The organism is Chryseobacterium sp. II3a, from assembly GCF_057815135.1.
Genome location: NZ_JBYPZJ010000003.1, coordinates 173,015 through 288,357, shown reverse-complemented (window position 1 = coordinate 288,357; position 115,343 = coordinate 173,015). Strand labels below are relative to the sequence as shown.

Below are 115,343 nucleotides of genomic sequence, written 5' to 3'. Positions count from 1 at the left end.
ACAGCTCCAATTTGAGTAGAAACAGCCGTTGATAAACCTCCTCCGGCACTATCTCCTATAATTCCTATTTGATCCGGATCAATTCCTAATAACTCTGCATTTTCTCTGATCCACTGTACAGCATCCAGGCAATCATTCAATCCTGCTGGGAAAGGATGTTCCGGAGCAAGACGATAATCTACAAAAATAACGACAGCCTCTGTTCTATTGGCAATCTTACGAACTACTGCATCATGAGTTTCATAACCACCGGCAATAAACCATCCACCATGAATATAAATAATAGCTGGAGATTTTTGAACTGTTTTCCCTTTAGGACGATAGACTCTAACCGGAATCTGATGAATAGCCCCCGGAATGTTCAGCTCTTCAATCATAGCTACAGTTTCTTTTCTGCCACTGAGCTGAAGAGACATTGTTTCAAGATATTTTCGGGTATCTTCTAATGGATTTTGAGGATTAAAGGAATGTATTTTTTCTAAATGGTTTAAAATCTGATTGATTTTTGGTGTCAACTGCATTTTGTTTTAATTTTAGGTTAATATTGTTTTGCAGTGAACAGTAGCGCTATTGTTTTTTGTCTGCTTTTATGAGGCAAATTTAGATTTCATACCTTACATTTGCACTATACGGATATCATTGTATGGTACTAACAAATTTGTAAGTAATGGGAAGTATAAAAGAAAGTTCAACGAATAATATCAACAAACAATATATTCAGGAGTGTGATCTGAGTTATGCTGTCTGCAAGATTGGCGGAAGATGGAAACTATTTATCCTAAGCAAATTAAAGGATGAAAAACTACGTTTCAGTGAACTTAAAAGATCCATTTCAGGAATTACGGAAAGAATGCTTACGCTCCAATTGAGAGAGCTTGAAAAGGAAGGGCTGGTAAAAAGGACTGTGTATGCAGAAGTTCCTCCAAGGGTAGATTATGAACTTACAGCAATTGCCAGAGAACTGATTCCTATTTGGGATGCTTTAAATGAATGGGGCGGAAAACACAGGAAGGTTATTGAAGAGCAAGACTGTAAAGAATAATCGATGTAAACATGGTTAATAAAACCAATAAACTTGAAAATATTTATTGCCACGAATGCACGATCAATTTTAATTACATTTATTATCTATGTGCCTATATGGTTGAAAAAAATATAACCACATACGCACATAGATGATAAAAATATTAGCGCATTCATGGCGATTATAAATCAATTTTCTTGCGCCTTAAAGCAGTATGTTATTTTAAATTCATAGCGTTTTCCAACCGATAATGATTATGATTTATTGACTTTATTACAAAACAGGACATGAGCGATCAAAGCTAACACTCCAAAAGCAGTTCCTACCGCACAAACACCTGTCCATTGGGCTTTCTGCCACGCAACGGAAGCCAGCCATGTTCCCAGTGATCCCCCGATAAAATAAGAAACCATATAGACTGTATTCAGTCTGTTTACCGCATTGGATTTAATCATGAAGTAGTTCGTCTGATTCATAATATGGCTGGATTGTACTCCAAGATCTACAAGAATTACCCCTACAATAAGCCCCCAATAGGTTTCTCCTGCAAAATAAGTGAACCCCCAGCTTCCTATCAGAATCAGTAATGAATAAAGTATAATACGGTTGATATCTAAATATTTCTGAAGCTTTCCTACTTTAGCAGCGGCCAAAGCACCTACTGCTCCTGCCAATCCAAAACTTCCAACAACGGATGAACCTGCATTAAAAGGAGGTTTCTCCATATGAAACACCAAAGTTGTAAATAAAGCACACATAGATCCAAAAGCCATGGCTCCACGGAAAGATGCCAATTGAAGAATCGGCTGTGTTTTAGCAAGATGAGCCACAGAGCGCATCAACTCTTTGTAGGTTCCTTTGAAATTAGGGTGTAGCTCAGGGAGCATTTTGTAAACAGCCAGCCAGACTAAAATCATTAATCCCGCAGCAATTCCGAACATCGCTCTCCAACCCCATATTTCACCTACGATTCCACCAATAAAACGGGAAAGAAGGATTCCCAATAAAAGTCCGGACATTACCAGCCCGATATTAGCAGACTTCTCTTTATCTGAGGAAAGTTCTGCTGCAATAGGGACAAATAGCTGAGGAATCACAGAGGTAGCTCCAATCAATAAACTCGCGGCATACAGCATCCACAATTCATTGGCAAAGGTCATCCAAAGCAGGGAACCAAAGACAAGAAACAAATCGATAAGAATTAGCTTTTTACGGAAAAACTTATCTCCAAGCGGTACTATCAGTAATAATCCCAAAGCATAGCCAATCTGAGTAAGTACTGAAATTTTACTCGCTGCGGCTTCTGAAACATTTAGATCTTCTGAGATCAATGCGAGTAAAGGTTGATTATAATAATTGTTGGCAACAACAAGTCCTGAAATAATAGCCATTAACCAGACCACTGTTCTGGAAATACCGTTGGTAGAGTTCTCCTGCATCTTGAAATTTTTATTGAAATGTAATATATCCTGATCATTGTCTATTAGGATATATTTTTATCGGCTTCAAAGGTAGCGATTTTCATAAAAAAGACAGACGATTATCATTGATTTCACCTGTAGGTGTTATAGATTTTATCCTTTCATACTGCATCAGCAAAGAGTTTTTTTTAAGCATTATCCGATTTTATCTTTACATTTGTAATCACACATTTTATTTTTATGGATTATATGGATTCCAGGGAACAGATTTTACAGAAATCTGCCGAAGCAAAAGAACTTTTTCTTCCTCATATTTCAGTAGACCCGGTTGTTTTTGGTTTTGACCAGAATGAACTTAAGGTATTGCTGGTAAGAATGAAATACAGAAAACAATGGCTGCTCCCGGGCGGCTATGTGAGAAGAGATGAAGATCTGGATGAAGCGGTAGTAAGAGTACTGGAAGACAGAGCTGGAGTTACTGATGTATTCCTGCAGGAGTTTGGCGTTTTTGGAAGAAAGAACAGAAGCCAGCTTTATTTTGAAGAATTTGACGAAACCCTTTTCCAAAAGCAGCGGTTTATTTCTGTAGGATATTATGCACTTTATAACTCTTCTGAAATTAATCCTGTTGCTGATGATGTAAGTGAGGCATGTGAATGGGTTTATTTACGCCAGTTACCTGAAATTGATTTTGCAATGGACCACCGTGAAATCATTGAAAAAGCTTTGCTTACCCTACGGGAAAAAATATCATCCAAACCCATCGGTTATAATCTGATGCCTGAAAAATTCACACTTCCGGAACTGCAAAAACTATATGAAGCCATATTAGGGAAACCCCTTAATCGTGGGAATTTCTACAGAAAAATTAAAAATCTGAATGTTTTAAAAAAGCTTGATGAGCAGAGATATGTGGGCGCTCACAGATCTCCCGATCTTTATTCCTTTGATCTAGAAAATTATGAAAAGGCGTTGGAAAACGGTCTGAACAGCTGGTAACAGTTTTCTATTGTTTTTACCGATGATGTATATTGATGAAAAACCTTTTGAATATTGGAAATATTCAGGAAATTTGCATCATGAAAATCATTCCGCTCAAAGAAGGCAATTTCTCAGCCAGCAAAACCAAAGATTTTACCCTTTTAACAGAAGACAATTTTGATAAAGTTAGTGGTATTAAAATGTCCGTACAGCCTTTTCTTATTATTACCGAAAATGATCATATCCTTTTAGATGCCGGGATTGGCTGGAAAAGTGAAACAGGGAGAACGGTGATTTCAGAAATTCTTGAAAGGGAAAATGTACGTCCTGAGCAGATTACCAAACTCCTTCTCTCCCATCTTCATAAAGACCATATTGAAGGTACTGTAAAACATACCGATCATGGCTATGAAGCGGCTTTTCCTAATGCACAAATTTATATCCAGAAACGTGAACTGGCTTTTGCCATGGAAAATAAAGGGAATCCTTCTTTTGATTTTGATATTCTGGATCAGTTGATACAATTGCCCAATATTACCTGGATGAATGAAGACAAAGGACAGATTACCCATGAAATATCTTATGAAGTAGTAGGTGGGCACACTCCATTTATGCAGGTGTTTTGGATCAGGGAAAATGAAGAAACGGCTTTTTATGGAGCAGATGATCTTCCACAAGCCTCCTATTTAAAATACCATCTGGCCTATAAAAGTGATTTTAACGGAAGAAAAGCAATGGAATTAAGGCTGTTATGGGAAAAAGAAGCCAAAGAGAATGATTGGCAGATACTTCTTTATCACGATCTGGATAAAGCGGTTATTAAAGCTTAAAAAAATGGTTTAAATTTCATTAAACCATTTGTAGATATCAAACTCAGAGGGAATATTCAGTTTCTTTCTGATCCGGTTTTTCCGATTTTGTATAGCTTTGGGGGTAACAAAGATACAGGTGGCTATTTCCTTTGTTGTCATATTCAGCTTAAGGTAAATACAAAAGATCAGTTCGGAATTTTTAAGACCGGGCTGTATAGCAGATAACTTTTCGAAAAAATCAGGATAGACCAGTCTGAATTTGTTCAGCAGACGGGGAGAATTTGCTTTGGCTAAAGCCACAATTTCATCTTGTACAAGAATCTTTTGATTCAAATCCTCTAAGTTCGGTTCAGTTTTTTTGTTTTTCATAATACTTTCTCATCTCTACTCGTTGCTGATATGCATCCTTTGCATACCAGTACACAATCTTGTTTCTTTTTATCAATCAATGGGGTGATAATTGGCTACAGGGAAATAAAATAATTTTTATACATTCAAAATTCCTTTGTTTTTTTTAAATAATACTTAACAATTTTTACGCTATATCTTGTATTTAATAAATCATTAGGTTAAAAAATTCATACATCTGAATTTTCATTCGTTTTTGTATAGAGCAAAGAAATAAAAAATGATTAAAATTCTGTTAAAATAGAGTACCACATACATACCACGTTATATTTTTCAATACAATATCTTAACACCTTTTATCAGACCGTTTGTCATTTTTTTATCGTGTATAAATTTAAGAGGTTAACCTGTTCACTTTTTATGATTCTAATCAATAATTTTCCTCTTTCTTCTTACAAAAGATATACTTTGTGGTATCTGAATGGTACCTTATTTCATGGCCAATAATTAAAATAAGTGTTTCTTTATTCTTTGAAAATTTTTGAACTGAATATAGTATTTGAATAATGAAAAATGTGTTTTTATCAAAGTTTCTAAAAAATTCAGCTAGAAATACATCACAGCTATGATCATTGAAAATTTATTAATTTCATTTGGGGCAGAAATAAAAAATTATAAAGCGGGAGAGATTATTTTCCGTGAAGAAGATCTGCCTACGCATTATTATCAGATAGAAAAAGGGAATATCAAACTTAATAACTATACTGAGGATGGAAAAGAATTTATTCAGAATATATTCTCAGATGGCCACAGTTTTGGCGAGTCTCTTTTGTTTATAGAACGCCCATATCCTATGAATGCAATAGCTATAGAAGATTCTACAATCTTCAGAATGCCTAAATCAAGCTTTTTAAATCTGGTACAAAAAAATCCGGAAATCTCATTGAATATATATCAATGTCTGGCAGAAAGAATGTATTACAAATACATTATGTTCTACAATCTATCTTTTCAGAATCCGGTAGCTAAACTAAAGTTATTGCTGGATTATCTTAAAAGCTATCATGATGACAAAGCGCTCTACTCTTTCCAGATTCCGCTTACCAGGCAGCAATTGGCTTCACTGGTCGGGCTTCGTGTAGAAACGGTCATCCGGACCATCAAGCAAATGGAAAAAGATAAGATTGTAAAGCTCGAAAAAAGGAAGATTTACTATTAAAAATTGATAGGAACTGTCTTAAAAGTTATATAATTTAGATTTTGCTATTCTGCCGAAGGAGGAATCTTATCACAAATCAATGGCTTAAGATTATTACATTTCATTCAGAGTGGAACTTTTAAGACAGTCTCTATTTAATTGTATAGGGGCGGCTGATTTTCTATAAATCTCAGATTTTCGAGATAGCTATAACATTCTTCAAAATCAAAATATTTTTCTTTTAACAATGCTGTCTGATAGTGAATGGGTAAATATTTTCCCCATTTTGAAAAATCAATGATTCCCGGCATATTTTCCAATAATTCAATTAACATCCGATCGATATTCTGCTGCTCTTTGTCAATATTTTTTAAGCTTGTTATCAGCTCACTTCCACTATGATCTGCTATTTCAAAAAGACTTTCCTTATCGTGAAGAATAGTATCAATTTTCAACATATCCAGCATAAATCGTAAAGTTCTGTTGATCCTTGAGCTGGTAAAAGAATAGAATTTTAGATTGTTATTACTGGTCAGTAAAGGTCTTTCAGTTTTAGCATCATTGATCATAAATACAGAGAACTCTTTTCTTAATTCATCGATTACCTCACTGCCTGTCTCATCCAAAAATTCATACTTTTCTTTTGTAATAAGTATTTCCAGCATTTTTTCCCTGATGCGGTAAGCTGTATCAGCAGCTTCTCCAGAGAAAGTCGGTCTTTTTCCATCTTTGGCAGGCACTACTTCTATTTTTTTTGTTTTAAAATCAACATCAATGATGCTCCATATTTTTGCAGACAAATAAATATTTTCATTTACTCTTATTTGAGGAGACAGTGGCAGCTCCCCAATTTTAATACCATTACTGGAAACTTTGAAGAAAACCGGAGTTTCAAAAAGGCTGTAAAATTCTCTGCTGTTCACCATCTCCTCTCCTTCTATTCCAATAATCAGCTCCCTTCCCAGCTTTTCTAGAAATTCAATGCTAACAAGATGATTGACGATTTCTTCTATCTCTTCTGTTTTAATAGCTGAGAATGTAGAATTAGTAGTCATTTCCTCCATCAGTTTAGATAAGGAAATTCCCGACGAACCTTTTACAATGGATAAGATCTGATGTACCAAGACATCATAAGGTTTTTCACTTACAGCAATAGGTTCTATATACTGTTCCTGATAAAGCAGCCAGCAGGCCAGAGATTGTAATAAACTCCAGGGATCTGTGGCATATAAAAACAGATTACTTGCTCTGCCTTCCCGTCTTCCGCTTCTTCCAACTCTTTGGATAAGAGAGGCAATACTGTGAGTAGCATCAATCTGTACTACTTCATCTACATGACCAATATCAATTCCCAATTCCAGGGTTGAAGTACAAGAGATACAAAAGTTCTGAAGAGTGGAATTTTTAGCAAAAAACTCTACATATTCGCGGACTTCTTTATCCACAGAAGAATGATGCGAAAAATAGTTTTTATGGCCGCCTACCCTTTCTGAGATTTGCTTAAGCTTTACAGCAACTTCTTCTACTCTGCCTCTTGCATTGGGGAATATAAGTACCTTACTTTCCCTTGTTCTTACATAGATATCCTTCAACAAGGATAATGGTAATTCTTCTACAGACGCAGCGAAGTAGCGGAAAACCGTATTTATGGGCTTAGGAGTTGTATCTCTAATGATCTTTGTATGATCTGTATCTCCAAGAAAATTCTTAAGCTCAATGTATTGGTTAGCATCACTTACTGTAGCAGAAAGTCCTACGATACTGAATTTTTTAATATTGATTTTTTGAAGCCTATTCAATAAAGACTGCAAATGAGTTCCCCGATCTGATCCCAGGAATGAATGAATTTCATCAATAACAATATAATCCAGGGTTGAAAACAAGTGTTTTACGTTGTAAGGTTTATTCACCAACATGGCTTCCAGAGATTCAGGAGTAATGAGAACAATACCCTCCGGATTTTTTAATAATCTGTCTTTAGCACCTTTTGCCGCTTCTCCATGCCATTTTGTTACCGGTACATCCAGATACTCACAAAGACCTTCCACCCGGACAAACTGGTCATTGATCAGTGCAATTAATGGAGAAATATAAAGAACTTTTACTCCCGGTTCCTTAAAGTTTACTTTTGACAAAATAGGAAGGAAAGCAGCCTCAGTTTTCCCTGAAGCAGTTCTGGATATTAAAACATAATTGTGATCCGTGGTCATAATTCTTTGAATGGCAGCTTCCTGAATATTTCTCAGGCTTTCCCATTTCTTATCACGGATGTATTTTCTGATAGGCTCAGAAAGCAGGTTGAATGCTGTCATAGTTCCTCAATACTACCTAAAAGAACAAGATCATTCGGTCTTTCGTCTGAGATTTCAATGTCTCCGAAAAGTTTTCCTTTATCTGCCTCAGGGTTTTGTCTGATGATATTGAGAATGTTCAGAAAATCTCTGATCACTTCTCTTGGAGTAAGAAATTCTGCAGCTCCCGGTTTATTGAACATTTCTTCCATAAAAGCAGAAATTTCCTCATCCGTAATATTCAGTTCTGTTTTATAATTAAAGTCAAAGATCAGCTTTAGCTTTTTAAGCAGTACAAAGATCTCATTATGATTCAAAGGTATAAGTTTGATCACTGGCTGGGCAAAATCGCGGAACTCAGAGGTTTCAAATTTATTAGCTTCCAGTCTTGATTTTAAAGCCTGATAACTGAAAAGTCCGCGCCTTTCGTTTTCGAGAAATTCTTTTGTCCCTGCAAAATTGATGAAGAGATTAGAAACTTTTCCCTGAAAACAGTCATTATAAATCGATAAAATCTTCTCATAATTCTTCTCCCGGGATGCAGAAACCGATATTTTGTAGAGGTTAATCGCTTCATCAAAATTGATCATAAAACCACTATATCCCATGCTTACAAACAGCTTGCAGAAGTTTTTCAGCATGTCATAATAATTGGAATCATTGATAATTTCTCTTATTCCAAGGTCCTGTCTGGCTTCTGTTTTGGTAGTATATTCTCCTTTTAGCCATTTCAGGGCATTTCGGCGCAGCAATTCATCTCCTTTGATATACCCTTCGTAATATTTTACAATAGCAGAGCCAAAATCAAACCCGCCTACTTCAGTAATTTCATTGACCGTTTTCATAATAGAATTCTGAATAAGTCCTAAATACTGATCATTTCTGATTTCCAATAAAGAAATTTGATTTTCTTCTGCCGTTTTCGAAATCACCTGCTCAATCCATTTTTCTAATAATGTCTGTAAAGCTCCACCTTCAGGTTTAGTCTGGATGGCAATATTATCCATAATGGCAGAATATAGAATAACGCTTTTTCCATCATTGGCATAAAGCCTGTTGTCCGGAGTAAAATCGGCATTCGCTACTACAAACTTCTGCTTTAATGCCACTGTATTTAAAAGATGAAGCATGAAAGATTTTCCGCTTCCAAAATCTCCGATCCAGAATTTCACAAGACTCAATCCGTTTTTAACATCTTCCAGGGAACTGATAAAGGCATTCACTTCTTCTGATCTGCCTACAGTAATATGCTGTACACCAATTTTAGGAACTACACCGCTCACCAGAGAGTTGATAATGGAAGTTGCTTCTTTGGGTTTAATATTGTCAATCATTGTTTAAAAGTTTTTTATAGTAATTGGTGTTAATAATAAAATATTCATCTTCTTCTTCAATCAGAATATCATCTAAGGTTTCATAACAGCTTTCATTAATAGAATCTATAGTAGATCCCATAAACAGGCCTTTGGTTTTGATAAAATCTTCAACATCAGTTTGGAGGATGTTCAAGCTTTGTTTTTCAAAAAAGTCAAGAATTTCCTTTTGAATAGCTGACAAATTCAGTTCATTCAGGTATTTGTTGGCTTGAGCTTCCGGAATTTGTGGGATGATGATGGTAATTTCCTGCTCAGTGAAAGTTTCTTCTGATTTTGCAGCATCTTCTTCCTCTTCATTGAGAATTTGTCCTAAAATTCCAGCTGTTTCAGAATCCAGAGCCTGAATATTTTTAATCGCCTCAGGATCAATCGTAATTCTTTTTCTTTTAGGAGTATATAGCAAATTAGCCTTTTCAATAGCCCTTTCCAGATTTCTGTCAGCAATAAACTCACTTAGAATTTTTTCAAAATCAGAAAGCTGTTCTTTCGTAGAGAATAAATTTTTTTGAACATTTTTATTCAGCTGTCTCTGATCAAACTTTGGGGAATTCAGATCTTTATCCAAATAATGAATATAAAGCCTTAATGCACATGTTTTATCATATTCAGCAACAAATTTTGAAGCTTCAAAAAATAAGGCATCCACAGACGGATTTTTAATATTCACCTCACCAAGCCTGAAAATTTCCCTTTCAAAAGCCAATGGATTGGAGTAATCTTCTTTCACCTGATCAAATTTTGTTTTCCAACGGTTCGTATTATTCTCATTAAGGATAATATTGGTCTTATAATCAGCATCCAGAATCTGATGCTGATTTTCAATCAGGAAAGCATCCAGTTTTGAAACAATCTTCCTATTGTACTGATGAAGAATATCCGGATGATTATAACTGAAATCAGTATTGATCTTTCTTTTGATTCCATATACATCGCGGACATTATTTTCACATAATTTCAGAATATGATTGAATATCTCAGTCTGTACAGATTCATAAGTATAGTTATAATTAAGACTTTCTTTTCTATAATTGTAACGGAGGCATACGATGATTTCTGAAAGCTCATCAATCACTGTTGCATAGGATTTGTTGACAGGAATACAATGCTGATAAAGGTATTCAACAGCTCTTAGAAACTGTTTCAATATCTGAATTTTACAATATTCTATATCATTAAAAACATTACCGGAAAAAGCCATTTTATCCAGCATTGAGATTTGATTCTCATTCAGTGAAAGTTTACGGACATATTTTTTTCCGATCTTTCCTGAGTCAGGATCATAAATAGTAGACTGAGAATCTGGAGCAAAGGAAGTATTTCCAAAATCAATCGGAGTTTCCTGGTGTCCGGAAACATCTATAATGGAATCATCAATAGTATTATCATTCAGCATGATGGCATCTTAGTAAAATTGAGTTATGGATTAATTAGTTTTCTTGATTATCAAACCAATTCTCTAATATAGCAATATATTGTCTCAAATTTACCCAAATCCGAAAAATATCCTTTACGGTTTTCCGTAATGCAAACTTTTTTATCCGGTACTATTTCTATAAGTCAAGCTGTCTCTGAAACTCTTCCAGATATTTCGCGATGTGAATTCCATCTGCCAGCCCGTGGTGGGCTTCAATAGAAACCGGCATGTACTTTCTGCCATCACGGATATTGAATTTACCGAAAGATATTTTGGGAACAGATTCTCCATTGTTAAAATCTGTAGGATGAAGAATCGCACTGAAAGAATTCCAGGGAATCGTTGTATGTCTGATATGATCTTTCCCCAATCTCTCATTGCTTAATCTAAGACCTGAAGAATTGTGAACTCCTTTTATTTCTTTTTGCAGCTCAACATTAAACGTTTCAAAATCTTCTGAAAAAGGGGTAAATGAAAATCCAAAAGTTCCATCAGGTCTGGCAATGGTACTTCCCGCGTGGACAATATCAAACTGAATAACCTGGCCATCAATGATTCTCAATTTCAATTCATCAACGGTATTAATGGCAACCATAGACTTGTGGTAATAATAGGCAAAGAAAGAATATCCGTTTTCTTTAGCTTTTTCGTAAGCATTTGTACAATCTACTTCGGTAGTAAAGCCAAAATACGGACTCGCCATTTTAGAGAAAAATTCAAAATGTTCCTTTCTGTTCCATTGCTCCAGGTCTACGATCTTCATTGATTTTAATTTGCTGCAAATTTCTGTATTTTTCCTGATCTGAACTAGTAAACTGAATTAATTTTTCTCTTAAGAGCATGATTATTGCATTCTGTTTTTGCAGCCGGGAAATGTAATGATACAGAAATTTGATTCTAATCTTTATGTCATTAATTTTCCTACACATGAATCATCAATTTATCAATTACCTTTATTATGGAAATAGAAAACTTCAAAGGAAACCGATGGTCAGCAAGGAAAGTTGATCAAATTTATATAGTAAGCATTCAAAATAATTCCAATATCATAGAGACTTTGACGGATTTTGTTCAAGATCAGCATATTCAGGCAGGAGAAGTTACAGGCATTGGTGCTGTAAGTGAGGCAACCCTTAGGTTCTTTAATTTTGAAACCAAAAAATATGTAGACAAAACGTTTAAAGAACAAATGGAGGCTTCCAACATCTCAGGAAATGTTTCTATTATAGAAGAAAAACCTGTACTCCATCTTCATATTACCTTAGGAAGAGAGAATTATACAGCTTTGGCAGGACACCTTTTAGAAGCTACCATTCATGGAGCCGGTGAATTTATTTTTTATCCTTTAGATACCAGAGTGATAAAAATCAAGGATCAGGAAACAGGAATCAACCTCTATGATTTTGAAAAATAAGCCCTCGAATACTATTGAAATATGCATTATACTTCTGTGCTAGTAACTCCAAATTTCTGTTTGAATGAAGAATAGAAATGAGACAGATTTTCAAATCCCAGATCCAGATAAATTTCCGAAGGACGTTTATCTTTATTTTTAATTAAATAATAGGCTTCTTTTAACCTCCTTTCTTTCAGCCATAGCTTTGGACTCATCTTAAAGATCTTATTAAAATCCCGCTTAAAACCGGAAAGACTGCGTCCTGTAAGTCTTGCAAAAGATTCTATGGATACATTAAACATAAAGTTCCTATTCATAAACTCTTTCAGATCAATCTTATGAGGTCCTGAAAAGTCGAATAACAGATTTTTCAGATCAGGATGACTTTGAAGCAGCAACTCTATAGCTTCTTTCACTTTTAAAGCAGCCAATCTTGGCGAAATATCTTTTGTTTTGTAAATGTAAGGAATAAGTGATGTAAAATAAGTCTTAAAAAAGTCATCCGGCTCAAAAAACAGTTTTTGATGATCAGGAAATGGCTGATCTGCTTCCACTCTATTTTCTGCTGAATAGTGTCTTAGCGTTTCATCATCTAAGGTAATGGAAAGAAACTGGTACTTCTCATTCTTTGATGGATATTTCATAGTTCTGATCAACTGGTTTTTCCTAACCAGAACAACTGTATTTTCTTTAATAATTGTTGTGCCCTGTTCATGAAAAGCATGTGTTTCTCCGGACAGCTGAAACCCTAAAAAATGATCAGGAATAAACTCTTCATGCCCTTTATAAGTTTCAAAAGCACATGAATATACCAATTTATCAAATATGATTTCAGAAGTCTTTTCCATTACACAAATATCTGAAATTTAAAGTAATAACAGATGCTTCTGCCTTTGTAATTTTTTATTCTTTACAGGAATGTGGCAGTTTATAGAGTACAAACAAGTTTAATTATTTTTCCTAAAAATCAATATTTTTAAATTATTTTTTTAATAAACCCTTTTTAAGTTTATATCCTATTTTTAATATACAAATACTATTATTAATTTAGCAACTTTAAAATTTGGTTATAATAATTAAGGATATGAAAAAATTAATCTTATTAGGAGCTGTTTCAGCGTTTTTAATCAATTGTAATAAAAAAACTGAAGCTCCCGCTCCTAAAACTGATACTGATACCATTGCAGTAGAAGAACCTGTAGTAGATACTTTAGGACCAAAATCATTCTGTTATGTAGGAGTAGTCGGGAAAGACAGTGTATTTGCTAGTATTGATGATAACCTGGGAACTATTACGGGAAAATTATCTTATAAAAACAGTGAAAAAGACAGTTCAAAAGGAGATGTAACAGGTTTCAAATCAGGAGATACCTTAAAGCTTACTTACGAATTCACCTCTGAAGGGCAAAAAAGCAAAAGAGATATTTATTTCCTACAGAAAGACAATACTTTAACGGAAGGTATTGGAGATCATAAAGAAGAAGGTGGCCAGTCAAAATATGCCAGCGAAAATAAGATCAGCTACAAAGATGGTCCAAAACTAACTGCAGCAGACTGTAAAGTGGTTAATAAAGCTGTAAAATAATAAATTCTATTGAAATCAAATAAAAATGCTGTTCCCAACATCTGAGAACAGCATTTTTTATTGCAGCTGTTGTTTCTTATAGAAAATAATTAATTTTTTAATAGTCCCCTATAGATCCACAAATAAAATCAATGTGTTTATAAATTTTAAAACAAAAATTTACAGCTTTTCATTAATGATGTCAATGAATCTGTTTACAGCATCATCACTCGTACTCCAGGAAGTAATCACACGAATCGCAGAAAACTCATCATCCACTTTTTTCCATACAAAGAAATCAAAGCTTTCTGATAATGTTTGAATAAGATTATTGCTTAGAATCGGGAAAATCTGATTGGTACAGGTATCAGAAAGAAATTTTATCTCTTTTTCTTGTAATGCATATTTTATTTTCATAGCCTGCTGATTGGCATGTTTAGCGAGATCAAAATAAAGATCATTCTTCATAAGCTCCATAAATTGAATCCCTAACAACCTGCCTTTAGCCAATAATGCTCCTTTTTGCTTAATGTTAAATGAAAAATCCTCCTGAAGAGATTGATTATTAATAACAATAGCCTCTCCTATCAAAGCTCCGTTTTTCGTTCCTCCCAGATAGAAAATATCTGTCAATTCTGCCACTTTTTCCAGAGTAAGATCACTGATTTCAGCAGTTAACCCATGCCCCAGTCTTGCTCCATCCATAAACAGATACAATTTGTTTTGTTTACAGAATTGGGAAAGTTCTTCAAGTTCTTGGGCCAGATAAATCGTTCCCAGCTCTGTAGAATTGGATATATAAACCATTTTCGGCATCACCTGATGTGGAGCATTTCTATGGCTTTCCAACACCGGAACAATATCTGATGGTCTTAGCTTCCCATCTTCTGTTTCAATACTTAAAACTTTATGGCCAGTGGCTTCAATGGCACCGGTTTCATTATTCAAAATATGACCGGTAGAGGCTGAAATAGCACATTGATAAGGTTTTAAAACAGAAGAAATTACAATTAAGTTCGCCTGTGTTCCTCCGGAAACAAAGTAAATTTCAGAATCAGTCTTATTAATTTTTGTTTTAATTAATTCTTTGGCCTGCAAAGAATATTCATCTTCTCCATACCCTGCCTGCTGGTTGAGATTATATTGTAAAAGTGCTTGTAAAATATTCGGGTGGCATCCCTCGGAATAATCGTTTTTAAATGAAAATTTCATAGGGTAAAATTAAAAAAAGTTAAAGGAACAAGAGTGATCTTTCCATATTATTTTGTTAGATTTGTAATGAAAATCATCTAACATTTTGAAAACAACCCTAACAGAAGAAAATTACCTGAAAGCTTTGTTTCATTTAGTTGACAATGAAGGAAAGGTGACTATTAACGAACTCAGTAAATTTTTAAATGTAAAAATGCCGAGCGTTAACAATATGATGAAGAAATTTGCAGAAAAAAAATGGGTCATTTACGAGACTTATAAACCATTGATTGTTACTGCAAGCGGAAAACGTGAAGCAGCCCTGGTAGTCCGCAAACATCGGCTTACCGAAATGTTTCTGGTTAAAAAAATGAATTTCGGATGGGAAAACGTTCATGAAATTGCAGAACAGCTGGAACACGTGCATTCTCAAATCTTCTTTGATAAAATGGATGAAATTCTGGATTATCCTAAATTTGATCCGCATGGAGAACCAATCCCTGATAAAGATGGAAATATTATTGCCCAGGATCTTCAGAAATTAAGCAGCTGTGCAGAAGGTGAAACCGTTGTATTTGCTTCTGTTACTCTCTCGGATGATGCCTTTCTAACCTATTTGAATGATCGAAAGCTCCTTCTTAATACTAAAGTGAAAATTATTAAAATTGAAAGCTTTGATAAATCGATGACACTTGAGATCGAGGGGAATAAAGAAATTCTCAGTAAAAAAGCTACTGAAAAAATATTAGTAAAGAAATAATTACGATATATAAACTGTTTCAAAAATGAAGCAGTTTTTTTATGCCATAAATCCCCGAATAAAATTATTGAACGTAGAGATAAAATCTTTGTAGTTTATAAAAGCTATGTTTGATAAAAATTGCATCCCTTACACTCTTCAACAATAAACCTAGAGAGACTAGCTTTATAATTCTCCTCAATCATAACTGTTAAAAAACGGTTAAACTTCTTCCCCTAAAAAACTTCAAAGATAAATTTCACTAGGTTTGCAAAATATTCCATTGAGATCTATCTTTCTCATAAATACCAAAATTTTAACTATTACCTTTAAAAATTATGAAAAAAAGCATTCAGTTTTTTATTGTTTCAATGTTGTTGAGCCCTTTTGCAAATGCACAGGTAAAAGATTTTGTAATCGAACCACCGATCAAAAATAATTTACATATTTATAAAACATTTGGAGTATTCGGAGGGAGAGAATATTCTGCAAATTCAGTATATCTGGTTACTAAAAAAGGTGTTGTCCTATTTGATGTTCCATGGGAAAAAGTACAATACCAAAGCCTGATGGACACTATTAAAAAACGTCACAACTTACCTGTTATTGCTGTATTTGCTACACATTCTCATGATGACCGTGCCGGAGATCTTAGCTTTTTTAATAATAAAGGAATTAAAACTTATGCTACCTCTAAGACAAATGAGTTTTTAAAAAAAGATGGAAAAGCAACCTCTTCTGAAATCATTAAAACCGGAAAACCTTACCGTATTGGTGGCGAAGAGTTTATAGTGGATTTCCTTGGCGAAGGACATACTGCTGATAATGTTGTGGTATGGTTCCCAAAATACAATGTTCTGGATGGTGGCTGCCTCGTAAAAAGTAATTCAGCTACTGATTTAGGATATACTAAAGAAGCCAACCTAGAAGAATGGCCAAAGACAATGAATAAACTGAAAGCAAAATATTCAAAAGCAACATTGATTCTTCCCGGACATGATGAATGGAAAGGAGGTGGACATGTAGAACACACATTAGAACTTTTAAATAAAAAATAAAAACGATCTGAATAAAAAATACCTGGCAGGAGCCAGGTATTTTTTTATAGTATTATTTTGTTGAAAGATATTTAACAGCTTCATCCATTGCCCTGTCTACAAATGTTTTAGGACTGCTTGTCATTTGTGCAACTTCAGTATCCGAAGGAGGGGTTACATAAATATCAGGCTTCACACCAACCCCTTCAATGACTTCATTATTGAGGTTTTTAGTCGCCATCAATGGCATATAAAACTCTAAAATCCCACCAGCGATAGCATCCCGGGTACCCCCGTTAAAATCATCTGATCCTCCCAAGCCTGCAGTAGCTCCCGCACTGTAATCTCCTATTGAGATAACATGCGATCCCTGGCTTTTGAGCATCAAGGTAGACATTTCCGACATGCTCGCGCTCCCTTTATCCGTTAAAACAACAACCGGAATATTCCCGGGAATTCCAAACATATGAGACTGTGCCTGTACCGGAACCCATGGAGTATAATTAAATTGTCCGTTTCCTTCTTTTGTTCTCTGATAGAATGCAACAGTATTTTTAGTAATAAACCGATCTGTGAAAAAACGAGCATCAACAATGGCACCTCCACCGTTGCCTCTTAAATCAATAATCACTTTTTTAATATCTCCTTTGTGCAAAGGATTCAGGAAGTTTTTGTAAAAAGGAGCATTTATCAGTATTTTATTTGCAGCATTCTGAAACTGGCTCAAGTTATATCCATATTTTACATGATTATCCATCTGCTGGATAAACCACTGGATATACGGAAGCGTTTCACTGCTTAACACTGATGTATAGGTAGCTGAACTACTATATTTTACGAGATTATTAGATTTAGTAAGTAATTGCTGGGTTAAATCTAAAAATGAATCTGATAAGCCTTCTGTACTTTTAAACGCTCCAATCTGGCTGTTGAAAGATTTCATTTCAGTTGAATTCGGGAATGAATTCCATTGGTTTAATATATTTATAGTGAAATTTTTAACTTCATTTCTCTTGTTAACATCACTAATTGCATTGAGCTGCGTGCTGCTTTCAATAGCAGCAGGTGTAAGAACAAGTGAATTTCCAGGATCCGGACTTAAATATTTATCGAGAAGTGTAATTTTAAAATTTGCAGATAAAGAGAAACTTTTGAAGCTGAAATAGTAAATTCCCGGATTAGACTTTAGATTCCCCGCTAATAAAAAATTATTACTCAATACAGCTCCATCCTGAAGTCTGTCTTTCATATATCCATATTTTGCATCAAACGGATAAATATTGGCTCTTGCTTCGTTCATTCCTCCGTAAAATGTATACGTATTGGTAATACCGGAATTTGAATAGGGTACTTTTACTTTAACGTAAAAATGTCTATCAATAATTGGATTTATAATTTCTGTAAAATATATTCTTGCTTTTTCAGCATCCGCCTGCAATTCTGCATCGCTTACCCCCATTCCATTATAGGATTTTAAAGCGGCAAATTTCGGATAATATTCTTTGTAGATAGCATTCCAATCCATCCCGTCTTTTCCTTTCTGTTCATAAAAATAATTATACCGCTGATCCATTACCGTCCAGAATACTTTAAAAAGATCAGCATAGGATTTTATGTCATTGCTTGTATATCTTGTTGGCTCTGTAATAGAAGAATCATTATCCTGCATACAGGAATTGAATGTCATAGATGCTGAAAGCAGTGCTAACCCTAAATAGATGATATTTTTTTTCATTTTATATATTTTAATTGATAGGAAAACTTTTTATTTAAACTTATAGGAAACGCCTAAAGAAATCATATAGGATCGGATCGTTGATTTACGATCTTTATCATCATTTGCCATATTGATGTCCGAAAGCCCATACTGGTAATTATAGGATGCATATACATCAAACTTCTTTAAAGAATACCCTAACTGGGCTTGACCTACCAACCCATATCCCCATCGGTTAAGCTGGTTTTCATTCTTTTTGAAATCATATGTATCTGATACTTCTGTATAATTAAAAGTTCCGTTTTCCTGCAATTCATTAAATACCGGATAGCGTCCCTTTCTTCCCATACGAAGCCAGTAATCGGTATACATCCCTCCTGCAACTTTGATCCACACGCCGGTAGTTTCATGTGGATTATTCAAGATATAACCTCCAACCATTAAAGGAAGAGTTAAAAAATTGTTATTATAGTCTGTATACCATCCCTCTCGATTTCCTGTTCTCTCAAACTTATAATTCTTTTGCTGGAAGGAAACTCCTGTAGAAACAAAAAGTGATTTCCAAATCATATATTCTCCGGACAGGTTGACCCCGAAACCATACCGCCCCGTGTACCTTGAATCAACAAGATTTGAAAGATCTGAATTTAAAGTACCATAGGTGTATCCCGCATCCAGGCTTACCTTGATTTTATTCTGCCCCATCACTACTGTTCCGGCAGAAAAAAGACAAAGACAAAAGATTTTAGACAATTTTCTTTTCATAGATATTTTTTTGAGTTATTTCATTATTATCAACATTACTACATCAATTATTAATGATTTGATAAACAAACTTTGTAATAAGTAATATATTTCCACAAAACTAGAGTATAAATAAAAAATATTGTTAAAAACAACCTACTACACATATACTTAACTAAAACAAACTATTAATTATCAACCAATTACAGACTGCTCTTATCGGGTAAGCTTCTTGGGTATGACATTCGAAAAAACCTGATGTAGGATATATGATGTAGGGAAAGCAATATAATGTACAGAAGCCCGGAAACTTATTTAGAATGGAGATACTAAAATTTCTAGGTAGTTGTATTCTGATAAAGGGCCAATAAAAAATCCCGAATGAACAATCATTCGGGATTTGTATTTTATAAGGATCTGAATTAGTCCAATACGCTCCAACCTCTCTTCGGATTGGTATTCGTAGTAACTTCCTGTTCATTAACAATGATATTTTCTTTTCTTTGACCGATGTAATCCAGTTCGCTCAGTTTAGAGAAAATAGTTTCCAAACTTCTTAGCATCTGCTGAATGTACAATAATGGCTCACCGCAATTATGATGATCGTAATTTGTTTCAGCTACGATAGACAATTGATTCAATAAAGTATGGGGAGCAATTTCACTCCACTCTAAGCTATAGTTCAGCATTTCTTCCAATTCTGCAGGAACCAGAAGTTGTGTTGAATTGTATAAATGAAGGGCTAATCTTGCAAAAGACTCAATCAAAAATACTGGAGGTTGGTAAGGGGTAACATTTCTGAACTGGAAATACATATCTCCAAAAGTAGTTACCATTGTATTACAAACAAACTTAACGTTCTGTGCTAAGGCTGTGTTCTGATTCTTGTGGGATGCTTTCTGAATGATTTTAAAAGCATATTGTTGAAGATTCCCAATTGATTTTGCAAAACTACTGTAATACTCTACCAAAGCCGGATGGCTCTGAACAGAGGTACAAGGTGGAATAAAATTAGAATCTACCTGAGCAATGTTAGCTTTCAAATCTACTTTCCCGATAATCAGATAATTTCCTCCAGAGTAGCTGCTGTTTAAAGAAGTTACAGGAAGTAATTCAATGTGGTGATTGGGCTGTGCATTCGGGTGGCGTGGCGGAATTTCTTCCGGATCAATATCTCCAAAAGGAACTTTATCAAATGGATTTACAGAAATCAAAATATAATATTCACCATCAGCCTGCTCCTCGTTCATTGACTTTGCTAATGATTTCACACTGATTCTTCTATCATTTAATTCGATACGGTATCCCGCCAAAGTAACAGCGCTGCATCTTTTGATCACCAACTGTACATCATTTGTTGCTGTATTGTGAACATCAAAAATAGTACGGTCTGTATACTCAGTAGAAATAGGCAAAAGCCCGTAGTTATATGGAGTAATCCCAAGTGAATTGGAATCTCTGATGGTATCAATTAAGAAATTATCCTGATCATTAAGGTGTCTCTGGGAAACTTTCATCCCATCCACCCAATTGATTGCAAAATGTTTAATAGGCTGTATCATGTTTACTACTTTTAATTTTTTGTGTTATGATTTTCTTGCGACTCCCTCCTCTTCATGCTGAATGACTCTCTTACAAATAACCACTTCATTTTCAGAAATGCTATTGGTAGTGATGTCCTGGTCGAAATCTATATATTTTCTAAAGCTGAAAAACGATTTTTTAGTATAAAAGATCCAGTAATAAGGTTCTCTTACTTCATCTGAAAGGTGAATGATGGACCCTGGATTTTTGTGGTTGTAATCATCTACCACTCTGTAAAACCAATCTCCAAAAGTAATTCCTGTAGGAAGGGTTTTTGCCTTAATTCTGAATCGGTTGGAGTCTTCAAGGTTTTTGCTTAATTCAACATTTAAAACCATCAAACGGTCAAAATCTGCTCCTTCAAAATCAGGAAGCTTTTGCTCCGGAGAATACCTCCATGTTTTATAAATATCAAAAGGAATGCTGATAAACTGAATATAGCAATAGTAAAATACCATAGGAACGACAAAGATCAACATACTTGTAGCCGCCATCACTGCATATCCTGTCCCTTTACTCATCCAGTTGAATAACAGGGTAAACAAATACCCTCCTAATACAATACACGTCAATGAAAGGATAGATTCAAACAAAATACTCATTGCTAGAGAATCAATATGCTTTTTGAAATATTTGTGTAATAAGTTGACATGAATAATCCCAAAAATAAGGTAAACAACCTGTGCAATGAGATACCAGTATGGGTTAAAAAGATTTCCGGCAAATCCAAAAAAGCCTGGAAGAGCCAGACATAAACTGCACAGAAGAACGTATACAATAATTACCTTAATTTTGATCGCAGGCTTATTTCTCCTGATAATACCCAGGATAAACATCATGATTATTGCAATTAAAGGCATTAAAATATACCTTAAAAAAATACCTTTTACTGAAGAGATTTCCATTTGTTTCTTTTCGAATTTATACTTTGTTGGTAGTTGTAAATATATATAAAATAATTTAGAGGAATGTAGAGTATCCAAGGCGGCTGGCATTTCTTTCATCATCCTCAAGACTGAACGAGTATTCCAGTTTTTCTGTAACAAAATTCTCCTCTATGTCTACTGTAACAGGAAGAAAATAATCATAAAGTGTCTGAAGTACTTTTCTGAACGGACTTCCCGGAATGTATTTTTTCATTTCTTCATAAGGAATTGGGCCTATATTCACCACCCAGTTACGCTGTCCGTCCATATGTCTCCCACTCGGAATATAGGTTACCCCCAATCTGGAGTTCCCCAATAGCATTGAATCATCATTTTTTTCAATTTCATCAATAACATTAGGAGAAAAGCTTACCTTAACCGGAACCTTAAGAAAAGCGGTCATACATCTTTCAAACCATCTTTTATCTCCACGGATCTGGTGGAAAAATGGCAGAATATGCATAAATATATAAGCACTCTGCTTATCCAGCATATCGATTAACGGCCAAAGCTCACTTACTGTATCCAGCAATGCATCTGTATTGCTTGTAATATCAAATTCAGACTCTTTCAGAAGAGCACTGATCTCTGTGAAAAAGATCTCCAATTCAAAAGGACGGAAAAATTTTCGTGCATCATCCTCTACTCTTTTCTGTTTTCTGATCTCTCTTACAACAGTATCTACATTTTTTCTGGAAGCTCCGAGAGAAGGCGGGTGAAACAACCCTTCCGGAAGGTAATCGTAAATACCTTCTCTATAACTTTCTATCGTAAAAACTTCTTCATCAAAACCTAGATAACTGCTCGAAATACCTTTAATATCCTTCAGATAGGCACGGTCATTCACTCCGACTCTTTCAATAAATATATTGCTTACTGTCCGGTGATATTTTAAAAGATTAACAGCTACAGCTTCTGCCTTAAAGTCGGTCTGCAGCTTATTATAGTTCATTTCTACAATATTGTTCTCATGCATAGTGTTTCCTGTGATTATGACTTGTAAAGATAATATATCTCATAAGTTTGAAAAAATATTTTGCCAATAATTTTATTCTAAAAATACTAATTTATTGACATTAAAAGGAATAATTTTCAGTAAATTCCGTAAAAATACGGTGGTAAGCAGATGTATTCAGGGTTTAAAATTTAAATTTACCAACTCATTATCAATAGTTTATGGTTTTAAGTTTAAAATTCAAAGTTTAAAATTTTTAGCCTCACATTCAAATCCAATTCTCTTTTTAAAGCAAATAAACTTTGTCTTAAGTTCAGGGATTTTATTTCTATCCTTATATATATTGCTTTAACATCTGTATCTCATCCGCAAAACATCGTCCTTCAAACCTAGCACAATTCCCTATTTTATTTAGATTAAATTTTATTAACATCATCCTTATGGAATAAATTCATGAGAATGTATGCTGATTCGGAAAGGGAGCGTATCTTTGCAGATTGAAAATTGTTATTTAAAATGAAAAGTATTTATTCTAAAATTCTGATTTTAGCATTCATTTCCTCTTCACTTTATTCTTATGCGTGGGGATTGACGGGGCACAGAGTAATTGCAGATATTGCAGAAAATCACCTTTCCAGAAAGGCAAGAAGAGAGATCAAGAAAATAATGGGCAAAGAACGTCTTGCATACTGGGCTAACTGGCCGGATTTCATCAAATCTGATACTACCGGGGTTTGGAAGCAGGCTTCATCATGGCATTATGTAAACATTGATCCTCAAACTGACCTGAAAGCTTTTGATCAAAACTTAAAAATGCAGGCAGGGCCAAGTCTTTATACTCAGGTGAATACCCTATCCAGTCAGATCAAAGATGAAAAAACATCAGCAAAAGACAGAAAAATTGCTTTGATTTTTCTTATTCATATCATGGGAGACCTTGCTCAGCCATTACACGTAGGAAGAGCTGATGATTTAGGAGGCAACAAAATCAATGTTACCTATTTTGGAGATAAAACTAATTTACACTCTGTTTGGGATGGAAAATTAGTAGATTCTCAAAAATACAGCTACACAGAATATTCTAAACTTCTGGATATTAAATCTAAAGAAGAAGTTGCACAGATTCAATCCGGGACTTTGGAAGACTGGTTATATGATTCTCACAAAATTGCCAACAAGATCTATGCACAGACTCCTGATGGTTCAAAATTATCTTATGACTATCAATATAAATTCAATGATACTCTTGAAAGACAATTGTTATACGGAGGATTGAGATTGGCGAAAGTATTGAACGAGCTATTTTAATTTAAAGTAAAATTCTTATAAAGATAAAAACGGGACTTTGGTTCCGTTTTTTTTTGTTTAAATATATATAATTATAATGTAGAGCACCAACCCGTCAAAAATTCAAAGAATTTTCGACACCCTTCCAAAGGAGGGGAATGATGGAGGTCATTCTATAGAGAATTGTATTAAGGTATTATTTTTCTTTCTTTTAGACTCAATCATATTATTTTCTTATTATTTTTCAACTAATGAATCGTTGTTCTGGCTTCACCTACCCTCGTTCAAATAAAATATTTAATAAAAAAGTAAAACTTGTGTAACCTTTTTGTATTTTCATACGTATATTATATAGTAACTCTTTTTTGAGGAAAAAATAAATGAGACAATTAAAAATCACTAAGCAGGTTACCAACAGGGAAACTGCTTCATTAGACAAGTATTTGCAGGAAATTGGTAAAGTGGAACTGATTACTGCGGACGAGGAAGTAGAATTGGCACAAAGAATACGTGCTGGCGACAGAGCCGCATTGGAGAAATTAATTAAAGCCAACCTTCGTTTCGTAGTTTCTGTATCTAAGCAATACCAAAACCAAGGTCTTTCCTTACCCGATTTAATTAACGAGGGTAACTTAGGATTAATGAAGGCGGCAAAAAGGTACGATGAAACTAGAGGTTTCAAATTTATCTCTTATGCAGTATGGTGGATCCGTCAATCAATTTTACAGGCGCTGGCTGAGCAATCAAGAATTGTAAGACTTCCGTTGAACAAAATTGGTTCCATCAATAAAATTAATAAAGCATATGCTCACCTTGAGCAGGAAAATGAAAGACCACCTTCTCCAGAAGAATTGGCTGAAGTTCTTGACATGAGTGAGGAAGATATCAAAGAATCTATGAAAAACTCCGGTAGACACCTGTCTATGGATGCACCTTTAGTAGAAGGTGAAGATTCTAATCTTTATGATGTATTACGTTCAGGAGAGTCTCCAAGTCCTGATAAAGATTTGATGCTTGAATCTCTTCAGATTGAAATTGAAAGAGCATTAAACACTTTAACTCCAAGGGAGGCTGATTTGGTAAGATTATACTTCGGACTGAATGGAAAACACCCAATGACTTTAGAAGAAATTGGTGAGACTTTCGATCTTACAAGAGAGAGAGTTCGTCAGATCAAAGAAAAAGCAATTAAGAGACTAAAACACAATACCAGAAGTAAGATCCTTAAATCTTATTTAGGTAAATAATTTTAGCACAAACAATTTTATAGGCGGAGTCTGTTTTCAGGCTCCGTTTTTTTATTTTTGTATTTATGGATCAGGATTTTTCTTCTCTTTTTGCCGGAACGGTTTTACTTTTCATTCTCATCAGTATCGGGACTGCTTTGTATTTTAAGCAAAAGAGAAATCTTTTTTTCAGTTATATGAGAAGAAGAAAGCATCAACTGGTAAAAAATATTGAGATCAGCTTTGTAAATACGACCGTTATTGATCCTACTCTTACCTATAAAACTGCTGACATTATTTTTTTAGAAAATGAAATTTTTATCCTTCCCTTCAACAGATCTATTCTCCATTTAAATAATAATCCGGAAATTATACTGCCAGGAACTCAAAAACTTAAGATTCTTTCTCAATCCATATCCGGCCATCTTCTTGAAATAAAAGTAAATGATGCTGCAGGAAGCATGACAGTAATCTTAAACCTAAAGAATAAAAATGTTGATTTAGATTCTATTAATAAGCATTTGTAACAATTTCTAAAATGCAATCAACTAATATCACAAACAAAAACTCACACAAAATATAATAATAAAACACCATCACCATGAAAAAAATACTTTTTGCAGCAACACTGGCTCTATCTGTACTTTCCTGTAGAGAGAATAAATCTCAAAACCAGCCAACTATAGAAAATACAGTTGATAATGCAGAGTCTTCCATTTCATCCATTGCCAAGAGTGGTTATTCCCGCGGTGGAAATTTGGTTGAAAGCATCTATGGTGAACTTTTAAAAAATGATAAAGCATTACAGAGTCTTGATAAAAGAATAGCAGACATCAACAGTGAAACCAGTATTATTATTGGTGAGTACACCAATATTATTAGTAAATCAGAAAATTATTATCATGATGCTAAAAATCTTACCGGTTCAATTACTGATTCTATCGCAAAAAAAGAAATCGAAAAAGAAATTCAAAACAATGAAGATCAATATAATGTAAAGAATAAGACTATCAGAGATCTTATCAAAAAGGCTAAAGCAAACCAAAGTACGATCTATGAACAATATATTATATTCAAAATCAGAAAAACACTTCCTGAAATTGAAAAGTACCAGAAAGCACACCCTTTAAAAACAGATAGCCTGGATCAGTTTATCAGTAAACAGAATCAATTACTGGAAGAGTTAAAAAAATTAAAATAGAAATATCTCATGAACTATACTACACAATGGCTTACAGATAAAACGCGAATCAAAGAGTTAGTAGACTTTTTTATCACCCATAAAACGGATTCCTACATTTCCCATGGCGAAATGATGTCCGGCAGAGCGATAGATTCTCATCATTGGAATCCTGATCTTGATGTTATTTTAACGGAACAGCTCCTTACCGATTTCAATTCTGATGGGAGTTCTAAGCTGAATATTTTAATTGCAGAAAATGAAAACGAAGAAATTGTAGGGATGATGGTTTTCAATGTTATTAACAGTCCTTTTAAAAAGTATGCGATTCTGGAAGATATGCTTTTGGATCAGTCAGTAAGAGGACAGTCTCTTGGAAGTAAACTGCTGGAAAAAGCCATTCAGGAGTCTAAAAACTGGAATATCAGTTTCATTCTGCTGGAAAGCGGTGTGAATAATCATGGAGCTCATCAGTTTTTTAACAGATATGGTTTTAAAAAAGTGTCTGAAAGCTATATTTTAACAATATAATTCCTGTAATGTTCTATTCATATTTTCAGAAAATCAAATGAAAAAAAGTAGATTACATTATCAATACCAACCGTACCATCGGAAAAATTTCTCAATGGGAACACGGGAATTCTCTGCGCAATTTCATGATGAGTCTCACTCCGGAAAACACTAATAAAAAGATAGCAAAAAAATATTTGAATTGAAATACAAAACATAACCTGCACATTTTCAACCAGACAGAAATACAATTATCATTTATCTATAAAAATAAATGACTAAATTAACCTTATCAAAAATCAAAAAAATATGAAAAAAATCTTTTATGTACTGCTCCTGATGATAGGCTTTCAAAGCCTTCGGGCACAGGAAGCTCAATTACTGGATAGAAAATTGTTTTTTGGAAACCCCGAAATTACTGGCGGCCAGCTAAGTCCGGATGGAAAATGGATCTCCTTTCTGAAAGAATATGGCGGAATTATGAATATCTGGGTAAAAAAATTCGATGAACCCTTTGAAAAAGCCCATCCATTAACCGATAGTAAACGACCGTTAAATGGCTATTTCTGGTCAGAAGATGGAAAATATATTCTGTATGTAAAGGATAAAAACGGGGATGAGAATATTAATATTTTCGCTGTAGATCCCATGGCTAAAGCAACGAATGGTGTTCCTGAATCCCGAAATTTGACACCCCTTAACGAAGTGGCCGCTCAGATTTATATGGTCAGCAGAAAAAATCCTGATTTGTTAATGATTGGATTGAATAACCGCGATAAAGCATGGCATGATCTATACTCATTAAAGATCTCTACCGGTGAACTGAAAAAGGAATTCGAAAATAAAGACCGTATTACAGGATATGATTTCGACTGGGATGAAAAGCTCAGAATTTTAAACAGAACAGATGATAAAGGAATGACTCAATTTCTCTATAAAGATGGAGAAAAGCTGGTTCCAATCTATGAAACATTAGTCACCGAGGAAGCTTATATTCCGAACTGGAACGAAGATAATTCAAAATTTTATCTGGTAACCAATAAAGGTGATCTGGATAAATCTGCATTATTCCTGATGGACCCAAAAACTAAGCAAACTACTAAAATAGAAAACGACCCTAAAGGAAAAGTAGATTTTGGAGGCTTATCAGCAGACAGGAATACCAGAAAAATTATTTTCACCTCTTACACCGGTGATAAAACTGAATATTACTGGAAAGATAAAGCGTGGGAAGCTAATTATAAATTCCTACAAAGTAAATTTCCGGGTAAGCAAGTTAATTTTTCAAGCTCTACAAAAGATTATTCTAAATTTTTAATCTCGGTTTGGGGCGACAACTCTGTTTCTGAGTCTTATTTTTTTGATACTAAAACAAAAGAATTAATTTTCCAGTATACTCCAAGACCTGAACTGAAAAAAGTTGAAAATAACCTTGCCTCTATGACCCCAATCAGCTACAAAAGTAGTGACGGGCTTGAAATTCCGGCTTATCTTACTTTACCTGTAGGATCTTCAGGTAAGAATTCACCTTTAGTAGTGCTGGTTCATGGAGGGCCAAAAGGACCGAGAGATTACTGGGGTTATAATTCAATTGTTCAGTTTCTGGCCAACAGAGGTTATGCTGTACTTCAACCTAACTTCAGAGCTAGTGGCGGATATGGTAAAAAATTTCAGAATGCAGGTGATCTGCAATGGGGAAAACTCATGCAGGATGATATTACCTGGGGCGTAAAATACCTGATTGATAAAGGTATCGCTGATAAAAATAAAGTGGTGATTATGGGAGGAAGCTATGGTGGATATGCTACTCTTGCCGGATTAGCATTCACTCCTGATGTATATGCTGCAGGGGTGGATATTGTAGGACCCAGCAATCTTTTCACCCTATTAGATTCTGTTCCAGCTTATTGGGAATCTGCACGTGCCTCTCTTTATGGTATGGTAGGTGATCCAAAAACTGAAGAAGGTAAAAAATTAATGCGTGAGGCAAGCCCTTTATTCAGTGTCAATAAAATCAATAAACCTTTACTTATTATTCAGGGAGCTAATGACCCTCGAGTAAAACAGGCCGAAGCAGATCAGATTGTGATTGCCCTTCGTGATAAAGGCAAAAAAGTAAATTATATTTTAGCTGATGATGAAGGACACGGATTCAGAAAACCTGTCAACAGCATGGCTATGTATGCCGAAACCGAGAAGTTCCTTTCCGAAGTTATCGGGGGAAGATTCCAGAAAGATATGCCTGAAGATGTGGCAAAACGCTTGAAAGAAATGACAGTTGATATAACAAAAGTTACTTATACTCCAGCAGAAAAAGCCCAGGAAGCTAAACCTAAAAAATAAACAATACAAAACTCAATACAAAAACCATCTCATTCCTGAGATGGTTTTTAGTTTTTATCCACAAATTTTCTGTCTTTATTCTTCTATTTATCCTCTTTATCAATTGATTCTATCCAATCAACAACTTCTCTAATTTTTTCATTAGACAGTTTTGCATCATGATGAAGATAGAGGTAGGAAGAAAGTGGCATTTTTCCTTGCCTTATCTGGTTTTCAACAGCTTCTAGTTTATTAAATTGTTTCCTTTGGCTGTAAAGCCCCCATTCGCTAAAGTTCAGCTCCTTTTTCCCTTCTTTAATATGATTTTCAATAAAATAGCTGAATGGCTGAATGTATGCATAAGCAGGATAGTTCGTTCCATTACTATGGCAATCGTAGCATGAAGCTCTCAAAATAGATTGTACTTTCTTAGGGACCTGATACACTTTTGAAATGTCAGATGAAGAAACCTGCCCATAATCAATATTACGAACAGGCTGAATCATCTGAATGATTAAAAAACTAAGGATAGTCCCCCAAAATATTCTTTTAATGAAGAGACTCATCTGTTTATAAAACCTTTTTTACAGATCCACAGTTGAGCATTTTTGTTCCTTCATAAGGATTGACAATTTCTTTTGTCTCACTGATCCAGGTTCCTCCTTTTCCATTATTGTACATAGGGCAGAAATCCTGGTATAATTTTAAACCACCAGTTCCTACTTCCTCAACCAAATCTGCCATATCATTACTCAGAGAGAGCAAATGTTCTCTTTGATGTCCAATATCATCAGAGTTCTCCCCAATATGTTCTGCATTTTCTGAAGCACTTTCCAGAATATCGCGCAATTCCGAGTTATTTTTTACATTGATCTTACTGATATCTATTTTCTTTAGTATAGAAAACAGGTTTTTAGCAGCATCAGATGCTTTTTGAGAATCATCCTGAGTTAGAGCATTTTTTAAAGGCAGATATCCTTTAATCACCTGCTGTATAGGAAAAGCTGAAAGTTCAACGGTTTCTTTTTTATTTTCTGTAGGACTTTCTTTTACTTCCTGGTTTTGATGTAAAGCTACGACCGAATCCATTTTATCTGCACTTTTAATTTCCGGCTCTGCTGCTTTATTTTCAGATCCTTTATTTTCGGGTTTAGTACATGAATATAGTGAAGCACCTACTAACAATACGGTTATTATATTTTTCATTGTTTCTTACTAATTTTATTAAATGTGATTAACAATTAATAGGTTAAGGTAACACCGGCCCCCCAGCCCATTTCATTATCATAATTTCCGGAAATAGATAAATATTTCTGAACGATATATCTTATTCCTGTTGAAAATTCCCCATCGGAATTGACACTGAAGTTTCCTCTTAATCTTCTGGAAAGTGGAATATCTTCTCTGCTCAGTTCCAGTAATATTTTACCGTTCTGATCTACGCTGGCATCAGCTGTAATCAACATGGGTAATACATACTGCATCCCGACTATGAAAGAATATTTGTTTTTTGAAGCTTTCTGCTGCCCAAACCATGTTTTCTTCCCATGAAAATCCATTCCCATATCTTCTGCCATCTGGCGTTCCATAATTTCATGATTTTTCTGTACTCTAAATCCTGCATAAGGCAATGCCCATTGGAATTTCCCTAAGAATCTTCCCACTTTTGCACTTCCTTCAAAGTGATCGAAATTCCAATTGGTATGAAATTCATTCAGGTTCGCCCATCTTGGTCCGAACATCGTCATGGTTTCTGCATGAATTTTATTGCTTGCCACATCCAGCATGGCCATAGAACTCACCATTTTATTATCCTTCAAGAAGTTTTTCCACGCCAGCTTTCTGTTAGGGAGCTGTGGATTCGGTTTTGAATTTTCATAACTGAAGATTCTTCCCATTCCGGCCATCATATGGTATAAAATATGACAGTGGAAAAACCAGTCTCCATCCTGATTGGCTGCAAATTCAATAGTAACAGTCTCCATTGGCATAATGTCTACCACGTTTTTCAATGGTGAATACTCTCCTTTTGAGTTGATCAATCTGAAGTCATGCCCGTGAAGGTGCATTGGGTGGCGCATCATGGAGTTGTTATACAGTTTGATTCTTAATATTTCTCCTTTTTTAATAAGGATTTTATCTGTTTCAGTAACTGTTTTGTTATCCAGTGTCCACAGATAATGATTCATATTTCCTTCCAGCGTAAATTTCATATTACGGACACTATCTGTTGGAAGAATTGTTTTTTCAGGAGACTTTAAAATATTATAGGATAACCTTTTAATTGTTTTTTCCTCCTTCATATCCATTCCTTCATGTTGAGAATGATCTTCGCTCTTCTTATCTTCCTTTGTTTTCACACCCATCATTTCATTGATATGCTTTGCTGTTGTTTTTCTCTGGCTTTCTGGAATTTCCGGGTACATCACTTCATTCATATCCATCATCTGATTTCCCATCGTCATGGTCATCGGCTTCATATTTCCGCTCATTTCCATCATTCCATTCATCATTTTCATACCTTCAAAAAGCATCAGTCTTGGTAAATTGGGGGCTTCAACTTTCTCACCGGATCCCAGCCAAAGCGAAGCATGTCCAATTCTGTCTTCTGAAGTAGCTCTAAACTCAAAGCTCTTATTCTCCGGAATGGTCACTTCTATATCATAGGTTTCAGAAACTCCGACAATCAATCGGTCTACTTCTACAGGAACTACATCATTTCCATCATTTCCTACGACTTTTATTTTTCCGCCGCCATAATTCAGCCAGAAATAAGTGGATGAACCGCCGTTGGCTACTCTTAGTCTTACCTTATCCCCCGGTTTCAGATTAGAATAATTGGAACTTGGAACACCATTGATTAAAAACTTATCATAATAGACATCACTTACATCCATGGCTTCCATCCTTTTCCATTCATTCAAGGCTTTAGTCCGGAAATTTCCGGACTTAATGGCTTCCCAATAACTCTGCACTGCATTTTTCTTTACAGCATACCAATCTGTATTGGCCATATGAAGTCTGCGGGCGATCTGCATAGGATCATCATCACTCCAATCCCCTAATAACACAGGGATTTCAGCATTATATTCTGTTTTGGGCTCGCCTTCTCTCTTTTTAAAAACCAAAATCCCGTTCATTCCTATCTGTTCCTGTAATGCTTCATGGGAATGATACCAATAGGTTCCGTTTTGAGAGATTTTAAACTTATATAAATGAGTCTCGCCAGGTTTTACAGGTTTTGTCGTAAGGTATGGAACTCCATCATGCTCATTGGGCAAAATAACTCCGTGCCAGTGAAGTCCTGTATTCTCCTTCAACATATTGTGCAGATAAATTTCTGCGGTATCCCCTTCTGTAAAATATAGGGTTGGAGCCTGAAGTTTACCATTGATGGCAAGAGCTCTTCTGTTTTTTCCGGTAAAATTGACAATGGTATCTTTTACATACAGATCATAGCGAACTGTTTTCCCTCCAAAAGTAATCTTTCCATTCTCCGAATTTCTTTTTAAAACAGACTTTTCTTCCTTTGGTTCTTCAACTGCAGCATGTTGATGGTCTTCTTTCTCTACCAGCTCCATTCCGCATTTAGGGCACTTCCCCGGCTTACCTGAAATCACTTCAGGATGCATAGGACAAGTATAGGTGCTTTGAGATTGAGATTGAGACTTTGGTTTATTAACTTTTACTTCTGCTGGTTTTGTTTTTGTTTCTGCTTTAGGTACAGATTGTACTGCTGGTTTTACTACAACCGTTTTCTTTACCAATGTCATTTTACATTTCGGGCAGTCTCCAGGTTTTGAAGAGACTACTTCAGAATGCATAGGACAGGTATAATATGTTTTTGTTGTTTGTGCGAAGGTAAAAACAGAGAACAAAAGTACCAGAAACATTATTAGCTTTTTCATAATATTCCGAACTTTTAAGAAGTTGCAGGACTTAAAGTTTACAATAACTAAACCCTACAACTCATTATTTTAAAGATAAATACAATACTTATTTAATTTCTGACTTTACACTTCCGCATGAAAGCATAGATTTTCCGTAGTATGGATTCATGATCTGTTTTTCATCACTTAACCAACTCCCGTCAGCCATTGGGCAATATTGTACATACACTGGTTTTTCAGAAAGTTTGAATTCCTTTGTCAGAGCAATCATATTGTCTGATAAATTAAGAAATGTCTCTCTCTGAGCATCCATAGTTCTTGCTTCTGAAATGGCAGAAGCATCTTTTCTAAGAATATTAAGGTTTCCTTCTGAAACTAATTTATAGTCGATGGTAGAAGCCGTTTTAATGAATTCTGTAGCCGCTTTTGAAGTTTTGTCTGTATCATCTGAAGCTAAAGCAGATTTGATTGCAATATAGTTCTGATACAATTTTGAAACCTGAGCATCTTTTTTAGACTGCGCTGAAATTGAAATAATGGAAAATAAAGATAGGGCTGCTGTAATGATATACTTTTTCATTGTTTTAAATTTTAGAATTAATTTTTTAAATAAAGAATTAAAGGTGACGCACAGGAAATGCGTCAGGACATGTCGTCTGTAACGATGTTATGATAACAACGAAAACGACGGACGGATTCTAAATTCTAAAATTACAATGATTGATATAAATAGGAACCAGTTGGTATTCCGGTGGTGCATTGATCTGAATCTGGGTAAACTTAGTGGCAGAAAAGGATCTGTCTACAAAGACAAAATCATGGGTTACGGGAATTTCTGTAACCTGCCCTAAAAAATCAACGTTCAGCAGATCAGACTTCTGAGAATAATCAACTTTTACAACTTTGATTTCTGTTTTGCAGCATCCTTTTTTATCTTTGACTCCGCATTTACCACAAATATCATCAACTTTCTGGCTTACAGAAACAAATTCCTGCATACAATAATGAACGCTAAAAGCTGCTCCGGATGAGAATCCGAAGTAGAAAATAGAGAATAGTATGGCAAGAATCTTTTTCATTGTTGAGACAAAGTTAAAAATATTCAGTAAACCGTTGTTATAAAATTTTGTAATCTTGTTATAAAATTCAGGTAAATAAAAATCCTCTGAAAAATAATTCAGAGGATTTATTGTTTTATATTCTCTCGCAGGTCATGCAGATTGAACAGATTTTTATAGTTTGAATTCTAACTTTACATTGAAAAAACGGCCTGTAAGACGTACCGGAACGGGATACATATAATTCGTATTGTAATCCGTAATCCATTGGTTAGCCACCGTATTATTGATATTAAATGCGTTGAAAACCTGTACTCCTAGAGATAGTTCCTGGAAATTGCCCCAGAAACCGGATTTTTTATTTTTATCCTTTGGATCAATAAATACTTTTGTCAATCCAATATCTACTCTCTTATATGCCGGTAATGTTTTCTGATAGCTGTATGCTGAATTGAAATCCGGCTGCCCGTTATCATTAAACATAACAGGAGATCCTGTTGGTAATCCCATCGCATACACCAAAGTAAGGTTTACCCTCATAGAAGGGAACTGTGGCATATAATCCTGATAGAACATTGCGACTCTAAATCTTTGATCTGTAGGTCTTGGAATATCTCCTCTTCCATCGATATTTTCATACACCCTAGCATAACTTGCAGATAACCAAGAATCTACCCCAGGAACAAACTCTCCGAATAATCTGGTATCAATTCCATAGGCATACCCTTTTGCATTATTTTGTCCTGAGTAACGGATTCTCACATTATCCATATAATACGGAATCAGGTTATCCATTTTCTTGTAATAAAGCTCCGTTGTTAATTTGAACGGTCTGTCATACATATAGAATTCGTAGTCATTGGAAAGAATTGCCTGAATAGATCTTTGTGACTTGATATTCGAGTTGAAGTTTCCGTCAAGATCTTTAATCTCTTTATAAAATGGAGATTGATAATAAATTCCTCCGGAAAGTTTAAATAACATATCAGTATCCCAATCCGGTTTTATCGCAAACTGAACTCTTGGTGAAAATATTGTTTCTTTATTGAAGCTCCAGTTGGAAACTCTTACTCCAGCATTCAAAAATACTTTGCTTGCTCCCCAGTAAAATTTCTGGGAATATTGAGCATATGCAGATAATCTTGTAGGTTCAATATTATTTTTCCCAGCAATATAATAGAACATTCTCAAATCTCCTGTTGTAGTTCCTGCTCTTGGATCAATAACTTCCGGTCTTGGTAAGCTGTATCCTGCAGAATCTACCAACTTCCATTCATTGGTAAGATCTTTAAGGTTTTCTTTTTCGTATTTGAATCCAACCTCAATGTCTGTATTTACATTGGGAGAAAACTTGGCTCTGAACTGTGTTCCGTAAGTTCTTACAAATAAATCATTTCTGGCATGCTCAGTCTGGCCTCCCACATCATAACTGGAAACAGGTTCCTTGGTGATCGGGTCAAAAGTCTGCAGATCATATTCTGAGCGGATGGTGTAATACTCTCTTTCTCTGTTCTGATAAGCAAAGGCATCCAAAGTAAGTTTCCACTTGTCAGCCGGCTTATAGTTCATGGAAAATGTACCCATCATATTTTTGTATTGGTCATTTTCTTTACCAGCATAGCCAATATTTACAGTAATAGGCTGCTGAAGACTTCCGAAAGTAACACTTTTCCCTTTAGGAATCATTTCATAATCATTCTTGGAATAATACCCGATGAATGACATAGAGAGTTTATCATTAACATGATAATTCAGATAAGACTGGAAATCCCAATATGTAGGATTAAAATCTGTATCTTCTTTTAAGGTATTAAGAACAAGATTTGTATTTCTATATCTTCCTGAGAATAATGCTGTAAATTTTTTATTCTTAGAAGCCAAACCTGTTGTTAATCTCCCTCCTATTAAACTTGCCTCACCGGAAAGTTCAAATTTTTCAGGTTCACGATAATAAATATTTAAAGCAGAAGACATTTTATCACCATATTTAGCTTCAAACCCTCCTGCTGAGAAGTTCACTGCGGAAACCATATCCGGATTGATGATGCTCATCCCTTCCTGCTGAGAGTTTCTGATCAGGAAAGGTCTGTAAATCTCAATATCATTGATGTAGATAAGGTTTTCGTCATAGTTTCCACCACGTACCATATATTGGGAAGACAACTCAGTATTGGAATTTACGGAAGGCAGGGTTTTAATCAGTCCTTCAATTCCTCCACTGATGGAAGCTACTGCTTTCGCTTCTTTTGCAGAAATTCTTACATTGGTAAGGTCATTGGTTTTTCCTGTTGTTTTTTTCTGGAACACAACTTCCTCTATATCGGTCACTCTAGTGGTCGCCGTATCTTTTTTTCTTTGTTGGGAGAAAATCAGAATAGGGACCATAAGGCTTAGCGGTAAAACTAGTTTTTTCAAAAGAAATATTTTAGAATTTCTAAAATTAATGTTTTTTTAACAATTACAAAATCGATTCTCTAATTCTTGTTAATTTTTGTAATAAATCTTCTAATAAATCTAGTCTTAGCATGTTGGCTCCATCAGATAATGCTGTTTCAGGAGTTGGATGAGTTTCAATGAAAATTCCGTCTGCTCCTACTGCAATTCCTGCTTTAGCAATCGTTTCAATAAGGTCCGGTCTTCCTCCTGTTACTCCAGAGCTTTGGTTAGGCTGCTGCAATGAATGCGTAACATCCAGAATTACAGGTGCATATTCTCTCATGGTAGGAATTCCTCTGTAATCCACGATCAGATCTGTATATCCGAAAGAATTTCCTCTTTCAATAATAGCTACTTTCGGGTTATTGGAATCTGTCACTTTTTGTACAGCAAATTTCATTGCTTCAGGTGAAAGAAACTGCCCTTTCTTCAAAGACACACACTTCCCTGTCTTAGCCGCAGCGATCAATAAATCTGTCTGACGTACAAGGAATGCCGGAATCTGAAGAACATCCACATATTGTGCAGCTAATGCAGCATGTTCATTCTCGTGGATATCTGTAGTTGTAGGAATATTGAAAGTTTCCCCTACTTTTTTAAGGATTTCAAGAGATTTCTCCTCTCCAATGGTTGTAAAAGAATCTACACGGCTTCTGTTTGCCTTTTTGAAACTCCCTTTGAAAATATAAGGAATATTATACTTGTCTGTAATATTGATTACTTTTTCAGCAATTCTCAATGCCATATCTTCTCCTTCAATAATACAAGGTCCTGCAATAAGGAAAAAGTTCTTTGAATCTTTGTGCTGAATATTATCTAAATACTGAATCATTTTGTTGTAATTAAAAAGTTCAGTAAAAATACTGAGAAAGTTTCAGACTTGGAAATTATTTGAGGAGAGAGTGAGGTTTTAGAGTTTTAGAGAAGATAATTGTTATATTGTGATGAGGCTGCAAGATTTTTATTTTCCCGCTGATTTCACAGATTTACGCAGATGCTTGTGAATAGCTGTATAAATATTAGTGTTTTAAAGTAAAAACAGCTGAGCGGGTTTGTGATTACTAACATATAATAAAAACTGCTCCCCTTTGCTCACATTGACAAAGGCCACAGATATTTTAGGTTTTGGCTAAAGCTAATGGAATTTTGATACTTATAAAAAGAAGAGGCTGTCTCAAAAGTACCCCTCTCTTGGACTCCTGTCTGACAACTTTTGTCATTTAGAAAATTCTCAGAGCATTAGTTTACCTTTTGAGACAGCCTCTTCCTATTGAGTTTTTGTATTGTATTGTATTGTATTGTATTGTATTGTATTGTATTGTAGGTCAAACCTACTCCATCTTCTTCAGAATCTTCTCAAACGTATTGATATTCCTACTGGTCATCTGATCTTTAAGGCTCTTCTTTCCTAAAACTTTTCCGAAAGTAGAATCTAATGTATTCCCTTTAGGAACCTGCCAGTAAAATATATTATTAACAATTTCCGCTTTTTCATTCTCCGATTGAACAGCTTTTTCAAACTCTTCCATCAAAATATTTTCAACACCCGGAGTTCCTACAAACCCATAAATATGTAGGTTCTCATTTTTTTCAAATGGAATACTGTTCCAGAACAGCTCTGTTTCTTCATGAGATTTTATAAACAGAAAAGCGTCATAAGAAAAATGAACAGACATTGCTTTTTCCAAGATTACTTTTAATTCATTAGCATTTTTATCTGAGGAAAATACAATATTTCCCGAAGCCAATATAGACGTCACATCCTTCATTCCGGCCTCTTTAAAGACCTGACAGACATCTGCCATTTTCATGTTCGTCCCTTTAACGTTAACCCCGCGGAGAAAAGCACAATATTTCATTTTTCAGGTTTTAGAGTTTTAGAGTTTTAGAGTTTTAGAGAAAAGTATTTATTTCTTATTACTACTTCCCTGTTTTTCAAATTCAAAATTTTTTAATCAACTCTAATGTACAAATTATAGTCTGTTCCGGAAGGTTTCAGGTTGTAGATCTTTTCCAGGATCTTATTGTCACTTTTGAGGTGATCTTTTACTCTGAATTCTTTCAAAAGCTTGTAATGGCTTTGATAATAATCTGCATTTTTTCCTTCGTATAAATTCTGATATGAAAGCAGATATTTCGGTTTTCTGTTTTTTACCGTATTGATCCAATAATTCGTTTTATCTTTTTTAATCTCTTCCTGAATCTGTTTGTCTACCAACCCTACTTCATCGATGGTTTTTAATCCTGAAAAATAAGGAACATAGCCTGCAGGCTCCAGTAAGATCCATTGATTTTTATCTTTTTCATATTGGTTAAGAAACGTACCAATGGTTCTTCTGTAGTTCCATTCCCCGTTTCCAGTTGCAATGGCATGGATGGTCTGGAAAGCCAGCATCGGAACAATATAAAACACGACAAGCAAAGACAGCCATAAGTTTCGTCTCTCTTTCTGCTCCAATACAAAAATAAGAACCGGAACAAAAAGCAAAAGCTGCGGAACCCAATAATACCAATCGAATAGGCTTTTCTGAGAGATAAAAATAACCTGTTTCACCCATCCGAATATAAAGATCATCCATAAGAAATAATTTCTTTTTTCTCTTTGTCTTATCAGGTAAATAAAGCAAAGCAATTCAAAAACAAGAACAATCACAGTAATTGGATTAAAGGCCCCAGGAACCTTTAGCATTCCCCAGAAATTTCCAAAACTTACCAGAAAGTAGTCAAGATGTTCTCCGAAAGTAAACTGCTGTCCGTAAAGTAATTTCTTTGCTGTAATTGTATTATTGACCACTTCTCCAAAGTAGAACCAGTTAAAAGCCATTGTTGATACTACACCCAGAACTCCGCCAAAAATATAATTCCATCTGATTTTTCTATTCCAAATCGTATCAACAAGAAATGCAATCCCAAGAAATATAACCGTATCAATTCTTGTAAACATAATCAGGATTGGAAGAAGCGTAAGTACCCATTTTTTTCCTTTGTTGAAACCATAATACAACAGAGACATTTCCAGAAAAAACAGGATTCCGTATTCCATTCCAAGAATTGAAATCTTAATGGCGGGAGGCAGGATTCCAATTAAAAAGATGAAAATAGCCTTATGCCAGGGATTTTTAAGAACCAGATGAGATAAGAGTAATGTTCCTATTGTAAATAGTAAGGAATTAAAAATTAAAAGAGGTTCAATAAAATATTCCTTCCCAAAAATAAGATTGAAAATATATGACACAAAAACGTACAAATGCGTTGTAGAAGCAGAGATTTTAGTATCGCCATTGAAACCGATTACCCCATAGTCCAGTAGATTCTGAGCTACTCTCCAGGTGATGAAAGCATCTTCCTGAATGTAATGAGTCAATAAAAAAAGAAGTTTAAAAACAACCGTAACGATTACGGCGTACATCGGGAATCTGCTTTTTTGTGTTTCGGACATTCTGCATTTTTAATTTCACAAATATAATCTTAAAATTCAGGATTGCCAATAACAAAAAAACGGAACCGAAGTTCCGTTTTTAAAAGTGTTTTATTGTGTTGCTTTAATAATCGCTGAAGTGATCTGATTTTCTTTCTCTTTAGAGTAAGTTGAATCAAAAGGTTCCATTACATCAAATAAATATTGGTAGAATGGAGTGATCTTTTGAACATCTTCAGATTCTTTCATTGCTTTTTCTTTGCCCATCTGCTGAAGTTCTTTTACAAAAGCATTGAATTTTTTATCAATCGGTTCTATAGATTTTACCAGATAAGCATACGCTTTTTCTTTTTGTCCGATCTTAGTATAAGCATCTGTAACCGCGGCTACCACAAGAGAATATTCCATTGGTTTTGTTCTCATCTGTCTTCTCACGTAGCTCTGATCTGCTTTAGAAAGGCTTAAGTAATAATCATATTCCTCAAAAATTCCTTTTTTAAGCACTTCTGCCAGCTGTAATCCTTTTTGCTCCTGTCCTGCAATAATATATCCGCTTACAATTGAGCTTAAAGAACGGGGATCATTGTATTTTTCAGCAGGAATTTCTTTTGCTGCAAGATCAAGGATCTCTATTGCCTTAGCTTTCTGTCCGCTTAATGCCAATGCTGAAGCAGCTCTGCTCGCTGACATTCTGTAGCTGATGATATTAGAAGTTGCCGTTTCATCAAAGTGAGCCTTTAGATCTTTAAAGTTACCCCATCTGAAGTTTTTCACTACATTATAAAGGTTATTGGCGTCTACTCTTCCCATATCTCCGTCTGCTGAAGGCTGCGTTTGAATTGGAATCAATCTGTAACTGAACCCGTCAAACTGAAGATAATCATTCAGGTAGAAAATATTTTCACTGTCATAAATTCCTCCTGAAGAGAAGTTAATAGGGCGCTTCCAATCGAAGTTTGCCAATAGATCCATTAAGATCAGGTTGTTTTTATATAATGTGTTTCCTTTGTAAGTAATCATAATCTGATTGGCTACATTCGGAAGATCTGCCTGGTTGATAATTCCTGCTTTTAAAGCATTCTCTTTATTTACAGGAAGAATAAATTTGTTTACCGGAAGAATGTTATACTTTTCATATTTTTCTTCTCCAAAATACATTTTCAATAACTGGTCTTTTTCAGGAGACTTGAATTTGATAAACTTGATGGCATCTTTCAGGGTTAAAGAATCCTGTGTAAGGTACTTTCTGAAATCTTTGAATTCTGTATCAGGAACTCCCTGTTCTTTCAGCATAGAGAAAACCCCTTCCCAATCTTCCTTCTTCATCATATAGATCTGGTCATTCACTCCATCTCTGTAATCTTCATGAGTCAGTTCACTTGGAATTCCCATTGCATTGTATGTTCTTCTTTTTATCTGATCAAGATTCCAAGGTGTTGAAGCAAGAGTGAAGTTCACCACTTTCACATCATCTCTGAATCTTTCCGTTTCCTGGATTGCCCAAACCGGGTAGGTATCATTATCACCATATACGAACAAAATATCGTTCTTCGGCAATGATTTTAGTACTGAATACGCATAATCATAAGCTGTATATCTGTTACTTCTATCGTGAACATTATAGTTCTGGAAGCCCATCATGAAAGGAACTCCTAGCAATACAACCCCTAATGCAATATTAGCACCATTGGATTTCACTTTAGATTGTACAAACCATAAAATAGCTCCTGCACCCAACCCAATCCAGATGGCAAAGGCATAGAATGAACCTACCATTGCATAATCTCTTTCTCTCGGTTCAAAAGGTTTTACTCCTGTATAGAAAATAATTCCGACACTGGTAATAATGAATAAAGATAGTAAAGCATAGAATCTACCAAAGTCTCTGTTCAGCTGGAAAAAGAACCCGATTAATCCTAAAATTAATGGCAGGAAGAAAAACGCTACTGTACTTTCATTCTTAAACTTAGCAGGCATTTTATCCTGGTTTCCTACATTCACGTTATCAATAAACGGAATACCGGAAATCCAGTTTCCTTTAGTACTTTCCATATTTCCTTCAAGGTCATTCTGTCTACCCACATAGTTCCATAGCAGGTATCTTACAAAGTAATATCCGTTCTGGAAAGAAATAAAGTAGTCCATATTCTGAAGCAGTGAAGGCTTCTGAACATTGATAAGGTTATAAGGTTTTACCTTTAAATAATCTGCAGCTGTAATTGATTTATCATCATATTTAGCTCTCAGTTCGTCAAAAATCTGCTTTGCCTGAGGATTATCTGCCACATCTTCATTGGCATAATTGAAAGTAAAATCAGGAGCTCCATACATTGAAATGTAGTTTGACATTACATCTTTATCCTCATTAAACATTCTTGGCATTAAGCTCACCTGAGATTGACTGAAAATATAATTGAATCGGTCTCCGGTTTTTCTATAAGTTCCGGTTTTCTCATCTTTTTCGAAGATCTCTCCGGTCTTTTTTGTTTTAAAGCTTCCATCTTCGTTCTTTTGGATTCCGTTAGCGTCAAGGAAAGCCGTATAGTTCTGTCCATAAATCGTTGGCCAGTCACCATATTGCTCTCTGTTATAATAATCCAGCATACCAATTGCAGTATCTGGGTCATTAAGGTTCATTGGAGGATTTGCATTCGCTCTGATCGGAATCACCATCCAGCAAGAAAAACCAATCATCATAAAAACTACAGATAGAGCAGCTGTTTGATAAATATTCTTTTTTGCTTTTCTTGCATACTTAATAAGGAAATAGCAGATGGCTACCATCAGAATAAAGGCTGCAATAGTTCCTGAGTGGAAAGGAAGTCCAAGACCATTTACAAAGAAGATCTCCAGTCTTCCGAACATCGTCATGATGAGTGGGAAAATAATTTTGAAGACTAAACTCAGAATTAATAATGTAATAAGGTTTGCCCAGATAAAACTTTTCCAGGTAAACTTATAGTTTCTTGCATAATATACAAGACATACCATAGGAGTAGCCAGCATACACATCATGTGTACCCCAACGGAAAGTCCTAAAACGAAGAAAATAAGGATAATCCATCTTTCATTGTCTGCTGCCTGATACTCATTTTCCCATTTCGTAATTAACCAGACCAAGAGCGCGATGAACATAGAAGCCATAGAATAAACTTCTCCTTCCACTGCCGAGAACCAGAAGGTATCTGAAAACGTGAAGCACAATGCTCCTACCGCTCCGGCAAACAGGATAGAAATTTCCTGATGTTTTGTAATTTCTTCAAAATCTTTGTTCAGGAGTCTTCTCACAAAGTGAGTGATCGTCCAAAACAAAAATAAAATAGTCAGCGCACTGCACAATGCAGACATCGCGTTGATTACGATGGAGTAATTTTCGCCTTTCCCTAATGCAAAAATGGCTGCCACGGCACCCACTATCTGGAATAAAGCAGCTCCGGGAGCGTGCGTTACTTCAAGTTTTACTGCAGAAGAAATGTACTCACCACAATCCCAAAAACTGAAATTGGGTTCTATTGTGGACAAGTACGTGAAAAACGCAATGACGAAAATCACCCATCCTAAAACGGTGTTCCATTGCCTAAAAGTCCAATTTTTCATAGTATTAAATCAATTATGCGAAAATAAGGCTTTTATATTATTTTATATTGTTTTTAACAAAATTTAAAAACTTGGCGCAAAATTTGCGATTATACTCCTGCTTAAACTGTAAACAAGAAAATATTTTTTTACGAAACAATGGCCTAGAAATCAAACAAAAGTTTAGTAATTATTTATTTTTTTGTATTTTTGCAGTCAGATTTTTATTGAAAATAACAAATAATGAGTAATGTTTACGATAATATTCTTGGCCTAATAGGACACACTCCTATGGTGAAGCTAAATACTGTTACAAAAGATATTCCAGCAACCGTTTATGCCAAGTTAGAATCATATAATCCTGGACATTCCACCAAAGACCGAATCGCACTTCATATTATTGAGAACGCAGAGAAAAGAGGCTTATTGAAAGAAGATTCCGTAGTTGTAGAAACTACATCAGGAAACACTGGGTTTTCTATTGCAATGGTATGTATCATTAAGGGATATAAATGTATTCTTGCGGTAAGCGACAAGACCAAACCGGAAAAGATCGCTTATCTTAAAGCTTTAGGAGCTACTGTGTATATATGTCCTGCCAATGTACCAGCGGATGATCCTAGATCTTATTATGAAGTGGCGAAAAGAATTGCTTTGGAAACTCCCAATTCGATTTATATCAATCAGTACTTTAATGAACTGAATATTGATGCCCATTACCAGACTACAGGTCCTGAGATCTGGGAACAGACAGAAGGTAAGATCACTCACCTTTTTGCTTGTACCGGAACAGGTGGTACTTTATCTGGTTCAGCAAAGTTTTTGAAGGAGAAAAACCCGGATATTAAAATTATTGGGGTGGATGCAGATGGTTCTATATTAAAAAGCTATCACGAGACAGGTGAGATTCACAAGGAAGATGTACATCCTTATCAGATTGAGGGAATGGGAAAAAATTTGATCCCTGCCGCGCTTCTTTTCGATAAGGTAGATGAGTTTGTAAGGGTTAATGATGAGATGTCAGCCTACAGAACCCGTGAAATTGCTTTAAAGGAAGCTATTATGGGAGGGTATACAACAGGAGCTGTAACGCAGGGACTTATGCAATATGCTAATTCTCATGAATTAACTGAAAATGATCTGGTTGTTTTAATATATCCTGACCACGGTTCAAGATACATCACTAAAGTATATAGTGATAAATGGATGGCCGAACAGGGATTTGTGAACAACTGCGTCCACAATTACGACGAAGTCTTCAAGACAGAGTTTATCAAATAGAACAAATAAAATCACGATATAATAAAGCCTTTTGCGTGTTCTACAAGAAAGGCTTTTTTAATTAAAAATTACGATACAATGTTGGATATTTTTGAAAGAATAAAAGAAAATCCAGGACCTCTTGGACAATTTGCAGATTACGGAGAAGGATATTTTATTTTCCCAAGATTAGAGGGACCTATCGGCCCGAGAATGCAGTTTCAAGGTAGAGAAGTAATTTTCTGGAGTGCCAATGACTATTTAGGATTATGTAACCATCCTGAAGTAATAGAAGCAGATGCGAAGGCGGCTGCAGAATACGGAATGTTCTATCCAATGGGAGCAAGGGCAATGTCTGGAGAAACAGATCAGCACCTTCAGTTGGAAAGAGAATTGGCAGACTTTGTACAAAAAGAATCAGCATACTTATTGAATTTCGGTTACCAGGGAATGGTGTCTACCATTGATGCCCTAGTAAGCAGAAATGACGTTATTGTTTATGATATGGATTCTCATGCCTGCATCGTGGATGGAGTAAGACTTCATTCAGGTAAAAGATTTACCTACAAACACAATGATATGGCAAGTCTTGAGAAAAACCTTCAGAGAGCGACTAAAGTTGCGGAAGAAACAGGAGGAGGAATCCTTGTGATTACTGAAGGGGTTTTCGGAATGAGAGGCCAGCAGGGAAAAATCAAAGAAATTTGTGAGCTTAAATCAAAGTATCAGTTCAGACTTTTAGTAGATGATGCTCATGGTTTCGGAACATTAGGTAAAACTGGAGCCGGAGTAGGTGAAGAACAGGATTGTAATGATCAGATTGATGTATATTTCTCTACTTTTGCAAAATCAATGGCTGGTTTCGGAGCATTCCTTGCGGGTGACAAAGAAATTATCAGATATCTGAAGTTCAACTTAAGATCACAAATTTTCGCAAAATCTCTTACAATGCCAATGGTAATCGGAGGATTAAAAAGATTGGAGCTATTGAGATCAAGACCTGAGATCAAAGCTAAACTTTGGGAAAATGTAGAAAAATTACAGAGCGGATTAAAAGAAAGAGGATTTAACATCGGTGATACAAATACTTGTGTAACTCCTGTAATGATGCAGGGAACCCCTGTAGAAGCTACTCTATTGGTAAAAGATCTTAGAGAGAATTACGGGATCTTTACTTCGGTAGTGGTCTACCCGGTAATTCCTAAGGGAATGATTCTTTTAAGGTTGATTCCTACCGCATCTCATACGGATTCAGAAATTAATGAAACCCTGGCCGCGTTTGAGGCGATTCACGATAAATTAGTAAGTGGTTACTATAAAGAGCAGGAACAACTATTGCTGCAGGAACAAGGATTAAGTTTTAAACCGATCTAATCTTTAAACAAATAAAAAAAACCACTGATTGATTCAGTGGTTTTTTGTTTTAAAAACTATAAACTATCAAAAGCAAATGAAACTTAGAGGTTATTTGTTGGGCGTTTTATCAGCAGTTTCATATGGGCTGATCCCGATTTTTATCCTGCCAATTAAGCAGGCTCATTTTTCAATGGATATTACCCTGTTTTACAGGTTTTTCTTTTCTGCCTTAATGGTGGGTGGATACCTCATCTATTCCAAACAAAATTTCAGAATTAATAAAAAGGAAGCTTTGATATTAGCTATACTCGGAATATGTTATGCTCTTTCCTCAGAATTTCTGTTTATAGGATATGATTTTCTCACCCCAGGAATTGCTTCTACAGTTCTATTCATCTACCCGGTAATTGTAGCCTTGATTATGTTTTTCTTTTATAAAGAGAAACTGACCAAGCTGTCTATCGTTTCATTATTGCTTGCCTTTGCCGGAGTTATTGTTTTATGCCTGAAAGGAAAAGGCTTTGAGATCAATTTTGCAGGATTGGGAATCGTTATGCTCAGTTCACTGTTTTATGCCCTTTATATGGTGATTGTCAACAAATCGAAATTGAAAGTTTCAGGGTTTAAACTTACTTTCTACTCTATGCTTTTCACTTCTTTGTTTTTTATGATTAAATCTGGGATAGGCCATCAATCCTTTGCGATTCCTTCAACGGCAATCTTTGTTAACTTTCTTATTTTTGCATTTCTTACTACGGTTATTTCCAGTTTATGTCTGGTATATGCCATTAAGAGTATTGGTTCTACTCCGGTTGCTATTTTAGGAGCACTGGAACCTGTGGTAGCGGTGATGGTAAGTGTCTTTATGTTTAATGAAAAGTTTACCACCAATCTACTAATTGGAATTACGCTTATTTTACTGGGAGTTATCCTGAATGTGATTTCAGATAGGAAAAGCATTGCTCATGCTTAAAAAACTTAATGTAATGATAAAAATAGCCCCGAGGAAAATCTTCTTCGGGGTTTTATTTTTTAGGATGGAAGCGGGAAGATGGAGGCTGGAAGTTTCTATTTGCTGTATAATTAATGAAAGATATGATAAACGACTTTCATTAAGTCAAAAAAGGTGTCTTTCTTATAACCTTCACAACTTCCCTCTTCCAGCTTCCAGCTTCAAACCTCACTATTTCCCAAATATCTTTTTGAAAAAGCCTCCGGAACTATTACGTTTATTTTCTGCTTCAGCAGTTTTTAGATTATCTTCTGCTATGGGTGAATGATTATACTGTAAAGACAATTTCAAATTTTCTGCTGCCTCTGCATATTGAGCTAAGTCTAATTGTGCTGTTCCTAGATGTTCGTAAATCTCTGCTACAATATCTTCTGCTACCCCTTGCTGTTGTGGTAAAATCGGAAGGACCAGCAAAGCATATTCTACCGTCTTTTCATTTTCCTGTAAGTGATATCCGCAATGAACAGCCCAATAGTAACACCAAAAATCTTCATTTCCTAAAGCTATACTCTGTTCAAAACTTTCCAATGCTGCTGTTTCATCATGAAGTTTTGCTACCTGAATATATCCCATATTGTATAAAGCTACTTGTGCAGATCTTACTTTATTTTGTTCTGATGCAAAATGTACAGCATACTGAAGACATTCCAGCGCTCTTGCATAGTTTTCTTCCTCTACAAAAATATTGGAACGACTGATTAATATACTGGGATTATCCGGCATTTCTTCCAAAATACGATCAGCTTCCTTAGAGGCAAAATCTGTATCTGGTTTTATTCCTGTCTGTTCTTCAATTTTTGCTTTATGGATATAAAAATTGGTAAAGCACTGTGCAATTTCCGGATGGGTCAGTAAAGGATCTGTTGCTTCTAAATCATGATAACTTTCCAATCCTGCATTTATCCATTCCATTGCAGATTCATAATCTTTCAATTCCATATAGCTGTAGCAAAGCTGATCTATACTATAGAAATACGTTACAGAATCCATATCATCTATAAAATCCTGCATGAACTGTTCCCCATCTGCTACAGCTTTTTTAAAATCTCCTGCTTCAAAGTGGGCATAAAACCTGTTTTGAAGAATGTACATAAAGTAACTGAATTCCATTCCTTCTGTAGTCACAGTAATGGCTTCATCATATTTTTCCTGACTGATCAATTCTGCGGCTAAATTATTACAGCACATCGCAAAAGTATGAGGATCTTCATTGTACAGATCTCCGCTTTTTTCCACCAATGTTTTATGATAAAGATGATAAGCCACTGTATAACAATCTCTTTTCAATTGGGTAAGCCTCTCCTTTTCAAATTCAGACATCTGAGGGTTCTCTCTGAGTATTCTATTGATTTCAACACCGGCATTATAGGCTTCCATTGCTTCGGAAGTTTCAGGATTCACATCCAGCAAGAGAAAATCAGGATTAGTATTTTCTTTATTATGAATCGTGAACAGTCTTATCTGTAAAGTTGGTGAATGAACTAAGGAGTTTGCTTTTTCATAATAAGGAACAGCTTCTTTCCATTGATTTAACCAATAGAAAGCAGAGCCTGCATGGCGATGACACCAAGGATGATTCGGGCTCATACTGATGCCCTGCTTACTCCACTCTATACACTGAAGAAGGGCTTTTTCACGGTTACCCGTAAATACTTCGTAATGATCCAGGGCAATAAGTCCTAATATAGCACAAAGATCAGCATCAGGAGAAGTTTCATTTAAAGAATTAGCCCAAAGATAAATTTCTTTTAATTCTTCTTTGTCCTCTGGAAGCGAATGTCCTTTTATCCAGTTTTTAGCAGCAACAGCATAGTTTTTCTGACGGAATGCCTCAATGGCTTCATGATGTAATGTATTCACAGTATTTCTCTATAGATTTATGTATTCTTTTCTTCAAGATATTCTTCATTCATCGCTGTAAAAGCTTTTCCTATTTTAGGATACCATTCTGTGGCTTCTCTAAAGAGTTCCCAGTCATAAAGAAATACTTTAAACACTTCTCCGTCACCTGAATAACTGTCATGGGTAAGGTTTTCCTGGCTTGATGCGTAAAAAAGATTACATTTTTGAGGCTGTTCGAGTTCATCCGGACGAAAACAATAGGTTCTCATATCAAAAATTTCGGTTTCTCTCTCCTTTCCAATATCAAGACTTCCCACAAGGCCTCGTTCGCCATGTCTCCGCATCAGGAAACAATATCCGCCATACCAGAAATTATTTTTATCTCCATCTCTATAATCGTTGTATTTTTCCTGTACCATAGCAAGATTGAGATAACTAAGAACTTCTATAGGATTAACGGTCTTCAGGAATTTATTATAGAAGTAAGCTCCCCGTTCTGCTCTGGTAAGAACATCGTTCCATAAAATGTTTAATTGAGTAATATAATGTATGGAAACTCCCGGATGAAAAACATTCAGAAATGAGGCTTCTTCATTTTCTCTGTACACAGCTGATAGTACTTTCCTACCATGTTCATCTGTTACAATGCAGATAAAAAATATAAAACCTGATGAATGAGTAAACATGACATGAGCTTGCCCTGCTTCTATGTCAGGATGTATCTGTACTTCATACTCTTGAAAAGTATAATATTGATATTCTTCCTTATGTAATTTCACAATACTCATCAGCGTATGAAAATTATTCAGCTGAAGAAGAAAGGACGGCAAGTCGTTAAATTGTGTATTTTCAAAATACCTTGGAATAGAGGCAAGTTCGACCTCTTTTTGATCCTCTTTTGAAAGAAGAATATCTTTTTTAATAATGGAATCATTTTTTTCCAACACTATAATGGCTGTAGAACGGGAAAGCCAGGCATGCCAGGTAAAAAGGTCCTCTTCATCTATTTCATCTTCTGCATACAGTATTTTTTCTGGAAAAATAGCTGCAGGAAATCTACGATCGAAAATTCCATCTTCTTCCTCTTCATCACAAAGGAAGAATTCGGCAGTGATACTTTCTTTTTTGTAATCGTAATGGTAACCCTCCGTAGCAACAAATACTCGGGTATTCATTTCTCCTTTTACAATAAGATCTCCATGATTGTAGTCACCCCAAAAGCAATCTTTTACATTCAGGTTTCCGGTAATGTATAGTTCCTGTCCACCAACAATCATATTATCTGCTTCAAGGTTTCCCAATACACATAAGCAAATAGAACCGTCTGGCTCATGATTATAGATATTTTTTGCCGTAAGATTTCCTTCAATAAGAATGGCAAGACAATCTTCCTGATTGATTTCATTCTGATTTTCTACAGTCAGAAAAACCGGGAAAGGATCATCCAGGTTTAGATTCTGTACTTCTACATCATGTTCAATATAAATTACCCAGCCATCATCAAATTCTCCTTCGTGCTTTTCATTCCGCCAATACAGCCAGCTATCTTTTGGAAATTTATGCTTAATATCTTTAAACTGCAGATACTTCATTTCAGAAATTTTAATGCATTCAATATATTGTGTTTTCTTTCATCATTTGTGGAATTTAATGTTCTATTTTCAGGCCATCAATAGTAAGAATATTACAACTTAGATTGATGAACATTCCTGTGTAATCTCCCATTGCCTGATCATTCATGATATCCATTGTGGCAGATTGAAATTCAATTTTTCGGGAAGGTAATTTCCCATAAGTATCCGTTACTGTAATCTGGCCGTCCAAACCGGCTTTATTTTGGACAAATGCTCTTAAAAAAGCAATATCCTGCTTTTCAAAATCCAATGATATGTAAAATGCTTTGGTCTCCCCTGATTTATTATTCTCAGGGGTTATTAAAGTTCTGTTATAAGATATTGTATAAGATTTGATAACAGAAGCAATCTGGTTTTTCCCATCCTTCACAGATACTTCAATTTTCATTCGCTTTTCATCCGTCTGCTGTGAGAACAGTATTTTAGCAGGAAAAAATAAAATAAGGAAAGTCAGGAATTTATATATAGTTTTCATGGTTATTACATTAATAATCTATGCAAGATTAAATATTCAAATATACTTGTACCAGTATCAATTGGTATTTATACATTTTGAATTGGTATTTGGTAAAAAAATAGCTGCAACATGTCTGATTAGGCCCAAATTTCTTCTTAAAATCAGCATTTTAAACTTATCTTCATTTTGTCAATCCTTCCACAATGTATAATTTAGCCCAACGTATCAATTACATCGTGAAGAAAAAAAACAATATAACCAGCGTTCTGTTTTGCTTTCTGTTTTGCTGGATCTCACTGAACACTATAAAAGCTCAGCAAATATCAACAATAGAACATCAAGCTAGTGAAGGCTATTCCAAAAGATTTACAGACTCATCTGCCAGCCTCAAAATACAGATGGGTGCGCTTCAAGCTTCACAAAAATCAGGGAATAAAGAGGATGAGGTCATTTGTAGTGCTTATCTCGCTTTAACCCATAAACGTCTTCTTCATCTCAAGGAATTCACAAAGTATGCAGAAAGATCCTATGATATTGCCAAATCTTTAAAGAGCAAGCGTGCAAGCGCTTTTGCTAATACAGCAATGGGATATCTTAAGTCGTATACTGATGATAAATCACAAGCCCTCACCTATTTTCTGAAGGCTTATACTTTATTCAACACTATGCAGAGCTACGACCAATCTGCCAAACTCGGAGCCGATATCTCCTATCTTTTTTCACCAGTCTCTCCCGAAAAAGTTAAAAAGTATGCTGATGAAGGACTTTCATTCGGAGAAAAATCTGGAAATCCGGAAAGTATTCTCCATGCAAAACTGGCGGTAGGAAGTTACCTTTCCGATCTCATTGCAGCGGGAGAAACTCATCGATGGGAAGAGGCTGTTTCCTTTTTTAAACAAACCATCACGTTTATCGAAAGGAATGAGTCCAAAATAGATAGTAAAAGTAATATAGGAATTGCTTACATCAATCTCGCTGCTTTATATATGAATGGTCCCAAGCCAATAGATGAAAGTTCATTTTTATCAGCATTGGAAAAAGCCTTAGCCATTGGAAAACAATATGGAATCAAAAGTGTATATAGAAGCTCTATGGGCCTACGGGGACAGTTTTATGTATCAAAAGGCGAATATAGAACCGCAGAAAATCTTTTTAAAGAAGGAATTGCCTATCAGCAAACCCTTCCCTACAAAGACAATTATCTTTTAGCTGCATTTTATGAATGTCTGAAAAATATTGCCGCACAAGAAAAAGACTACAAAGCTTACCTTGAGTATGATACATTTTTTATCAAATATAACAAACTAAAATACGACGAATCTACTCAACAGATCCTTCAGAATGCTGATGCTAAATATGAATCTGAAAAGAAAATGGCTCGTATTCAGCAGCTGGAACAGGAAAATAAACTTCAGAAAAAAAATCAGGTACTAGGATACGGAATTTCTGCTGTTTTACTGATTGGGTTGGTTTTTATGTATAGATCTTATTATTTCCGACAGCGTTATCATCAGAAAAGAGAAGATTTTCTTCATCAGCAACAGACTAATAACGAACTTAAAATGGAGCTTTTGGAAAAGGAAACCCTTGAAAATTTAGCAGAAAAACTCTCCCTGGAAAGACGCTTATTACAGTCTCAAATGGACCCTCATTTTATCTTTAATGCATTAGGAAATATCCAGGGAATGATTCTCAGAAAGGATACAGCTCTTGCCATACTCTATCTTGGAAAATTTGCAAAACTTAGCCGGAGAGTATTGGAGCAATCACGCATGGAAACAATTACCCTGGAAGAAGAAATACAAACTTTGGAAAATTATATTGAACTCCAGCAGCTCCGATTAAATCAAAGCTTTAATTACCAGATACGATGTGATGAATCTGTAGATCAGCAACTTCATATTCCTCCTCTTCTAATCCAGCCTTTTGTTGAAAACGCTATTGAACATGGACTAAAACCTTTGGAAGCCTTCCAAAAAGGATTATTATTCATTAATTTTGAAGAAAAACCGGAAGAAAATCTCCTTATCTGTGCCATCAGGGATAATGGAATCGGGCTTACTGCTTCCCGAAAGCAAAAAACGGATGATTCTCACCGTTCTCTTTCAACAAAGATTACCGATGAAAGATTAATTCTTATGCTTAAAGATAATGCAAGAGCTAAACTTGAAGTAAGAGAACTTACTAATGATAAGGATGGTCAGCAAGGCTGTATGGTAACATTATGTATTCCAATATTATAAAGTATGTACAAAACAATCATTATAGAAGATGAATATCACTTACGGGAAGCATTGTCCATTATGCTGGAAATGGTTGCTCCGGATAAAGTGCAAATCATAGGTTATGCAGAGAGTGCTGATGAAGCTGCAAAACTTATTGACAGGCTACAGCCCGATCTTGTGTTTATGGATATTATGCTAAAAAATGGAACAGGCTTCGATGTACTGCAACATATTACCTATCGAAAGTTTCATTTGATTTTTACAACGGCTTATGAAGAATATGCCATTCGGGCTTTCAAGTTCAGTGCTTTGGATTATCTATTAAAACCGATTGATGCTGAAGAGCTTAAAACAGCAATTGACAGAATTTCAGAATTAAAAGATCAATTCCTTGAAGAACGACAGGTAAGCGAACTCAATAACAATCTGAACAAAACTCCTCAAAGGATCATTCTTCCTACCCAGGAAGCAATGCATGTTGTGAAAATCAGCCAGATTATGCATTGTGAAACTTCAGGTTCCTACACTACCTTTTACCTTAATGACGGAAAAAAGATCATGATCTCAAGACCTCTTAAAAACTACGAGAGCATTCTTCTTCCCCCGGACTTCTTTAGAGTACATCAATCGTATCTTATCAATACGAACTATATTGTAAGCTATTCCAGAGAAGGAATGATTGAAATGGAAAACGGTGCCAGTATCCCGATATCAAGGGCGAAAAAGGATGCTTTTTTTAAACTGATGAAAGAAGATTAGTATCTTAAAAGTATCGTTTTCTGCAGGAATCAACAGAATACCAATTCAAAGTTACCATTAGCCAACCCTCTATTGATGGGAAGAAGCATCATGATTACTTTTGACAGAAAATATTCAATATGAACAGTAAAACAATTTCTATTTTAAGCTATGTCACCATCATTGGATGGATTATCGCTTATGTTAAAAGTAAAGACCTCCATGGTAAAAATGAACTGGCTAATTATCATTTGGAACAAGGATTAGGGTTCTTTCTGTTAACTGTTATTATCAATGTTCTTCTTTCCATTATAGTCCCTATTATACCAGTATTATCTTTTTTGAATTATATTGGGGTGATTCTTTTGATCTTATGGATCTTCGGAATTATTAATGCTGCCAATGAACAGAAAAAACCTATTCCGGTAATTGGAAAAATATTTGAGAATAAATTTGGTTTTCTGGCATAATCTAACTGATCTCCTTATATTGCATCTACCTATATTTCTGTAGAATAAGTAGATGCAATAGAGCCAATTTTTATGAAAGAACTACAACAACTCACAAAAGATCAACTATATACCAGGCTTAAAAATAACTCAGAAAATTTTTACTCTACAGTTTCATCAACGTTAGATTTTACTTTTTTTGACAATCACTCTTCAGATGAAGAAGATCTTTCAGAATTTCTTGAAATGCTGGATAAGGAAACTGCAGAAAAAATAAAAGCAGCTTCTCTAGAATCCAATAATGATGATGACCCGCCTAAAATTATCCTTGCAAAAAATGAAGAATCCAACACTCTTGATTTAACTACAAAAGATGGAGAAGGATATAAAATCATCTTATTAGAACAAGACATGGAACTTTCCGAAAATCTTTTTATTGAGGATTATGTTGTGCTTATTGTTATTGGAAATATACAGGCAAAAAATATCATTGTCAACGGTTCACTTTATTGTGCTGGAAACCTTTCCTGCAATATTTTGTTCGGAGCATCTGGTAATGATAATGAAACATATAGTAATGGAAATATCACCAGTTCCCTTATTGCAGAAAATGGGCATTACACTGTTGCAGAAGGAAATATACATTCTCAATATTTAATAAGTCTTCATAATGAAATAGAAGGAAAGTCAGGACGGTATATTGAAAAAATAACCTTAGATGGATCCAATGAAGCAGAAGTTTTAAAACCTGAAATTTTAGATGAGAATGGCTATTTTGAGGAAGAGTCTTTTCTCAATTTTATCAAAAATAATCCATCCGATGCTATGTTTAAATAATTTTTAAAACGCAAAGTTCTAACTATTCTAATACTCTATTTTAGGGTGCAAAAAAAAGCGGCTTTGTCGCTGAAGAAGCTATATGGATAATACATTCGCTTAAAAAAGAATCAATGAAATTGATTCCATACTTTGCCTCCTTAAAGCACTACATATCGAAAAATAAACCTTTGCGTTTAAAAAATTTATATTCAATGATATTCGTCAAGCATTCCAATATCACAACTGCATTTTATCTGCGAAATCTGTGGGAGAAAAACTATTTTAATAAAATATTGTAAGAATAATTTTTTTAAAACGCAAAGTTCTAGTAATCCTACTGCTTTATTTTAGGCAGCAAAGAAGAACGACTCTGTCGCTGAAGAAGGATAATTCGCTTAAAAAAGAATCAATGAAATTGATTCCATACTTTGCCTCCTTAAAGCACTACATATCGAAAAATAAACCTTTGCGTTTAAAAAATTTATATTCAATGATATTCGTCAAGCATTCCAATACCACAACTACATTTTATCTGCGAAATCTATGTGATCCGCGGGAAAAATCATACAAGAAAAAAATAGATGCAGATAACAACATCCAGACCTGTCTATAATCAGAGCAAAAAATTTTTTTCTAAAAAAACTTTAGAATAACTTTGCAAAAAATTTCTGTTGAAAGACCTGCTTCTTATTACTCCGCCTTTTACCCAACTTAACACTCCTTACCCGGCAACAGCCTATATTAAAGGATTTTTAAATACTAAGAATATTCCCAGTTATCAAATGGATTTGGGAATAGATGTTATTTTGGAGTTATTTTCAAGGGATGGATTACAAAAGGTATTCAACAAAGAAATTGATCTTCAGAATGCTTCTGAAAATTCCCAGAGGATTTATGCTTTAAGAGATGAATATTTAAAAACCATCGATCAGGTTATTCCTTTTTTACAAGGAAAAACTCCAACATTGGCAAGACAAATCTGCAGTATGAACTTTCTTCCGGAAGCTTCGCGTTTCAATCAATTGGACGATATGGAATTTGCCTTCGGAAACATGGGTTTACAGGATAAAGCAAAGCATTTAGCAACCTTATATCTGGAGGATATTTCAGATTATATTGTTGAAAATATTGATACCGACTTCGGTTTCAGCAGATATGCCGAGCGTCTTGGAAAAAGTGCCAATTCTTTTGATGAATTGTACAACAAACTAGTTGATAAAGAAACATTTATCGATGATTTCACCTTGGTCATTCTTCGAGAAAAAATAGAAACTGTTCAACCTAAACTGGTTTGTTTTTCTATTCCTTTTCCTGGAAATTTATATGCAGCTTTCAGAAGCGCACAGTTTATAAAGAAAAATTTTCCGCAAATTAAAATTGCCATGGGTGGCGGTTTTCCCAATACAGAGTTAAGAGAGATCAAGGATCAAAGAGTATTTGAGTTTTTTGATTTTATAACATTAGATGATGGTGAGATTCCTCTCGAGCTTCTATGTGAAAATATTCTTCATTCTGACCAAAATGAAGAACCTCAGTATAAAAGAACTTTTTTACTTGAAAATAAAGAAGTTGTTTATAAAAATAATTCCAAAAGACACGATTATAAACAGGCAGATATTGGTACTCCGGATTATACAGACTTAAAACTGGACCAATATATTTCAGTGATTGAAATTGCCAATCCTATGCACAGTTTATGGAGCGATGGAAGATGGAATAAACTAACTATGGCCCACGGATGCTATTGGGGAAAATGTACTTTCTGCGATATTTCTTTGGATTATATTAAAATCTACGAGCCTATTTCTGCTAAAATTCTGGTAGATAGAATGGAAGAACTTATCAAAACTACGGGAGAAACTGGCTTCCATTTTGTAGATGAAGCTGCACCACCTGCTTTAATGAGAGAAGTTGCCCTTGAAATTCTTCGTAGAAATCTTGTCGTTACCTGGTGGACCAATATTCGTTTTGAGAAAAGCTTCACCCGTGATTTATGTTATTTACTAAAACTATCTGGATGTGTTGCCGTTTCTGGTGGTTTGGAAGTAGCAAGCGATCGTTTGCTGAAATTAATTGATAAAGGAATTTCTGTGGAGCAGGTGGCAAAAGTGACAAGAAATTTTACAGAAGCCGGAATCATGATTCATGCTTATCTGATGTATGGCTACCCAACACAAACCATTCAAGAAACGATTGATTCTATGGAAATGGTTCGTCAGCTATTTGAGATGGGAATTTTACAAAGTGGTTTTTGGCATCAGTTTGCAATGACTGCCCATTCACCTGTTGGGTTGAACCCGGAAGAATTTGGAGTTACTCCCCTCAAACAGGAAATTCTATTTGCTAATAATGATATCGATTTTACAGACAAGACCGGAATCAATCATGATCAATTTAGTTCGGGGTTAAAAAAGTCCTTATTCAACTATATGCATGGAATTAATTTTGAACTTCCTCTTCAGGAATGGTTTGATTTTAAAATCCCGAGAACAACCATTCATCCCGATTATATTCATGACAGTTTATTGGAAGAAGAAGATTTTAAATTTAAAGGAAATTCAAAAATTGTCTTTTTAACCAAAAACGTAATCGCCGAGAATCGCGTAAAAAATAAAAAGAAATATTCTGGTACATATACGCTTCTTACATTCCATCTAAAAACTAATATTATAAAGGTTGAACTGGAACATGACACAGCAGAATGGCTGATGGGTATTTTGGAAGAATATTCTGTAGACAATCAGAAAAAACCTACAGCTCAGCAACTTAAGAATCAGTTTGAAGAAAATTTTGAAGATTTTGAATTGTTCTGGTTCTCAAAACCAATGCAACAATTGAAGGAAAACGGGGTAATTTTGAGTTTGTAAAATTGTTCTGATTTTTCTCAGGGATTTTCTAATTAAAGGATTTTTTATTTTTCTCTCGTAAATTTTAGCTAAAGGCCCGTTTCTTGAATACTATTATTATTTTTTTATAAATAAATAATAATAGATGATTTTAAAATTAGCTCTATTTCTTTGGATATCCTTTTTATTTCAATATAGCAAGTTTTTATCACACACTAAAAAGTAGCTTATTTCTCTTAAAAACAAATTTAAACCGTTACTTATTATAAAATAAAAATTATAACCATACTTTTATATTATTCTTTTTTATATATTTATAATAAAAAATATGGCAAGTATTTTAAGAATAAAGGAAATATTAAAGTCAAAAAACATGACTATAAATGACTTAGCTAGTCAAATGAATATAAGTCGTGTTACCTTGAGTAATATGATTAATGGGAATCCAACTTTAGAGACTCTGCAAAAAATTGCACAATATCTAAATGTTGACTTTTTAGAATTATTTTCTTCTGTAGTAGAAAACAATTATACTATTTCTATGAGTCATGCTGACAACAACATTTCATATAATGATGAAAATATTTTTCTAAATGGTTATTTACCCCATTTGAGGCATCGTGATTATGGTACATTTGCTCTAGAAGTTAAAAGAAAAGACTTTTCAATTATTCTAAACTATGAAGAGGTATCTACATTAATTCATTCTGACCAAACAGTTGAGGAGTTCATTTACAGAGGAAAATATGGTGAAAATCAAACTCTGATACAACTTTTTTCATCTTATACATCTCTATTTGAATCAGAACATAAAAGCTTTTGCCAGGCATTGAAATTATACATTCATTTTCACCAACTCTGCAAAAACGAAATGAATACAATTTTGGGAGTTCATGAATTTAAAAAAACCAGTTCAAACAGTAATTATTATAAGTTAGGCATGATTAGTAGGGATTTATGGTCTAAACTTATAGCCTTAACAAAAATATATGATTTTGATAGCTCCAAAAATGATTTTGAGAAATTTAATGCTAATGGATATGATATCATAATGTATAATCTTGAAATTGAAAAAGGGTACAATATAAAACTGTGGCTATCAATAATTGAAGAAGAATCTTCATTTGATAGTGTTATGGTTGTATGGCATGCTCCTAGCCATACGGACAGAGATTTAATTAAATCCAAAGAAATATTTAATGCAAAAGAATCTTATAATTTTTTATATAATACTCTTATTCCAAAAGCAATGAAACTATAAAATTCCATAATGCAATATATTCGGATTACACAGACTCACTAAAATAAAACCCCTTAGAATTAATGCTTCTAAGGGAATATTTTATGTGTTAAATCAAATTCGATATCGGCTCAATTAGGAACATCTTTTGTAACAGGACCTACCGTTACCTTTTCCTGAACCTTAATAAAATTCGGATCCATGATGGCCATACGTTCTGCCAGCGCTTTATAAGTTGGATATTTTAAGATTGAGGCTCTGCCGGACATCTCTTTGAAAAGGGTGAAAGATTTCCCACCAGCTGTTTTCAACTGTTTTGTAGTTGTAATATATCTACCTATAAGTTTGCTTTTTGCATCATAAATTTCTATGTCCAGAAAGCTTTTCTCCATAATTTTATCATCAGAACCAAAGCTTACCGGTAAATTGGTAAAATATCCTACAGGAACTCCATTGCTGAGGATCTCACCTACTTTATTGACTTCGAGATTCATTTTATCAATCTTCTTTCTGATGGTGTAGGCATCCTTTGTTTTATTGTCCAGTTTTCTTTTGGGAACATTGGAAAACAATTCATCCAGGGTCTTTACATTGATCCCTTTATTATCAATGATTTTAAAATCTTTCACGGAAGTGTAAACTGCTGACTTTTCTTCTCCAGAAAATGCAGAAGGTGAAGAATAGTCAACTTCGATGGTTTTATCCCTGTTATATACTCTATTGATTTGTATATAACTATCCCTAACCGAATCTACGATACTTTTATCAATAAACTTTATCGTATAAATAGGTGTTTCTTTTAAATCCATAAAAGTATATTCATTAGATTTATTGGAGATTTTAGCCACCGGGATTCCGTCTAAATTGATAACTCCTCTTTTGGTTTTAATATTTTGAGCATTGAGGAAAATACCCAAAATTGTAAAGAATATGATTATACTTTTCTTCATAGAATCAGATTTTTACATGACTTGACATAAAATAAAAAAAGTGTAACCAAAGTTACACTTTTTTGAAAATATATTTAGCTTTTCATTTAATTATTCGCAAAGGATAATTCCTTTGTTATGATTAAATTCCACAACACCGCTCTTGATAGAATATGAAAAGATAGAATCTTTATCATTTTCTTTGGTTAGGTTTTTTGCGAAAGCTTCATCTACAGAGTTTGTAAACAGCTTTACTTTCCCACCAACTAAAGAAGAAACGATTCCTGCATGGTTTTTCATGATGTGAAATTCACCATTCTTTCCAGGCAATAATACTGAGCTTACTTCTCCTTCAAAAACTACGTATTCTGGTGTTAAAATTTTTATATTCATTTTAATTTAGATTAAAAGATTAAAAGATTGAAAGATTAAAAGATTCTGACATATGGAATGTCTCTCATCTCACGTCTAAAAATCTTAGGTCTAATTATTAAGCGTTTTCAGCTAACATTTTTTGTCCAGCTTCGATAGCTTCCTCGATAGTTCCTTTCAAGTTGAAAGCTGCTTCTGGTAAGTGATCTAATTCACCGTCCATAATCATGTTGAATCCTTTGATAGTATCTTTGATATCTACTAAAGATCCTGGAATACCTGTAAACTGTTCTGCTACGTGGAAAGGCTGAGATAAGAATCTCTGAACTTTTCTTGCACGGTAAACAACTGATTTATCTTCTTCAGAAAGTTCTTCCATACCAAGAATCGCGATGATATCCTGAAGTGACTTATATCTTTGAAGAATTTCTTTTACTCTTTGAGCACAGTTGTAGTGATCGTGACCGATTACTTCTGGAGAAAGGATTCTTGAAGTAGATGCTAATGGATCTACCGCTGGGTAAATACCTAATGAAGCAATCTTTCTGTCAAGTACTGTAGTTGCATCTAAGTGAGCAAACGTTGTAGCAGGAGCCGGGTCAGTTAAGTCATCCGCAGGTACGTATACCGCCTGTACTGAAGTAATTGAACCATTTTTAGTTGAAGTAATTCTTTCCTGCATCGCTCCCATCTCAGAAGCAAGAGTTGGTTGGTAACCTACCGCTGATGGCATACGACCAAGAAGTGCAGATACCTCAGAACCAGCCTGTGTAAAACGGAAGATGTTGTCTACGAAGAAAAGTACGTCTCTACCTTGTCCGCTTTCACCACCATCTCTGTAGTACTCAGCTAATGTAAGACCAGAAAGTGCTACTCTAGCTCTTGCACCTGGCGGCTCGTTCATCTGTCCGAACACGAATGCAGCTTTAGAATCTTTCATAGCCTCTAGGTCTACTTTAGAAAGATCCCAACCTCCATTTTCCATAGAGTGCATGAAATCATCACCATATTTGATAATTCCAGATTCTAACATCTCTCTCAAAAGGTCATTTCCTTCTCTCGTTCTTTCACCTACTCCGGCGAATACAGAAAGACCTCCGTGTCCTTTTGCAATATTGTTAATCAACTCCTGAATCAATACAGTTTTACCTACACCGGCACCACCGAACAATCCAATTTTACCTCCTTTTGCGTAAGGCTCAACTAGGTCGATTACTTTAATACCTGTAAATAAAACTTCTGCTGAAGTTGATAATTGATCAAATTTTGGAGCTGGTCTGTGAATTGGAAGACCACCCTCCTTAGAAATATCTTGAAGTCCGTCGATAGCATCACCAACAACGTTGAATAGTCTTCCGTTTACAGCCTCACCGATTGGCATAGTAATAGGATTTCCGTATCCGATTACATCTTGACCTCTCTTAAGACCATCAGTAGCGTCCATTGCAATACATCTTACTGTATCTTCGCCAATATGTTGTTCTACCTCTAAAACTACTTTTTCACCGTTTTCTTTTGTAATTTCTAACGCGTCGTAGATTGCTGGAACTGCTTCCACATCATTAAAGACAACGTCGATTACCGGACCAATAATTTGAGAAATTTTACCTTTAATTTGGTTTGCCATTGCTAAATTTTTTCTTGGTGCAAATATAGTGATTCTTCGTAAACCCGCAATTGGTAAAAAAAAGATTTTTATCATGCTTTTCAGAAATTAACCCATGCAGCAGTTTACCATTCTAAAAGCCCTATTTCCCTGAAAAAAATATTGATTCATTGTTATATTGATAGATTGTTACATTATATCTATATTTGCAGTCAAATTTTTCCCGTTTTGAAAGTTTTCAAGAATTTTAAAGATTATTCCTCTCAAAAGCCTCTAGCATTGTCTTTAGGCATGTTTGACGGGGTACATCTTGGACATAAAAGTATTATCGATGAGCTCATTAAAGTAGGAACAGAAAATAATCTGGAAACTGCGATCCTTACTTTCTGGCCACATCCCCGATTTGTTTTTAATCCTAATGAAGATTTAAAACTTCTGAATACCATAGAGGAAAAGCAACAGCGCATTGAAAAGTACAGTATTGACAATCTGTTCATTAAAGAATTTGATGAAGAATTCAGAAATCTTACCGGAGAAGAATTTGTGCGTCAGATCCTGATTGATAAGCTTAATGTAAAATACCTTATTATAGGATATGACCATTCTTTCGGGAAAAATAAAAGCGGAAATTTTGAACTTCTCCAGAAACTTTCCAAAGAACTCGATTTTGAGGTTGAACAAATGGAAGCGATTAATATTCATGAGAATAACATCAGTTCTACCAAAGTTCGTAATGCTCTTTTAACGGGTAATATTAAAGAAGCTAATGAAATGTTGGGATACTTCTACCCTGTTTCCGGAACAGTAGTTCATGGAAAGAAAATCGGAAGAACTATTGGATATCCAACTGCCAATATTGAAACTGAATCTATTAAGCTCTTACCTAAAAAAGGGGCTTATATTGTAGAAGTTCAAGTAAAAGGCCAGCAATATAAAGGAATGCTGAGCATCGGAACAAATCCTACGGTAAATGGAGAGAAATTAACAGTTGAAGTGTACATCCTTGATTTTGACGATGATATTTATGACGAAAAAATTACTGTAAAATTCAGAGATTTTCTTCATGATGAAATCAAGTTTGAAGGATTGGAAAAGCTTATTGAGCGCCTAGACGAAGATAAACGATTAACAGAAGAATTTAATTTTTAAAATATAAAAAAGGCTATTCAGTGATGAATAGCCTTTTTAGTTTTATTTCAATATTTTTAAATTGATCTTCTGAGTTTCATTATTCATCATCACAGTAGGAAATGCTTTATCATAATCAATTGCTATATCTCCTTTACTGTCAGCCTTTCCGTTTCCGTCAGAATCCCAGCTTAAGGTAACATAATATTTAACAGGACCTGCTGGTTTAGGATTAATTTTACTGACCGCATCCTTAGGCACTTGAAAATTAATGGTAAACGGCACTGACTTCTGTTCATATTCTTTTTCTTCAAGTAAGGTCGCGGGAGCATCTGCTAAATTAGCATCTACACCATATAGGCTTACTTTAAGTTGAGCATTTTTAATGGTAAAGTTATCGGTTCCCACAAATTCTAACTTAAGGTTATCAGAAGAATTTTCTGAAGGTTGCTCAGTGACTGCAGGCTCAGGCATTGCTTTCTTTTCTGCTTTATTACAGCTTGAGAGCGTCAATGCGCCAGCTGCCATGAATAATAAAAGGTGATTTTTCATATATTTTTATTTTTAATTGATGTCATTTTACTATTTCACAGATATTTGATAACAAAATTCATACCTGAAAACCTTTCACTTCATAAATATGAACCGAAGACTTTAAGAATTATTGATGGCATTCTGAACTTTTTTAGTAAGAGATTTAAATACCAAATCATAAGAATGATCTATTAATTTTAAAATCAGTTCTCTTTTTAAACCCTCTACAGCTACTGAGTTCCAATGGGTCTTGTTCATATGATAAGCTCCTGTAATTTGAGGATATTGCTCTCTAAGTTCTGCACTCCACTCCGGATCTGTTTTTACATTGATCGACAATGGCTGCCTTTCTAGTCCCATCAGCAGAAACATTTTGGTATCTACTTTTAATACAAGGCTTTCATTGTCAAAAGGAAAACTCTCAGTAGTCGCTTTTTTAGCAAGGCAATAATCTAGTATTTCGTTGGCATCCATGGTTTTTATGAGTAATTAATAATAAGTAATGCGTATGTGACTAATAAATTTATAAATGGTAGACAAAATGTTTAATGATAAGATCTTTTATCTTTTATCTTTTATCTTTTAATCAAATTTAGTAAATTTAAGAAAGAAAATACCATTACATCAAAACCTATTGTTATGAAAGCTTTAGTAATCGGTGCTACAGGCGCTACAGGAAAAGATCTGGTTAATCAGTTACTTAATGACAAGGCTTTTGAGGAAGTCGATATATTTGTAAGAAAACCTGTTAATATTGAAAATAATAAGCTAAAAGTTCATGTTGTGGATTTTGAAAAGCCAGAAGAATGGAAAGGAATGGTTAAAGGAGATGTTGCATTTTCATGTCTGGGAACTACTTTAAAGGATGCCGGAAGCAAAGATGCACAGAAAAAAGTAGATTTTGATTATCAATATGAATTTGCTAAAGCAGCCAAAGAGAATGAGGTAGAAGATTATATCCTGGTTTCAGCTTATGGAGCCAATCCTAAATCTAAGATTTTTTATTCCAAGATGAAGGGCGAACTGGAAGAAGCTGTGAAACAATTACATTTCAATAAAATTACCATTTTTAAACCCGGAATGCTTGAGCGAAAAGATTCCGAAAGAACCGGTGAAGTACTGGGAAGCCGGATTATAAAATTTGCTAATAAATTAGGACTATTGGAAAGTCAAAAGCCTTTACCTACAAATATTTTAGCAAAGGCTATGATTAATTCTTCCAAGATAAAAAGTAATGGCTACTCCAGTATCAAACTTGGAAATATTTTCTGTTTTGCAGACAAGGTGATTGATAGTTGATAAAATATTATACTAAAAAATCCGTGCAATCTGTGGTAATTTTTATGTAACCACTGATTTTCACAGATTGGCACAGATGCTTTGATTTAGTTTATTTTTTATTTAATAATCCGGAACAAAATATAATTTATTTTGTGGTCTTGCTTCCTATGCTTTTTCCTAGTTTTTCATATTCAATATCATTAGGTTCCCAAAGCTCTATTTTATTGCCTTCGAGATCCATTATATGGACAAACTTTCCATATTCATAGCTCTCAATTTTATCAAGAATCGTTACTTTTTCTTTTTTTAGCTGTTCAACAAGCTTTTCAAGATCCTGTACACGATAATTAATCATGAAATCTTTTTCAGAAGGCTGGAAATATTTTGTTTTTTCACTAAAAGGGCTCCATTGGCTGAACCCTTTCTTAGAATTATCAGCTCCCTGATACCATTCAAAAACGGATCCGTATTCATTAACTTCAAGACCTAAATGTTCTTGATACCATTCTCTCATTTTTTTTGGATCTTTAGATTTAAAAAAGATACCTCCGATTCCAGTTACTCTTTTCAGATCATCAGATTCTTTTTCTGTAACAGCTTTAAAGGCAAATCCTGATAGAAAAGCGGTTACAATACAAACGGCAAAAAATATTTTTTTCATGAGTTACTATTTATTCAAAAATAAAAAAAGTGGATGATAACATCCACTCTGTCTATAAATTTATTTTTTATTTATTTCAAATGCTTTGTAATTGATTCACTTGTTGGTTTTGTAGTACTTACATAGCTATCAATAAGTTTTCCGTTCTCATCAATCAGGAATTTGGTAAAGTTCCAAAGGATACTTGTATTTTTTACTCCATTTAATTCCTGCTCTGTTAAATATTTAAAGATAGGGGCTGTATCATCTCCTTTCACAGAAACTTTCGCTGCCATCGGGAATGTCACTCCATAATTTTTCTGGCAGAATGTTCCAATTTCAGCATTGGTTCCCGGCTCCTGTCCCCCAAAGTTGTTGGCTGGGAAACCTACGATTACCAATTTATCTTTATATTCTTCATATAACTTTTCAAGATCTGCATACTGAGGAGTAAACCCGCACTCAGAAGCAGTGTTCACGATCAGGATCTTTTTTCCTTTGAAATCTGCAAAGTTGATTTCCTTACCATCAAGGCTTTCTACTTTAAAATCATATATTGTTTTTCCCATAAGTTCTTTGGTTTTTGCTTGAGAAATTTCACTTTTTTGATTGGTGCAGCTTTGCAGAAATGTGATAAAAGAAAGCAGCATTAAAAAAATATTTTTCATTTCTTATAAATTTAAGCAGCCGGAGCTGCGGATGAATTAAAACTTAAAGATATTCGCAGGAAACACCTTGTTAATGTCTACTCTATTAAGCAACATTACATAATCGCCGTCTTTTTTAGGACTTGAGGATTCTATTCTGAAAGGCATCGTAAGGTTTCCTACTTTTTTATAATCGGAATATACCACCGTTTCATCTTTTTTAATTTCCTTCAAAAGCATATAAGTTGTTGTATCAAAATAATACATATTCTTATTCACGTTTTTGGTTAGTTCCACTTTATGACAATAGATATCCCCTACTTTTTCTTTTCCAAGATACTTGGCATCAAATCCTTTATTTTCCCAGTCAATAAAATCATTGTCAAAACTTTCCGGAATATACTCAGGATATACCTGAAGCTTATTGGCCGCATAATTCATTGCGTATCCCTTATTTCCATCAAAACCTTCAATTGCCGTTTCTTTTCCACCGATTACAATGATTGTTTTGGTAAGGTTCGGACGCTGCTGATAAATTTTTATAGGGTATTCATCTTTGATTCCTAATACAACTTTTCCCTGCAACAATACGGAGTTTAAAAGTTTCCAGTTGGTTAATCCTCCAGATAATTCAATATTCTTATCTATAATCTCTTTTGCGGTTTGACCATAAAACAATGAACTTGTAACAGTAAAAAGGACTAAATATATTATTTTTTTCATTTAATTTTATTAAAATAGTTATTTAAAGAAGTTTGAAGCTTAAGTCTAGCTTACTTTTCTATTTTTGAGAATCCAGATTTCCTTTTATCTATTAAAAAACCAGCTCTCAGTCTTCTTTAAAATTTATTTATCAATTCAAATATAAGATGAATTGGGATAAAAAGCAAAAAGACAAAAAAAGTAAAAATGAAATTATTCTATTTCAAATGATCTCATTTTTAAATTTTCAAATTAAATTAACTTCCTAGCTTTTTCCAGGTCTTCCGGTGTATCGATGCCTACTCCAACGAAATTGGTTTCTATCATTTTAATCTTCATTCCGTATTCCAAATAGCGGATGCATTCTATCTTTTCAGATATTTCCAATGGTTTCATTTCCAGTTTTGAGAATTGCAATAAAGCTTCTTTTCTGAAGGCATAGACTCCAATGTGTTTAAAGTAACTTACATCATAGGAGATTTCCCTGTGAAAGGGAATTGCTGAGCGACTGAAATACAAAGCAAAACCGTTATTATCTGTAATTACTTTTACATTATTCGGATTTTCTATTTCTTCTTTTTCAGACAGTTTTATTTTTAAGGAAGCCAGGGAAATTTCCTGTTGGCCATCCTGTTTAAAAACTTCGATGAGCTGTTTCAAAGGTTCCAGTTTAAGGAAGGGTTCATCTCCCTGAACATTAATCACGATATCACAATCTATGTTCTGTACGGCTTCGGCAATACGGTCGCTTCCTGTTTCATGTTGTCCCGTCATGACAGCTTTTCCACCATTTTTAGTGATTTCATCCAAGATGATTTCAGAATCCGTTGCTACAAATACTTCATCAAACAGCCCGGTTTCCACCACATTCTGATAAGTCGTGGTAATAACTGTTTTTTCACCCAGAATCTGCATCAATTTTCCCGGAAAACGGCTGGCTTCATAACGTGCAGGGATGACAGCGATTATTTTCATTCAGTACAATATTATAATTAAGTTTTCAAGCCAATCTCCTCCAAAAAATGAATGATAGGGCTTATTCAGACCAAAAATAGTGAAAACTATTTTAGTTTGTTCTATAAAATGTGGTATTCTGCCTATTTTCCTCATTACATTCTATGATTTCTATCTTTTGTGAAAAGACAAAATTCCCACATCTTCCATGAAAATGTGGGAATCGGATATAGATTTTTATTAAATGAGTCAATAATTAAAAGGTTCTTCATTTCACATCTGAACCTAAGTAGTGTATGAGATTCCTCCTTTGTAGGAATGACAAGTCTGTTTAAAAAGAAAGCTTTACTCCTACCATATTGTATTCCCATTGGCGGGATGCCATAAGGTCAAATTTGTATTTTGTTTTTCCTATTGTTCCTTCTGATGAAGTATATCTGCTTTTTGAGATGGTTTTTCCAATAAAATATCCCATTAATAAAGCTAACGGATAATCTGAAGCCCAGTGAACCTTACTTTGCATCATCTGAAAGCATAAAGCTCCGGCTAATGTATATCCTACAGGTTTTATCCATCGTGCATCCGGATAGTTATCTGCAATAACAGTGATTCCAGCCATAAATGTCGTTAAGTGTCCGGATGGCATTGCATCATAATTAGAAGTATATTTGCCAAATGCTGAAAAACTTGGAAATGGGTTCCAGTCACCCCCTTTATTTCCATTTGCTTCTGCAATAAACGGGCTTTCTCTTCCGGTAATTCTTTTGATGGTTTGGGTGAAAACTCCGGAAAGGATTAAACTTTCCATTAATCCACTGGCTGTAGCCTGTGCTCTGTAGTCATTTTTTATTAAGCCATAGGTTCCAAATCCAATTCCAAGCAATACCAAGGTAGAACCATTTCCTATAAGATACAATGTAGATCCAATATCTTTAGGGATTTTGAAAACACCACCCACTTTAGTATAATTGTTATCTTTATCCATTCCCCATCTTTCTCCCAACTCTCTTGAATTGTCAATTAGTTTTTGGTCAAAAGGAAGAAGAATCAATGTTGAGGCAATAGCACCACCTAAATAGTAAGCATGATCTTTTGCTACAAAATCTTTATTGGTATTGATGAAGTTTCGGGGAAGTTTGGTTACAAAATCCAGCAGTTTAGGTTTGGGATATGTTCGTACAGAACCGTCTTTTAGCGTATAAGTTTGTACTTTGGGTAAATCCGGTGCTGGCGATAATTCCTTTACCTTTAGTGTATCTACCTCTTGCGAACATACCAGTATAGACATTGGCAGCAGCAAAAATCTCAATTTTTTCATCGTTGTTGTTTTCAACCCTGTTTATTCTTAGCTTATAAAGGGCTCAAAGATAATTCCTTGTTGACTTTATTACAAAATGTTTGATTGATTTTTAATATTTATTTAATTTTTTTAGAAAATGGGTAACTGCTTTAGTTTATATAATTGACTAGAAAAATAATTCCGTAAACCCAGGAAACATATAGAAATGAATAGAAAATCCCAAACCCAATGCTTTTTATCATATCACCTTTACATTTTCCTGAATTTTTAAACACATGGCGCACAGCCCTAAAAAAGATCCAATATAGCATTGCAGCCAGGAATAATATAGCAGACCAGAAGAAAAGTCCTATAAAATAAGAAAGAAATACAAGGACAATGGAAAACAAAAACCACAAAACAACAGAAAGTATTGCTCCTCCAATTCCATCTCCTATAGCAAGAGCATCAAAATTAAAACTATCTATTGCTGGTGTTTTATCTGAATATTTTTTTATTCTTTCCTGATTTAAAATAGGGCCAACATTATCTTTTAATTTAAAACCATAATACAGTCCTGAACTGATAAACAGAAAAAATACTCCGGTCAAAATAGATGTTGATACAATTGAGTTTTGAAATAGAGACCGATGATCTCCTTTCCCTGAAATCCAAACACTTACAATAACCAAAACAATAATTGCTAATGTAGAATAGCTCAATAATTTTGTTTCAAGGAAATATTTTCTGGGAAGTTTCATGGTTTATCAGATTATAAAAAACGCTTCGACTCCGCTCAGCGTGACAATGCTAATTAATACTATTCTATAATATAACAATGTACCAGTATAACAAAGTTCGTCAATGATAAAATTGGCAAACAGTTACACTGGTACATTTATGGGGTTTATTGAATTAATTATTTCAGATTATTCAATGCAGTTTCCAGTTTTGGAAGCATTACTTTGATCTCATCTACAGCTAATCCACCAACTGAAGCACGGAACCAAGGTTCAGATTTGTCTTCCCCAAATGCAGAGAATGGTACTAAAGCCACTCCTGCTTCATTGATTAAGTAGAATACAAGGTCTGAAGAGTTTTCAATAACAGCACCGTCAGGTTTTGTTTTCCCGATATAATCTAATTTAATCGTAAGGTAAAGAGCTCCCATAGGTTCGATACTGTCAACAGCTAAACCTTTTGCTTTCAGATCCTGAACTCCACCGTGAAGAACTTTTAAACTTTCTTCTAATTTAGCTTTGAAATCTTCTACGAATACGTTTACATTTTCAGGATTTTCATAGAATTTTGCTGTAGCTTCCTGCTCTGGTTTTGGTGCCCAGGCTCCAACGTGCGTAAGAAGTGCTTTCATTTTGTCAATGATGTGAGCAGGACCGAATCCCCATCCTACACGTACTCCTGTAGCTGCCAAACATTTTGAAATTCCATCAATATACACAGTGTATTCCTTCATTTCAGGGAAAAGAGAAACCGGATCTACGTGTTCAGCACCAAAAGTAAGATTAGAGTAAATTTGGTCATACATTAAGTATAACGGTTTTTCGTCTGCTCCTCTTTTTTTATTTTCAGCAATTACCAATTCGCAAATTTCAGAAAGCTGCTCTTTTGTGAACATGGTTCCTGTTGGGTTCAATGGTGAGCAAAGCGCCAATAGGACTGCCCCGTCTAAATGAGGTCTTAAATCATCTGCTGTTGGAAGGAAGTTGGTTTCAGGCTTTGTTTTTACTTCTACAGCATTCGCTGAAGTAAGGTAAGCATAGTGGTTGTTGTTCCAAGATGGCGTAGGATATACTACTTTATCTCCTTCATCTACAATTGTCTTGTATACAGCATAGATCAAAGGTCTTGATCCGGCTGTAATCAAAATATCGTTTGGAGAATAATCCAGGTTCCATCTGTTTTTTAAATCTTTGGAAACTTCTTTTCTTAAAGATAAAAGTCCGTTGGCAGGAGGATAGTTTGTCAGGTTATTCTGATAGGCTTTCTGAATCTCTTCCTTCAGCAATGCCGGAATGGGATAGATATTAGAATTCAGGTCACCAATAGTAAGATTGGCAATTTCTGCTCCCTTTGCTTTTAGATCATTTACTTCGTTACCAATTTTTACAATTTCAGAACCGATCAGGTTCGCTGCTAATTTTGAGACTTTCACTTTATTTCTTATTTAAAATTTACTAATATTATCTTCTCAGATTAATTTTGTTTTCTATTTGATCCACAGGTATATGGGCATCATAAGCGGCTATTAGTTCTTTAGTTTTTTTTGCAGTAGCAGAGTTTGGATATTTTTTGATGAGCGTATTATAAGCTTCTCTTTTATCATCATAAATTTTTCCTTCCTCACTGTTATAAATCCTATCACTGTCCATTCCCAGAAGGTAATCCAGTAAAAAAAGGTGATAATTATCTTTTGCTTTCTTTATCAATGAACTTTTGGGATATTTATTAATAAAATTCTCCCACTCGATCAATCGATCTCCTAGCTCTTCCCAGGTAATTAAAAGTCCGCCGTTCACGGCATAATTCTCTTTATTATCTTTTGCCATCTGCGAGATGTAGGCAGCATAATCAGGAGTTACTTTATTCTTGAAAACAGACTCATAATATCCTGGCAATGAATGAATTTCTGTAAGACCTTCGCCCATTTCACGGAACTCAAGGCCTACCTTATCCAGTTCAGCTGCCATTCTCTTTATATTATCTGGCAGTTGATCAGCTGCTCCAGGTTCATTCGTGTGATAATCTATATATTTATCTAATATCTCACTTTGTGAAACATTTAAACAATCAGTGTATTTATCTCTTATTTTCAAATAATCTTCATACACTTCATTGTTCTTCTCCGGACTGTTTCCTGCAATCTCTCCGTCTATTTTAGTACGGTACCATTGTAAAGCTGTAATATAATCTTCTGTTTTATTTTCTGAAGAACAAGCTGTATCAATGGGTTTGTACTGATCCTCTTTGGTTTCGTTTTTAGCTATTGAGTCATTTGCAGACTTTACATCAGAAACCGCAGTTTCCTTTTTACAGGAAACTACAGCTACAAACAGCATGAAAACTGCTATAATCTTTTTGATCATGGTTGCTTTATCAGATAATTAGTCCAGTTTTAAATCTGTTTTAACGGCCTGAATTTTAGCTTCCAATGATTTCAGTTTATCTTTAAAATCGGCTTCAGAAGAGATGGCGTCTTTTACTGAAACATAGAATTTAATTTTTGGTTCTGTTCCTGAAGGTCTTACACAAACTTTAGTTCCATCCTGAGTATAGTAGATCAATACGTTAGACTGCGGAATCTCGTTCATTACTTTTTTCTCTCCTGATGAAATGCTAAGACTTGTCTGCTCTTTGAAGTCTTTTACTTCTTCCACTAATGAACCGGCTAATTCTTTTGGAGGGTTTTCACGGAAGTTTTTCATCATATTCTGAATTTCTTCAGCACCTTCTTTTCCTTTTCTTACGATGTTTACCAAACCTTCATAATACATTCCAAGATCTTTGTAGATTTCGATCATGTATTGATACATTGTTTTGCCATTGGCTTTGCACCAAGCTGCAATTTCACAAGCTACAAGAATACTTCCACAAGAGTCTTTATCACGAACAAAATCTCCGGTCATAAATCCGAAACTTTCTTCTCCACCACATACAAATTTCTGGGTTCCTTCTGCTTCACGGATCATTTTTCCAATCCATTTGAATCCTGTAAGACCTACTTTGCATTCAACACCAAATTTCTGTGCAATATCATAGAAAATATCAGACGTTACGATGGTAGAACCAATGAATTCTTTCCCTGTAATTCTTCCCTGTTTTCTCCATTCGTTCAGAATATAATACGTAAGGATTGTATTGGTTTGGTTTCCGTTCAATAACTGCATTTCGCCATCCAGGTTTCTTACAGCAATTCCTAATCTGTCACCATCCGGATCTGTTCCGATCACGATGTCTGCATTAGTAATTTTTGCAAGATCCATTGCCATTTCCAGAGCTGCAGGCTCTTCCGGGTTTGGAGAGTCTACGGTCGGGAAATTTCCACTCGGGATCATTTGCTCTTTTACCAGATCTACTTTTTTGAAACCTGCTTTTGCTAAAGCTTTAGGAATTGTAGTATAGGTAGTTCCGTGAATAGAAGTGAAAACTATATTTAAATTTTCTTTTCCTTCGTTCTGGTATGTAGAATTTTCAATACATGCATCAATGTAAACATCATCCTGCTCCTCTCCGATCCATTCAATCAGATCATCATTTCCGTTGAATTTAATTTCTTCGAATTTTACAGAATATACTTCTTTAATGATTGCTTCATCATTTGGCGGAACAATCTGTGCCCCGTCATTCCAGTATACTTTGTAACCGTTATATTCAGGTGGATTGTGAGAAGCTGTCAATACAATTCCCCCGTTACATTTTTTATCACGAACGGTGAAAGAAAGTTCAGGCGTTGGTCTGTGATCTTTGAAAAGCAATACTTTAATTCCGTTTGCTGTTAAAACATCTGCTACCAGTTTTCCGAACTCTTTTGAGTTGTGGCGAACGTCATAAGCAATAGCTACTTTAATCTCTTCTCCTTTAAACTGCTCAAGCATATAATTTGCTAATCCCTGAGTCGCTTGTCCTAATGTATATTTATTTAAGCGGTTGGTTCCTACTCCCATAATTCCACGCATACCTCCTGTTCCGAATTCCAGTTCTCTATAAAAAGAATCTTCAAGATCCGGGGAGTTGCTGTCGATCAATGCCTGTACTGCATTTCTCGTTTCTTCATCGAAGGTATCACTTAACCAAAGTTTCGCTTTTTCTAATGTGTTCATATTTAGTTTAGTTTGGAAGCTGGAGGCTGGAAGAGGGAGGTTGTTTTTGTCCCAGTTCAACCTTTCAGCTTTTTGATTTATTATTTTGTTTTGTTTATCAGGCTGGAAGTGGGAAGCTGGGAGATGGAAGATATTGCATTCCCTGATTCAGACTTCTGCCTTTTATTTAATTATTCTATTTTTTTGTTTGATTAAAAAGTGAAAATGAAGTTTGGTAAACTAGAATTACCTCCAGCTTCCGGCTCCCTTCTTCCAGCCCTCTAATCTATTACTCCTTTATTTGATTTCTAAAAGCTATAATTTGGTTCATTAAATTATAACTTTCTGTATAAAGATTGCCAAATTCTTTTTCTGTAATATACTTTCTATTTTTTGCTTTATATAAACAGGTTACTGTTTCTGCCAAAGAGCGGATCGAGTATCCTAAAAATTTTTTAAATTCTAATTTCGACTGTAAAATACTTCCTTCTGAAATATTCAGCGCTATAGAATCAGTGGCTCTCCTTATCTGCGAAGTAAGATTAAATGCTTCATCTTTTGGAAAACCTTGAGACAAACTGAAAATGTCTTCTCCGAAATCCATTGATTTCTGCCAAATTAACAATTTTTCAAATTTGAAACTCATGTGTTTACTTTACTAGGCTGGAAGTGGGAAGCTGGGGGATGGAAGATATTGCATTCCCTGATTCAGACTTCTGCCTTTTATTTAATTATTCTATTTTTTTGTTTGATTAAAAAGTGAAAATGAAGTTTGGTAAACTAGAATTACCTCTAGCTTCCGGCTCCCTTCTTCCAGCTTTTTAATCTAATTTCTTATTCTCAACCTTAGTTGTTTTCTCTACTTTAAATGCTCTGATCGGGTCATTATAGTAGATAAATTTTGCTGTGTTCTGAATATTTCCTTTCAAAGAGTCTTTTACATTGACCTCCGCATAGTTACCATTTTTGGAATCAATATTCAGATTGGTAATTTTCCAATAAGGAGCTATTAGGCTTGCTGTATCAGAAATCTTAATTACCGCATCTTTTGTCAATCCTAAAAAGTTAGCACGGCTTCTGTTATGCATTTCTACTTCTGCTCTTCTTGTATTGACAGATCCCATGAAGCTTGCATTATTCTTCATATTCAGTCTGAAATTGTCTGTTTTAATTTCGCTTGAAATATTTACTTCTACTGAATCTGAAACGGCTACTTTTTCAAGGTTATATTTTGAATAAATGGTTACATTGTAAAAATCGACTCCTTTTGTCCCTCTTTTTTCTTTAATGGTAAGGGTTTTATCTTTTACATCTACATCCAGATTATTGGCAACATTGGGATAAGTTTCTATTTCCACAAAGTTTTTTGGCCCTCTGGCATAAAATACACGGAATTTACCGTTCAGATCCAGATTTACAAATTCCGGAACGTCCACATCTTTCTTTTCAATATTTCCTTTTGGAGAAACTTTCCCGCAGGAAACAACTGCTATCAGCATCAATGTGTATAGTACTTTTTTCATATTTAATTTTAAATATTCTACTGATGATCATGATGATCTGTTTTTATTGAAAGTTTTCCGGGCTTTCAATAATATCTTTTAACAAAAATAGGATTAAAATTTCTAAAAATCTTTGTCTTTTGGCAATAAAATACCTGATAATTTTCAATTTTTAATTTCCAAATGGTGGCCATTTTTTATAGACAGCAATAAAAAAACACCCAATAATTGGATGTTGTTCTTTTATATTCTAATTTTACCTAATCTTTTTTAAGTTTTTCAAAAAATATTTTTAATCCTTATATCAACTCAATGATATTTTCAATATAAATATACTTTCTAACCACTCCAAATCTTAGCTATTTTTGTTTATCCAGTTTAATCTTTTTACCACTAAAAAATTGCAAAATAATCAATAATGAGAGTAATATTGGGAACAGCTTATTGATCATTGATCAAATGTCATATCGAAAATATCCACCTGTACTTTAGGAATTTCCTGCTCTATATTATCTTTCTTAAGATATACCTTACCAGTTTTAAAGTCTGCTGAAAGTTTTAACTGGATCTCAAAATCCTTCTTTCCTATTTTTGTATAAAAATCTTTAAACAACTTCACCAGTTCCTGCTCGCGACTCCTCCTTATCTCATAAGGCTGCATCTTAGGTTCTTGTCTATTTACATTTCCGGGATAAATACGAATGGTAAATGTTCTTCCTGCTGATGTTTCAAATTCTCCATCGATCTCTAATGGAATCGCTTTGGGAGAGGACTGTGTCAAGTAATCTACGTCAGAGATACACCATGCATCCTCAACATTAATATAATCAACCTCCATTTTCTGTTTTTTCAAATCAAAAGAATTGTTAAAGTCAGCTACTTTAAAAGTATAGCTCCATGGATAATGGAGGTTAATATCTTTCCAAATCTGGGTATTAATTCTTTTTTCTGAAATTTCCTGCTGTGTTTGAAGAGGCATTTTTTTCCCACCAAAAGAGAATTCCCTCCCAGTAAATAAAGGAATATTTGCCCTCCAGGAGCAATAGATACTTTAAAATACTTATAGTTAGAACTTTCTTTACATTTTAACCCTTCTTTAAATAGCTTAGACAGTTTTTCATAATCCAATTTAAAGTCGCCTTCATAAAACTTATTTTCAGCATAAGAAAACCATCTGATCTTCATCCCAAAAGGAACAGAGCGATATTGTTCCCCAGCGATAACAACCCCAGAATCACCGCTCCACCATTGAGACTCTAAAACCATATCAGCAGGAATCCCTGCGATTTCTTCACATTTCTCATTATAAAAACTTCCATTCCTAATAATCATCGGATAACCCATATCGGCAGTTGTTAAAGTCAGCCATTCATACTTATTGTTCATATTATTAACTTTTTCACAACTATTAACTAAAAGACCAATTATCAGTAACAATCCTAATAATTTTTTCATAATATTTTTTTTAACCTTTTAAAATATCTCTTTCTGGTTTTCCGTTTACATAGCGTCCATCCATAGTGAGAGTCTCATCATCTTTATTTGAACGATGAAGATACCTATTTCGAACCCACATTAGCTGTTCTTTAGGTAATGTTACCGCACTCATGTTTTTGTAAAACCGGTTTAACTTCCCTATCATTTCATCTGCTACCTCGCCTTCGTAATATTGATGTATTTTGGGATAATATTCTTTCTTCCAACGATTTTTGATCTCATCTCCGTTGAGTATTGCTTCTGGCCGCCCATCTTTTTTTAAAGAAATTTGTAATGGATAAAGAGTTTCACCTGCAGTTTCTATTAGTTTTTCAACCATCAGTTGTATTTCCTGATCATTGACGTATATTTTTTTTCTGACAACAGACACTATCATTTTTTCTTCCCTCTGAATATCAACAAGGTAGTGTATTTTTATTTCCGGAAAAGCAGTGGTCATCACTACACCATAGGTAGATTCTTCGAGGGTATCGGGAAGTGTTATTTGTGAAGCGAGAAGACGTTTCTTTTTCCGTTTACTTTCCTTGTCGGCAGGGATATAAATATATTTAAGGTATTTCGGTAGATTTCCGGGAATAATTTCGTGCAGGGCACAATGCTGATTATGAAAGGCAATCAGCTCTTCTTTAGAAATATCATATTCTCTGGAAAGGGAATCCAGATCCGTAATATCTTTAATTTTAATTCTAATATTTTCCATTTGTGTGTTTTCATCTTACACTAAGATCGGAAAATAATGTTTAAAAAAAATATCTCAGAAAGTTTTCTTTCTGAGATATTGTATGTTTAATAAAGCATATAAAATTTAAAATTATATCACTTCATCAATATTATAATTCTTATGCTCTCGGTTGGTTCTGATGATCATTTCTCCCAGGAATCCTGCTACAAACAGCAATGTTCCCATAATCATCATGGTTAAAGCAATATAGAACCAAGGATTATTCGTAATTAAATGACCATAAATTCCTTTAGCTACATCAATCAGTTTGGATACCCCAAGCCAAAGTGCTGAAAGGAAACCAAAGATAAACATTAGAGTTCCTACTGCTCCGAAGAAATGCATAGGTCTTCCTCCAAAACGACTTACAAACCAAAGTGTTATCAGATCCAAAAATCCTCTTACAAATCTTTCTGTTCCGAATTTTGAAGTTCCATAAGGTCTTGCCTGATGCTGTACTTCTTTCTCCGTAATTCTTCTGAACCCTGCATTGGCAGCCAATACCGGAATATAACGGTGCATATCTCCGTATACATCTACAGATTTTACAACCTGTCTCTTGTAAGCTTTCAAACCGCAATTGAAATCGTGAAGATAAACTCCTGAAACTTTTCTAGCTGCTGCATTGAATAGTTTTGACGGAATATTCTTTGTCATTACATTGTCAAAACGCTTCTTCTTCCAACCGGAAACAATATCGTAATTATCCTGGATCACCATATTGTACAGTTCCGGGATTTCTTCCGGAAAATCCTGTAAATCGGCATCCATGGTAATCACCACCTCTCCGTTTGTTCTTTCAAAAGCCGCATGAAGCGCTTGAGATTTCCCATAATTTCGGGAAAATTTAATAGCGTGGATCTGAGGATACTGTACTTTTAAGTTCTCAATAATGCTCCACGATAAATCCGTACTTCCATCATCAACAAACCAGATTTCGTAAGATAAATTACTGGTTTTGCAGACTTTATCAATTCTTGAAAAAAGCTCTTCCAGAGAGTCTTCTTCGTTCAGTAACGGAATAACTATAGATAAGTTCATTTAATTTTAATAAAAATTAGTCTTGATTTGTTTCTTCGGGCTGATAGATACTTCTTGTTCTGAAAAATGCTCCGAAAAACACCGACAAAACTACGTAAAATATAAGAATTGCTGCAAAATATCCTGAAAAATGACTTGCGGTAAGCATATCTTTTCCTTTTACAGCCTCCGGACTAAAGCTCTGAAGCCTCTCATTATACTTCTGATCAAGCTCGTCAATATCTTTCTGATGCTTTAAAATTTTTCTCGCAGAAGTATATTCTGTATCCAATTCTGATTTCTGTCTTTGAACATATTGATAGTTCAAAAGCTTTTTTGCATCCGTATCTGCAAAGTTTAAAAAGGCATAAATACTGAAAATCGAAAGAATTCCTCCGATGAACATCGGAATGAATGCTCTTTTGAAGGCTTCTTTAAAAGTTACCACCCTATGGCTGTTCCAATAGCTTTTTACGGATAAGAAAGCTGCTCCCGCATAGAGAATAGGCAACACGAAAGCATTGGCTTTCAGTGAAATATCAAAATAATTAATTCCTGAGAAAAAAGTATATACTACAAAAAAAACGATCATTGTAGCTATAAAAAGTATAATTCCTAGTGTTGATGGACTTTTCGTCATGTTAAATTTTTTAGAAAAAAGTTGAAAAATTATTCCCCTAAATGTCAGCTGCTTAGCTCTACGACTGCATTTTTTCGACAAATTTTCTTTGATAAAGTTTTGAAGTTTACAAATATTTCCTACCTTTGCAACGGCAAGTCCTAAACAACCAGCTCCTGAGAATCCTCCAGGGTGGGAACGCAGCAAAGGTAATCGGTCGTAGCGGTGTGATTTAGGTAGCTTGCCATTTTTTTTTGGTTTAAAGTGAAGAGAGAGGTAATTTGATAATTATCTTTTTTTGTTTTTAATACCTTACGCATCATATTCATTTTTTCTAATTTTCAGATTACCTCTTTTTAATTATTGATTAAAACTCGAACGTCTCCCCTAATTTTGGTAAAACAAGTTCTACATTTTTATCAGCGAAATGCTTTAATGCACTTTCATGATTGATCTCTATAGCAGGGAACGTATCAAAGTGACATCCGATTACTTTTGGGGTCTTTAATAATTCTGCTGCTGCAAAAGACGCTTTTCTAGGGCACATCGTGTAGTGGCTACCGATAGGAAGGATAGAAAGGTCAATATTCCCGTATAACCTCGGAAATAGCTCCATATCTGCCATTACTCCTGTATCTCCTGCCAAATACACATTCTTACCTTCAGGAAGTCTGAAAATATATCCTACAGGAACGCCTCCATAGCTTCCATCCGGGAAAGAACTTGTATGGTGAGCCGGAACCATGGAAATTTTAAGATCGTCGATTTTTGCCGATCCTCCTAAGTTCACATCGTCTTTATTTTTAGCCTGTGTAAAGTATCCGCATACTTCCGGTACTCCAATCACGGTAGCTTCCGGATAATGCTGTAATACTTCTGCTACATCTGCAATATGATCTCCATGAGCATGAGTCAACAGGATGTAATCGATTTTTTGAGCGGTAATATCAAAACCTGATTCCGCTTTTTTGTAGTTGTAGAAAGGGTCACTTAAAATTGTTTTGTCCTTGTACGTGAACAGAAAACAATTTTGCCCTAAGAATTGTATTTTCATTGTAAATTTAATTTCAATTATTATTAAACACAAATGACTCAAATACTTTTACAAAATAACACAATGAGATTAGTGACATTTGTGAAAGCATCTGTGCCATCCGTGTTTTTTAAAACGCAAAGCGTTGTTTATTTACCTTAACTATTTCGATGGGAATTTATCTTCAATCAGTCTCAGATTGATCCCATGCTCCAAATAGGCTTTACAACCGTCTAAAACAGTCGTAAAACCGCCTGTATTGTCGTTAACCTGTCTCAGCATCTCTTCACCCGTTTGAGTGAATCCATAGCTCTTAATAACAACAAGAGTTCCGTTTTCCATGGTCTTAAACTCATAGTCTACATTTACTGAAGGTTCTCCCCATACTGTTTTAATCAGCTGGTTCGGAATAATCTGATGAACATTGACTACGTTTTTCACGCCATACATTTCCCATTCCCAGGTTACTGTTTTCCCTTCTTCTAATTTTCCGGTAGATTTTGTAAACCAGAAATTAGTGGTTACTTCAGGATTGATGAATGCTTCAAAAACATCTTCAATCGGTTTTCTGATAAGCATTTGTGCTTCAACATAGACATTAGAACTCATGATATATTTAGATTTAGTTAAATAAGTTAAGTCCGGCTGCTGTAAGAATAGCCATTACAAACGTCATGATTCCTACCTGCTTTAAATACTGGTCTAATTCTTTCGGCTCTTTTACCGACATAATGTTTCTTCTTAGTTTTGCTAATGGAAACAAAAGGATCATTACCATGAACACATAGTAGTTTTGCTGTTGTATAAATCCGTTTACTCCTAAAAAGATAAGGATTAATACCAATGGAAGCTGTAAAAGAATCATTTCGTAGATCATTGCATTTTTGAATCCGATTCTTAATGCAAAACTGTTTTTTCCTGATAGTTTATCACTTTCAATATCTCTCATATTGTTCAGGTTCAAAACAGCCATACTCATCATTCCTACTGCAGTTCCCGGCAACAGCATATCCCAGCTGAATGTTTTTGTAAACAGGAAATAACTTCCGCACACGGAAACCAATCCGAAGAAGATAAACACAAAGATATCACCCAATCCCATATATCCGTAAGGCTTCTTCCCTACTGTATATCCGATGGCTGCTAAAATACAAGCCACTCCCAACCCTATAAAAGTGTAGAATTCATTCATATAGTCCGGAATGAAAGCTACATATAATAACGCAATTGTAGCAACGAAAGATAATGCTGAGAAAAGAATAACCGCATTTTTCATCTGCTTGGCTGTAATTTTTCCTGATGCAACAGCTCTTGCTTCTGCCTCATTGATTCTCTTTGCATCTGTTCCTTTTACCCCATCACCATAATCATTGGCATAGTTTGATAAAATCTGGTACAAAAGCGTTACCAAAAGTGCTAATGCAAAAATCTTCCAATCCCATGTTCCGCCTTCTCTGTACAACCTCCATTTTGCAATGAAAGCTCCCATAATAATTCCGCTTAATGACAGCGGTAAAGTTCTGAGCCTTGCGGCTTTTATCCAATCAGTCATAAATTTATAAGTAATGAGCAATGGGTAATAAGTAATGAAATATTGCTCATTACTTATTACTCATCACTAATGTTAAGATATCCATTGATCCTCCCCGAAATTCGGCTTTCTTTTTTCAAGGAAAGCATTTCTTCCTTCTTTAGCTTCTTCGGTCATATAGGCTAAACGGGTTGCTTCCCCTGCAAATACCTGCTGGCCAACCATTCCATCATCAGTAAGGTTCATCGCAAACTTCAGCATTCTGATAGACATTGGAGATTTTCCTAAGATTTCCTGTGCCCATTCGTAAGCGGTATCTTCTAATTCTGCATGTGGAACTACTTTGTTTACCATTCCCATTTCGAAAGCTTCCTGAGCGGAATAATTTCTTCCTAAAAAGAAGATTTCACGGGCTTTTTTCTGTCCTACCATTTTGGCAAGGTAAGCAGATCCGTACCCTCCATCAAAACTTGTTACATCAGCATCAGTTTGTTTGAAAATAGCATGTTCTTCACTAGCCAGAGTAAGGTCACAAACCACATGAAGTGAGTGTCCACCACCTACAGCCCATCCTGGAACTACTGCAATAACCACTTTCGGCATGAAACGGATCAAACGCTGAACTTCCAGAATATTTAAACGGTGTCTTCCATCTTCTCCTACATATCCCTGCTCACCTCTTGCTTTTTGGTCTCCACCACTGCAGAAAGCCCAACCTCCGTCTTTAGAGCTTGGTCCTTCTCCCGAAAGTAAAACAACGCCTATTGAAGGGTCTTCAGAGGCATCATAAAAAGCATCATATAATTCTGAAGTAGTTTTTGGTCTGAAAGCATTACGTACTTCCGGTCTGTTGAAAGCGATTCTTGCTACACCATTGCATTTTTTATAGGTAATATCATCGTATTCCTTAGCGGTTTTCCATTCGATCATTTTGGTAAAATTTTTCTCAAAGATACGGAATTACAGAGAATTTTAAGGGATGAAATTTTGGATACCCAATGGTAAATGATGAGTAGTAAGTAATCAATCATAAATGATATTTTCACTAAAAAAACAAAAGCCGAAACATTGCTGTTTCGGCTTTTTATTATTAAGTTACAAAATGATTATTTTGCTGGTGCTGCTGCACTTAGCTCAGCTTCTTTAGCTTTCATTTCTTTCACTTTATCCACATTTTTAGTTACTACGTAAATCTCTTTCAATGTGCTTACTGCATCAATATTTTTAGGATCTACTTTATACCAGCTTTCTGCAAATGGTAAAGCTTTTGCAAATCTTTCTCTTCTTGCATCAATTAATTTAGAAGCTTCATCCGGCTTATCTTTTCTCATAGCATTGATATCAGCTACAATTTTAGAGTCATCTCCAATGGTAGTGTATACAAGATTCTGATAAGCATTGGCAAAGTCAGGCTTAAGTTCAATGGCTTTTTTAAATGATTCTAAAGCATCATTAACTGTAGCCGGAGTTTTTGCCTGCATTACGCCAAGGTTATACCAGTTGGTTGCATCATTAGGATTTTTCGCTAACTGCTCTTTCAAACCAGCAACGAATTTATCCATATTTCCTGAAGCAAGATAAGCATTAGTCTGGTTTTCTTTTAGCTTAGCATTGTTTGGAAATTTAGCTAATCCTTTTTCAATGATTACCAGCGCTTCGTTTGGTTTTTTAGCATTAAGAAGCAATAAAGATAACGTTTCATATAAATCTACTTCTACTCCTGCAGACTGCTCTGTTTTGAAATCTGAATATTCAGAATTCTTTTTCATAAGCTCCCAAGATGCTTTATCTAAATTTACTACCTGTCCGCTCTTTTTTTCTTTAGCAGTATAAGTAGTTTCTACTCCAGTAAATCCAGAATTCACAAGGTCTGTATATATTTTAATAGCCGGATCACTATTGTTGGCTAATGCGTGACTAAGCCCTGCATAATACATATATATCTTGTTATCCTGACCATTAGCTTTCAATAAGTCGTAAACTTCTACAAACTTAGGTGCTGCAGCTGCATAGTTTTTTGCGTTATATGCGTCCATCGCTGCTTTATTGGCAGCCTGAAGCTGAGCATTTACATCTCCTTTCTGTCCAAAAACAAAAGCAGATGCTACGATAGCCATACCTAAAATTAGTTTCTTCATAATAACTATTTTATATTAATTGTACATTTATTCTTCAGAATCAGAATTCTCATTTTCCTCAGCCTGAGGTGTTGTATCATCGTTTTCAAGGTCACCAAACAGAGATTCCATTCCTTCCTGAACTTCGCCTTCAGTTTCTTCAGCTCCTTCAAGTCCCTCCATCTCTTCAGAATCTTCTTCTACATCTTTATCCATTTCTACTTTTGCAATGGCTGCAATTTCGTCATTCTTTTTAAGATTGATTAGTTTTACCCCTTGTGTATTTCTACCCATTACTCTCATTTCATCCATTCCCATTCTGATGGCAACACCGGATTTATTGATAATCATCAATCCATCTTCATCTGTTACGTTTTGAATAGCAATCAGATTTCCTGTTTTTTCGGTAATGTTTAGAGTGATAACTCCTTTTCCTCCTCTGTTTGTAATTCTGTAGTCTTCTACTGCAGTTCTCTTACCATATCCTTTTTCAGATACTACAAGAACCGTTTCGTTCTCTACGTCATTCACAACAATCATACCAATAGCTTCATCATTGTCTTCCATAGCAATACCACGCACCCCAATAGAACCTCTACCCACTTCTCTTACTTTTTCTTCAGGGAAACGGATACACTTACCATTTTTAGTAGCGATCATAATCTGAGAAGAACCGTTGGTAAGGTAAGCTCCTAATAATTGGTCATTATCTCTAATTTCAATAGCATTTACCCCATTTACTCTTGGTCTTGAATAGGCTTCCAATGATGTTTTCTTGATGGTACCGTTTTTAGTTACCATTACTACACTCATCTGGTTTACATACTCGGAATCCTTAAGGTTGTTGGTTCTGATATATGCTTTAATCTTATCATCCGGTTCAATGTTGATAAGGTTTTGTACTGCTCTTCCTTTTGCGGTTTTTGAACCTTCAGGAATTTCAAATACTCTTAACCAGTAACATCTTCCTTTTTCTGTAAAGAACAACATATACTGGTGATTGGTTGCAGATACAATATATTCAAGGAAATCGGAATCTCTTGTTGTAGCCGCTTTATTTCCTACCCCACCTCTACTTTGAATTTTATATTCTGAAAGAGATGTTCTCTTCACATATCCTGCATGAGAAATAGTAAGAACTACGGATTCATTTGGAATAATATCTTCAATAGACATTTCTCCTCCTGAATAATCAATTTCAGTTCTTCTTTCGTCACCATATTTTTCTTTAACTTCGATCAATTCGTCTTTGATGATCTGGAATCTTCTTGGCTCGTTCGCAAGAATATCTTCCAAATTAGCAATTTCTTTCATGATTGCATCGTACTCGTCACGGATCTTATCAAGTTCCATTCCTGTTAAACGAGCTAATCTAAGATCTAGAATCGCCTGAGCCTGGATTTCTGAAAGTTCGAATGCTTCAATTAAGCCTTCTTTTGCAGCCTGAGGATTTGCACTGTGACGGATAATTGAAATCGCTCTATCTAATGAATCCTGCGTTCCAATTACTTTCATGAAACCTTCTAAGATATGTGCTCTTTCTTTTGCTTTTTTAAGCTCAAACTGAGTTCTTCTAATGATTACTTCATGTCTGTGCTCTACAAAATGGTGAATAATATCTTTAAGATTCAACTGCTCTGGTCTTCCGTGTACCAACGCAATATTATTAACGCTGAAAGAAGTCTGAAGTGCTGTATATTTATATAAAAGGTTCAGCACTACATTTGGAATGGCATCGTTTTTCAATTCATAAACAACACGTAGTCCTTTTCTGTCTGATTCATCTCTGATCTCGTGAATGCCAGGAATCTTTTCATCTTTAACAAGTTCTGCAGTTCTGGCGATCATTTCCGCCTTATTTACCTGATAAGGAACTTCAGTTACGATAATAGCATTTCTGTTTCCGATTTCTTCGAAGTTTACTTTCGCTCTCAAAACTACTCTACCTCTTCCGGTATGGAATGCATCTCTTACTCCGTCGTATCCATAAATGATACCTCCTGTAGGGAAGTCCGGAGCAATAATGTGCTGCATCAGCTCATCAATGGTAATTTCTTTATTATCTATATAAGCACAGATAGCATCTACAGATTCAGAAAGGTTGTGTGGCGCCATATTGGTTGCCATCCCTACTGCAATACCTGAAGCTCCGTTAACCAAAAGATTAGGAATCTTTGTAGGCATAACAGTTGGTTCCTGTAAGCTGTCGTCAAAGTTATTCTGGAAATCTACAGTTTCTTTGTCAAGGTCAGAAAGAACCTCATCAGAGATTTTTTTCAATCTTGCTTCGGTATAACGCATTGCTGCCGGCGGGTCACCATCCATAGAACCGAAGTTACCCTGCCCATCTACCTGAGGGTAACGTAAGCTCCATTCCTGAGCCATTCTTACCATCGCGTCATATACAGAGGAGTCTCCGTGCGGGTGATATTTACCCAAAACATCCCCAACAATTCTCGCAGATTTTAAATATTTTCTATTCGAAAAAACCCCTAATCCATACATACCATAAAGTACTCTTCTATGAACGGGTTTCAAGCCATCTCTTACATCCGGAAGCGCTCTTGAAACGATAACGGACATCGAATAATCGATATAAGACGACTTCATTTCATCAACAATGTTGATAGGAATTAGTCTTTCTCCTTCTTTTTGCATAAACAAATTTATTATAATGATTGCCAGACCCTTAGCTGGAAGTCTGAAAATTATTTATTTCCAATTTTTATTAACGGGCTAATTTACGAAAAAAATGCCGATTTTTGCGTTAGAATTTATCCACAAAATCTTAAAAATTCTTAAAATATGAGCGTATTAAGTATAACTTTCCATTGCACGAAAAATAATCTGGAAAAATGGGAAAATTATATTGATGAAACCCTGATTTTAATGACTGAAAATCTGATGGATGTCAACCAGTACATCTTATCTGAAGTTCATAGCGATTATATTGATGAAGGAAAAAACTATAATCTTCTTCTGATTTTTGATAATGATGAACTGAGAAATGATTTTCTTGAAAGTGAATTAAAAAATATAGCAGAACGAATTGAAACTCAATTCGGGCAAGAGGTACTGATCTTCGATACCCTTCTGAATCCGAAAAAATCGAGACTATAGTAGAAAAGCAAAAGCACTGAATTTTTCAGTGCTTTTTAATTTTTACCTGTGATGTCTATGACCATGTCCACGGCCTCTGTGGTGGTGACCACGATCTTCATAGATATATACTCTTTTAGCGTGCCCAGGTGCGTAATATCTTGCACTTCCTCCATACACTCTTTTTGCATGGCCAGGCGGCATTCCTCTTCTCTCATGAACAACACAAGATGATAGCATAACCACTACGATCCCTGCCGCTGCAATTTTCAACATACTTTTCATTATTTCACTTTTTCAAACTTAGAAGCGAAATATATCAAGGTTAGTGCCAAAAAAGGTTATCTAATTTCTAATATTACCCTCTTTTTAATAACCTCCTCTCTTTTTTACCTGCCCGGGAGCATAATCTTTTGCACTTCCACCGTATATTTTTTTAGCCTGTCCAGGTGGAACTTTCTTTGTCTGATAATATCCACCGTTATCATAGGCCACACAAGATGTAAACATAACCATTACGATCAAAGCTCCTGTAATTTTAATTATAGTTTTCATTATTTCTACTTTTTTCTAACTTAATGAAAGACTTATTACAAGGTTCAGGCCAAAGCGTTTAAAGAGTTCAAGGTTTAAGGTTTAAAGTTATTTTCTGTAATAAAATACTTTCCAACCTCATTACTCATTACTAAATGACCTCACTTCGCTTCTCCATCAAAACAAGATCTTTCCATTCTCCATTGAGTTTCCCCATTTTTTTTCGAATACCTACCACTCTGAAGCCATTTTTCTGATGAGATTTGATAGCCATTTCATTTTCGGAAAAAAGATTAGTTTGCAATGTCCAAAATCCATGATCCTCGCTATCCAAAATGATCTTTTTAAGCAATATTGAACCTAATCCCTTTCCCTGATATTCATTAGCGAAATAAATGCCAACTTCTGCTACTCCTTTAAAAGCCTCTCTTTTGCTTACCGGCTTCAGGGCACACCATCCTACTACTTCATTATTTTCATTTTCCAGCACCCAGCGGCAGTCATTGAAATATTCCATGCTCCAGGCTTCTGCCGTAGGAACTTCCGTTTCCAAAGTAGCAATACCGCTTTCTATGCCCTGTCTGAAAATTTCCAACACTCTCGCTTCGTCACTGGGAAGCATTTCTCTTAATTCGTAATTCATAGGATTAATGATATTTTCTTTTGTATTTTCTTTTGATTCTTGCGTAATGGATTTGCTTGCTTTTCTCATCCTGAGAAACCACACTGATATTCCCATCTACCTCTAATACGGATAATTTGACATCTTTAATATTTTCGATGCCATGTTCTCTGATGGCTTCTTCTAATTCGTTCTCAGTAATTTTCACCCGATTTAATGCTGTTTGATCTGCAATTCCATCCCTTATCAAAATAACAGGTTCGTCCTGCATAAAGGCTTCAAAGGAGCGATTGGAAAACATGAGTCTTTTCAGAATGAAGTTAGCGGCAAATAAAACCAAAGCGGCCACAATACCGCCCTGCAGCGAAGTATCCGGCCCTACCATTGCATTCTGAACGGCATTAGAGATCAGCAACAGGAGAACAATATCTCCTGCATTAAGCTGAGATAATTGGTTTTTACCAAATAAACGGATAGCGATTACCATAAAAAGGTAGACGCAAAGGGAACGAACCGCAACATTAAGAATAGGATCCATCATTTTTTTATCTATTCAAATGTATTGATTTTTTGGTATTGATGAGAAAAGTATTTCTTTATGCTGCTACCAGCAAAAGTCATATTTTGAAAATACTACCTTATTCTTCCTGCCAATATTCTAAATCAGTTGGCTTTTGAAGAGGGATTCTGCCTTCCCATTTAGGGACTACAAATCCTTTAGGAAGAGTGTATTTTGGTGACATCAGTTTTTTCTGTTCATCATTAAACCTTCCTAAACGAAAATGCATTACCTCATCTTGTTTTTGCTTGTTTACAAAATAGATAACTCCTTCAACAAAATCTCCTCCTGTATCTTTAGGAATGGTCACAATCATTCGATCATAATGACCTTTTTCAAAGGTTGCCTGAAGGTTTTGTGGTAAAACTACACTTCCTTCAAACCATCGGGATTCTTTATCATAAGAATGCCAGATCAAATCCATCTGCACAGGGAGTTTTAGCAGATGCGATGGATCAGGATTTTTTGGATAACTAATAAAACGATTTGACCATTTTAAAAAATAAGGTGTAGAATCTAAAAAATAGACACTTCCATCTTTTGAGTAATAAGTGATTGAATATTTGTAATCTTCTTCACTACTAAAGCCTATATCATATTTGTATGTTTTTTCGCCTTTTTCCCAAACTGAATAAGGTACTCCATGCAAATAACGATATATATTAACTTCTGAATTAATAAATTTTGCTGAGGAGAGAATCTCTTTTTCAACTTTTTCTGCCTCTTCACTTTCTTTCCAAACTCCTTTATTTACAGCCTTAAAGTTTATTATTTCTTTATTATTTCCTTGCCCAGACATCCAAACTGCTACATTACCTCCAGGTGCAAAACCTGCAATGATCTGAGTATAATTTTCTTTTTCTCCCATAGAATTCCAGCCATTTCTAAATAAGCTCAACATTTTACCTTGGGGAAGCCTAGATCCACCTTCATACCGATAACCATCTATTGCGCATATCCACTTAACAGAAACACTATCTGGAACAGACTTAAAAACATCTCCTCCTGCGTAACCACCACTAGTAGTACCCCAACCAGGATCTGCACCAATACTGGCAGAAGCCCCAGCAATACTTTTTCCCTGATAAAAAAATTCAACAAATGGACCACCATTTCCATAAAACTTAGGTGCTGACCATGCAGCATTCCATTCAAATTTATCCTTGGGCTCACAGCTTAGTATTAACAATAAGTTTGGTAAGAATAATGCTATGTTTTTTATTTTTTTCATATTAAAAAAATATTATTCTTCCTGCCAATATTCTAAATCTGTTGGCTTTTGGAGAGGGATTCTGCCTTCCCATTTGGGGATTACAAATCCTTTGGGAAGAGTATATTTTGAAACATCATATTTTCTAGTTTCATTATTAAGCTTAGCTAATCGAAACCTCATAATACGTTCTTTTGAAGTAGAGCCTTGCAGCCATATTGTTCCAAATGTGTAATTTTCAGAAGGATTTAACTTATCCATCACGTACACAATATGGACGTTTTTATTTTTTTGATAAAATGACTCAAAAGTATTTTGGAAATCTGCAGGGAAAACAATCTCACCTTTATACCATTGTTTATCATCTTGTGAGATCCATTGAACTACTGTATGAACTGGCAGCTTGCCTTCTTTTACTCCAGCCGTAATATGATTAGACAGCCAATCCTTATAAGGAATAATAAACTGATTCTCATTTAAAAATATATAGCTGCCATCTTTTGAAAAAGCTGTTACTGATTCGTAAAAATCACGATTCTCTTCACTGCTAAATCCTATATCATATTTGTACGTTTTTTCGCCTTTTTCCCAAATTGAATAGGGAATACCATGAAAGTACCGATATATATTGGCAATTTTAAAACCCTCGGATACCTTTTCATGTTCTTCAACATATTTTTTATAACTCTCATCGTTTTCTTTCCATATTCCCACATTCTTTGCCTTAAAATGAGTAACCTCTGTACCTGAACCTCCCCTTCTCATCCAAACTGTTACATTACCTCCTGGTGCAAAACCTGCAACTATTTGACTATAAAACAATTTCTCACCATAAGAATCTACTATTTTATTTTTAAACAAGTTGAGCATTTCTTCTCTTGGTAATTTATGACCAACTTTATATTGAATTCCATCTGCATCACAAATCCAGCTTACTGATATACTATCCGGAACAGATTTATAAATATCACCACCTGTATACCCTCCGCTCGTTAACCCCCAACCAGGTTCTATTCCCCCAGCAGAAGCCCCAGCAATACTTTTTCCTTGATAAAAATATTCTACAAATGGACCTGATGCTCCATAATAGATAGGTGCGGAGATTCCTGCATTCCATTCAAATTTATCCTTGGGCTCACAGCCTATTAATAACAATAAGTTTGGTAAGAATAGTGCTATGTTTTTTATTTTATTTATTTTTATCATACATTCTTATCTAAGGGTACCATTTTTCTCTCTCATAATAAATATTCCCATCTTTATCCACCTTAGGAGCGACTGGTTGGTTAACGAAACCTACACTTTCCAAAAGATGATGGTCTCCTGTTTTTATACCTATTGCAGCGAGCCCTCCAAAGTTAGCAGAAAGATGGATATAATGGTTACAGATATGCTGATATATTTCTGAAGATATTGTATAATTTCCAACTCCTTCTTTTTTACTTTCCTCCAGCATTTGATCCATATATTGTTTCAATACTTTATATTTATCTGTCTCAGGAATTTCATATTCAAATTCATGGGGAACTTTGGGATTCGCTATCTTATAATCATCATAAAAAGGCACCTTATTATCAATAGCTTTTTGCAACATCATATTCATTGCTACTAGGCTGTATTTATTTGATATATACCGGGAATCTTCCAGAATATAATGATCTGATTCTTTGGTTTGGAATATTCGAAAATATGGACTTGTGGGTACAGTTTTTTCTTTATCCGGGAAATCCGGTTCTGCTTTGATCTCCCGTGTTCCCACTCCTGCATTCGTTACTGTTGTTTCTTTTACATGATCATATGTATTTCTAAATACAATTTCTTTGTCTGTAGAGATGCGCTGGTTGATATAAAACTGTCTTATTTTTTCTTTTTCCTTAAGGATTTTATCGTCCCCTACTTTCACATCAAAATAATCCAAAACAGCAGTATATTTATCCAGATGAGCATAGCCGCCGCCTATATCCGAATGGGCGCCCAGCATTGATATTGTATACCCTTCTTCTGTGGGAGTTAACGCAAAATTTTTCCGCCATTCATTATGGGCGGTAATATGGAAGATCTTTTTGATCCCCAATCCTGATACTTTCGTTTTGATATCCTGAAGTGAAGCCTGTCCCAAAAATGCCGCAATACTGTAAGGAACAGTTAAAGGATTTGTAATCAAAGCACCCGCAACTTTATAGCCAATATTTTCTTTCACCACCATATCGGAAACTACCGTATCAAATACCCCCAGAAAACGGATTTCTATGGAAAAAGTGTCTCCAACAGGCTGATATCCCGCCTTTGCCAATCTTTTCCCAAAAAGGCCACCTGCATGTACAGAGACATAAGATATCTTAGGACGTCCCATTTTGATATCCATTTCATCCCGCATTACAGTATCATATTTTACAGATTTTTTTACTTCATTACAAAAATGTCTTGCTGCTGCAGCTCCCCGGCTGAATCCGAATACGTCAAATACAATCTTATTAATTTTTTTATTTTTAGAAATACCTTTAAACTCATTATCTATTACAGTTTTAATCCCTTCTTCTACTCTGCCGATTACTCCCCAATCTCCTCTTCCAGCACAAGAACCTGCAATATCATCTTCTTTATCCTGTTTCGTTCCTATGCCTTCTACATATTGTTTTAAAATAGCATATTCCCCATATTCCGGATATTCATCATCTTTAGCAGCCTCTAATTTCTCTTTATAAAGATCAAACAGTTTGGCAACGTTGGAATATGGATTCCAGTAACTGTCGCGGTCTGAGATTTTAATCTTTTTCTGCTTTCCGGTTTTGGGATCTTTGATGGTTTCATAATATTCCTGGGGAACGGTATCATTTTTATAATAGGTTTCCCCGGAGTTGATCTTACTGTAATAGGTTTTATCAGAATTATACCTGTTATTTCCGGTACCATCAAAAAACATCCCGATAAAAACATTTACAGAGTCTTTAGGCTGATACGCCGGAGCTTTTTCCACCGCGGAGCCGTGATGAATATCTTTATCTGCATTCAGATTATTCAAACCTAATGCATTGATATTGGTATTTCCTTCAGAGTACAGGTTATATCCTTTTTCGGTTACCTTGGTATATTTCCCGTTGACAATTCTTGTTCTGCTCATAGGAAAAATATTAGTGGTTATGACCTTTTTCGCCACTGTTCATATAGATCGAGCTTTTCGTATGGCTTGTAAAATTTTCTTCAGTACTGAAATTCATTTCTTTTCTTGAAATTTCATTACGTTCCTGTTTTACTTCGCTGTGCACATCTCCTTCTATAAACTCTGTAAGTTTTCCTGTGATGAAAACCTGGGAATCTCCTATCACTGAAGAGGTTTTTATCATCCCCACACTTTCACTATGATTCATCGTTACCGTATCTGTTTTATTCATTCCAACACTGGTAGACATATTTTGTCCTACATTAATATTGAGGTTTCCTCCTGCATTGAAGTTGATATCATTAGGGGCAGATACTGTAATGTTTCCTTTACCGTCCATAAAATAGTTGTTACCACTTGGGTCTACAATATTTACGCTTCCCTCAGCATCATTCATCAGAATACGGATACCGCTTCTGGTCTGAATAGATTTTAAATGGTTATTCACACCGCCGCCAAGAGCAACCCCGCCATGAAACATTCCACCCATCACAAAAGGACGGTCCGGATGGTTATGTACAAATCCTACCATTACCTGGTCTCCCACTTCCGGAATAGCTACATAGCCTCTGTTTTGGGTAATCTGATCTGTTCCTCCTGCATCTGGGCTCATTACCCTGATAAAATCTGTTGTTTCATTAAGCTGCCACAGGAATTTTACTTTTACACGGCCCTGTCCCAAAGGATCTTCGTTGGAAATTACTACGGCTGGCTGTGTTTCTGCAAAAGGGGTTGTAAATTCTGGTTTCGGGATGAATCCTGTATCAGAAGCAATGGCTTCAAAGCTCCCTTTATAATGGCCTAAGGTATCAATCTCATGGGTAACCTCTGTCATCATCAACTTTGTGAAATATCAGGTTTTGCTGGAATCAGGTTTTCTCAGGTAAAGATCTGCGGTACATCCGGGATATAGAAACGGCATTGTGGTATCACCAGATACAACAAATACATCTACACCTTTACTTCCCCATGCTCCCGTTTGGGAATTCACCACATCCATATCGGTAGCTGCCCTGATGGGAGCCGACTGAAGTGAAGGGGTTTTAAAAATACCTTCATTATTTGAATAAGCAGTTTGAGCAAGACTTCCTATATGTTTTAAAGGAGTTTCCCCTGAAGTCAACATGGTGTTTTTACTGCTGTTGTATCCATAATAACCAGGTTGGGTATGGATTGCTCTAAGTTCAGTATGAATATTTGAGACGTTACTTCCGCTTATCAGCTCAAGAGGTGCTGCCGGAGCCGGCATATTTCCGAAATGCAGTACTTCTCCATCATAGAAAAACTGTTCCCCATAGGCTTCTGCCAATCTGCATAAGTAATTATAATGGGTTTCATTGTACTGGGAACTGTAGACAATTTGTGATGAAGCTTTAGCATTTACCCTGAAATCATACCAAAACGGATCTATTCCCTGTTTAATAACCTCATCAGCTATAATTCCCGTATTGACAGGCTGTGATCCTCCAAAACTCTGGGTATGCGGAGATCCGTCTAAAAGAATGGTAGGGCTGAAACCTTTTAAAACAATATTTCCCAAACTATGAGCTTCCTGACTGAACCCCACCTTGGTAATGATTCCTACGAAAACTCTTTCAGGACTGTTTTTGGTTTCGAAATCCTTGTAAGCAATTTTGATAGTAAGACGTTTTCCTAAAAATGCATTGGCCTGTTCCAGCTGAGGCCCCTGTTTTTCGGATAAGGCATCATGAGCCAATATTAATTCAAATTCGTGATGGGTTACAGCGCTTTGCTTTAATTTAAAATGTTTAAAACTGGAAATGATTTCGCCATTGATGATTGCAGAAAGCTTGACGATCCGGTTGATTCCTGCCGTATTATTCTCTTTCACTGCCTGAGCGTTATCAGGAGCACGGTATCCATCAGTAAAGGATACACGTTCTGAAACTGTATTTTTTTTCATGCCTTATATTTGTGTTATTCTGATATAATAATGACAAATATAGAAAATATCCCACATTAAATCAACATTAAGAGATATATAATATTATTTTAAGATACTACAAATGTTCTTCAGGTACTCATGACTTGGTACATCTTTTGAATTTTAAAAAAAAATATTCTTTACCATATGATACGATCACTTCTTCTTTCTGTAAGTTTCATCTTCTGTTTTGTTGCCTGTAATACAACAACACCATTCGCAGAAAAGCAACAGATTACCGAAACAATAAATCAGCTTTACAGCCAATATGGGAAATCTAATGAAGCGGTATATAATAAACCCATCGCGAATGATTTATTTTCTCCGGAATTGAAAAAAACATTAGAAGACGCAATCAATGCTTCAAAAGCAGATATTGAAAAAGTAAAAAACAGCGATCATCCGGATGAGAAACCTCTGATCTTTGAAGGGGCTATCTTTTCAAGTTTATATGAAGGCTATAACGGCTACTCTATCAAAAGTATTAATCTACATGATAAAACAGCAGAAGCATTTGTGCAGTTTGAATATAATCTGGTTTCCCCCAAAGTATTATGGACTGATAAGATCCATCTTGTAAATATCGACAATACAGGCTGGAGAATAGATAATATCACTTTCGATAAAAAACTCTCCAATTCGGAAGATCTTAAATCAAGTTTGACAGATTTCATCCAATATTCAAAACAATAGAAAAGCCGCTTAAAAAGCGGCTTGATTTTTTAAGGGCACTGAACGATTGGAATTTCACTGCAGAATACTTTGTTTGCCCATTCGCAATATGTACAATATTGTTTTGGCTGTCCTCCATACACTGACTTCAAATCTACTTTAGTCAGTTTTTTTAAATTTTTCATATAGTTCTAATTTTATGGTTTTGTAAAAATAAAACGAATATCGTTGTGCATTATTATAATTTTACACTACAAATTTTCATTATTTACACTTTTTTAACTAAAATATCTATTCAATATATCTTCTTTAAAGAAAATTATAATGGTTACATGTATTGATATTCAATTCTTTATCATTTATTTTAATAATTATCCTTAAACTTCAAAAAAGCTAAAAACCTCGAATATTAAAGGCATGGCAAACCTAAAAGATCCAGTTCAGAACTCCAAAGCAGTTTCATTTTCCCTTTGCTATCAGATTCAAAAACTGCTCTTTCAGGAAACTGGCAATTGGAACCTGATTTTTTATCATACCACTTGAAATCATCATAATAAGTGAAATACAGATTTTTATAGTTTCCGTAAACAATGGGGTTGTAATTTCCGAAACCATAGTTGTTTTCTGTACTTTCTTTAGCTGCAGATTTTTTGATGGACTTATTAATTTCTGAATAGCTATTCCCATATTTCAGCGGAATCTCTTTTTCCGAAGCAATAACTGGGTTACCGATCAAGTTTTTATCAACATTCAGGATATAAGCGATATAATCGTTTCCACATTCTGTAGACTGGAAAACCACCTTTTTAACTGTACTTTGCTGGAAAGATTTGGTTCCGTAGACAAAGTATGAGTTTTTCATTTCTTTTTTAAAGGTGTCTTCAAACCTTTTGTTGTAGTATAGCGGACCTACAGATAGAGTATCATAATATTTATAGTCCTTCATATCCCTGCCATACATCCAGGGAATAGAATCTTTAACAAGGAAGTTTTCATATTTTTTTGATAAGGGATCATCAGAATCACCAAACTGAACGGGAATACAGATTGCTATATCTTTATTGGTTAGCTGATATACTCCGAAAACAGTCTTCTTCTCTAATGTATATTCTTGTTCAACTGCTGTAAGACTATCTTTTTTCTGAACAGTTGTTCCTGTAGTAGCATACACTTCTTTCTCTTTTTTACAGGATAAGAGAAATGGAAATATTGAAAGGATGATATATTTTTTCATGATTAAATAGCTTGGATTTGAGGGATAAAAATAAAAAAAGAATCTGCTTTCGCAAATTCTTTTGTATGATTCATTATATATCGAGATATATTAGACTCCTCTGATGATTCTTTGAGTTTCAAGTTCGTCAAGGATAAACTGAGCATCATTTTCTGTAATATATTTACTTTCATAAAGCCAATGAATCCTTGCTATCTGTGTCTGGATAGGAATCAAATTATCTACTCTGTAATATTCTTTCAAATAATAATCTTTCTTATTCTTCTTGATTTCAGCAATAAAGGCATCAACCTCCTCTTTTTCTTTTTTTGAATAGGAAAAATTAATTGGTTTTGCTGCTGCAAGACTTTTGGAACTCTCTGCTCTAAATTCATTATTACACAGCCCGCCAACAATAAGAGTTGGACACATTGCAAGAACAAAAACAATCATTCCTGATGATCCCGAAAGATGATAAGATTGATTGATAACAATCGTAAGCAATATTGAATTAAATGTCATAGATACGGCAATCAATACCAATACCCAATCTTTTTTCTTTCTAAAAACGGTTTCATCATCATAAATATCTGCGAAATGTACTTTATATTCATGTAACTCTTTGATAAAACCATTTTTTATCAAGACTCCATCTTCCTGAATTTCAAAATAGCTTTTATTTCTCCCACTCTTTTGTGTTAATATTTTCATAAAAGCTAATTACTCTAATTCTCTCTTCAAAAACTTTCCTGTCAAGCTTTTCTTAGACTTTACAATTTCTTCGGGAGTTCCCTGTGCTACAATCTGTCCACCGTATTTTCCTCCTTCTGGTCCTACGTCAATAATGTGGTCCGCCAGTTTAATGACATCCATATTGTGTTCAATAATAATGAATGAATTTCCTAGTTCTACCAGTTGATTGATGGCATCCATCAGAATTTTTACATCTTCAAAATGCAATCCTGTTGTAGGTTCATCAAGGATATACAGGGTATTTCCGGTCTGTCTTTTTGCCAATTCGGTCGCCAGCTTAATACGCTGTGCTTCTCCTCCTGAAAGAGTTGTAGACTGCTGTCCTAATGTAATGTATCCCAATCCTACATCCTGTAGAGTTTTCACTTTCGCAAAGATCTTTGGAATCGGCTGGAAGAAATCTACGGCTTCATCAATGGTCATATCTAATACATCGGAAATGGATTTTCCTTTGTAACGCACTTCAAGGGTTTCTCTGTTGAAACGTTTTCCGTTGCAGGTTTCACAATGAACGTATACATCCGGAAGGAAGTTCATTTCGATTACTTTTAATCCACCACCCTGGCAGGTTTCGCATCTTCCGCCTTTTACGTTGAAAGAGAATCTTCCCGGTTTGTACCCGCGGATCTTACTTTCAGGTAATTCTGCAAAAAGGTTTCTGATATCTGTAAACATTCCGGTATACGTCGCCGGGTTTGAACGTGGTGTTCTTCCGATCGGCGTCTGATCTACATCTACAATTTTATCAATATTATCAAGGCCTTCTATCTTTTTGTAGGGTAAAGGTTCCTGAACGGCTCTGTAGAAGTGTTTATTAAGGATCGGGTATAATGTTCCGTTAATCAAAGAAGATTTTCCACTTCCTGAAATTCCGGTCACTACTACCAATTTTCCTAGAGGAATATCCAGGGTTACATTTTTCAGATTGTTTCCTGTAGCTCCTTTCAGAATAATATTTTTGCCGCTTCCCGCTCTTCTTTCAGCAGGAATTTCAATTTTCCTTTTTCCGTTGATATACTGAGCGGTGATGGTATCTGCTTTTAAAAGATCTTTTGGTTTTCCCTGCCAAAGGATTTCACCACCGAACTTTCCGGCTCTCGGACCAATATCCAATACCTCATCAGCTTCAAGAATCATATCTTTATCGTGTTCTACTACTAAAACAGAGTTTCCGATATCTCTAAGGTTCTTCAAGGAATGGATCAGTCTTTCGTTATCTCTTTGGTGAAGTCCAATACTTGGTTCATCCAGGATATATAAAACGTTCACAAGTTGGGACCCAATCTGTGTTGCCAGACGAATCCTTTGTGACTCTCCTCCTGAAAGTGTTTTTGAACTTCTGCTTAAGCTTAGATAATCCAATCCAACATCCAACAGGAACTGAAGCCTGGTTTCAATTTCCTTTAAGATCTCGTGAGCAATGATTTTATTTTTCTCGGAGAATTTATCTTTAACATCCGCCAGCCATTCTTTTAAATCTGCTAAGCTTAATCCGTTTACCTCAGCAATATTTTTTCCATCAATTTTAAAGCTTAAGCTTGATGGTTGAAGACGGGTTCCACCACATTCGGGACATGTTTCTTCTGTAGTGAAGTGTCTTTCCAGTAAAATAGCTTCATAAGATTCTCTTTCATCTATAATCTCTTCCATGAAAGCAATTAAACCATCAAAGCTGATCTTGATCTTCTTGGTAATTCCTGCATATTTCAGGTCCTTATTGAATTCTTTATGACATCCGTTATAGATATAGTCTAAAGCTTCTTCCGGAATATCCTGTAATGGCGTGGTCATTCCCAATCCGAAAATTTCAAGAATATTCTTGATCTGGGCCAGAATCCATTTATTAGATTTAATATCTTCCAATGGCAGTAAACCTCCCTGATTGATAGACAGTTTTGGATTATCAATGAAATAATCTGTATTGATCTTTTTGATGGTACCTAATCCTTTACAATTCGGACAGCTTCCTTTTGGAGAGTTGAATGAAAAAGTATTCGGTTCCGGTAATGCCAATGAATGTCCTGTTTCAGCATCCATCAAGTTTTTAGAGAAATATTCAATATCTGTGCTTCCCAGTTTCTGAATTCCGATGATTCCCTCGCCCATTTCCATTGCGGTACGGAGCGATTTTTCCATTCTGCCCTCAGAAGCACTTTCACCGATGATCCAGCGATCAATAACAATATCAATATCGTGGGTTTTATAACGGTCAAGTTTTAAATCGTATTCAATATCTTGTAATTCACCATCAATTCTAGCCTGTCCATATCCTTTTTTAGCCATTTGTACGAAAAGCTCGTGATAATGTCCTTTTCTGGAACGTACTACAGGAGCCAGTAACATAATCTTTTCTCCTTTATAGTTTTCTTTAATGGTATCAAGGATCTGATCTTCAGTATAACTTACCAGTTTCTGCCCTGTAGACAATGAGTAAGCATCTGACACTCTAGCGTACAAAAGACGAAGAAAGTCGTACAACTCTGTAACAGTTCCTACAGTAGAACGGGGATTTTTATTGGTGGTTTTCTGCTCAATGGCAATAACGGGTGAAAGTCCTTCAATTTTATCTACATCCGGACGCTCCAATCCACCCAGGAACTGGCGGGCATAAGCAGAGAATGTTTCTATATAACGACGCTGCCCTTCTGCAAAAATAGTGTCAAAAGCCAGTGAAGATTTTCCACTCCCGGAAAGCCCGGTAATTACTACCAGTTCATTGCGCGGGATCTTAACATTAATATTCTTTAGGTTGTGTTCACGTGCTCCGTAAACTTCTATATATTCTGTTGATTTGCTCATAATTTGGAGTGACTTTGCCTGAAAATCACAACGTGCAAAATTACGGAATTTTATGGAATTTTTTTTATTATGAGGGGGTTAAAATTTTTATAATGGTAGTTTATTTCTGCTTAATCTTATCTCAATATTTGTATAAATGCTGTTTATAGGTTTTAGCTAAAGCTTATGGATAAACTTAAAATGATAAAACGGGCTGAAGTCCGTTTCTATTGAATTTATTTTCCCACAGATTACACTGATTTTCACAGATGATTGTGGAGGTTATGATTATGCTGATTATTATGTACTGCTTTAGTCATTATTTTTCGATAGAGAACGAGCTTTGTGCCTTATTTAGATTCTTCATTTCACTTCGTTCCTTTCAGAATGACATTTTTCATCTTCTTCTAAAGTCTTTATGGTTTGTTTATATAATATTCCCAAACAGCAGTTCCGATATCTGCAATGATTTTTTCTGTGTCTTTCATTTCTTCATTGATATTTTTAAGGTAGACGGATAAGATAAAATGTTTTCCGTTGGGAAGCTTTACAATTCCTACATCGTTCATCGCAGCTCTTATATTCTGTTCATTTCTTCCTGAGATTCCTGTGCGATGAGCTAATTCTGTTCCTACCGGCAAGCCTGCCTTCATCCAGGTTAATCCTCTGGACGTTTCTACCATGATCTGGTATAAGTATGTTGTAGTCTCCTTTTTTAATACTTTCCCTTTGTAGAATTTTTCTAAAAGGCTGGTTGTAGCTAAAGGAGTTGATGTATTTACAAAGTAGGATTCAAAAGTATTCATTTGCTGCTCATTCAATCGGATGGTAAAATCTTTAATGCCTTGTTGGTTGATAAATTTCTGTACAACCGAAGCGCCCCCTACTATCTTCAGCAGAATATCACAACCATTATTATCACTGTGAGAAACGGTATATCTTAATAATTGATCTAATGTCAAAGGCATATTTCCTTCCGGATATTCTTCTCTTATCGGGCTCCATGTTTCAGGTAATAATTCTTCTTTTTTAATAAAGAACTTCTGATCTAGTTTTAATTTCCCTTGATCTACCTGATTTAAAACTGCCAATGCAATATGGAATTTGAAAACACTCAGCATTGGCATTGTTTTATTTCCATTGATGCTCAGTGTATCTTTATCTTCAATTCCTTTTAAAGAGATTCCAACGGTTGCATTTTTCGTAGATATGATAGTATTGATTTTACTTTTTAAATCCTGAATCGTTTGGCTCTTTAGCTGAAAACTTAAAAGACAAATGGATATAAAAAGGGATAATTTTTTCATTTAAATAATTTAATTTTTAACGTTCTATGTTAACTTGCAAATAAAAATGCTAAAAAATTAAGTAGCTATTTGTAAATAATTTTTCTGATAAGGTATTTTGTTTCTCATTATCCCAAAGCATTGTCTAAGTAATTTATTGCACACAGCAATCAATGCTACTTTTTTTGATTTGTTTTTTGACAAAATTCTCTCATATAGTTCCTTGCATTGATTGTTAAACCTCATAGCTGTCCAAGAACATACATATAAAATACTTCTTACATGCTTTTTTGTCGTCCGACATTTCCCAAGGCTTTTCTTTTTAGTTCCTGACTCATAAAGACGGGGAGCTACTCCAAAATATTTGGATATTTGTTTAGCACTCACAAAATTTTTAAAACCATTAGTTGCTACCAGCAATAGTAAGGCTGTCTTCTCTCCAATTCCTGAGATACTGCTCAACAGATCTACATCGCTTTTTAATTCTTCATTTTGAAGCTTTGACATTCGGATCATTACTTTGTTTATCTCACATTCATGATTCCTGATGATTCGTTCATAATGTTTTATCGTTTCTCTATTGCATAATGCTTTTTGTCTAAGCGCTTTAAGCTTCAAACTATACTTTATTTTTTCCTGCTCCAGATCATGCCAAAGATTTAATTCCTGGTCAAGGTACTCCAAAGTCATGCTTTTAGGAGTATAGGGTCTAAATTCTACCTGTTCACCATACTCACGAATCAGTCTGGAGTCTTCAGAATCAGTCTTACTGATATGATTCCTCAGTTCACCATATCTTTTTATACTTACTGGATTTACCATACTTACTTCGAAACCTAATTCATACGAAAAATATAAAATTTTACTGCTGTAGGCTCCTGTTGCTTCTACTATAATCTTATACTCTTTCTTGTCAAAAAACTTAAGACTACCTAAAATATCTTTTTTTAAGATTAGGAATATTACGTACTATTATTACTCCATCTGAATCCTTGTAATTAAGGGTAAGCATTTTCAAGCTAACATCTACTCCAATTACTTTTTTCTCTAAATTTGCCATAAGAAATATTCTTTAATTTATTGGAAATTTGTTTTCTTGTAACCAACGTGGTAAGAGAATTTTACCTAAACAGCGTTCTATTCGGTTTTAGAAAACAAGGAATAGGGATTGAGCGTTAAAATCGATATCGTAAGTATCAGCGCAAAGACTATCTTTTTCCTATTCCTTTTTCCAATAAGGTTATTCTTAAAATTAAGCCTTTATCATTTATTGCAAACTTACCACGCATTACTATTTTGTACACTCTATATAAAAAATGCCGTATTGTCTACGGCATTTCATATTTTAAAATTGATTGTTGATCTTGCAACAAATCAAAAATTATTTCACAAAGGAATTGTAGGCTCCTAACACACTTTCATAAGAGGAATCGATCTGCTGGATATCATTATCTTGGATCTTTCCCTTTTCTTTAGCATCTCGGATCAATTTTCTGTAGAGATCTAAAAAGTTAGACGCATTTTTATTGAAACTTTCAAACTGGGACTTTTTATAAGAATATTGCTTGTCTTTTACATCAAAGTTTAGTTTGGAATTAGCCTCTACTGCTTTGGCATATTCATCATACTTTTTCTGAGCTTCTGCTTCATTGAATTGTCCGGAATATTGTTTTCCTAAAAGATCAATCACAGAATCTAGTGAATTCATCACATTTTTAGAAGAAATAATATATTCTTTCATGGGATGATCCTTCAAAATAACTTCTTCTGCAGCATCTGTAGCAGGTTTGATCCTGGTCATAATATTTTCTCCGGCTGCATAAAAAGCATTTACATCACCCTCAATTTCTTTTCTGATCGCTTCTGCTTTTGCTCCTTTATCATCTTTATAGTCTTCTGAAGTCATATAGGACTTCAGTTCTTCCATCTTTTTGTCTATATTTTCTTTTTTAGCCTTATAAATATTGAATTCTTTTTCAATAGCTTCCTTTTCCTTATCAAATCCTGACGGAATTTCTTTAATTTTTGACAAGGAGTAATCCATTGAGCTCAATGTAATAGGCATAATCAATACATTTTCTCCTTTTGACTTGGCTACTGCCGCGTCCGCATATTTTAAAATTCTGTCAATATGCTTGGAGGTACTTTTATAAGAGTCTATAAAATTGTTATTAAAATCAATAATAACATTGGCATCTGCCTCGCTGCCCATGTCTAAAACCGTGCTGCCAAATTTCCCTGCATCCTTTTTACAGCTTACTACTGTAGCAGTTAAAGACAGAGCCATTGCAAGTACAATAATCTTCTTCATATTTTTCTTGTTTTACTATTTTAATTTACATATCCTGGAACTCTACGTCTTCATTGGTTACTTTTACCAGATATTCAATACCATCTATCGCTTTGGCAATAATCTGATTTCTGGTAATGTTTGCCATATTTTCCCAATAAGCTCTCCCGTAGAAAGAATAATTCTGGGGAACAATTTCAACCTCAACGGTTCTTACAAAACCTTCTTTAGGTTTGTTACTAATCATGGTTCCTCTTTTTACCCTCACTTCTCTTAGCTCATCTTTTAAGATCATCCGGCAATAGTTTTTGACATCTTCAAGAGAAATAATTTTATCTCTTGTTGTCAATGCATATTTATAAGCCTGAATACTGTCAGTTCCTTTTTGTTCTTCAGCACCACCTAATGTTTCTGTCAGCAGCACAACCGTTTGGGATTTCAACTGGTTAGAAAGTTCTGTCCCCGGACGCATGTGATTGGCTAATGTACAATGGGTGATCCAGAAAGATGCATAGGTATGATCTGTTTTTTCAACAGGTTCCATAATCACGTAGTTCAGTTCCTGTCTGATGTTTCTCTTGGCATTGTTTACTTTCTGTACCATAGATTTCATCTTGTCCGACATCTCGCTAAGAACTCCTTTCACATTATCTCTGTTTAAAAGGGAGAATGCTGCGATCTCATCTCTTGTCAGTTCCAGAACATTGGCAATCATATCTACTGCATTTCTGTTGGTAAAGCGTTCCATCCCTCCTTTTCTCACCGTATACAATCCTTTTTTAAGATTATCAGCAGGAGTAAATGGTATTTCAGTATATTTTCTTCCATCTCCATCCTGTACCTCATCTACATATAAGAAATGTTCTCCTTCATCTGTTACCAAAGGAATGTTGTTTCCCATGATATCAAGACTGTATTCTGTTTTTTTCCAGCCTCTATTATAGATCGGGAAAGCATTCAATACAAATGAGAAATTATCCAAAATTTCTGCTGAGAACTGTGGTGGAAACTCAAAAGTAAGCCATAAATAACGTTTATTATCCAGATATTTTACAATCTCTTCTTTTCCGGCAAGGAAGTCTAGATTTTGTGGAAGTTGTCCCGGTTCTGAGAACAAGCTACTGGAAAGTCCTGTGATCTCTATAAATTTATGACGGTAGATACTTTTAATATCTTCAATGACCTTACTTCGGATGGACTGTTCTTTAAACATCTGCTCATAGCCATCAGGAGTACTTTCTGTAAGATAGCTTAATCCTTCTCTTACAAACAAAGGGTTTCCATTACTTGAAACTGTAATGTAAGGTAATAGTTTATAGACGAAATCCAGATGTTCGAATGCTGGATTAGAGCAGAATATGCTCATATATTTAGGGAAATATTCGCTCACATATTTACTTACATCCACTCCTACGGTTACCTTTCTGTAGTCTTCAGGTCTCCCGTTAAATCTTGAAATCGGAATTTTATTGAATCTATCATCGATACTGTAGCAGGTATTCCCTACAAACATAACTGAAGTATGTACTTTATTGATTCTTACATTCCCCACTGGAGTAAAAGGAATATTCAGCTGTTTATCCGACTCCGATTTTACTGTGGAGGTCATCTGCTTTCGAAAGAAAAATTCTGTGTGTTCCAATAAAACTTCCGTAGAATCATAAGGCTGCGTGAAAGCAACTGCATGGGACGGAATAGGATGAGTATAAATAGATGGAGTTAACAGTTTTGCCAGTTTCTCAAGAATTCGGGCATTGACTGTCTGTATTTCATTATTCGCTTTAAAAACTTCTGTACTGAATGCATCTATTAATAATTTTACAAATGGATCTAAAGACTGCGGACTTTTCAATCCCCATACTTTAGTAGCATTCTGAAGCATTCTTGCTTTTACAGATTCTTTGGAATAAATATTCTGATCTAGGTTCATAATTTTTTTTGTAGTTAAAAATTTTAATCAATAGACATTGGGCTCAGGAACAGCTCTGTTGAAAAACTGAAACGTTCTCCTGTTTCCTCCATTTTGGCATTGATGGCAATTCTTACTTTCTTTTTGATTTCGGTGTGTTCTTTGGTATCGTAACTGTGCTCTACAAATTGAATATTGGCATCGATCTGAGGCTGCACAATTCTTGGTTCATATTCCTGGATCTGCCTTCTCAGACTTTTGACAAAAACATTTTCCCAGATGGCACTGGTTACTCCGTTATCGAATTCCAGGTTCCAAACATCATTTCCATAGTTTTCATCATATCTGTTCTCTCCTTTTTTGGTGGTGATCAGCAGCATAATATTGTGGGCAATACTCTCCCCCATATCGCAGGTATCGATACTTCCCCCTTCTGTCATTAATGTGGACGGTACAAAGGGCATTCTGTAATTTGGTGTATCCATAACTTTTTGTTTTTTACTTCATGGTCCCGTTTACTTTAAAAACGAAATACCAAAATACACATTTTCACTAAATAATTGTTATAATAAATTAAAATATTATTCAAAAGTTAGGGCCTTCAAACTGAATTGAAAGCCCTGAAACCATTATCTATATTATATTCATTATGCTAATCTACAGATCTGCTTTTCTCCTATTGATGAAATAGTATACCGGCAGTCCCAATAATACCAGTACAAATCCTGGCCATGTATATTGCTGTTTATATATTAATAATAGGATGCAAAAAACAGTTCCTATAATAAGATATATAATGGGGGTTACCGGGTACAACCATGTTTTATAAGGTCTTTCCAAAGCAGGTTTCTTAACTCTCAAATAAATTACTCCGAAAACTGTAATCATATAGAACAGGACAATGACAAATGAAATCATATCCAAAAGATTTCCGTACTGCCCGCTCAGACATAATAAAGATGCCCATATCCCCTGCATCCATAATGCATTTTCTGGTACCTCATTTCTATTATTTTTTTCTGCGGATTTAAAGAACATTCCATCTTTCGCCATTGTCTGAAAAACTCTTGCTCCTGCTAAAATCAATCCGTTATCACATCCGAAAGTAGAAATCATTACCAATACAGCTATAATAATAGTTCCGGCACTTCCAAAAATATTCTGAGAAGCCGCAACAGCAACTCTATCATTAGCAGCAAAAGCAATACTATCTCTATCCAATGCATTTAAATACACAAAATTAACAGCGATATACAAAATCATTACAGCAGCAGTCCCATAAATCATTGATTTCACAACATTTTTCTTCGGATTCTCAATTTCTCCAGAAACAAACGTTACGCTTTCCCACGCTACAGAACTAAAAACCGAGCCTACCATCGCTGCAGCAATCCCTCCCATTAAAGTCATTCCTCCAATAGGTTCCCAGCCTTCTTTCAGGAAATTACCGCTCACGTCTTTTTTAAGATTATTAAAAGAATCCATTCCCAGGCTGAAATTTTCAGATAAATGAGAAAAATCAACCAGAATAAATCCAGCCGCAATTAGTCCTAGTAATGCAATGATTTTAGATCCCGTAAAAATATTCTGCAAAAACTTTCCACTTTCTACTCCTCTTGTATTGATATAGGTAAGCAGAAGTATAACAGCAATAGCTAAAATTTGTATCCATGTAATCTTGAATTCCCCACTTTGGAAAATAGGGGTAGCATCATTAAGTGAAGGGACCAGATAAGCTGTAAATTTTCCGAAAGCCATTGCCACGGCAGCTATAGTTCCGGTTTGTATCACCGTAAACAATCCCCAGCCATAAAGAAATCCCATCCTTTTACCAAAGATCTCTTTCAGATAAGTATATTGGCCGCCAGCCTTTGGAAACAGAGCAGAAAGTTCTCCATAGCTTATTGCCGCAGCTACAGTCATTATACCCGTAATGATCCAAACCACAATCAGCCAGTACCCGGAGCCAAGATTCCGCATCATATCGGCGCTTACAATAAAGATCCCGCTTCCAATCATAGATCCCATCACAAGCATGATGGCATCCCAAAGTTTCAGTTTTTTCTGCATAGTCAAGTATAGGCGTCAAATATAAACAAATCTGCCTTTCATTTTGAATTTTATTAAAATTTTACACAAGTATCAATTTATTATTAATTTTTATCGATTTATGATTCAATTTTAATTAGTATTTTTGGAAAAAATATTAAACATGAAATTTAAAGCTCTTCTATTTGCTATGGCTGCAAGTGCTTCTACATTAGCATTTGCTCAAGAAACATCACAAAAGAAGTTTTCACCACCTGCAGGAAATGCCTTAGTAGGTGATACCTATGGAGCAGCTGTTGCTTCTAATACAGAATCTAAAGCAATTACAGTAGATAAACTGGGAAAGAAACTTAAAAAAGAAAATAAAAAACTGGAAAATGTCGCTATCAAAGGAAAGGTAACCGATGTATGTGAGAAAAAAGGATGCTGGTTAACCATTCAGACAGATGATAACTCGCAGTTTTTTGTAAAAATGAAAGATTATGCCTTCTTTGTACCTACAGCTTTAAAAGGTAAGAATGTCGTTTTAGAAGGAAATGCTGAAAGAAAAGTAATTTCTGTGGATGAACAAAAACACTATGCTGAAGATGCTAAGAAACCTCAATCTGAAATTGATGCTATTACTCAACCTAAGGAAGAAATAAGATTCGTTGCAAACGGAATTAAAGTGGTAAACTAAGGGTTTTCTTCTATTGAAGAAAATATCAGAATCTCTTACAGATTTTACAGATTACGTAAATTTTAAAAATTGAGGAAAAGATAATCTGTAATTTATCGATGGTAGAGATTTAAACCAGATTTCTAGTCTCGTGGTGTGATCCAATTTTCTGTTTTAGAAAAGTATAAAAATAAATTTCGGCAACCCTTTGGGTTGCCGAAATTTTTAATCTTCTATCGTAAAATCCACTACAGCGTCCAGCTTCGGATATTTATTGGCAGAAATAAATTTCTTTCCTGTACAGTCTATTTCTAACCAGCCTTTTCTTTTTTTAACATCTCCCGCTTCCATCACAAAAGGAATAAAAGAGATTTCATCTTTCCCATCCTCTTTCACCTCTCTATATTGAACAGCGATATCCAAAATGCATTGATGTTCCGTATTGAGTTTTACATTTCGGTAGATAATATCATAATGAGTCTCTTTGTTCTCTGGAATATCAAGATAAGTTTCCCAGCCTGTACTATCTGAGTTCAAATCACTAATTGCTTTCAGTGCATAGTATAAAGCAATCGTATAATATTTTCTGGTCCCTTTTCTGGTGTAGTCATCTACAAAATGTCCGCCTTCAAATAAAATGGTAGGCATGCCTGCTTTTATAAAATTGTCTCCCGTTGAAGTCGGATAGAATTCATCAGAATATCTGCCAATTTGATTAGGAATCATTTCCTTTAAATGAGTATAAATATTTCCAATGACAGCCATGCATTTTTTTCTATTCTCTGTAATGGTACGTTCTACATTTTCAGAAGGAGCAAGAAAGGAAAGAGTAGCTGGATGAATACCATCTGTTGTGAAAATGGTTCTCTGCTCATGAAGATTTAAGGCATAGTCATATTTCTTTGAAGCAGCTGCTCTTTTCAGAAACTTAATCTCCTTACTCGCCTCGTTATGGAAATCGCGGTTAAGGTCAATATCAACGGCATTGAGTCTTGTCCATCTTTCAGATCCGTCAGGGTTAAGCATAAAGATAAAATCTAATCTGATTTTACTGAATAGGTCTTCCTTCATTTCAGGAGCTTTATCAAGGCTTGTTAAAAGATCAAGCATGGCGTGTGTGGCATTGGATTCATTTCCGTGCATTTGTGACCAGGCTAATACTTGGGTGTTACCGGTTCCGATGCTTAACTGATAAATCGGCTTCTCTAAATATGATGTTCCGATCTCCTGAATATAATCGCTGAGATTCGTATGTAGGTAAGAAAATAATTTTTCAGGGGAAATATAGCGATTTGAGAAATCGGGGTTCAAAGAATAAATATGTTCAAAGTTCATTGCTGGAAAATAATTTACTGGAATCAAATTTAGCCATTTTAAGGCATACAATAAATATTAACATTTGTAAATAGAGCAAAAACAGGAAAAAATATTGAAATTTTTGTAAACAGAATTCAGTTTACAAAAGTTAAAAACGGATTTTTACTCATTGTTTGTTCATTAACATAAGTAACATTGTTAAACAGTTGGTATTGCCAAATTGTCTGTTGATAAAATTGTGGATTGCGAATAATTTAATACCATATATTTAATTTATTTAATTTCAGATAGTTATGGAATTTATCTAAATACTAATTCTAAGAATACTTGAAGTAAACAAACCCCTATTTTAAGCCAAATGAGCATATTTTTTTCAAACATATTGAATGTTGAAAATATAGTATTTATCCATCATATACAAATGTAAAACCATGAAAAATATTAAAAATTTCTAGAATTTGTCCCTGAATTAATTTTTAAAAGAGATTTAGAACTAAATGGAAATTTAGTTTTGTTAATCTAATGTTATATACCTGTAAATAGAACTAAAAATGTTCATTAAATGGTATTTTACAAGGTAAATTTACTTATGTACATTTGTATAATCCCTTTTGTATGCTATTACAACGCTATTTTTGAGATTTAATGATCTTTGATACAAGTTTTTAGTATGTTAACTATGTAAATTATAAAATCCAATAAAAATAGCTCATAAAACAGTCCTTAAGCAGTCAAAAATTACATTTTTAAAGGTCATTTAGCAGAAATAATGCCCTTAGCATATACTCCAGGTATTGATTTAATCTAATGTGTAAATAATATAGTACAAATGTAACTAGAGTTTAAATAATTATGTATGAATAGGTTATGCGCTTTTTACAATTGTATATTTATAATCATTCAATTTATTTACATTTGTATTTTGCTTTTGTAAATTTAATAAGTTACATTTGTAAAATAATTAAAGGCTTATTTTTATGAGTTTAAACGAAAGAATTTCAAAAGTTATAGAGTATTCCCGACTTACTCCCTCTGAATTTGCAGATGAGATTGACGTACAGCGTTCCTCAATTTCGCATATTACATCCGGAAGAAATAAACCCTCACTAGAGTTTATCATAAAAATAAAATCTCGTTTTCCTGAACTTCTTTGGGATTGGCTGGTTACAGGTGAAGGTGAAATGCTAAAGTCAGAACAACCTGAAATAAAAATTCAAGATGAGCAGCCTGAAGAAGATCAGGTAAGAACAACTCCACTACCCGATCTTTTCACCATGATCAATGAAGATGATAACTTTGGAGCGGATGAAACCGAAACAAATCTTCCTCTGACAGCTTCTGGAGAATCAGTTATACCGCCCCAAGATAAAGCTCCTGAGAAAATATCGGATTCTCAGCGATTAGAAAATTCACATGAAGAAATACTGAGTCAAGTTATTGGAAATCAAATGAATAAAATAAAACGTATTGTTTTGTTCTATGAAAACGGAAAATTCGAGAGTTTTGAGCCTTAACTTTTAGGCAATCGTGATTTCTATCAATATTCTCTCACTGATTTTATAAATTATGTAGATTTTAAATCTGTGTTATCTGCTCAATCTGCGAGAAATTTAATATTAATCTCGTTGAGTTTTTCCAGATATTTACCTTATTATTCGATGAAATATTCTGTAGATTTGTACGGATTTTCTCTCGCTGATTTCGCAAATTACGCAGATCTTTAACCTTTGTTTTCTGCATCAATCTGCGAGAAAATATATACTAATCTTGTTGAGTTTTTCCAGATATTTACCTTATTATTTGATCAAATATTCTCTAGAATTAGACTGGTTTTCTCTCGCTGATTTCGCAAATTACGCAGATCTTTAACCTTTGTTTTCTGCATCAATCTGCGAGAAAATATATACATCTTGTTGAGTTTTTCCAGATATTTACCTTATTATTTGATCAAATATTCTCTAGAATTAGACTGATTTTCTCTCGCTGATTTCGCAAATTACGCAGATCTTTAACCTTTGTTTTCTGCATCAATCTGCGAGAAAATATATACATCTTGTTGAGTTTTTCCAGATATTTACCTTATTATTTGATCAAATATTCTCTAGAATTAGACTGGTTTTCTCTCACTGATTTCGCAAATTACGCATATTATCAACCCATGTTTTCTGCTCGATCTGCGAAAAAATGTATATTAATTTTGCTATTTTTTATCACCGGAAATAAGTCTATCTATAAAAAACCTGACCAAGAAAATGGTCAGGCTAAAAAATATTTGAAGAAGAAAACTAAAGCTATTTGCTTTATTTGTTTTTAAATTTTAGAGAATTCCTGAGATGTATTTAATCTTTTTTAAGACCCATTATTTACTTATAATACATACTGGAATTGTGACGAATCTGTTAGGGGATACAATTTCTTCCGAAGTAAGAAAATTCTGTCACACCATAGGAGAATCGTGGCAGATGTTTTTTCATGCACTAGTTTTTTATAGCTTAATCAAATATAAAAATTTAAAACCAAATTTGCAATAAAAACTAAATTATTTTAATAAATAATTAACATTAAATAGAATTAGATCTTTAATTACTAATTCCTGAAATTTTATTGAAATTATAAAATCTACAATAAATAACATCTTTTTATTAAAATAACTCAAATAAAAAACCCGCATATTCTGCGGGTCTTCTTTATTTTGATGTAATATTATTACTGTTGCTTTCTTCTTTCCAATTCTTTTTTAATCAGTCCTAATTCTCTTCCGGTTTGTCCGGCTACAGAGGTGTTTTCCTGGGCTCTTCTCGTAAGATATGGTACAACATCCTTTACAGGTCCATATGGAAGATATTTAGCCACATTATAGCCCTTATCAGATAAATAGAAAGAAATATTATCACTCATTCCGTAAAGCTGCCCAAAATAAACATGTGAATTCCCATTCTCTAAAGATTTAGACTTCATTTTATCCATAATCAATTCAGAAGAGATCTCATTGTGAGTTCCAAAGAATGCAGATACTTTATCCAGGTGGTTCATTACGAAATCAATTCCTGCATTATAGTTCTTATCCGAAGCTTCTTTGGTAGGCTGAATCGGATCTGGATAACCTTTTTCCGCTGCTCTGGCTCTTTCCTTCTCCATGTAAGCTCCACGAACGATCTTATACCCAATAAAATAGTTCTTTTCTCTTGCTCTCTGAAGATTGGCTTCCATATATTCCAGTCTTCCTGTTCTGTACATCTGGATGGTGTTCCAAACGATAGGCTTTTCCTGGTTATATTTTTCCATCATTTCTTCACAAAGCTGGTCTGCAGAATCCTGCATCCAGGTTTCTTCTGCATCTACCATTACTTTTTTGTCATTTTCATGACAAAGAGCACATACTTCATCAAATCTTCTTACCACTCTCTCCCATTCTTCTTTCTGACTGGTTGTAAGCTCAGCTCCTTTTCCCACAGCTTCATACAGATCAATTCTTCCAAATGCTGTAGGCTTGAATACGATAAAAGGAATGGCCGGATTTCCTACTGAAAATCTTACAATATCTTTGATCTCCTTACATACTGCATCAAAAGTTTCTTCATCTTCTTTCCCTTCAATGGAATAATCGAAAATACTTCCAACTCCTCTCTTGAAAAGCTGTTTTACAACCTTCATACTTTCCTCACGGGTTTCTCCACCGCAAAACTGTGCAAACAAGGTGCTTTTTACAATTCCGGTAACGAATGGAAAGTTGTTATGTACTGTAAAATTAAGAACGGATGTTCCAAGGCTGGTAAGAGCGGGCTGTTCAATCATTTTAAACATCCAGTAAGCCTTTCTCAACTGTGCATCTGTCTTGTCTGCAAATGCAACTTTAGTATCATTAAAAATGGGCATTCCTATTTATTAAATTTAGTTACGCAAAGGTAATAATAACCTTAGTTTATTTAAAGAATTTTTATTATAATTTATGTTCAATTCCGTTTAAAAGCATGGATATAATTCCTACAAACACCCATAATCGTAATATACTAAGCGTGAGGAAGTTGCTTTTTCTGGTTGAATTTAGAAAAAGATAGATACAAAGAATCATCACAAATAAGCCCCCTACAAAGTAGTATGCCATAAATCCGGAAACTCCGGTTTTGGTAATGATTTTCATAGAAACGGCCATTGTTATCAAGAGTAAAGATATAAGAATAATCTTCGTATTCCGGCTTTTAAAATAATTAGGAATGGTGGTATATCCAAATGTTTTGTCCACACTTCTGGTAAGGGTATCTTTTACAATATCAATACATAGAAGAATCAAAAAAAGAAATACAGCCATTAGAAAGACCTTCTTGGAGAAAGTTTCGTAATACACCATCATTCCAAAAAAAGGATATAAGGTAAGACTTACAAAAGTGAGATTATTCAGGATGAGTATACGGCTTAATTTGTGACTGTAAAGCCACATAAAAAACTGATATACTACAAAAAAGATAAAGACATTATGAGAAATCATCCAAGCTACGCCCAATGAAATAACACTTAATCCCAAATAAGCGTATAAAAAATACTTCTGTTTGATGAAGCTTTGAATCCTGGTTCTGAAAGGTTTTACAATATGGTCTTTTTCCAAGTCATAAAACTGATTGATGATTCCACCAGCCAGAATCGTCAAAACCGTACAAAAAATAATACCGTGTACTTTAAAATCAAATACAAAATTTCTGAAAGATTCTTCCTGATTAAACAGAAAAAAGGTGGAAACGTACAGGGCGAATGTTAAGAGCGCTGCTACAAAAAAACGCGCCCCAAGCAAAAAGCCCACGAATTGTGAAAATCTGTAATATATAGATTTTGAGATATATTGTTTGGATTGGAAAGTTTCTTTTTC

Annotated in this window: 105 protein-coding genes and 1 other RNA gene (2 of these 106 running past the window's edge); 30 read left to right on the top strand and 76 right to left on the bottom strand. The window is 34.9% G+C overall.

The window, feature by feature from the left end:
* Positions 1–521, bottom strand: partial view of an alpha/beta hydrolase gene (locus tag AC3HD6_RS09840; protein WP_488896170.1) — the 5' portion only. The gene continues 400 nt to the left of window position 1, outside the view; the window shows 521 of its 921 coding nt (coding positions 1–521); its start codon is at positions 519–521; the stop codon falls past the left edge of the window.
* Between the two features lie 146 nt (positions 522–667).
* On the opposite strand from AC3HD6_RS09840, the gene AC3HD6_RS09835 reads away from it, so the two are divergent.
* Entirely contained in the window at positions 668–1,042 is a 375-nt protein-coding gene (locus tag AC3HD6_RS09835) for a winged helix-turn-helix transcriptional regulator (RefSeq protein WP_068943404.1), read from the top strand.
* A 236-nt stretch (positions 1,043–1,278) separates the two neighbouring features.
* Here the strand turns inward: AC3HD6_RS09835 and AC3HD6_RS09830 are convergent, their stop codons facing one another.
* The gene (locus AC3HD6_RS09830) at positions 1,279–2,463 is read right to left on the bottom strand and encodes an MFS transporter (RefSeq protein WP_488896169.1); all 1,185 of its coding nucleotides are present in this window, start codon (positions 2,461–2,463) and stop codon (positions 1,279–1,281) included.
* Positions 2,464–2,685: 222 nt separating this feature from the next.
* On the opposite strand from AC3HD6_RS09830, the gene AC3HD6_RS09825 reads away from it, so the two are divergent.
* Both AC3HD6_RS09825 and AC3HD6_RS09820 read left to right on the top strand, forming a co-directional pair.
* Complete coding sequence (locus tag AC3HD6_RS09825; RefSeq protein WP_488896168.1) at positions 2,686–3,444, top strand: NUDIX hydrolase; 759 nt, start codon at positions 2,686–2,688, stop codon at positions 3,442–3,444.
* An 80-nt stretch (positions 3,445–3,524) separates the two neighbouring features.
* A complete protein-coding gene (locus AC3HD6_RS09820) occupies positions 3,525–4,256 on the top strand; it encodes an MBL fold metallo-hydrolase (protein WP_488896167.1) in 732 nt (243 codons plus the stop codon).
* 9 nt (positions 4,257–4,265) lie between these two features.
* On the opposite strand, the gene AC3HD6_RS09815 is transcribed toward AC3HD6_RS09820, so the two are convergent.
* Positions 4,266–4,607, bottom strand: coding sequence for a helix-turn-helix transcriptional regulator (locus tag AC3HD6_RS09815; RefSeq protein WP_488896166.1), 342 nt, complete (start codon positions 4,605–4,607; stop codon positions 4,266–4,268).
* A 604-nt stretch (positions 4,608–5,211) separates the two neighbouring features.
* Here AC3HD6_RS09815 and AC3HD6_RS09810 point away from each other — a divergent pair.
* Positions 5,212–5,805, top strand: coding sequence for a Crp/Fnr family transcriptional regulator (locus AC3HD6_RS09810; protein ID WP_488896165.1), 594 nt, complete (start codon positions 5,212–5,214; stop codon positions 5,803–5,805).
* A 134-nt stretch (positions 5,806–5,939) separates the two neighbouring features.
* Here AC3HD6_RS09810 and AC3HD6_RS09805 read toward each other — a convergent pair whose 3' ends face one another.
* From AC3HD6_RS09805 to AC3HD6_RS09790, 4 genes are all read right to left on the bottom strand, one after another.
* Positions 5,940–8,096 (bottom strand): DEAD/DEAH box helicase, encoded by a 2,157-nt coding sequence (locus AC3HD6_RS09805; RefSeq protein WP_488896164.1) that lies wholly within the window; start codon positions 8,094–8,096, stop codon positions 5,940–5,942.
* Positions 8,093–9,409: an ATP-binding protein gene (locus AC3HD6_RS09800; RefSeq protein ID WP_488896163.1), complete on the bottom strand. Its 1,317-nt coding sequence runs from the start codon at positions 9,407–9,409 to the stop codon at positions 8,093–8,095. Before AC3HD6_RS09800 ends, AC3HD6_RS09805 begins: the two co-directional genes overlap by 4 nt.
* Complete coding sequence (locus tag AC3HD6_RS09795; protein ID WP_488896162.1) at positions 9,402–10,844, bottom strand: tellurite resistance TerB C-terminal domain-containing protein; 1,443 nt, start codon at positions 10,842–10,844, stop codon at positions 9,402–9,404. Before AC3HD6_RS09795 ends, AC3HD6_RS09800 begins: the two co-directional genes overlap by 8 nt.
* A 157-nt stretch (positions 10,845–11,001) precedes the next feature.
* On the bottom strand, positions 11,002–11,628 hold the full coding sequence (locus tag AC3HD6_RS09790) for a CatA-like O-acetyltransferase (RefSeq protein ID WP_488896161.1): 627 nt from the start codon (positions 11,626–11,628) through the stop codon (positions 11,002–11,004).
* 195 nt (positions 11,629–11,823) lie between these two features.
* Here AC3HD6_RS09790 and AC3HD6_RS09785 point away from each other — a divergent pair, with 195 nt between their 5' ends.
* Positions 11,824–12,279 (top strand): PPC domain-containing DNA-binding protein, encoded by a 456-nt coding sequence (locus tag AC3HD6_RS09785; protein ID WP_488896160.1) that lies wholly within the window; start codon positions 11,824–11,826, stop codon positions 12,277–12,279.
* 26 nt (positions 12,280–12,305) lie between these two features.
* On the opposite strand, the gene AC3HD6_RS09780 is transcribed toward AC3HD6_RS09785, so the two are convergent.
* The gene (locus AC3HD6_RS09780; RefSeq protein ID WP_488896159.1) at positions 12,306–13,109 is read right to left on the bottom strand and encodes a helix-turn-helix domain-containing protein; all 804 of its coding nucleotides are present in this window, start codon (positions 13,107–13,109) and stop codon (positions 12,306–12,308) included.
* A gap of 236 nt (positions 13,110–13,345) precedes the next feature.
* Between AC3HD6_RS09780 and AC3HD6_RS09775 the strand changes: the two genes are divergently transcribed.
* Positions 13,346–13,846 (top strand): hypothetical protein, encoded by a 501-nt coding sequence (locus tag AC3HD6_RS09775; RefSeq protein WP_488896158.1) that lies wholly within the window; start codon positions 13,346–13,348, stop codon positions 13,844–13,846.
* Between the two features lie 159 nt (positions 13,847–14,005).
* Here the strand turns inward: AC3HD6_RS09775 and AC3HD6_RS09770 are convergent, their stop codons facing one another.
* Positions 14,006–15,037: a threonine aldolase family protein gene (locus AC3HD6_RS09770; protein ID WP_488896157.1), complete on the bottom strand. Its 1,032-nt coding sequence runs from the start codon at positions 15,035–15,037 to the stop codon at positions 14,006–14,008.
* 85 nt (positions 15,038–15,122) lie between these two features.
* On the opposite strand from AC3HD6_RS09770, the gene AC3HD6_RS09765 reads away from it, so the two are divergent.
* Positions 15,123–15,776, top strand: coding sequence for a metal-dependent transcriptional regulator (locus tag AC3HD6_RS09765; protein ID WP_488896156.1), 654 nt, complete (start codon positions 15,123–15,125; stop codon positions 15,774–15,776).
* Between the two features lie 317 nt (positions 15,777–16,093).
* Complete coding sequence (gene blaIND / locus AC3HD6_RS09760) at positions 16,094–16,813, top strand: IND family subclass B1 metallo-beta-lactamase (protein WP_488896155.1); 720 nt, start codon at positions 16,094–16,096, stop codon at positions 16,811–16,813.
* 52 nt (positions 16,814–16,865) lie between these two features.
* Here blaIND and AC3HD6_RS09755 read toward each other — a convergent pair whose 3' ends face one another.
* From AC3HD6_RS09755 to AC3HD6_RS09735, 5 genes are all read right to left on the bottom strand, one after another.
* Entirely contained in the window at positions 16,866–18,527 is a 1,662-nt protein-coding gene (locus AC3HD6_RS09755) for a S41 family peptidase (protein WP_488896154.1), read from the bottom strand.
* A 30-nt stretch (positions 18,528–18,557) separates the two neighbouring features.
* On the bottom strand, positions 18,558–19,274 hold the full coding sequence (locus AC3HD6_RS09750) for an outer membrane beta-barrel protein (RefSeq protein WP_488896153.1): 717 nt from the start codon (positions 19,272–19,274) through the stop codon (positions 18,558–18,560).
* A gap of 401 nt (positions 19,275–19,675) precedes the next feature.
* Entirely contained in the window at positions 19,676–20,815 is a 1,140-nt protein-coding gene (locus AC3HD6_RS09745; protein ID WP_488896152.1) for a hypothetical protein, read from the bottom strand.
* Between the two features lie 24 nt (positions 20,816–20,839).
* Positions 20,840–21,742 (bottom strand): TssN family type VI secretion system protein, encoded by a 903-nt coding sequence (locus AC3HD6_RS09740; protein ID WP_068943417.1) that lies wholly within the window; start codon positions 21,740–21,742, stop codon positions 20,840–20,842.
* 55 nt (positions 21,743–21,797) lie between these two features.
* Positions 21,798–22,739, bottom strand: a complete 942-nt coding sequence (locus AC3HD6_RS09735) for a type VI secretion system baseplate subunit TssG (RefSeq protein ID WP_488896151.1) — start codon at positions 22,737–22,739, stop codon at positions 21,798–21,800.
* A gap of 495 nt (positions 22,740–23,234) precedes the next feature.
* Here AC3HD6_RS09735 and AC3HD6_RS09730 point away from each other — a divergent pair, with 495 nt between their 5' ends.
* The 6 genes from AC3HD6_RS09730 to AC3HD6_RS09705 all read left to right on the top strand — a co-directional run bounded on the left by AC3HD6_RS09730 (position 23,235) and on the right by AC3HD6_RS09705 (position 29,264).
* A complete protein-coding gene (locus tag AC3HD6_RS09730; protein ID WP_488896150.1) occupies positions 23,235–24,026 on the top strand; it encodes a S1/P1 nuclease in 792 nt (263 codons plus the stop codon).
* Positions 24,027–24,385: 359 nt separating this feature from the next.
* Positions 24,386–25,252, top strand: a complete 867-nt coding sequence (locus AC3HD6_RS09725; RefSeq protein ID WP_002979276.1) for a sigma-70 family RNA polymerase sigma factor — start codon at positions 24,386–24,388, stop codon at positions 25,250–25,252.
* Positions 25,253–25,317: 65 nt separating this feature from the next.
* Positions 25,318–25,758 (top strand): hypothetical protein, encoded by a 441-nt coding sequence (locus tag AC3HD6_RS09720; protein ID WP_488896149.1) that lies wholly within the window; start codon positions 25,318–25,320, stop codon positions 25,756–25,758.
* Positions 25,759–25,832: 74 nt separating this feature from the next.
* On the top strand, positions 25,833–26,432 hold the full coding sequence (locus AC3HD6_RS09715; RefSeq protein WP_488896148.1) for a hypothetical protein: 600 nt from the start codon (positions 25,833–25,835) through the stop codon (positions 26,430–26,432).
* A 9-nt stretch (positions 26,433–26,441) separates the two neighbouring features.
* The gene (locus tag AC3HD6_RS09710; protein WP_488896147.1) at positions 26,442–26,942 is read left to right on the top strand and encodes a GNAT family N-acetyltransferase; all 501 of its coding nucleotides are present in this window, start codon (positions 26,442–26,444) and stop codon (positions 26,940–26,942) included.
* Positions 26,943–27,230: 288 nt separating this feature from the next.
* Complete coding sequence (locus AC3HD6_RS09705) at positions 27,231–29,264, top strand: S9 family peptidase (protein WP_488896146.1); 2,034 nt, start codon at positions 27,231–27,233, stop codon at positions 29,262–29,264.
* A gap of 83 nt (positions 29,265–29,347) precedes the next feature.
* Here the strand turns inward: AC3HD6_RS09705 and AC3HD6_RS09700 are convergent, their stop codons facing one another.
* The 10 genes from AC3HD6_RS09700 to AC3HD6_RS09655 all read right to left on the bottom strand — a co-directional run bounded on the left by AC3HD6_RS09700 (position 29,348) and on the right by AC3HD6_RS09655 (position 43,642).
* Complete coding sequence (locus AC3HD6_RS09700) at positions 29,348–29,809, bottom strand: heme-binding domain-containing protein (RefSeq protein WP_488896145.1); 462 nt, start codon at positions 29,807–29,809, stop codon at positions 29,348–29,350.
* A 4-nt stretch (positions 29,810–29,813) separates the two neighbouring features.
* Positions 29,814–30,449, bottom strand: a complete 636-nt coding sequence (locus AC3HD6_RS09695; protein WP_488896144.1) for a DUF3347 domain-containing protein — start codon at positions 30,447–30,449, stop codon at positions 29,814–29,816.
* Between the two features lie 35 nt (positions 30,450–30,484).
* The gene (locus tag AC3HD6_RS09690) at positions 30,485–33,151 is read right to left on the bottom strand and encodes a multicopper oxidase domain-containing protein (RefSeq protein ID WP_488896143.1); all 2,667 of its coding nucleotides are present in this window, start codon (positions 33,149–33,151) and stop codon (positions 30,485–30,487) included.
* A gap of 88 nt (positions 33,152–33,239) precedes the next feature.
* Positions 33,240–33,713, bottom strand: coding sequence for a DUF3347 domain-containing protein (locus AC3HD6_RS09685; protein ID WP_488896142.1), 474 nt, complete (start codon positions 33,711–33,713; stop codon positions 33,240–33,242).
* A gap of 118 nt (positions 33,714–33,831) precedes the next feature.
* Positions 33,832–34,212, bottom strand: a complete 381-nt coding sequence (locus AC3HD6_RS09680) for an HYC_CC_PP family protein (protein ID WP_488896141.1) — start codon at positions 34,210–34,212, stop codon at positions 33,832–33,834.
* A gap of 153 nt (positions 34,213–34,365) precedes the next feature.
* Positions 34,366–36,606, bottom strand: a complete 2,241-nt coding sequence (locus AC3HD6_RS09675; protein ID WP_488896140.1) for a TonB-dependent receptor plug domain-containing protein — start codon at positions 36,604–36,606, stop codon at positions 34,366–34,368.
* 43 nt (positions 36,607–36,649) lie between these two features.
* On the bottom strand, positions 36,650–37,459 hold the full coding sequence (gene kdsA / locus AC3HD6_RS09670) for a 3-deoxy-8-phosphooctulonate synthase (protein WP_068943429.1): 810 nt from the start codon (positions 37,457–37,459) through the stop codon (positions 36,650–36,652).
* A gap of 499 nt (positions 37,460–37,958) precedes the next feature.
* Positions 37,959–38,486 (bottom strand): DUF1697 domain-containing protein, encoded by a 528-nt coding sequence (locus AC3HD6_RS09665; protein ID WP_488896139.1) that lies wholly within the window; start codon positions 38,484–38,486, stop codon positions 37,959–37,961.
* A 92-nt stretch (positions 38,487–38,578) separates the two neighbouring features.
* Complete coding sequence (locus AC3HD6_RS09660; protein WP_488896138.1) at positions 38,579–40,066, bottom strand: DUF8728 domain-containing protein; 1,488 nt, start codon at positions 40,064–40,066, stop codon at positions 38,579–38,581.
* A gap of 90 nt (positions 40,067–40,156) precedes the next feature.
* A complete protein-coding gene (locus AC3HD6_RS09655) occupies positions 40,157–43,642 on the bottom strand; it encodes a glycosyltransferase family 117 protein (protein ID WP_488896137.1) in 3,486 nt (1,161 codons plus the stop codon).
* A gap of 222 nt (positions 43,643–43,864) precedes the next feature.
* On the opposite strand from AC3HD6_RS09655, the gene AC3HD6_RS09650 reads away from it, so the two are divergent.
* The 3 genes from AC3HD6_RS09650 (at position 43,865) to AC3HD6_RS09640 (ending at position 47,210) form a co-directional block, all read left to right on the top strand.
* Positions 43,865–44,902 (top strand): PLP-dependent cysteine synthase family protein, encoded by a 1,038-nt coding sequence (locus AC3HD6_RS09650; protein ID WP_488896136.1) that lies wholly within the window; start codon positions 43,865–43,867, stop codon positions 44,900–44,902.
* A gap of 81 nt (positions 44,903–44,983) precedes the next feature.
* Positions 44,984–46,255, top strand: a complete 1,272-nt coding sequence (locus tag AC3HD6_RS09645) for an aminotransferase class I/II-fold pyridoxal phosphate-dependent enzyme (RefSeq protein ID WP_488896440.1) — start codon at positions 44,984–44,986, stop codon at positions 46,253–46,255.
* 76 nt (positions 46,256–46,331) lie between these two features.
* Complete coding sequence (locus AC3HD6_RS09640) at positions 46,332–47,210, top strand: DMT family transporter (RefSeq protein WP_488896135.1); 879 nt, start codon at positions 46,332–46,334, stop codon at positions 47,208–47,210.
* Between the two features lie 210 nt (positions 47,211–47,420).
* Here the strand turns inward: AC3HD6_RS09640 and AC3HD6_RS09635 are convergent, their stop codons facing one another.
* The 3 genes from AC3HD6_RS09635 to AC3HD6_RS09625 are packed head-to-tail and all read right to left on the bottom strand — an operon-like array spanning position 47,421 to position 51,200.
* Positions 47,421–49,109 (bottom strand): tetratricopeptide repeat protein, encoded by a 1,689-nt coding sequence (locus AC3HD6_RS09635; RefSeq protein ID WP_488896134.1) that lies wholly within the window; start codon positions 49,107–49,109, stop codon positions 47,421–47,423.
* Between the two features lie 17 nt (positions 49,110–49,126).
* The gene (locus AC3HD6_RS09630; RefSeq protein ID WP_488896133.1) at positions 49,127–50,683 is read right to left on the bottom strand and encodes a hypothetical protein; all 1,557 of its coding nucleotides are present in this window, start codon (positions 50,681–50,683) and stop codon (positions 49,127–49,129) included.
* A gap of 55 nt (positions 50,684–50,738) precedes the next feature.
* Positions 50,739–51,200 (bottom strand): hypothetical protein, encoded by a 462-nt coding sequence (locus AC3HD6_RS09625; RefSeq protein WP_488896132.1) that lies wholly within the window; start codon positions 51,198–51,200, stop codon positions 50,739–50,741.
* A 185-nt stretch (positions 51,201–51,385) separates the two neighbouring features.
* Between AC3HD6_RS09625 and AC3HD6_RS09620 the strand changes: the two genes are divergently transcribed.
* From AC3HD6_RS09620 to AC3HD6_RS09595, 6 genes are all read left to right on the top strand, one after another.
* Positions 51,386–53,425, top strand: coding sequence for a sensor histidine kinase (locus AC3HD6_RS09620; protein WP_488896131.1), 2,040 nt, complete (start codon positions 51,386–51,388; stop codon positions 53,423–53,425).
* A 3-nt stretch (positions 53,426–53,428) separates the two neighbouring features.
* Positions 53,429–54,166 carry a LytR/AlgR family response regulator transcription factor gene (locus AC3HD6_RS09615; protein WP_488896130.1) on the top strand — a complete coding sequence of 246 codons (738 nt, stop codon included), beginning with the start codon at positions 53,429–53,431 and terminating at the stop codon, positions 54,164–54,166.
* Positions 54,167–54,285: 119 nt separating this feature from the next.
* Entirely contained in the window at positions 54,286–54,615 is a 330-nt protein-coding gene (locus tag AC3HD6_RS09610; RefSeq protein ID WP_068943443.1) for a DUF4870 domain-containing protein, read from the top strand.
* A 72-nt stretch (positions 54,616–54,687) separates the two neighbouring features.
* Entirely contained in the window at positions 54,688–55,431 is a 744-nt protein-coding gene (locus AC3HD6_RS09605) for a hypothetical protein (RefSeq protein ID WP_488896129.1), read from the top strand.
* Positions 55,432–56,084: 653 nt separating this feature from the next.
* The gene (locus AC3HD6_RS09600; RefSeq protein WP_488896128.1) at positions 56,085–58,280 is read left to right on the top strand and encodes a B12-binding domain-containing radical SAM protein; all 2,196 of its coding nucleotides are present in this window, start codon (positions 56,085–56,087) and stop codon (positions 58,278–58,280) included.
* Between the two features lie 307 nt (positions 58,281–58,587).
* Entirely contained in the window at positions 58,588–59,520 is a 933-nt protein-coding gene (locus tag AC3HD6_RS09595) for a helix-turn-helix domain-containing protein (protein WP_488896127.1), read from the top strand.
* Between the two features lie 110 nt (positions 59,521–59,630).
* Here the strand turns inward: AC3HD6_RS09595 and AC3HD6_RS09590 are convergent, their stop codons facing one another.
* From AC3HD6_RS09590 to atpD, 3 genes are all read right to left on the bottom strand, one after another.
* Positions 59,631–60,449: a hypothetical protein gene (locus tag AC3HD6_RS09590; RefSeq protein ID WP_488896126.1), complete on the bottom strand. Its 819-nt coding sequence runs from the start codon at positions 60,447–60,449 to the stop codon at positions 59,631–59,633.
* 90 nt (positions 60,450–60,539) lie between these two features.
* Positions 60,540–60,821, bottom strand: a complete 282-nt coding sequence (locus AC3HD6_RS09585; RefSeq protein ID WP_068943447.1) for a FoF1 ATP synthase subunit delta/epsilon — start codon at positions 60,819–60,821, stop codon at positions 60,540–60,542.
* 97 nt (positions 60,822–60,918) lie between these two features.
* Positions 60,919–62,427, bottom strand: coding sequence for a F0F1 ATP synthase subunit beta (gene atpD, locus AC3HD6_RS09580; protein WP_115925816.1), 1,509 nt, complete (start codon positions 62,425–62,427; stop codon positions 60,919–60,921).
* A gap of 207 nt (positions 62,428–62,634) precedes the next feature.
* On the opposite strand from atpD, the gene AC3HD6_RS09575 reads away from it, so the two are divergent.
* Positions 62,635–63,555: a bifunctional riboflavin kinase/FAD synthetase gene (locus AC3HD6_RS09575; RefSeq protein ID WP_488896125.1), complete on the top strand. Its 921-nt coding sequence runs from the start codon at positions 62,635–62,637 to the stop codon at positions 63,553–63,555.
* A 42-nt stretch (positions 63,556–63,597) separates the two neighbouring features.
* Here AC3HD6_RS09575 and AC3HD6_RS09570 read toward each other — a convergent pair whose 3' ends face one another.
* Together AC3HD6_RS09570 and AC3HD6_RS09565 are read right to left on the bottom strand one after the other, a co-directional pair.
* Entirely contained in the window at positions 63,598–64,086 is a 489-nt protein-coding gene (locus AC3HD6_RS09570; RefSeq protein WP_488896124.1) for a hypothetical protein, read from the bottom strand.
* A gap of 102 nt (positions 64,087–64,188) precedes the next feature.
* Positions 64,189–64,542, bottom strand: a complete 354-nt coding sequence (locus AC3HD6_RS09565; protein WP_488896123.1) for an MmcQ/YjbR family DNA-binding protein — start codon at positions 64,540–64,542, stop codon at positions 64,189–64,191.
* Between the two features lie 165 nt (positions 64,543–64,707).
* Between AC3HD6_RS09565 and AC3HD6_RS09560 the strand changes: the two genes are divergently transcribed.
* A complete protein-coding gene (locus AC3HD6_RS09560) occupies positions 64,708–65,367 on the top strand; it encodes an NAD(P)H-binding protein (protein ID WP_488896122.1) in 660 nt (219 codons plus the stop codon).
* Positions 65,368–65,494: 127 nt separating this feature from the next.
* Here the strand turns inward: AC3HD6_RS09560 and AC3HD6_RS09555 are convergent, their stop codons facing one another.
* The 16 genes from AC3HD6_RS09555 to AC3HD6_RS09480 form a co-directional block, all read right to left on the bottom strand.
* The gene (locus AC3HD6_RS09555; protein WP_488896121.1) at positions 65,495–66,010 is read right to left on the bottom strand and encodes a VOC family protein; all 516 of its coding nucleotides are present in this window, start codon (positions 66,008–66,010) and stop codon (positions 65,495–65,497) included.
* A gap of 71 nt (positions 66,011–66,081) precedes the next feature.
* Complete coding sequence (locus AC3HD6_RS09550) at positions 66,082–66,657, bottom strand: glutathione peroxidase (protein ID WP_488896120.1); 576 nt, start codon at positions 66,655–66,657, stop codon at positions 66,082–66,084.
* A gap of 36 nt (positions 66,658–66,693) precedes the next feature.
* A complete protein-coding gene (locus tag AC3HD6_RS09545; protein WP_488896119.1) occupies positions 66,694–67,359 on the bottom strand; it encodes a histidine kinase in 666 nt (221 codons plus the stop codon).
* 231 nt (positions 67,360–67,590) lie between these two features.
* Positions 67,591–68,313 carry a 3-deoxy-manno-octulosonate cytidylyltransferase gene (gene kdsB, locus AC3HD6_RS09540; protein ID WP_488896118.1) on the bottom strand — a complete coding sequence of 241 codons (723 nt, stop codon included), beginning with the start codon at positions 68,311–68,313 and terminating at the stop codon, positions 67,591–67,593.
* A gap of 310 nt (positions 68,314–68,623) precedes the next feature.
* Complete coding sequence (locus AC3HD6_RS09535; protein WP_488896117.1) at positions 68,624–69,610, bottom strand: phosphatase PAP2 family protein; 987 nt, start codon at positions 69,608–69,610, stop codon at positions 68,624–68,626.
* A 131-nt stretch (positions 69,611–69,741) separates the two neighbouring features.
* On the bottom strand, positions 69,742–70,332 hold the full coding sequence (locus AC3HD6_RS09530; RefSeq protein ID WP_488896116.1) for a hypothetical protein: 591 nt from the start codon (positions 70,330–70,332) through the stop codon (positions 69,742–69,744).
* A gap of 158 nt (positions 70,333–70,490) precedes the next feature.
* Positions 70,491–71,744, bottom strand: coding sequence for a pyridoxal phosphate-dependent aminotransferase (locus tag AC3HD6_RS09525; RefSeq protein WP_488896115.1), 1,254 nt, complete (start codon positions 71,742–71,744; stop codon positions 70,491–70,493).
* Positions 71,745–71,772: 28 nt separating this feature from the next.
* Positions 71,773–72,675 carry a tol-pal system YbgF family protein gene (locus AC3HD6_RS09520; RefSeq protein ID WP_488896114.1) on the bottom strand — a complete coding sequence of 301 codons (903 nt, stop codon included), beginning with the start codon at positions 72,673–72,675 and terminating at the stop codon, positions 71,773–71,775.
* 18 nt (positions 72,676–72,693) lie between these two features.
* Positions 72,694–74,409, bottom strand: a complete 1,716-nt coding sequence (locus AC3HD6_RS09515; RefSeq protein WP_488896113.1) for a phospho-sugar mutase — start codon at positions 74,407–74,409, stop codon at positions 72,694–72,696.
* Positions 74,410–74,677: 268 nt separating this feature from the next.
* Positions 74,678–75,034, bottom strand: coding sequence for a four helix bundle protein (locus AC3HD6_RS09510; protein ID WP_488896112.1), 357 nt, complete (start codon positions 75,032–75,034; stop codon positions 74,678–74,680).
* A gap of 175 nt (positions 75,035–75,209) precedes the next feature.
* Positions 75,210–75,911 carry a GIN domain-containing protein gene (locus tag AC3HD6_RS09505; RefSeq protein WP_488896111.1) on the bottom strand — a complete coding sequence of 234 codons (702 nt, stop codon included), beginning with the start codon at positions 75,909–75,911 and terminating at the stop codon, positions 75,210–75,212.
* Between the two features lie 427 nt (positions 75,912–76,338).
* Positions 76,339–76,743, bottom strand: a complete 405-nt coding sequence (locus AC3HD6_RS09500) for a hypothetical protein (protein ID WP_488896110.1) — start codon at positions 76,741–76,743, stop codon at positions 76,339–76,341.
* A gap of 23 nt (positions 76,744–76,766) precedes the next feature.
* Complete coding sequence (locus AC3HD6_RS09495) at positions 76,767–77,345, bottom strand: DUF2931 family protein (protein WP_488896109.1); 579 nt, start codon at positions 77,343–77,345, stop codon at positions 76,767–76,769.
* A gap of 10 nt (positions 77,346–77,355) precedes the next feature.
* On the bottom strand, positions 77,356–78,087 hold the full coding sequence (locus tag AC3HD6_RS09490) for a hypothetical protein (protein WP_488896108.1): 732 nt from the start codon (positions 78,085–78,087) through the stop codon (positions 77,356–77,358).
* 111 nt (positions 78,088–78,198) lie between these two features.
* Positions 78,199–79,149 carry a glycosyltransferase family 2 protein gene (locus tag AC3HD6_RS09485; RefSeq protein WP_488896107.1) on the bottom strand — a complete coding sequence of 317 codons (951 nt, stop codon included), beginning with the start codon at positions 79,147–79,149 and terminating at the stop codon, positions 78,199–78,201.
* A gap of 16 nt (positions 79,150–79,165) precedes the next feature.
* The gene (locus AC3HD6_RS09480; protein WP_488896106.1) at positions 79,166–79,768 is read right to left on the bottom strand and encodes a DUF4199 domain-containing protein; all 603 of its coding nucleotides are present in this window, start codon (positions 79,766–79,768) and stop codon (positions 79,166–79,168) included.
* A gap of 131 nt (positions 79,769–79,899) precedes the next feature.
* On the opposite strand from AC3HD6_RS09480, the gene ffs reads away from it, so the two are divergent.
* An RNA gene (gene ffs / locus AC3HD6_RS09475) (signal recognition particle sRNA small type) lies at positions 79,900–79,997 on the top strand.
* A gap of 117 nt (positions 79,998–80,114) precedes the next feature.
* On the opposite strand, the gene AC3HD6_RS09470 is transcribed toward ffs, so the two are convergent.
* From AC3HD6_RS09470 to gyrA, 6 genes are all read right to left on the bottom strand, one after another.
* Complete coding sequence (locus tag AC3HD6_RS09470; protein ID WP_068943468.1) at positions 80,115–80,801, bottom strand: metal-dependent hydrolase; 687 nt, start codon at positions 80,799–80,801, stop codon at positions 80,115–80,117.
* Between the two features lie 141 nt (positions 80,802–80,942).
* The gene (locus AC3HD6_RS09465) at positions 80,943–81,389 is read right to left on the bottom strand and encodes an SRPBCC family protein (RefSeq protein WP_488896105.1); all 447 of its coding nucleotides are present in this window, start codon (positions 81,387–81,389) and stop codon (positions 80,943–80,945) included.
* Positions 81,390–81,402: 13 nt separating this feature from the next.
* Positions 81,403–82,332, bottom strand: coding sequence for a 1,4-dihydroxy-2-naphthoate octaprenyltransferase (gene menA / locus AC3HD6_RS09460; protein ID WP_488896104.1), 930 nt, complete (start codon positions 82,330–82,332; stop codon positions 81,403–81,405).
* Positions 82,333–82,404: 72 nt separating this feature from the next.
* Positions 82,405–83,241: a 1,4-dihydroxy-2-naphthoyl-CoA synthase gene (locus AC3HD6_RS09455; protein WP_488896103.1), complete on the bottom strand. Its 837-nt coding sequence runs from the start codon at positions 83,239–83,241 to the stop codon at positions 82,405–82,407.
* 176 nt (positions 83,242–83,417) lie between these two features.
* On the bottom strand, positions 83,418–84,449 hold the full coding sequence (locus tag AC3HD6_RS09450) for a tetratricopeptide repeat protein (RefSeq protein ID WP_488896102.1): 1,032 nt from the start codon (positions 84,447–84,449) through the stop codon (positions 83,418–83,420).
* 27 nt (positions 84,450–84,476) lie between these two features.
* Positions 84,477–87,086 carry a DNA gyrase subunit A gene (gene gyrA, locus AC3HD6_RS09445; protein ID WP_488896101.1) on the bottom strand — a complete coding sequence of 870 codons (2,610 nt, stop codon included), beginning with the start codon at positions 87,084–87,086 and terminating at the stop codon, positions 84,477–84,479.
* A gap of 147 nt (positions 87,087–87,233) precedes the next feature.
* Between gyrA and AC3HD6_RS09440 the strand changes: the two genes are divergently transcribed.
* Positions 87,234–87,548, top strand: coding sequence for a DUF4286 family protein (locus tag AC3HD6_RS09440; RefSeq protein ID WP_488896100.1), 315 nt, complete (start codon positions 87,234–87,236; stop codon positions 87,546–87,548).
* 42 nt (positions 87,549–87,590) lie between these two features.
* On the opposite strand, the gene AC3HD6_RS09435 is transcribed toward AC3HD6_RS09440, so the two are convergent.
* The 9 genes from AC3HD6_RS09435 to AC3HD6_RS09395 all read right to left on the bottom strand — a co-directional run bounded on the left by AC3HD6_RS09435 (position 87,591) and on the right by AC3HD6_RS09395 (position 95,536).
* The gene (locus AC3HD6_RS09435) at positions 87,591–87,812 is read right to left on the bottom strand and encodes a hypothetical protein (protein ID WP_488896099.1); all 222 of its coding nucleotides are present in this window, start codon (positions 87,810–87,812) and stop codon (positions 87,591–87,593) included.
* 84 nt (positions 87,813–87,896) lie between these two features.
* Entirely contained in the window at positions 87,897–88,082 is a 186-nt protein-coding gene (locus tag AC3HD6_RS09430) for a quinol oxidase subunit 4 (protein WP_488896098.1), read from the bottom strand.
* 130 nt (positions 88,083–88,212) lie between these two features.
* Complete coding sequence (locus tag AC3HD6_RS09425; RefSeq protein WP_488896097.1) at positions 88,213–88,704, bottom strand: GNAT family N-acetyltransferase; 492 nt, start codon at positions 88,702–88,704, stop codon at positions 88,213–88,215.
* Between the two features lie 4 nt (positions 88,705–88,708).
* Positions 88,709–89,221 carry a DUF421 domain-containing protein gene (locus AC3HD6_RS09420; protein WP_488896439.1) on the bottom strand — a complete coding sequence of 171 codons (513 nt, stop codon included), beginning with the start codon at positions 89,219–89,221 and terminating at the stop codon, positions 88,709–88,711.
* A gap of 100 nt (positions 89,222–89,321) precedes the next feature.
* Entirely contained in the window at positions 89,322–90,473 is a 1,152-nt protein-coding gene (locus AC3HD6_RS09415) for a DUF2931 family protein (RefSeq protein ID WP_488896096.1), read from the bottom strand.
* A 12-nt stretch (positions 90,474–90,485) separates the two neighbouring features.
* Positions 90,486–91,658 carry a DUF2931 family protein gene (locus AC3HD6_RS09410; protein ID WP_488896095.1) on the bottom strand — a complete coding sequence of 391 codons (1,173 nt, stop codon included), beginning with the start codon at positions 91,656–91,658 and terminating at the stop codon, positions 90,486–90,488.
* A gap of 10 nt (positions 91,659–91,668) precedes the next feature.
* Positions 91,669–93,573, bottom strand: a complete 1,905-nt coding sequence (locus tag AC3HD6_RS09405) for a phospholipase effector Tle1 domain-containing protein (protein WP_488896094.1) — start codon at positions 93,571–93,573, stop codon at positions 91,669–91,671.
* Between the two features lie 10 nt (positions 93,574–93,583).
* The gene (locus AC3HD6_RS09400) at positions 93,584–94,450 is read right to left on the bottom strand and encodes a phage baseplate assembly protein V (protein ID WP_488896093.1); all 867 of its coding nucleotides are present in this window, start codon (positions 94,448–94,450) and stop codon (positions 93,584–93,586) included.
* Positions 94,451–94,465: 15 nt separating this feature from the next.
* Positions 94,466–95,536 carry a contractile injection system protein, VgrG/Pvc8 family gene (locus AC3HD6_RS09395; protein WP_488896092.1) on the bottom strand — a complete coding sequence of 357 codons (1,071 nt, stop codon included), beginning with the start codon at positions 95,534–95,536 and terminating at the stop codon, positions 94,466–94,468.
* Between the two features lie 168 nt (positions 95,537–95,704).
* Between AC3HD6_RS09395 and AC3HD6_RS09390 the strand changes: the two genes are divergently transcribed.
* On the top strand, positions 95,705–96,250 hold the full coding sequence (locus tag AC3HD6_RS09390) for a hypothetical protein (protein ID WP_488896091.1): 546 nt from the start codon (positions 95,705–95,707) through the stop codon (positions 96,248–96,250).
* A 29-nt stretch (positions 96,251–96,279) separates the two neighbouring features.
* Here AC3HD6_RS09390 and AC3HD6_RS09385 read toward each other — a convergent pair whose 3' ends face one another.
* The 10 genes from AC3HD6_RS09385 to AC3HD6_RS09340 form a co-directional block, all read right to left on the bottom strand.
* A complete protein-coding gene (locus tag AC3HD6_RS09385; RefSeq protein ID WP_084220996.1) occupies positions 96,280–96,414 on the bottom strand; it encodes a bacteriocin-like protein in 135 nt (44 codons plus the stop codon).
* A 224-nt stretch (positions 96,415–96,638) separates the two neighbouring features.
* Positions 96,639–97,463: a hypothetical protein gene (locus tag AC3HD6_RS09380; RefSeq protein ID WP_488896090.1), complete on the bottom strand. Its 825-nt coding sequence runs from the start codon at positions 97,461–97,463 to the stop codon at positions 96,639–96,641.
* Between the two features lie 90 nt (positions 97,464–97,553).
* On the bottom strand, positions 97,554–98,153 hold the full coding sequence (locus AC3HD6_RS09375) for a hypothetical protein (RefSeq protein ID WP_488896089.1): 600 nt from the start codon (positions 98,151–98,153) through the stop codon (positions 97,554–97,556).
* 9 nt (positions 98,154–98,162) lie between these two features.
* Positions 98,163–100,994 carry an excinuclease ABC subunit UvrA gene (gene uvrA, locus AC3HD6_RS09370; RefSeq protein WP_488896088.1) on the bottom strand — a complete coding sequence of 944 codons (2,832 nt, stop codon included), beginning with the start codon at positions 100,992–100,994 and terminating at the stop codon, positions 98,163–98,165.
* Between the two features lie 395 nt (positions 100,995–101,389).
* On the bottom strand, positions 101,390–102,280 hold the full coding sequence (gene bla / locus AC3HD6_RS09365; RefSeq protein ID WP_488896087.1) for a class A beta-lactamase, subclass A2: 891 nt from the start codon (positions 102,278–102,280) through the stop codon (positions 101,390–101,392).
* 57 nt (positions 102,281–102,337) lie between these two features.
* Complete coding sequence (locus AC3HD6_RS09360) at positions 102,338–103,120, bottom strand: IS110 family transposase (RefSeq protein WP_488896438.1); 783 nt, start codon at positions 103,118–103,120, stop codon at positions 102,338–102,340.
* A 520-nt stretch (positions 103,121–103,640) separates the two neighbouring features.
* Positions 103,641–104,570: a DUF3829 domain-containing protein gene (locus tag AC3HD6_RS09355; protein WP_488896086.1), complete on the bottom strand. Its 930-nt coding sequence runs from the start codon at positions 104,568–104,570 to the stop codon at positions 103,641–103,643.
* A gap of 25 nt (positions 104,571–104,595) precedes the next feature.
* Complete coding sequence (locus AC3HD6_RS09350; RefSeq protein ID WP_488896085.1) at positions 104,596–106,479, bottom strand: type VI secretion system baseplate subunit TssF; 1,884 nt, start codon at positions 106,477–106,479, stop codon at positions 104,596–104,598.
* A gap of 23 nt (positions 106,480–106,502) precedes the next feature.
* Complete coding sequence (locus tag AC3HD6_RS09345) at positions 106,503–106,943, bottom strand: GPW/gp25 family protein (RefSeq protein ID WP_045497241.1); 441 nt, start codon at positions 106,941–106,943, stop codon at positions 106,503–106,505.
* 172 nt (positions 106,944–107,115) lie between these two features.
* A complete protein-coding gene (locus AC3HD6_RS09340; RefSeq protein WP_488896084.1) occupies positions 107,116–108,528 on the bottom strand; it encodes an APC family permease in 1,413 nt (470 codons plus the stop codon).
* A 142-nt stretch (positions 108,529–108,670) separates the two neighbouring features.
* Between AC3HD6_RS09340 and AC3HD6_RS09335 the strand changes: the two genes are divergently transcribed.
* A complete protein-coding gene (locus tag AC3HD6_RS09335; RefSeq protein WP_488896083.1) occupies positions 108,671–109,186 on the top strand; it encodes a DUF4920 domain-containing protein in 516 nt (171 codons plus the stop codon).
* Positions 109,187–109,390: 204 nt separating this feature from the next.
* On the opposite strand, the gene AC3HD6_RS09330 is transcribed toward AC3HD6_RS09335, so the two are convergent.
* Positions 109,391–110,500 carry a M14 family zinc carboxypeptidase gene (locus tag AC3HD6_RS09330; protein WP_488896437.1) on the bottom strand — a complete coding sequence of 370 codons (1,110 nt, stop codon included), beginning with the start codon at positions 110,498–110,500 and terminating at the stop codon, positions 109,391–109,393.
* Between the two features lie 959 nt (positions 110,501–111,459).
* Here AC3HD6_RS09330 and AC3HD6_RS09325 point away from each other — a divergent pair.
* Positions 111,460–111,996: a helix-turn-helix transcriptional regulator gene (locus AC3HD6_RS09325; RefSeq protein ID WP_488896082.1), complete on the top strand. Its 537-nt coding sequence runs from the start codon at positions 111,460–111,462 to the stop codon at positions 111,994–111,996.
* 1,192 nt (positions 111,997–113,188) lie between these two features.
* On the opposite strand, the gene AC3HD6_RS09320 is transcribed toward AC3HD6_RS09325, so the two are convergent.
* Positions 113,189–114,358 carry a proline dehydrogenase family protein gene (locus tag AC3HD6_RS09320; RefSeq protein ID WP_488896081.1) on the bottom strand — a complete coding sequence of 390 codons (1,170 nt, stop codon included), beginning with the start codon at positions 114,356–114,358 and terminating at the stop codon, positions 113,189–113,191.
* 64 nt (positions 114,359–114,422) lie between these two features.
* Positions 114,423–115,343, bottom strand: partial view of a UbiA family prenyltransferase gene (locus tag AC3HD6_RS09315; protein ID WP_488896080.1) — the 3' portion only. The gene runs 9 nt beyond the window's last position; 921 of the gene's 930 nt are visible here — the last part of the coding sequence; its start codon lies off the right edge, out of view — the gene reads right to left on this strand; its stop codon occupies positions 114,423–114,425.

What these genes read in the sequence shown, in the direction of transcription:
- AC3HD6_RS09625 (WP_488896132.1), bottom strand. Translation starts at nt 51,200, where the DNA reads ATGAAAACTATATATAAATTCCTGACTTTCCTTATTTTATTTTTTCCT.
- AC3HD6_RS09570 (WP_488896124.1), bottom strand. Translation starts at nt 64,086, where the DNA reads ATGAAAAATCACCTTTTATTATTCATGGCAGCTGGCGCATTGACGCTC.
- AC3HD6_RS09640 (WP_488896135.1), top strand. Translation starts at nt 46,332, where the DNA reads ATGAAACTTAGAGGTTATTTGTTGGGCGTTTTATCAGCAGTTTCATAT.
- AC3HD6_RS09745 (WP_488896152.1), bottom strand. Translation starts at nt 20,815, where the DNA reads ATGATACAGCCTATTAAACATTTTGCAATCAATTGGGTGGATGGGATG.
- AC3HD6_RS09805 (WP_488896164.1), bottom strand. Translation starts at nt 8,096, where the DNA reads ATGACAGCATTCAACCTGCTTTCTGAGCCTATCAGAAAATACATCCGT.
- AC3HD6_RS09820 (WP_488896167.1), top strand. Translation starts at nt 3,525, where the DNA reads ATGAAAATCATTCCGCTCAAAGAAGGCAATTTCTCAGCCAGCAAAACC.
- AC3HD6_RS09545 (WP_488896119.1), bottom strand. Translation starts at nt 67,359, where the DNA reads ATGAAAAAAATAATATATTTAGTCCTTTTTACTGTTACAAGTTCATTG.
- AC3HD6_RS09620 (WP_488896131.1), top strand. Translation starts at nt 51,386, where the DNA reads ATGTATAATTTAGCCCAACGTATCAATTACATCGTGAAGAAAAAAAAC.
- AC3HD6_RS09715 (WP_488896148.1), top strand. Translation starts at nt 25,833, where the DNA reads ATGAAAAAAATACTTTTTGCAGCAACACTGGCTCTATCTGTACTTTCC.
- AC3HD6_RS09430 (WP_488896098.1), bottom strand. Translation starts at nt 88,082, where the DNA reads ATGAAAACTATAATTAAAATTACAGGAGCTTTGATCGTAATGGTTATG.
- AC3HD6_RS09800 (WP_488896163.1), bottom strand. Translation starts at nt 9,409, where the DNA reads ATGATTGACAATATTAAACCCAAAGAAGCAACTTCCATTATCAACTCT.
- AC3HD6_RS09495 (WP_488896109.1), bottom strand. Translation starts at nt 77,345, where the DNA reads ATGAAAAAATTATTAGGATTGTTACTGATAATTGGTCTTTTAGTTAAT.
- AC3HD6_RS09560 (WP_488896122.1), top strand. Translation starts at nt 64,708, where the DNA reads ATGAAAGCTTTAGTAATCGGTGCTACAGGCGCTACAGGAAAAGATCTG.
- AC3HD6_RS09350 (WP_488896085.1), bottom strand. Translation starts at nt 106,479, where the DNA reads ATGAACCTAGATCAGAATATTTATTCCAAAGAATCTGTAAAAGCAAGA.
- AC3HD6_RS09725 (WP_002979276.1), top strand. Translation starts at nt 24,386, where the DNA reads ATGAGACAATTAAAAATCACTAAGCAGGTTACCAACAGGGAAACTGCT.
- AC3HD6_RS09750 (WP_488896153.1), bottom strand. Translation starts at nt 19,274, where the DNA reads ATGAAAAGAAAATTGTCTAAAATCTTTTGTCTTTGTCTTTTTTCTGCC.
- AC3HD6_RS09470 (WP_068943468.1), bottom strand. Translation starts at nt 80,801, where the DNA reads ATGAAAATACAATTCTTAGGGCAAAATTGTTTTCTGTTCACGTACAAG.
- AC3HD6_RS09335 (WP_488896083.1), top strand. Translation starts at nt 108,671, where the DNA reads ATGAAATTTAAAGCTCTTCTATTTGCTATGGCTGCAAGTGCTTCTACA.
- AC3HD6_RS09340 (WP_488896084.1), bottom strand. Translation starts at nt 108,528, where the DNA reads ATGCAGAAAAAACTGAAACTTTGGGATGCCATCATGCTTGTGATGGGA.
- AC3HD6_RS09630 (WP_488896133.1), bottom strand. Translation starts at nt 50,683, where the DNA reads ATGAAGTATCTGCAGTTTAAAGATATTAAGCATAAATTTCCAAAAGAT.
- AC3HD6_RS09695 (WP_488896144.1), bottom strand. Translation starts at nt 30,449, where the DNA reads ATGAAAAATATAATAACCGTATTGTTAGTAGGTGCTTCACTATATTCA.
- AC3HD6_RS09530 (WP_488896116.1), bottom strand. Translation starts at nt 70,332, where the DNA reads ATGAAACTTCCCAGAAAATATTTCCTTGAAACAAAATTATTGAGCTAT.
- AC3HD6_RS09735 (WP_488896151.1), bottom strand. Translation starts at nt 22,739, where the DNA reads ATGCATGAGAACAATATTGTAGAAATGAACTATAATAAGCTGCAGACC.
- AC3HD6_RS09425 (WP_488896097.1), bottom strand. Translation starts at nt 88,704, where the DNA reads ATGAATTACGAATTAAGAGAAATGCTTCCCAGTGACGAAGCGAGAGTG.
- AC3HD6_RS09345 (WP_045497241.1), bottom strand. Translation starts at nt 106,943, where the DNA reads ATGGATACACCAAATTACAGAATGCCCTTTGTACCGTCCACATTAATG.
- AC3HD6_RS09515 (WP_488896113.1), bottom strand. Translation starts at nt 74,409, where the DNA reads ATGAACACATTAGAAAAAGCGAAACTTTGGTTAAGTGATACCTTCGAT.
- AC3HD6_RS09550 (WP_488896120.1), bottom strand. Translation starts at nt 66,657, where the DNA reads ATGAAAAATATTTTTTTAATGCTGCTTTCTTTTATCACATTTCTGCAA.
- AC3HD6_RS09615 (WP_488896130.1), top strand. Translation starts at nt 53,429, where the DNA reads ATGTACAAAACAATCATTATAGAAGATGAATATCACTTACGGGAAGCA.
- AC3HD6_RS09710 (WP_488896147.1), top strand. Translation starts at nt 26,442, where the DNA reads ATGAACTATACTACACAATGGCTTACAGATAAAACGCGAATCAAAGAG.
- AC3HD6_RS09700 (WP_488896145.1), bottom strand. Translation starts at nt 29,809, where the DNA reads ATGAGTCTCTTCATTAAAAGAATATTTTGGGGGACTATCCTTAGTTTT.
- AC3HD6_RS09795 (WP_488896162.1), bottom strand. Translation starts at nt 10,844, where the DNA reads ATGCTGAATGATAATACTATTGATGATTCCATTATAGATGTTTCCGGA.
- AC3HD6_RS09490 (WP_488896108.1), bottom strand. Translation starts at nt 78,087, where the DNA reads ATGGAAAATATTAGAATTAAAATTAAAGATATTACGGATCTGGATTCC.
- AC3HD6_RS09595 (WP_488896127.1), top strand. Translation starts at nt 58,588, where the DNA reads ATGGCAAGTATTTTAAGAATAAAGGAAATATTAAAGTCAAAAAACATG.
- AC3HD6_RS09535 (WP_488896117.1), bottom strand. Translation starts at nt 69,610, where the DNA reads ATGAAAAAATTGAGATTTTTGCTGCTGCCAATGTCTATACTGGTATGT.
- AC3HD6_RS09720 (WP_488896149.1), top strand. Translation starts at nt 25,318, where the DNA reads ATGGATCAGGATTTTTCTTCTCTTTTTGCCGGAACGGTTTTACTTTTC.
- AC3HD6_RS09380 (WP_488896090.1), bottom strand. Translation starts at nt 97,463, where the DNA reads ATGAAAAAATATATCATCCTTTCAATATTTCCATTTCTCTTATCCTGT.
- AC3HD6_RS09385 (WP_084220996.1), bottom strand. Translation starts at nt 96,414, where the DNA reads ATGAAAAATTTAAAAAAACTGACTAAAGTAGATTTGAAGTCAGTGTAT.
- AC3HD6_RS09485 (WP_488896107.1), bottom strand. Translation starts at nt 79,149, where the DNA reads ATGAACTTATCTATAGTTATTCCGTTACTGAACGAAGAAGACTCTCTG.
- AC3HD6_RS09555 (WP_488896121.1), bottom strand. Translation starts at nt 66,010, where the DNA reads ATGAAAAAAATATTTTTTGCCGTTTGTATTGTAACCGCTTTTCTATCA.
- AC3HD6_RS09685 (WP_488896142.1), bottom strand. Translation starts at nt 33,713, where the DNA reads ATGAAAAAGTATATCATTACAGCAGCCCTATCTTTATTTTCCATTATT.
- gyrA (WP_488896101.1), bottom strand. Translation starts at nt 87,086, where the DNA reads ATGCAAAAAGAAGGAGAAAGACTAATTCCTATCAACATTGTTGATGAA.
- AC3HD6_RS09590 (WP_488896126.1), bottom strand. Translation starts at nt 60,449, where the DNA reads ATGAAGAAAAGTATAATCATATTCTTTACAATTTTGGGTATTTTCCTC.
- AC3HD6_RS09680 (WP_488896141.1), bottom strand. Translation starts at nt 34,212, where the DNA reads ATGAAAAAGATTCTTGCCATACTATTCTCTATTTTCTACTTCGGATTC.
- AC3HD6_RS09605 (WP_488896129.1), top strand. Translation starts at nt 54,688, where the DNA reads ATGAAAGAACTACAACAACTCACAAAAGATCAACTATATACCAGGCTT.
- AC3HD6_RS09690 (WP_488896143.1), bottom strand. Translation starts at nt 33,151, where the DNA reads ATGAAAAAGCTAATAATGTTTCTGGTACTTTTGTTCTCTGTTTTTACC.
- blaIND (WP_488896155.1), top strand. Translation starts at nt 16,094, where the DNA reads ATGAAAAAAAGCATTCAGTTTTTTATTGTTTCAATGTTGTTGAGCCCT.
- AC3HD6_RS09420 (WP_488896439.1), bottom strand. Translation starts at nt 89,221, where the DNA reads ATGGATCCTATTCTTAATGTTGCGGTTCGTTCCCTTTGCGTCTACCTT.
- AC3HD6_RS09780 (WP_488896159.1), bottom strand. Translation starts at nt 13,109, where the DNA reads ATGGAAAAGACTTCTGAAATCATATTTGATAAATTGGTATATTCATGT.
- AC3HD6_RS09810 (WP_488896165.1), top strand. Translation starts at nt 5,212, where the DNA reads ATGATCATTGAAAATTTATTAATTTCATTTGGGGCAGAAATAAAAAAT.
- AC3HD6_RS09395 (WP_488896092.1), bottom strand. Translation starts at nt 95,536, where the DNA reads ATGAAAAAAAATACAGTTTCAGAACGTGTATCCTTTACTGATGGATAC.
- AC3HD6_RS09410 (WP_488896095.1), bottom strand. Translation starts at nt 91,658, where the DNA reads ATGATAAAAATAAATAAAATAAAAAACATAGCACTATTCTTACCAAAC.
- atpD (WP_115925816.1), bottom strand. Translation starts at nt 62,427, where the DNA reads ATGGCAAACCAAATTAAAGGTAAAATTTCTCAAATTATTGGTCCGGTA.
- AC3HD6_RS09835 (WP_068943404.1), top strand. Translation starts at nt 668, where the DNA reads ATGGGAAGTATAAAAGAAAGTTCAACGAATAATATCAACAAACAATAT.
- AC3HD6_RS09465 (WP_488896105.1), bottom strand. Translation starts at nt 81,389, where the DNA reads ATGAGTTCTAATGTCTATGTTGAAGCACAAATGCTTATCAGAAAACCG.
- AC3HD6_RS09480 (WP_488896106.1), bottom strand. Translation starts at nt 79,768, where the DNA reads ATGACGAAAAGTCCATCAACACTAGGAATTATACTTTTTATAGCTACA.
- AC3HD6_RS09400 (WP_488896093.1), bottom strand. Translation starts at nt 94,450, where the DNA reads ATGATGACAGAGGTTACCCATGAGATTGATACCTTAGGCCATTATAAA.
- AC3HD6_RS09450 (WP_488896102.1), bottom strand. Translation starts at nt 84,449, where the DNA reads ATGAAGAAACTAATTTTAGGTATGGCTATCGTAGCATCTGCTTTTGTT.
- AC3HD6_RS09375 (WP_488896089.1), bottom strand. Translation starts at nt 98,153, where the DNA reads ATGAAAATATTAACACAAAAGAGTGGGAGAAATAAAAGCTATTTTGAA.
- AC3HD6_RS09730 (WP_488896150.1), top strand. Translation starts at nt 23,235, where the DNA reads ATGAAAAGTATTTATTCTAAAATTCTGATTTTAGCATTCATTTCCTCT.
- menA (WP_488896104.1), bottom strand. Translation starts at nt 82,332, where the DNA reads ATGACTGATTGGATAAAAGCCGCAAGGCTCAGAACTTTACCGCTGTCA.
- AC3HD6_RS09440 (WP_488896100.1), top strand. Translation starts at nt 87,234, where the DNA reads ATGAGCGTATTAAGTATAACTTTCCATTGCACGAAAAATAATCTGGAA.
- AC3HD6_RS09405 (WP_488896094.1), bottom strand. Translation starts at nt 93,573, where the DNA reads ATGAGCAGAACAAGAATTGTCAACGGGAAATATACCAAGGTAACCGAA.
- AC3HD6_RS09775 (WP_488896158.1), top strand. Translation starts at nt 13,346, where the DNA reads ATGAAAAAATTAATCTTATTAGGAGCTGTTTCAGCGTTTTTAATCAAT.
- AC3HD6_RS09815 (WP_488896166.1), bottom strand. Translation starts at nt 4,607, where the DNA reads ATGAAAAACAAAAAAACTGAACCGAACTTAGAGGATTTGAATCAAAAG.
- AC3HD6_RS09785 (WP_488896160.1), top strand. Translation starts at nt 11,824, where the DNA reads ATGGAAATAGAAAACTTCAAAGGAAACCGATGGTCAGCAAGGAAAGTT.
- AC3HD6_RS09520 (WP_488896114.1), bottom strand. Translation starts at nt 72,675, where the DNA reads ATGATCAAAAAGATTATAGCAGTTTTCATGCTGTTTGTAGCTGTAGTT.
- AC3HD6_RS09655 (WP_488896137.1), bottom strand. Translation starts at nt 43,642, where the DNA reads ATGAAAAATTGGACTTTTAGGCAATGGAACACCGTTTTAGGATGGGTG.
- AC3HD6_RS09510 (WP_488896112.1), bottom strand. Translation starts at nt 75,034, where the DNA reads ATGAGTTTCAAATTTGAAAAATTGTTAATTTGGCAGAAATCAATGGAT.
- kdsB (WP_488896118.1), bottom strand. Translation starts at nt 68,313, where the DNA reads ATGAAAATAATCGCTGTCATCCCTGCACGTTATGAAGCCAGCCGTTTT.
- AC3HD6_RS09565 (WP_488896123.1), bottom strand. Translation starts at nt 64,542, where the DNA reads ATGGATGCCAACGAAATACTAGATTATTGCCTTGCTAAAAAAGCGACT.
- AC3HD6_RS09770 (WP_488896157.1), bottom strand. Translation starts at nt 15,037, where the DNA reads ATGAAATTTTCATTTAAAAACGATTATTCCGAGGGATGCCACCCGAAT.
- AC3HD6_RS09825 (WP_488896168.1), top strand. Translation starts at nt 2,686, where the DNA reads ATGGATTATATGGATTCCAGGGAACAGATTTTACAGAAATCTGCCGAA.
- AC3HD6_RS09455 (WP_488896103.1), bottom strand. Translation starts at nt 83,241, where the DNA reads ATGATCGAATGGAAAACCGCTAAGGAATACGATGATATTACCTATAAA.
- AC3HD6_RS09705 (WP_488896146.1), top strand. Translation starts at nt 27,231, where the DNA reads ATGAAAAAAATCTTTTATGTACTGCTCCTGATGATAGGCTTTCAAAGC.
- AC3HD6_RS09390 (WP_488896091.1), top strand. Translation starts at nt 95,705, where the DNA reads ATGATACGATCACTTCTTCTTTCTGTAAGTTTCATCTTCTGTTTTGTT.
- AC3HD6_RS09740 (WP_068943417.1), bottom strand. Translation starts at nt 21,742, where the DNA reads ATGGAAATCTCTTCAGTAAAAGGTATTTTTTTAAGGTATATTTTAATG.
- AC3HD6_RS09610 (WP_068943443.1), top strand. Translation starts at nt 54,286, where the DNA reads ATGAACAGTAAAACAATTTCTATTTTAAGCTATGTCACCATCATTGGA.
- AC3HD6_RS09585 (WP_068943447.1), bottom strand. Translation starts at nt 60,821, where the DNA reads ATGAATATAAAAATTTTAACACCAGAATACGTAGTTTTTGAAGGAGAA.
- AC3HD6_RS09755 (WP_488896154.1), bottom strand. Translation starts at nt 18,527, where the DNA reads ATGAAAAAAAATATCATCTATTTAGGGTTAGCACTGCTTTCAGCATCT.
- AC3HD6_RS09435 (WP_488896099.1), bottom strand. Translation starts at nt 87,812, where the DNA reads ATGAAAAGTATGTTGAAAATTGCAGCGGCAGGGATCGTAGTGGTTATG.
- AC3HD6_RS09660 (WP_488896138.1), bottom strand. Translation starts at nt 40,066, where the DNA reads ATGTCCGAAACACAAAAAAGCAGATTCCCGATGTACGCCGTAATCGTT.
- AC3HD6_RS09415 (WP_488896096.1), bottom strand. Translation starts at nt 90,473, where the DNA reads ATGAAAAAAATAAAAAACATAGCATTATTCTTACCAAACTTATTGTTA.
- AC3HD6_RS09665 (WP_488896139.1), bottom strand. Translation starts at nt 38,486, where the DNA reads ATGAAATATTGTGCTTTTCTCCGCGGGGTTAACGTTAAAGGGACGAAC.
- AC3HD6_RS09355 (WP_488896086.1), bottom strand. Translation starts at nt 104,570, where the DNA reads ATGAAGAAGATTATTGTACTTGCAATGGCTCTGTCTTTAACTGCTACA.
- AC3HD6_RS09330 (WP_488896437.1), bottom strand. Translation starts at nt 110,500, where the DNA reads ATGAACTTTGAACATATTTATTCTTTGAACCCCGATTTCTCAAATCGC.
- bla (WP_488896087.1), bottom strand. Translation starts at nt 102,280, where the DNA reads ATGAAAAAATTATCCCTTTTTATATCCATTTGTCTTTTAAGTTTTCAG.
- AC3HD6_RS09650 (WP_488896136.1), top strand. Translation starts at nt 43,865, where the DNA reads ATGAGTAATGTTTACGATAATATTCTTGGCCTAATAGGACACACTCCT.
- uvrA (WP_488896088.1), bottom strand. Translation starts at nt 100,994, where the DNA reads ATGAGCAAATCAACAGAATATATAGAAGTTTACGGAGCACGTGAACAC.
- AC3HD6_RS09325 (WP_488896082.1), top strand. Translation starts at nt 111,460, where the DNA reads ATGAGTTTAAACGAAAGAATTTCAAAAGTTATAGAGTATTCCCGACTT.
- kdsA (WP_068943429.1), bottom strand. Translation starts at nt 37,459, where the DNA reads ATGATTCAGTATTTAGATAATATTCAGCACAAAGATTCAAAGAACTTT.
- AC3HD6_RS09320 (WP_488896081.1), bottom strand. Translation starts at nt 114,358, where the DNA reads ATGCCCATTTTTAATGATACTAAAGTTGCATTTGCAGACAAGACAGAT.
- AC3HD6_RS09830 (WP_488896169.1), bottom strand. Translation starts at nt 2,463, where the DNA reads ATGCAGGAGAACTCTACCAACGGTATTTCCAGAACAGTGGTCTGGTTA.
- AC3HD6_RS09505 (WP_488896111.1), bottom strand. Translation starts at nt 75,911, where the DNA reads ATGAAAAAAGTACTATACACATTGATGCTGATAGCAGTTGTTTCCTGC.
- AC3HD6_RS09790 (WP_488896161.1), bottom strand. Translation starts at nt 11,628, where the DNA reads ATGAAGATCGTAGACCTGGAGCAATGGAACAGAAAGGAACATTTTGAA.